This window comes from Flavihumibacter stibioxidans (genome assembly GCF_014332695.1).
GTDB classification, from domain to species: Bacteria; Bacteroidota; Bacteroidia; order Chitinophagales; family Chitinophagaceae; genus Flavihumibacter; species Flavihumibacter stibioxidans.
In genome coordinates this window covers 173,200-288,542 of sequence record NZ_MBUA01000012.1, presented here as the reverse complement: position 1 = coordinate 288,542, position 115,343 = coordinate 173,200, and the positions used below count along the sequence as shown (strand labels likewise).

At 48.8% G+C, this 115,343-nt stretch carries 96 protein-coding genes (2 of these 96 only partly in view); 55 read left to right on the top strand and 41 right to left on the bottom strand.

All coding sequences use genetic code 11. The features are described 5' to 3' along the window. Positions 1-966 carry the 3' portion of a type IX secretion system ring subunit PorN/GldN gene (porN, locus tag BC349_RS08350; protein WP_187256293.1) on the top strand. 66 nt of this gene lie to the left of the window's left edge, so 966 of the gene's 1,032 nt are visible here — the last part of the coding sequence; the start codon falls outside the window, past its left edge; it ends in the stop codon at positions 964-966. A gap of 59 nt (positions 967-1,025) precedes the next feature. On the opposite strand, the gene BC349_RS08345 is transcribed toward porN, so the two are convergent. From BC349_RS08345 to gpmI, 9 genes are all read right to left on the bottom strand, one after another. Further along, entirely contained in the window at positions 1,026-1,388 is a 363-nt protein-coding gene (locus tag BC349_RS08345; protein ID WP_187256292.1) for a DUF4870 domain-containing protein, read from the bottom strand. Positions 1,389-1,706: 318 nt separating this feature from the next. Then, positions 1,707-3,665 carry an excinuclease ABC subunit UvrC gene (locus tag BC349_RS19945; protein ID WP_246456862.1) on the bottom strand — a complete coding sequence of 653 codons (1,959 nt, stop codon included), beginning with the start codon at positions 3,663-3,665 and terminating at the stop codon, positions 1,707-1,709. A gap of 2 nt (positions 3,666-3,667) precedes the next feature. Beyond that, positions 3,668-4,267 carry a hypothetical protein gene (locus BC349_RS08335; RefSeq protein WP_187256291.1) on the bottom strand — a complete coding sequence of 200 codons (600 nt, stop codon included), beginning with the start codon at positions 4,265-4,267 and terminating at the stop codon, positions 3,668-3,670. 44 nt (positions 4,268-4,311) lie between these two features. Further along, positions 4,312-5,751, bottom strand: a complete 1,440-nt coding sequence (locus BC349_RS08330) for a porin family protein (RefSeq protein WP_187256290.1) — start codon at positions 5,749-5,751, stop codon at positions 4,312-4,314. 52 nt (positions 5,752-5,803) lie between these two features. Next, a complete protein-coding gene (locus BC349_RS08325) occupies positions 5,804-6,382 on the bottom strand; it encodes an RNA polymerase sigma factor (protein ID WP_187256289.1) in 579 nt (192 codons plus the stop codon). Between the two features lie 86 nt (positions 6,383-6,468). Further along, positions 6,469-8,760, bottom strand: coding sequence for a TonB-dependent receptor plug domain-containing protein (locus BC349_RS08320; protein WP_187256288.1), 2,292 nt, complete (start codon positions 8,758-8,760; stop codon positions 6,469-6,471). 44 nt (positions 8,761-8,804) lie between these two features. Then, the gene (locus BC349_RS08315) at positions 8,805-9,305 is read right to left on the bottom strand and encodes a hypothetical protein (protein ID WP_187256287.1); all 501 of its coding nucleotides are present in this window, start codon (positions 9,303-9,305) and stop codon (positions 8,805-8,807) included. Continuing rightward, positions 9,302-9,790 carry a heme-binding domain-containing protein gene (locus BC349_RS08310; RefSeq protein WP_187256286.1) on the bottom strand — a complete coding sequence of 163 codons (489 nt, stop codon included), beginning with the start codon at positions 9,788-9,790 and terminating at the stop codon, positions 9,302-9,304. The genes BC349_RS08315 and BC349_RS08310 overlap by 4 nt, the downstream gene beginning before the upstream one ends. 40 nt (positions 9,791-9,830) lie before the next feature. Beyond that, positions 9,831-11,348: a 2,3-bisphosphoglycerate-independent phosphoglycerate mutase gene (gene gpmI, locus BC349_RS08305; protein ID WP_187256285.1), complete on the bottom strand. Its 1,518-nt coding sequence runs from the start codon at positions 11,346-11,348 to the stop codon at positions 9,831-9,833. Positions 11,349-11,514: 166 nt separating this feature from the next. Between gpmI and BC349_RS08300 the strand changes: the two genes are divergently transcribed. The 4 genes from BC349_RS08300 to BC349_RS08285 all read left to right on the top strand — a co-directional run bounded on the left by BC349_RS08300 (position 11,515) and on the right by BC349_RS08285 (position 13,550). Next, on the top strand, positions 11,515-11,904 hold the full coding sequence (locus tag BC349_RS08300; protein WP_187256284.1) for a DUF4783 domain-containing protein: 390 nt from the start codon (positions 11,515-11,517) through the stop codon (positions 11,902-11,904). A 134-nt stretch (positions 11,905-12,038) separates the two neighbouring features. Beyond that, entirely contained in the window at positions 12,039-12,896 is an 858-nt protein-coding gene (nadC, locus tag BC349_RS08295; protein WP_187256283.1) for a carboxylating nicotinate-nucleotide diphosphorylase, read from the top strand. 40 nt (positions 12,897-12,936) lie between these two features. Next, on the top strand, positions 12,937-13,281 hold the full coding sequence (locus BC349_RS08290) for a translation initiation factor (protein WP_187256282.1): 345 nt from the start codon (positions 12,937-12,939) through the stop codon (positions 13,279-13,281). Positions 13,282-13,325: 44 nt separating this feature from the next. Further along, positions 13,326-13,550 carry a hypothetical protein gene (locus BC349_RS08285; protein WP_187256281.1) on the top strand — a complete coding sequence of 75 codons (225 nt, stop codon included), beginning with the start codon at positions 13,326-13,328 and terminating at the stop codon, positions 13,548-13,550. Positions 13,551-13,636: 86 nt separating this feature from the next. On the opposite strand, the gene BC349_RS08280 is transcribed toward BC349_RS08285, so the two are convergent. Further along, positions 13,637-15,088, bottom strand: coding sequence for an NADP-dependent isocitrate dehydrogenase (locus BC349_RS08280; protein ID WP_187256280.1), 1,452 nt, complete (start codon positions 15,086-15,088; stop codon positions 13,637-13,639). 130 nt (positions 15,089-15,218) lie between these two features. Between BC349_RS08280 and apaG the strand changes: the two genes are divergently transcribed. Beyond that, positions 15,219-15,605: a Co2+/Mg2+ efflux protein ApaG gene (gene apaG / locus BC349_RS08275; protein WP_187256279.1), complete on the top strand. Its 387-nt coding sequence runs from the start codon at positions 15,219-15,221 to the stop codon at positions 15,603-15,605. 26 nt (positions 15,606-15,631) lie between these two features. Here apaG and BC349_RS08270 read toward each other — a convergent pair whose 3' ends face one another. Both BC349_RS08270 and BC349_RS08265 read right to left on the bottom strand, forming a co-directional pair. Further along, positions 15,632-17,260 (bottom strand): peptide MFS transporter, encoded by a 1,629-nt coding sequence (locus tag BC349_RS08270; protein WP_187256278.1) that lies wholly within the window; start codon positions 17,258-17,260, stop codon positions 15,632-15,634. 23 nt (positions 17,261-17,283) lie between these two features. After that, on the bottom strand, positions 17,284-18,918 hold the full coding sequence (locus BC349_RS08265; protein ID WP_187256277.1) for a peptide MFS transporter: 1,635 nt from the start codon (positions 18,916-18,918) through the stop codon (positions 17,284-17,286). Between the two features lie 154 nt (positions 18,919-19,072). Here BC349_RS08265 and purD point away from each other — a divergent pair, with 154 nt between their 5' ends. The 3 genes from purD to BC349_RS08250 all read left to right on the top strand — a co-directional run bounded on the left by purD (position 19,073) and on the right by BC349_RS08250 (position 22,965). Beyond that, a complete protein-coding gene (gene purD / locus BC349_RS08260) occupies positions 19,073-20,386 on the top strand; it encodes a phosphoribosylamine--glycine ligase (RefSeq protein ID WP_187256276.1) in 1,314 nt (437 codons plus the stop codon). A gap of 37 nt (positions 20,387-20,423) precedes the next feature. Next, on the top strand, positions 20,424-21,446 hold the full coding sequence (locus BC349_RS08255; protein WP_187256275.1) for a tryptophan 2,3-dioxygenase: 1,023 nt from the start codon (positions 20,424-20,426) through the stop codon (positions 21,444-21,446). A gap of 205 nt (positions 21,447-21,651) precedes the next feature. Continuing rightward, a complete protein-coding gene (locus BC349_RS08250) occupies positions 21,652-22,965 on the top strand; it encodes an alpha-L-fucosidase (RefSeq protein ID WP_187256274.1) in 1,314 nt (437 codons plus the stop codon). A gap of 19 nt (positions 22,966-22,984) precedes the next feature. Here BC349_RS08250 and BC349_RS08245 read toward each other — a convergent pair whose 3' ends face one another. Continuing rightward, on the bottom strand, positions 22,985-24,187 hold the full coding sequence (locus tag BC349_RS08245) for an MFS transporter (RefSeq protein WP_187256273.1): 1,203 nt from the start codon (positions 24,185-24,187) through the stop codon (positions 22,985-22,987). A 187-nt stretch (positions 24,188-24,374) separates the two neighbouring features. Here BC349_RS08245 and BC349_RS08240 point away from each other — a divergent pair, with 187 nt between their 5' ends. The 6 genes from BC349_RS08240 (at position 24,375) to BC349_RS08215 (ending at position 31,099) form a co-directional block, all read left to right on the top strand. Continuing rightward, the gene (locus tag BC349_RS08240) at positions 24,375-25,400 is read left to right on the top strand and encodes a rod shape-determining protein (protein ID WP_187256272.1); all 1,026 of its coding nucleotides are present in this window, start codon (positions 24,375-24,377) and stop codon (positions 25,398-25,400) included. Between the two features lie 36 nt (positions 25,401-25,436). Continuing rightward, the gene (gene mreC, locus BC349_RS08235; RefSeq protein ID WP_187256271.1) at positions 25,437-26,291 is read left to right on the top strand and encodes a rod shape-determining protein MreC; all 855 of its coding nucleotides are present in this window, start codon (positions 25,437-25,439) and stop codon (positions 26,289-26,291) included. Then, positions 26,284-26,817: a rod shape-determining protein MreD gene (locus BC349_RS08230; protein WP_187256270.1), complete on the top strand. Its 534-nt coding sequence runs from the start codon at positions 26,284-26,286 to the stop codon at positions 26,815-26,817. Before mreC ends, BC349_RS08230 begins: the two co-directional genes overlap by 8 nt. A 67-nt stretch (positions 26,818-26,884) precedes the next feature. Next, the gene (gene mrdA, locus BC349_RS08225; protein ID WP_187256269.1) at positions 26,885-28,975 is read left to right on the top strand and encodes a penicillin-binding protein 2; all 2,091 of its coding nucleotides are present in this window, start codon (positions 26,885-26,887) and stop codon (positions 28,973-28,975) included. A 10-nt stretch (positions 28,976-28,985) separates the two neighbouring features. Beyond that, on the top strand, positions 28,986-30,332 hold the full coding sequence (gene rodA, locus BC349_RS08220) for a rod shape-determining protein RodA (RefSeq protein WP_187256268.1): 1,347 nt from the start codon (positions 28,986-28,988) through the stop codon (positions 30,330-30,332). A gap of 32 nt (positions 30,333-30,364) precedes the next feature. Then, entirely contained in the window at positions 30,365-31,099 is a 735-nt protein-coding gene (locus tag BC349_RS08215; protein WP_187256267.1) for an MBL fold metallo-hydrolase, read from the top strand. Positions 31,100-31,125: 26 nt separating this feature from the next. Here the strand turns inward: BC349_RS08215 and BC349_RS08210 are convergent, their stop codons facing one another. The 8 genes from BC349_RS08210 to BC349_RS08175 form a co-directional block, all read right to left on the bottom strand. Beyond that, positions 31,126-31,533, bottom strand: coding sequence for a hypothetical protein (locus BC349_RS08210; protein ID WP_187256266.1), 408 nt, complete (start codon positions 31,531-31,533; stop codon positions 31,126-31,128). A 9-nt stretch (positions 31,534-31,542) separates the two neighbouring features. After that, positions 31,543-32,331: a hypothetical protein gene (locus BC349_RS08205; RefSeq protein ID WP_187256265.1), complete on the bottom strand. Its 789-nt coding sequence runs from the start codon at positions 32,329-32,331 to the stop codon at positions 31,543-31,545. A gap of 31 nt (positions 32,332-32,362) precedes the next feature. After that, positions 32,363-32,908 carry an RNA polymerase sigma factor gene (locus tag BC349_RS08200; RefSeq protein WP_222840122.1) on the bottom strand — a complete coding sequence of 182 codons (546 nt, stop codon included), beginning with the start codon at positions 32,906-32,908 and terminating at the stop codon, positions 32,363-32,365. Between the two features lie 69 nt (positions 32,909-32,977). Beyond that, entirely contained in the window at positions 32,978-33,937 is a 960-nt protein-coding gene (locus tag BC349_RS08195) for a transketolase family protein (RefSeq protein ID WP_246456861.1), read from the bottom strand. A gap of 43 nt (positions 33,938-33,980) precedes the next feature. Further along, positions 33,981-35,036, bottom strand: coding sequence for a UDP-glucose 4-epimerase GalE (gene galE, locus BC349_RS08190; RefSeq protein WP_187256263.1), 1,056 nt, complete (start codon positions 35,034-35,036; stop codon positions 33,981-33,983). Positions 35,037-35,093: 57 nt separating this feature from the next. Beyond that, positions 35,094-35,957: a glucose-1-phosphate thymidylyltransferase RfbA gene (rfbA, locus tag BC349_RS08185; RefSeq protein ID WP_187256262.1), complete on the bottom strand. Its 864-nt coding sequence runs from the start codon at positions 35,955-35,957 to the stop codon at positions 35,094-35,096. 121 nt (positions 35,958-36,078) lie between these two features. Then, positions 36,079-37,140 (bottom strand): inorganic phosphate transporter, encoded by a 1,062-nt coding sequence (locus BC349_RS08180; protein ID WP_187256261.1) that lies wholly within the window; start codon positions 37,138-37,140, stop codon positions 36,079-36,081. 8 nt (positions 37,141-37,148) lie between these two features. Further along, entirely contained in the window at positions 37,149-37,796 is a 648-nt protein-coding gene (locus tag BC349_RS08175; RefSeq protein ID WP_187256260.1) for a DUF47 domain-containing protein, read from the bottom strand. Positions 37,797-38,027: 231 nt separating this feature from the next. Here BC349_RS08175 and BC349_RS08170 point away from each other — a divergent pair, with 231 nt between their 5' ends. The 4 genes from BC349_RS08170 (at position 38,028) to BC349_RS08155 (ending at position 45,607) form a co-directional block, all read left to right on the top strand. Continuing rightward, a complete protein-coding gene (locus tag BC349_RS08170; RefSeq protein WP_222840121.1) occupies positions 38,028-39,323 on the top strand; it encodes a porin in 1,296 nt (431 codons plus the stop codon). A gap of 317 nt (positions 39,324-39,640) precedes the next feature. Continuing rightward, the gene (locus BC349_RS08165; protein ID WP_187256259.1) at positions 39,641-42,424 is read left to right on the top strand and encodes an outer membrane beta-barrel protein; all 2,784 of its coding nucleotides are present in this window, start codon (positions 39,641-39,643) and stop codon (positions 42,422-42,424) included. Between the two features lie 49 nt (positions 42,425-42,473). Next, positions 42,474-43,832 carry a T9SS C-terminal target domain-containing protein gene (locus BC349_RS08160; RefSeq protein WP_187256258.1) on the top strand — a complete coding sequence of 453 codons (1,359 nt, stop codon included), beginning with the start codon at positions 42,474-42,476 and terminating at the stop codon, positions 43,830-43,832. Between the two features lie 497 nt (positions 43,833-44,329). After that, a complete protein-coding gene (locus tag BC349_RS08155) occupies positions 44,330-45,607 on the top strand; it encodes a DUF5690 family protein (protein WP_187256257.1) in 1,278 nt (425 codons plus the stop codon). Here the strand turns inward: BC349_RS08155 and BC349_RS08150 are convergent, their stop codons facing one another. Together BC349_RS08150 and BC349_RS08145 are read right to left on the bottom strand one after the other, a co-directional pair. Continuing rightward, the gene (locus BC349_RS08150; RefSeq protein ID WP_187256256.1) at positions 45,608-46,663 is read right to left on the bottom strand and encodes a sensor histidine kinase; all 1,056 of its coding nucleotides are present in this window, start codon (positions 46,661-46,663) and stop codon (positions 45,608-45,610) included. 35 nt (positions 46,664-46,698) lie between these two features. Continuing rightward, on the bottom strand, positions 46,699-47,385 hold the full coding sequence (locus BC349_RS08145; RefSeq protein WP_187256255.1) for a response regulator: 687 nt from the start codon (positions 47,383-47,385) through the stop codon (positions 46,699-46,701). A 146-nt stretch (positions 47,386-47,531) separates the two neighbouring features. Between BC349_RS08145 and BC349_RS08140 the strand changes: the two genes are divergently transcribed. The 16 genes from BC349_RS08140 (at position 47,532) to BC349_RS08065 (ending at position 64,169) form a co-directional block, all read left to right on the top strand. Further along, positions 47,532-49,760, top strand: coding sequence for a hypothetical protein (locus BC349_RS08140; RefSeq protein WP_187256254.1), 2,229 nt, complete (start codon positions 47,532-47,534; stop codon positions 49,758-49,760). A 17-nt stretch (positions 49,761-49,777) separates the two neighbouring features. Next, entirely contained in the window at positions 49,778-51,556 is a 1,779-nt protein-coding gene (locus BC349_RS08135; protein ID WP_187256253.1) for an ABC transporter ATP-binding protein, read from the top strand. A 74-nt stretch (positions 51,557-51,630) separates the two neighbouring features. Beyond that, positions 51,631-52,743 (top strand): F0F1 ATP synthase subunit A, encoded by a 1,113-nt coding sequence (atpB, locus tag BC349_RS08130; protein ID WP_187256252.1) that lies wholly within the window; start codon positions 51,631-51,633, stop codon positions 52,741-52,743. A 42-nt stretch (positions 52,744-52,785) separates the two neighbouring features. Next, positions 52,786-53,034 carry an ATP synthase F0 subunit C gene (atpE, locus tag BC349_RS08125; RefSeq protein ID WP_039127029.1) on the top strand — a complete coding sequence of 83 codons (249 nt, stop codon included), beginning with the start codon at positions 52,786-52,788 and terminating at the stop codon, positions 53,032-53,034. Between the two features lie 104 nt (positions 53,035-53,138). Beyond that, positions 53,139-53,642 carry a F0F1 ATP synthase subunit B gene (atpF, locus tag BC349_RS08120; protein ID WP_187256251.1) on the top strand — a complete coding sequence of 168 codons (504 nt, stop codon included), beginning with the start codon at positions 53,139-53,141 and terminating at the stop codon, positions 53,640-53,642. A gap of 25 nt (positions 53,643-53,667) precedes the next feature. Next, positions 53,668-54,231 (top strand): ATP synthase F1 subunit delta, encoded by a 564-nt coding sequence (gene atpH, locus BC349_RS08115; RefSeq protein WP_187256250.1) that lies wholly within the window; start codon positions 53,668-53,670, stop codon positions 54,229-54,231. A gap of 30 nt (positions 54,232-54,261) precedes the next feature. After that, positions 54,262-55,839 carry a F0F1 ATP synthase subunit alpha gene (gene atpA / locus BC349_RS08110; protein ID WP_187256249.1) on the top strand — a complete coding sequence of 526 codons (1,578 nt, stop codon included), beginning with the start codon at positions 54,262-54,264 and terminating at the stop codon, positions 55,837-55,839. A 331-nt stretch (positions 55,840-56,170) separates the two neighbouring features. After that, complete coding sequence (locus tag BC349_RS08105) at positions 56,171-57,283, top strand: hypothetical protein (RefSeq protein WP_187256248.1); 1,113 nt, start codon at positions 56,171-56,173, stop codon at positions 57,281-57,283. 163 nt (positions 57,284-57,446) lie between these two features. After that, positions 57,447-57,590, top strand: coding sequence for a hypothetical protein (locus BC349_RS08100; RefSeq protein ID WP_187256247.1), 144 nt, complete (start codon positions 57,447-57,449; stop codon positions 57,588-57,590). A 138-nt stretch (positions 57,591-57,728) separates the two neighbouring features. After that, a complete protein-coding gene (locus tag BC349_RS08095; protein WP_343063674.1) occupies positions 57,729-59,960 on the top strand; it encodes a TonB-dependent receptor in 2,232 nt (743 codons plus the stop codon). A gap of 40 nt (positions 59,961-60,000) precedes the next feature. Next, positions 60,001-60,642, top strand: a complete 642-nt coding sequence (locus tag BC349_RS08090; protein ID WP_187256246.1) for a hypothetical protein — start codon at positions 60,001-60,003, stop codon at positions 60,640-60,642. Between the two features lie 112 nt (positions 60,643-60,754). Further along, a complete protein-coding gene (locus BC349_RS08085; RefSeq protein WP_187256245.1) occupies positions 60,755-61,363 on the top strand; it encodes a hypothetical protein in 609 nt (202 codons plus the stop codon). Positions 61,364-61,366: 3 nt separating this feature from the next. Further along, entirely contained in the window at positions 61,367-61,657 is a 291-nt protein-coding gene (locus tag BC349_RS08080) for a winged helix-turn-helix domain-containing protein (RefSeq protein WP_187256244.1), read from the top strand. Beyond that, on the top strand, positions 61,654-62,661 hold the full coding sequence (locus BC349_RS08075) for an ABC transporter ATP-binding protein (RefSeq protein ID WP_246456859.1): 1,008 nt from the start codon (positions 61,654-61,656) through the stop codon (positions 62,659-62,661). Before BC349_RS08080 ends, BC349_RS08075 begins: the two co-directional genes overlap by 4 nt. After that, positions 62,639-63,478 (top strand): ABC transporter permease, encoded by an 840-nt coding sequence (locus tag BC349_RS08070; protein WP_187256243.1) that lies wholly within the window; start codon positions 62,639-62,641, stop codon positions 63,476-63,478. Before BC349_RS08075 ends, BC349_RS08070 begins: the two co-directional genes overlap by 23 nt. 1 nt (position 63,479) lies before the next feature. Then, positions 63,480-64,169: a LolA family protein gene (locus BC349_RS08065; RefSeq protein ID WP_187256242.1), complete on the top strand. Its 690-nt coding sequence runs from the start codon at positions 63,480-63,482 to the stop codon at positions 64,167-64,169. Positions 64,170-64,232: 63 nt separating this feature from the next. Here BC349_RS08065 and pdxA read toward each other — a convergent pair whose 3' ends face one another. After that, positions 64,233-65,333, bottom strand: coding sequence for a 4-hydroxythreonine-4-phosphate dehydrogenase PdxA (gene pdxA / locus BC349_RS08060; RefSeq protein WP_187256241.1), 1,101 nt, complete (start codon positions 65,331-65,333; stop codon positions 64,233-64,235). Between the two features lie 71 nt (positions 65,334-65,404). Between pdxA and rsmA the strand changes: the two genes are divergently transcribed. The 7 genes from rsmA (at position 65,405) to BC349_RS08025 (ending at position 73,832) form a co-directional block, all read left to right on the top strand. Beyond that, positions 65,405-66,160 (top strand): 16S rRNA (adenine(1518)-N(6)/adenine(1519)-N(6))-dimethyltransferase RsmA, encoded by a 756-nt coding sequence (gene rsmA, locus BC349_RS08055; RefSeq protein WP_187256240.1) that lies wholly within the window; start codon positions 65,405-65,407, stop codon positions 66,158-66,160. Next, positions 66,160-67,092, top strand: a complete 933-nt coding sequence (locus BC349_RS08050; RefSeq protein WP_222840120.1) for an NAD(P)-dependent oxidoreductase — start codon at positions 66,160-66,162, stop codon at positions 67,090-67,092. Before rsmA ends, BC349_RS08050 begins: the two co-directional genes overlap by 1 nt. Positions 67,093-67,216: 124 nt before the next feature. Further along, positions 67,217-70,402 carry a SusC/RagA family TonB-linked outer membrane protein gene (locus BC349_RS08045; RefSeq protein ID WP_187256239.1) on the top strand — a complete coding sequence of 1,062 codons (3,186 nt, stop codon included), beginning with the start codon at positions 67,217-67,219 and terminating at the stop codon, positions 70,400-70,402. A gap of 18 nt (positions 70,403-70,420) precedes the next feature. Next, positions 70,421-71,863, top strand: coding sequence for a SusD/RagB family nutrient-binding outer membrane lipoprotein (locus BC349_RS08040; protein WP_187256238.1), 1,443 nt, complete (start codon positions 70,421-70,423; stop codon positions 71,861-71,863). A gap of 200 nt (positions 71,864-72,063) precedes the next feature. Then, positions 72,064-72,537 (top strand): transcription elongation factor GreA, encoded by a 474-nt coding sequence (gene greA / locus BC349_RS08035; RefSeq protein WP_187256237.1) that lies wholly within the window; start codon positions 72,064-72,066, stop codon positions 72,535-72,537. Between the two features lie 201 nt (positions 72,538-72,738). Then, complete coding sequence (locus BC349_RS08030) at positions 72,739-73,446, top strand: hypothetical protein (protein ID WP_187256236.1); 708 nt, start codon at positions 72,739-72,741, stop codon at positions 73,444-73,446. Then, complete coding sequence (locus BC349_RS08025; protein ID WP_187256235.1) at positions 73,443-73,832, top strand: HIT family protein; 390 nt, start codon at positions 73,443-73,445, stop codon at positions 73,830-73,832. Before BC349_RS08030 ends, BC349_RS08025 begins: the two co-directional genes overlap by 4 nt. A 104-nt stretch (positions 73,833-73,936) precedes the next feature. Here BC349_RS08025 and BC349_RS08020 read toward each other — a convergent pair whose 3' ends face one another. Together BC349_RS08020 and ruvC are read right to left on the bottom strand one after the other, a co-directional pair. Further along, positions 73,937-75,466: a M20/M25/M40 family metallo-hydrolase gene (locus BC349_RS08020; RefSeq protein WP_187256234.1), complete on the bottom strand. Its 1,530-nt coding sequence runs from the start codon at positions 75,464-75,466 to the stop codon at positions 73,937-73,939. Between the two features lie 17 nt (positions 75,467-75,483). Beyond that, positions 75,484-76,056, bottom strand: a complete 573-nt coding sequence (ruvC, locus tag BC349_RS08015) for a crossover junction endodeoxyribonuclease RuvC (protein WP_187256233.1) — start codon at positions 76,054-76,056, stop codon at positions 75,484-75,486. 19 nt (positions 76,057-76,075) lie between these two features. On the opposite strand from ruvC, the gene BC349_RS08010 reads away from it, so the two are divergent. Further along, positions 76,076-77,089, top strand: a complete 1,014-nt coding sequence (locus tag BC349_RS08010) for a lysylphosphatidylglycerol synthase transmembrane domain-containing protein (protein WP_187256232.1) — start codon at positions 76,076-76,078, stop codon at positions 77,087-77,089. A 4-nt stretch (positions 77,090-77,093) separates the two neighbouring features. Beyond that, the gene (locus tag BC349_RS08005; RefSeq protein ID WP_187256231.1) at positions 77,094-77,888 is read left to right on the top strand and encodes a DUF3108 domain-containing protein; all 795 of its coding nucleotides are present in this window, start codon (positions 77,094-77,096) and stop codon (positions 77,886-77,888) included. A 28-nt stretch (positions 77,889-77,916) separates the two neighbouring features. Here BC349_RS08005 and BC349_RS08000 read toward each other — a convergent pair whose 3' ends face one another. The 5 genes from BC349_RS08000 to BC349_RS07980 are packed head-to-tail and all read right to left on the bottom strand — an operon-like array spanning position 77,917 to position 82,191. Further along, entirely contained in the window at positions 77,917-78,807 is an 891-nt protein-coding gene (locus BC349_RS08000; protein WP_187256230.1) for an MBL fold metallo-hydrolase, read from the bottom strand. Then, positions 78,788-80,122, bottom strand: a complete 1,335-nt coding sequence (locus tag BC349_RS07995; protein ID WP_187256229.1) for an MFS transporter — start codon at positions 80,120-80,122, stop codon at positions 78,788-78,790. Before BC349_RS07995 ends, BC349_RS08000 begins: the two co-directional genes overlap by 20 nt. Before the next feature lie 44 nt (positions 80,123-80,166). Continuing rightward, positions 80,167-80,994 carry an undecaprenyl-diphosphate phosphatase gene (locus BC349_RS07990; protein WP_187256228.1) on the bottom strand — a complete coding sequence of 276 codons (828 nt, stop codon included), beginning with the start codon at positions 80,992-80,994 and terminating at the stop codon, positions 80,167-80,169. Between the two features lie 10 nt (positions 80,995-81,004). Beyond that, entirely contained in the window at positions 81,005-81,262 is a 258-nt protein-coding gene (locus BC349_RS07985; protein ID WP_187256227.1) for a DUF3098 domain-containing protein, read from the bottom strand. A 56-nt stretch (positions 81,263-81,318) separates the two neighbouring features. Continuing rightward, positions 81,319-82,191 carry a cell division protein FtsX gene (locus tag BC349_RS07980; RefSeq protein WP_187256226.1) on the bottom strand — a complete coding sequence of 291 codons (873 nt, stop codon included), beginning with the start codon at positions 82,189-82,191 and terminating at the stop codon, positions 81,319-81,321. Positions 82,192-82,449: 258 nt separating this feature from the next. Between BC349_RS07980 and leuS the strand changes: the two genes are divergently transcribed. Then, positions 82,450-85,227 (top strand): leucine--tRNA ligase, encoded by a 2,778-nt coding sequence (gene leuS, locus BC349_RS07975; protein WP_187256225.1) that lies wholly within the window; start codon positions 82,450-82,452, stop codon positions 85,225-85,227. Positions 85,228-85,297: 70 nt separating this feature from the next. On the opposite strand, the gene BC349_RS07970 is transcribed toward leuS, so the two are convergent. From BC349_RS07970 to BC349_RS07960, 3 genes are all read right to left on the bottom strand, one after another. Next, positions 85,298-86,347, bottom strand: a complete 1,050-nt coding sequence (locus BC349_RS07970) for a hypothetical protein (RefSeq protein ID WP_187256224.1) — start codon at positions 86,345-86,347, stop codon at positions 85,298-85,300. Between the two features lie 59 nt (positions 86,348-86,406). Beyond that, entirely contained in the window at positions 86,407-89,694 is a 3,288-nt protein-coding gene (locus tag BC349_RS07965) for a S41 family peptidase (protein WP_187256223.1), read from the bottom strand. A 106-nt stretch (positions 89,695-89,800) separates the two neighbouring features. Continuing rightward, positions 89,801-90,802: a substrate-binding domain-containing protein gene (locus BC349_RS07960; protein WP_187256222.1), complete on the bottom strand. Its 1,002-nt coding sequence runs from the start codon at positions 90,800-90,802 to the stop codon at positions 89,801-89,803. A gap of 307 nt (positions 90,803-91,109) precedes the next feature. Between BC349_RS07960 and BC349_RS07955 the strand changes: the two genes are divergently transcribed. The 4 genes from BC349_RS07955 to BC349_RS07940 all read left to right on the top strand — a co-directional run bounded on the left by BC349_RS07955 (position 91,110) and on the right by BC349_RS07940 (position 102,350). Then, positions 91,110-94,082, top strand: a complete 2,973-nt coding sequence (locus tag BC349_RS07955) for a SusC/RagA family TonB-linked outer membrane protein (protein ID WP_187256221.1) — start codon at positions 91,110-91,112, stop codon at positions 94,080-94,082. Between the two features lie 16 nt (positions 94,083-94,098). Next, complete coding sequence (locus BC349_RS07950; RefSeq protein WP_187256220.1) at positions 94,099-95,616, top strand: RagB/SusD family nutrient uptake outer membrane protein; 1,518 nt, start codon at positions 94,099-94,101, stop codon at positions 95,614-95,616. A gap of 74 nt (positions 95,617-95,690) precedes the next feature. Further along, positions 95,691-99,005: a VCBS repeat-containing protein gene (locus BC349_RS07945; protein ID WP_246456857.1), complete on the top strand. Its 3,315-nt coding sequence runs from the start codon at positions 95,691-95,693 to the stop codon at positions 99,003-99,005. A 12-nt stretch (positions 99,006-99,017) separates the two neighbouring features. Beyond that, positions 99,018-102,350: a VCBS repeat-containing protein gene (locus BC349_RS07940; RefSeq protein WP_187256219.1), complete on the top strand. Its 3,333-nt coding sequence runs from the start codon at positions 99,018-99,020 to the stop codon at positions 102,348-102,350. Between the two features lie 9 nt (positions 102,351-102,359). Here the strand turns inward: BC349_RS07940 and BC349_RS07935 are convergent, their stop codons facing one another. Next, complete coding sequence (locus BC349_RS07935) at positions 102,360-103,319, bottom strand: GyrI-like domain-containing protein (protein WP_187256218.1); 960 nt, start codon at positions 103,317-103,319, stop codon at positions 102,360-102,362. A 61-nt stretch (positions 103,320-103,380) separates the two neighbouring features. On the opposite strand from BC349_RS07935, the gene BC349_RS07930 reads away from it, so the two are divergent. Genes BC349_RS07930 through treA form a run of 3 tightly spaced genes read left to right on the top strand, consistent with a single transcriptional unit; the run spans position 103,381 to position 105,841 of the window. After that, positions 103,381-103,572 (top strand): hypothetical protein, encoded by a 192-nt coding sequence (locus tag BC349_RS07930; RefSeq protein WP_187256217.1) that lies wholly within the window; start codon positions 103,381-103,383, stop codon positions 103,570-103,572. Positions 103,573-103,576: 4 nt separating this feature from the next. Beyond that, positions 103,577-104,236 carry an HAD family hydrolase gene (locus BC349_RS07925; protein WP_187256216.1) on the top strand — a complete coding sequence of 220 codons (660 nt, stop codon included), beginning with the start codon at positions 103,577-103,579 and terminating at the stop codon, positions 104,234-104,236. A gap of 24 nt (positions 104,237-104,260) precedes the next feature. Continuing rightward, a complete protein-coding gene (gene treA / locus BC349_RS07920; RefSeq protein WP_246456856.1) occupies positions 104,261-105,841 on the top strand; it encodes an alpha,alpha-trehalase TreA in 1,581 nt (526 codons plus the stop codon). 3 nt (positions 105,842-105,844) lie between these two features. On the opposite strand, the gene BC349_RS07915 is transcribed toward treA, so the two are convergent. The 4 genes from BC349_RS07915 to BC349_RS07900 are packed head-to-tail and all read right to left on the bottom strand — an operon-like array spanning position 105,845 to position 111,340. Further along, entirely contained in the window at positions 105,845-107,926 is a 2,082-nt protein-coding gene (locus BC349_RS07915; RefSeq protein ID WP_187256215.1) for a glycoside hydrolase family 97 protein, read from the bottom strand. A 15-nt stretch (positions 107,927-107,941) separates the two neighbouring features. Next, positions 107,942-108,820 carry a carbohydrate kinase family protein gene (locus tag BC349_RS07910; RefSeq protein WP_187256214.1) on the bottom strand — a complete coding sequence of 293 codons (879 nt, stop codon included), beginning with the start codon at positions 108,818-108,820 and terminating at the stop codon, positions 107,942-107,944. A 3-nt stretch (positions 108,821-108,823) separates the two neighbouring features. After that, positions 108,824-110,002, bottom strand: a complete 1,179-nt coding sequence (locus tag BC349_RS07905; protein ID WP_187256213.1) for a glycoside hydrolase 100 family protein — start codon at positions 110,000-110,002, stop codon at positions 108,824-108,826. A 9-nt stretch (positions 110,003-110,011) separates the two neighbouring features. Continuing rightward, positions 110,012-111,340, bottom strand: a complete 1,329-nt coding sequence (locus BC349_RS07900) for an MFS transporter (protein WP_187256212.1) — start codon at positions 111,338-111,340, stop codon at positions 110,012-110,014. 115 nt (positions 111,341-111,455) lie between these two features. On the opposite strand from BC349_RS07900, the gene BC349_RS07895 reads away from it, so the two are divergent. Together BC349_RS07895 and BC349_RS07890 are read left to right on the top strand one after the other, a co-directional pair. Continuing rightward, positions 111,456-112,154, top strand: coding sequence for a peptidoglycan DD-metalloendopeptidase family protein (locus tag BC349_RS07895; protein ID WP_187256211.1), 699 nt, complete (start codon positions 111,456-111,458; stop codon positions 112,152-112,154). 146 nt (positions 112,155-112,300) lie between these two features. After that, positions 112,301-113,515, top strand: coding sequence for an OmpA family protein (locus tag BC349_RS07890; protein WP_187256210.1), 1,215 nt, complete (start codon positions 112,301-112,303; stop codon positions 113,513-113,515). Between the two features lie 81 nt (positions 113,516-113,596). On the opposite strand, the gene BC349_RS07885 is transcribed toward BC349_RS07890, so the two are convergent. Continuing rightward, positions 113,597-114,025 (bottom strand): MarR family winged helix-turn-helix transcriptional regulator, encoded by a 429-nt coding sequence (locus BC349_RS07885; protein WP_187256209.1) that lies wholly within the window; start codon positions 114,023-114,025, stop codon positions 113,597-113,599. Between the two features lie 66 nt (positions 114,026-114,091). On the opposite strand from BC349_RS07885, the gene ruvB reads away from it, so the two are divergent. Beyond that, positions 114,092-115,126 (top strand): Holliday junction branch migration DNA helicase RuvB, encoded by a 1,035-nt coding sequence (gene ruvB, locus BC349_RS07880; protein ID WP_187256208.1) that lies wholly within the window; start codon positions 114,092-114,094, stop codon positions 115,124-115,126. A gap of 54 nt (positions 115,127-115,180) precedes the next feature. Here ruvB and BC349_RS07875 read toward each other — a convergent pair whose 3' ends face one another. After that, positions 115,181-115,343, bottom strand: partial view of a response regulator transcription factor gene (locus tag BC349_RS07875; RefSeq protein WP_187256207.1) — the final stretch only. The gene runs 542 nt beyond the window's last position; the window shows 163 of its 705 coding nt (coding positions 543-705); the start codon falls outside the window, past its right edge; its stop codon occupies positions 115,181-115,183.

Below are 115,343 nucleotides of genomic sequence, written 5' to 3'. Positions count from 1 at the left end.
GATGCGCAGGCAAGGAACCGCTCTTCCCGCAAGCGTACAACTGCCAAGAAAACAAGTACCAATAAAAATAACACCGGTAATGCTGAGGCACTTACCCAGGCACCAGCCAAGGACACTGTTCCTGCTGCGCCTGTTGAAGCGACCCTCGATCTTGGTCCGGTTCGTAAATCTTTGCGCAACGACAATGCCATTGAAAGGAACCTGGTAAAAGAGCGTATCCCGCTTAACTATGAGCATATCCGTGAGGATGATGCGGTGTACCGTCAGCGCCTGTGGAGGGAGATTGACATCCATGAAAAGATGAACCTTCCCTTCATGTACAATGCAGACGACGACAACGGTAACCAGAAGTTCATCAATATCCTGCTGTCTTCCCTGAAGAGCGGTGAGATCACAGCTTTCAGCCCGATCGATGACCGTTTCACCACGCCGATCACCCTGAAGGAAATCACCGAGCAACTGGTGGGAAAACCCAAAGTGGAATCAATTCCAGACTGGGCAAATGACCCCGATGGTTCAAAAGGACTGATGAAGGATACTGTTACCATTAACATGTTCAACCCTTCAGAAATCGAAAAGTACTGGGTGAAGGAAGAAGTGGTATTTGACAAGGAGTCTTCCCGTCTGCACGTGCGCATCCTGGGTATTGCCCCGCTGAAGACCATCAAAAACGTGGATGGATCTTTCAGGGCTGTAACCCCGCTGTTCTGGGTATATTATCCTGATATGCGTCCCCTGCTGGCCCGTTATGAAGCCTATAACGGCAAAAACTTCGGTGCCCGCATGAGCTGGGAGGAACTGTTCGAAAGCCGCATGTTCGCCAGCCGGATCATCAAATCAACCCTTGATAACCCGGGCGACCAGTATATTGAGTCTTATATCAAGGATCCGATCCTGCGATTGCTGGAAGGAGAAAATGCCAAAGACAAGATCTTTAATTATGAGCAGGACCTCTGGTCATACTAAGAAAAAAAAGCCCCGCTGTCAGCGGGGCTTTTTTTTGGTGAATGGTGAATGGTGAATGGTTAAAGGCGTGTGAGGGTTCGGATCAACTGGTAGAGAATATTCAGGACATTGGCGAGATAGAATCCTGTTAGAATGGACCTGCCGGAGTTGGCGAGCCAGTCTGGCTGAAGGTGGTAGGATTTGGTGACGGTTAAAATACCCATGAACAGCAAGAGTCCCACCAGCCAGATTAATTGTAATCGCATGGTTTTCCTTCCTGCCTGGTCAATACCAGGAATCCTGTCGCGGTACATATACCAGATGATGGCAGGTGCCAGGCCTCCCATAAACGGCTTCCAAAGAAATAATAAAGGCGAAACATGCAGTGCAATTTTGATCAGGCGTTCTGCTCCTTTTCCACTTGTTACTTCATTTTTATTCATGTTCTTCCGGTATAATCTTTTGGCAAATATAGCCCGGGTCAGTCAAGGCGTTCCGACCTTGTATAAACCAGGCATTTCCATGAAAGGTTGTGACCCTGATTAAAAGCTAAACCACAGTTTTTATAGTAAAAACCCGCAAAATTGCAAACGTTTAGCACTATGCGAAAAATACCCTCTTTGGGGTATTGCGGCTATGCAGAATTAAGTTACCTTTGTAATGGTTTTTCATAGGATATTGGATTTTAAAAACGGGGCTGGATTTCTATCCTGGCCCCTTGTTTTTTTCAGGCGAGGAGCGGAGTATATGGGTGAGAACCATTAAAGATCTCCAGTTGCGCTATCCTTGCTGCCCTCAAAATGTTCCCGGATTAATTTTGCTTTTGCGACGCCAACCTGTTCTGAAAGGCTTTCAAGTGATTGCTGCCGTACATTGTTTACACTGCGAAAAGTTTTAAGCAGTTGTGCTGCGGTTGCTTTCCCGATTCCCTTTATTTCTTCCAGTTCATTTTTAAAAGTTCCTTTGCTGCGCTGGTTCCGATGGAAAGTGATTCCAAAGCGATGCACTTCATCCCTGATGCGGCGGATCAGTTTCAGGGATTCGCTGTTATAAGGAAGCTTGACCGACTCGCTGTCGCCCGGGAAAAATATCTCTTCCTCATTCTTAGCCAATCCCGCCAGGCTCATGCTTCCCGTTAGTCCCAGTTCCCTGATGGCCTCCATTGCCGCTCCCAGCTGTCCTTTCCCACCATCAATTATTACCAGCTGTGGAAGGGGTGCTTTTTCATCCCGCAGTCTTTTGTAGCGCCGGAATACCACTTCTTTCATGGTGGCAAAATCATTAATGCCTTCCACGGTTTTTACATTGAAATGCCGGTAGTCTTTTTTGCTGGCAACACCATCGCGAAAGCAGACCATCGCTGACACCGGGTAGGCCCCCTGGAAATTGGAGTTATCGAAGCATTCGATGTGCACCGGCAGTTCCGGCAACTGCAGGTCTTCCATCAACTGGTATAACACCTGCTTTTTTTCCATGTCCGATTTGCCTTCCAGGTGCAAGGTTTTTTTCCGCCGGATCTCTTCCTGGAAATAATTGACGTTTTTGAGCGACAGGTCAAGAAGCTTTTTTTTATCACCGGCTTTTGGGACGGTGATCGTCAGGACAGGCTGGCGGCCTGCCAGGTATGCTTCAGGCTGCGGGCCGTCTTCGGCTGCAATTGTCAGGGCGGGTGGTGCGGGCTCCTGAAAGGGGATGCCATCCTCTTTGCCGGTATTCCCGCCGCCTTCGGCGGATGCTCCCAGTTCAGCCAGGGGGAAGGGCACAATGACTTCCGAAGCCAGGCTGTTGAATGTATCACGCAACTGGCCGATGGCGAAGGTCAATACCTCCTCTTCGGTTTCATCGAGGTGTGTTTCGAGCTGGATCGTATGGGTCTGGACAATGGTGCCATGCTGCACCATCAGGTAATTTACATAGGCGATATCGCCCTCCTTCAGGATGGAATAGACATCCAGGTTGCCCAGGTGCCTGCTCACAATAACGGAGCGGCTCTGGTATTGCTCCAGGTGTTCCAGCTTCCTGCGCATCAGTTCCGCCTTCTCAAACTGAAGGTCCCGGGCAAACTGCTGCATCTCCATGCGGAATTGCTGCATTACCGGCGCCAGGTTGCCCTTCATCAGGTTCTTTAACTGCAGCAATCCATCCCTGTACTCCTGTTCTGTTTGCAATCCTTCACAGGGCCCCTTGCAATTGCCCAGGTGGTATTCCAGGCAAACCCTGAATTTTCCTTTTCGAATATTGCTTTCCGTTAGATTCAGTTTACAGGTGCGGATGGGAATATTCTGCCGGATAAAATCCAGCAATTCCCTCACTTTACCCACGGAGGTAAAGGGTCCCAGGTATTCGGACCCGTCGTTGATTTTCCTGCGGGTGAAGAAGACCCTTGGGAAGGGTTCTTTTTTAACGACCAGGAAGGGATAGGTCTTGTCGTCCTTCAGGTCAATATTGAAGCGGGGACGGAATTGCTTGATCAGCGCGTTTTCCAGCAGGAAAGCATCCTGCTCGGAGTCAACAATGGTGAATTCGATCCGGCCAATCCGCTGTACCAGTTCGTGGGTCTTGTAGCTGGTAAAGGTTTTAGTAAAATAGGAACTCACCCTTTTGCGCAGGTTTTTGGCCTTGCCTACATACAAAAGGGTATCCCCGGCATCAAAGTATTTGTAAATGCCCGGTGAGTGCGGAATGGTGTGTGCTATTTGCTGAAAAGCTGCGGAGGTCATCTTTATTCGGTCGGATCCCAAACGACTTTAAGCTGTGATATTACCGGTTTGCCACTGGCCACCTGCTTACTGCGGATCACCTGGTAGTAATGATCGGCTTTCCAGAACATTTTTTCTTCCACCAGGGTATCCTGCTGCTGGTAAAGTTTTTCCATATAGACAGATTTTACTTTGTCTGTCTGAACGGGGTCGGGCGATAACACCACATCCACCCTTTTCAAAGCCAGGCTGCTGTCAGCTGTATGGTAGGTGAAAGTGATACTGGGTATGGACTGGTCGGCAAAACTATTCTCTTTGAATTTCTCACGAAGCGGGCTGGCGGTGATATCATACTCAAGAAAGGGGGCGGCCAATAATCTGCAATCGGCCAGGGAAAGGGCAGCCGTATCTTTTTTATCCCCGGTGGATTCATATTTAGTAACCGGCAGTTGTAGCGAATCGATGGCGGTAAGCTGTGAATGTATAAAACCGGTAACCGGGAAATACGCATTTTCGGTGGCAGTGGTATCAGTGCTGCTTTGGTCAGCCTGGCCCTGGTTGTTTCCGCAGGCAGTCAGAATGGATGCCGTTACGAGAAGAGCAGGAACAAATATTTTTAACATGCCCCAAAATTAAGGAAGGGGGATGAGATTAAGGAGGGCTGCTGTTAGCGGATGGTTTTACTTACGCCGATCCTGACACCGTATTCCATCAGGTTTTCACGGATGGGGTATTGTTTTTTATAAGTGGAAAGCAGGTTGTAGCGGAACTGGGGTCCGAAATGCCAGCGGGTATCACCCTTCCGGTAAGAGACAGAAGCCTCCAGTCCGGTTGCAAGATTCCAGCGGCGGAGCAGGGAAGGCTCCTTGACATAGTTGGAAAAATCGCTGCTCAGCAGGTATTGGTCGGTGTTCAGGAGGTAGCTGGGTTGAAGGCTGCCCGCCAGGTTCACCTGTAGTTTATTGTCGCCCAGGATCATCAGCTCAGCACCAACGGGGATGCCAATCTGGAGGTACTGGTTATGCAACCTTTCCGGGTTATTGCCTGCCAGGTTGCGAACGTTGGAGGTAGCAACCAGGGTATCCCTGCGCATGCCGAACTGGGTATTAAGCGCAAGGGTTGCTCTTTCAGGATAGTGTGAAAATGCGGCTATGCTGTACCTGGTGAAGTTGAGCTGCAGGCCTGTCCGGATGGAAAGAATCCTGCTCACCTGGTAGCGCAATCCGCCTCCCAGTTCAAAACCGACGGCCGGTTTGTGGTCAACAAACTGGTTTACGTTGAGGTGCCGAACCATCAGGGGTGAGTTACCATAAGCCACATATGATTTGCCCTCAAACAGGTTGCGGTAGCCGATGGATGGCGAAAAGTTCAGGGTGTAGGCAAACCTGTTTTTAAGTGCAGCGCGGGTAGCAGGTTTTATGCCGGCTGCAATAAAATTATTCCTGGCAATCTGTGCATCGGGTTGCTGCTCATACCCTGCGGGGGCAGCCAGGGTGTTTATGGCAAGGGATCCCTGGGTGGTTTTTGCAGTGGCAAAAGGCAGGTATTCATTTTGTTGAGCTGCCGGGGCTGTTAACGGGGTTGTTCCACTGTTCCGGTCAGACAGCGGTATGGTTGCCATTTCCCTTAGTGCCGGCAGGTTGATGGGATTACTGGCCAATCCTGGTGCATCCAGGAAGTTTTCAGGAACGGTAAACTGGTCCTGCATATCCTTTCGGTCCAGCTGGAGTGGTTCGAGGGAACGTGGTGCCACAATGGTAACCGGTGGCATCAATGATTTGGCCCGCAGTTTGGCGATAATATCATTTACCGTAACGGTGCTTTCTGTTTGGCCGCCTGGAACGCTGCCGGCGGAGAATGCAGCGGTTTTGGTGGAATAGCCGGCGATTTTACGGGAGTCCGGGGCAAAAGAATTCTGGTTGACAAGCAGAATGCTGCCAGTCAGGATCAGTAAAAGTAACACACCCAGGGCGACTCTCCTCCTTCCGGAGTGGAAATGGCGATAGATATTCGTCCACACTCCATGAGAAGGGTACATTCTATGCTGGTCTGCGTTTTCTCTTAAAAACTGCTCAAATTCGTCCTCAAAAAATTGTTGCTCCATCATCGTCCGGTTAGGGATACGTGTTGTTTAATCTGCCACTCTTTATAGAGCATTATTACCTTCCAAACGCTGCTAGCAGCGACACTTTATTCTGGGGTTTCTGGATAATTTTCTGTTTTACAAGGATATCTTCGAGCATTTGCCGGGCACGGGTGTACTGCGACCGGCTGGTACTTTCTTCTATGTCAAGAACGGTTGCGATTTCTTTGTGGGAATAGCCTTCAAGGGCGTACAGGTTCAGGACGGTTCTGTAACCGATAGGAAGGAGCCTGATGCATTCTATGACCTGTTTGGCCTGTACGATAGAGGGAACGGAATCTTCCCTTACCTGCAGACCATTGGCATGAATAAGGTCAACGCTTTCGTTGAATTTCTTATTCCTTTTCAGGTGGTTGATGCAGGTATGTACCATGATACGCCTGATCCAGCCTTCCAGCGCCCCCTGTGAGCGGAAAGTGTGGATCTGGGAAAAGACCTTGATAAAGCCTTCCTGGAGCATATCTTCCGCGTCTTCCCTGTTGTGCGCGAAACGATAACAGACGGACATCATTTTAGAATTGTATTTCTGGTACAACTCTTTCTGAGCCATCGGTTCGTTATTGATACATCCCTGCAGCAGAACTTCTTCCGTCATATTGAGGATTATACTATCGTAATTTAGGGAAATTTTCTGGCAACCCAATAAAATGTAAAGGGTGGGGGAAAGGGGTTCCCCCACCTTCACCAGGAAGCCCGGAGGCTTATAATCCAGTTGGATCCCGCCGCTACCAGCCCGCTGGAATAGGGGCGATAGCGCTGGTTGGTCATGTTTTCCCAGCCCAGGCCTGCCTGGAGGTTTTTGCTGAACCGGTAAGCCGTTTTCAGGTTCACGGTGTACCAGTCGGGAGCGTATGGTTTACCGTCGGAACCGAGTGCATAGATATCAGTCTTCGACTGTTCCGATGGTGCCAGGTTCTCATTGCTGATGGCGCTGTTGTAGAAACTGTTCAGTTCCAGTTGCCATTTGCCTTTGGTGAATACCATGGCAGCATTCCCGTAAAAGGGCGGGGCATGGCGAAGTGGTAGTTTTTCAGCGTTTTCAGCGGCATCGGTATTGTCATCGGTTTCGCGGCCGGTAATATAGTTGGCATTGATCCTTGCGGAAAAATATCTGCCTACCGGTACCTGGGCCGCAGCCTGAAGTCCCCATACCGTTGCTTTGGCCGCGTTTTTCAGGGCCTCCACCCGGCTTAAGATCCCATCGAACAGAATACTGTCCATTCCATTCAGGCTCGCCGGCCGCCTCACTATCGCATTGTCCAGAATGGTATGGAATACATTCAGTTCAAGCCGCAGGCCGTTTTCCGGCGAGTATTCACCCGGGTTGGTGAATACCGCACCCAGTTCAAAATTCCAGGCATATTCGGGCTCCAGATCCGGATTGGGAACCGTTATGTTTCCGGGTGCACTCTCGAACAGTTTGCCGATATCGTCAATGTTGGGCATGCGGTAACCGGTGGAGATATTACCGTTCAACTGCCAGTTATCTGTGGGGCGGTGCACCATCCCGGCATTGAAGGTAACCGCGCCATCCCGCAGGTTTGCCGATTCATAGGGAAAGGGTATGTATGTTTTGTCAAAATCAGCATCCAGGCCGTTATAACTGTAACGGATACCCGAACTAAAGGTCCAGTCGGGACGGAAATTGATTTTATAACTACCATATATACCCGAAGAAAACCAGCTGCTGTTGTCGGGATACCTGCTTACAGCCGGGGCCGCAGTGCCGTTTTGAATATCGGTCTGCCAGCCCTTTGAGCCTATTTTATTGTGTACGTATTCCGCACCCCAGAACAGTTGCGCCTTTCCCAGCGTCTTACTGGCGTCCCAGTTAAAGCTCAGGGCATTTACCGATTCAGCCTGTTTATTGCGGATGGTTTTACCCCTGGTACGGTCGATCCTGCTTTCTGCGTAATTCTGGTAAGAGGCGGTAAACCTTGCATTGTCGTACAGTGCTGTTTTCCGGTTATGCGCCAGGTGCAGTGTATGCATTCTCCACAGCATGGGTCCGTAGTTCCATTCCGCAAACCGTAAACTCCCCGAACGGTACTGGATCAGGCGGTCATACCTGGGTGCAGTTCCTGTTCCGGCATAGGTAAAACTGTATTGCAGCTGGAGCTGATCTGTGATGCGGAACCTGAGTTTCTGGAGTATGTTCAGTTGATCATATCCTGTAAACCGCTGGATCCGCGGATCAGCATTTTTGATGATGCTGTCCCTGCCATTGATCCTTTCTACGTATTCAGTGCGGAGGTAACGGTCCTGCCCGCCATGCCTGCCCATTTTGAGGTCGTCAAAGGAGCTGAAGCTGACGGAAGAAAGCCAGGACATCTTCCTGCCCGCCAGGTTGAAATCTGCATGGATGGTCTTTTCCTGGTTGGCAGTGGCGTGTCTCACCATCGCGCTGCCTTTTACCAGGAGTTTTTCATCCCGGGCAAAACGGGCTTCGAGACTGTGGAAATCCATCACACCGCCTATAGCGTCACTGCCATAGATCAGTGAACCGGGACCAAAAACGACTTCTGAAGATTCCAGTGCCAATGGATCAATGCTGATCACATTCTGGAGGTTGCCGCTGCGGTAGATGGCGTTGTTCATCCTTACGCCATCCATGACCAGTAATACCCTGTTGGTGGCAAAGCCTCTTATCATGGGGCTGCCGCCACCCAGCTGGCTTTTCTGTATGAATACGCTGCCGCCCTGTGCAAGCATGTCTGCAGCGGTCTGCGGCTGCCGGAACAATACCTGGGCACGGTTTATTTTGGTAATCTTATTGGGAACTTCATTGAGTTGCTGTTCCCATTTGTTGAAGGAAAAAATGACTTCGTGTAATTCTTCTACTTTTTTTGTTGTGTCTGTGGGTGGCTGCTGCGCCATTGCCTGTACCAGGTTCAGCAGGCATACTGCAATACCGGCAGGTATGCGCAGGTACACGGTGATGCCGGAGGCAACCGCCCTTATTTCTTTGTGCATGATGGGATGATTGGCAATGAATAACTAAAATGAGTTCATTTCGGTTATGCATGCCTGGGAGGTGAGAATACAGCGGTCAGGTTTCCCTGAGGCAGTAATGATTTGCGGGCTGCCGCGAAAGTTTTTTCTGCTGCTGCGGCGGGAGGATCAGGGTCGTGGAGTTGCGGCCAGGTAAAGAGTTGCTGCAGCCAGTGGGCATAACCGGCAAGTGATTTGTTGTGGTTGCGATTTTCCTTATCCAGCAGGCGGATTGCTTTCATGTGCAGTTTGGTTTCTGCATCATCAAACAATCCGCTTACCGTCAGGTCATCACCTTTTTGGGTGATGGAAAACACATCAAAGAGCCGTCCCCGGAGGATGATCTCTTTTCCTTTTTTGTACCAGGCAAGATCCGCCTGTTTAAGTTTCAGGACAGTCAGTTCCTGTCCCATCAGTTTTTCCTCCATCCTTTTCCTGATGATGGATTGCTGCACCTGGAAGTAGCACGCAAATAGAAAAGGCGTCAGGACCAGTGCGGCCAGGGGGATGGAAAAAAACCGGTTCATTTTTTCCTGATCAGGCTGTCAATCGGGTATTTAGCCTTCATGTCGTTCATTACCTGGTCTGCCCATCCGGTCATCATTTTTTTCTGTTCCTCGCTTAGTTTGGCATTGGTGTGCACAATTGTGTAGGAAGGCAGGGGCATTTCGCCGGCTTCCACCAGTTCTGCAATTTCTTCCAGTTTATGGTATTGGCGGCGAAGGTTATAGTTGCCGTAATCGTCGAAGTTCAGCTCTTTTTTTCCTTCTTCCACATGGTCGTCGAGCCACCAGCCTACGGGTTGGATATTGGCATACCATGGGTAAACGGTATTGTTGCTGTGGCAATCATAGCAACTGGTTTTCAGCATCTGGTCAATATCTGCCGGCACAGTTGCGAAGTTGTTGATATTGGCGGGTGCCGGGGTGGTTGAGATATTGTCTTTTTTGGGTCTGAAAACCTGCAGGACAATCAGTACAACCAGCAGAAACAGAAGGATCTTTTTTATCATTTGATCGGTTTTAGGATTATTAAACCAGTTTAGGATGGATTTATACCAGTACGTTGCCGCTCATCTCTTTCGGAATGGGCAGTCCCATAAAATGAAGGATGGTTGGGGCGATATCGCCCAGCTTCCCGGGGTTCACGGTGCCGCGCCAGTTTTTATCGATAATGAACAAGGGCACCAGGTTCAGCGTGTGAGCGGTATTGGGGCTTCCGTCTTCATTGATCATAAAATCGGCGTTGCCATGGTCTGCCGTCAGGAAAATCGTGTAACCATGATCGATAGCCGCGGTCACCACCCTTTCCACGCATTTGTCCACTGTTTCTACGGCTTTGATGGCAGCAGGGAAGATTCCGGTATGCCCAACCATGTCGGCATTGGCGTAGTTGAGGCAAATGAAATCCGCTGATTCCTTTTCGATTTCAGGCACCAGGGCATCCGTCAGGTCATAGGCGCTCATTTCCGGCTGCAGGTCATAGGTTGCCACTTTGGGTGATGGCTTCAGGATGCGGGTTTCACCTTCGAAGGGCAATTCGCGACCGCCACTGAAGAAGAAGGTTACATGCGGATATTTTTCTGTTTCGGCGATCCGGATCTGTTTTTTTCCGTTGGCCGCGAGCACTTCACCAAGCGTATTGTTCAGGTTATCGTTCTCGAATACGACGTTTACATTTTTAAAGGTTTTGTCATATTCCGTCATGGTGGTATAGTGAAGGTTCAGGTGTTTCATTCCATGTTCCGGCATATCGGTCTGGCTCAGGACCTCAGTGATTTCGCGGCAGCGGTCGGTGCGGAAATTAAAGACCATTACGGAATCACCGTTTTTGATGGTGGCCAGTGGGTGGCCGGCATCGTTGGTGATGACAGTAGGCATCAGGAACTCGTCTGTGATGTTTTTGTCATAGGATTCCCGGATGGCAGCCAGGGCATTGGTGGCTTTTTCTCCCGTGGCTTTTACCATGGCGTCATAGGCCAGTTTTACCCTTTCCCAGCGTTTGTCGCGGTCCATGGCATAATAGCGGCCACTGACTGTTGCGATGCATCCGGTGGTCTGGTCGAGGTGAGCCTGGAGGCTGGTCATATATCCCAGGCCGCTTTTGGGGTCTGTATCCCGTCCGTCTGTAAAGGCATGAATAAATACTTTTGAAAAGTCTTCCTGTTTGCAGAGGCTGACGATGGCTTTCAGGTGGCTGGTATGGGAATGGACACCGCCGTCGCTCACCAATCCGAGCAGGTGAAGTGCCTTGTCATTGGCTTTGGCGGTCCGGATGGCGTTCAGTAATACCGGGTTCTGCTGGAATTCGCCGTCGCGGATAGCCACATTGATGCGCTGCAGTTCCTGGTAAACGATCCGGCCCGCACCCAGGTTCAGGTGGCCCACTTCACTATTGCCCATCTGGCCTTCCGGAAGTCCGACTGCTTCTCCACAGGTAATGAGGGTGGTATGGGGGAATTTGCTGTAAAGACTGGTAACGAAGGGTACATTGGCGTGCTGGATGGCATCACTGGACGCTACTTTCCCGAGCCCCCATCCATCCATAATAATCAGGATTGCTTTTTTCATTTTTTATTGGTTCTGCTTGAAACTTACCGTAAATCTAGGCAAAAATTCAGCCATTGACGGCGGATTTGGGTGGTTTTTGACAAGTTGGCACACTTTTGGAAGATTGATTGCTACCTGCCGTAGTCCGTTATCCTTCCGAAAGCTCATTACCGTTAAACAGTAACGTATGAAAGCATTTTTTACAATTATCCTATTAAGCGCGACTATTTTAGTATCCGGATTTGTTAACCGTGCCGAAACTGATTCAGTGGTGGTGGCACTCAAATCGGGTAATGCCAATTTGTTGTCACGTTATTTTGATTCAAGGGTTGACATCAGCCTGCCGGAGAAGAGCGATAACTACAGCCGTATCCAGGCAGAAATGATCCTGAAGAATTTTTTCAGCACCAATGGGGGCGTGAAATCCTTTGAACTGAAACACCGTGGTGAGAACAACGGATCCAATTATATTATCGGGGTGCTGATGACACAAAATGGTCGTTATCGCACCACCCTGTTCCTGAAACAGAAAGGCGAAAAGCAATTCCTGCAGGAAATGAGGTTCCAGGAGGAGTAATTAAATGTGTACAATATCCCTTTGATGATCACAATATTCTCGTGAAGTGCCGGCCCCGCAGTAATGCGGGGCTTTTTGCTTGGTTGCGGGCAGACTTTGGAAGGGTGAAGGGAACTGCCCCTTATCTTTGTTTTATGATAATTCCTGATACTTTATTTACCAGGCTGATTACGGAAGCACTGGCAGAAGATATCGGCGATGGAGACCACTCCACGCTTTGTTGTATTCCGGCTGGGGAAAAGGGTACTGCCGTTCTCAGGATCAAGGAGGATGGCGTGCTGGCAGGTATGGAAGTGGCAGAGCGGATTTTCAGGCAGATGCAGCCCGATATCAGTTTTCGCGCTTTTAAGAAGGATGGCGATGATATGCAATACGGGGAGATTGCCTTTGAGGTAGACGCCGATATCCATACCATTCTGCAGTGTGAGCGCCTGGTATTGAATTGTATGCAGCGGATGAGCGGAATAGCCGGATTGACCCGCCAGTATACCGAAAAGATTAAAGGATATCATACCAAAGTGCTGGATACCCGGAAGACCACGCCTAATTTCAGGCTCCTGGAAAAATGGGCGGTTGCCATCGGTGGCGGGGTGAATCATCGGTTTGCCCTGTACGATATGATCATGCTGAAGGACAACCATATTGACTATTGCGGCGGTATTACCAGGGCGATTGATAAAGCCTGGCGATATGTTCAGACGGTAAAACCCGGATTGAAAATAGAGGTGGAGACCAGGACACTGGAGGATGTGCGGGAAGCGGTGGCTGCCGGCAGGGGGAAGGTATTCCGCATTATGCTCGATAATTTTAGTCCGGCCCAGATTGAACAGGCACTGCCGCTGATCGGCCCGGATTTTGAAACAGAGGCCAGTGGGGGAATCAACCTGAACAACCTGGAGGATTATGCGAAGACCGGGGTTGATTTTGTGAGCGTAGGGGCGCTGATTCACCAGGCAAGGAGTGTGGATCTGAGCCTGAAAGCGAAACGGTGAAATGGTGAATGGTGAATGGTGAATGTTTAAAATAGAGAGGATGTCTAAAAAGAATAAGTCAGATAGGAACGGGTTTGTTTTTTCAACGAATCCTGATTTTCGGTTTGAGGAGGAAAATGAACCGGAGATGACTACATTGGCGCCTGATAAGCAGGTGCTGAGGGTGAGGCTGGACACCAAACAGCGTGGAGGCAAGGCCGTTACACTGGTTACCGGATTTGCAGGCACCGCAGAGGATCTCGAAAAACTCGGCAAACAGTTGAAGAATTTTTGCGGCACCGGCGGTTCGGTCAAGGATGGTGAGGCGATCATCCAGGGCGACCAGCGCGAAAAAGTGCTGCAGTGGCTGCTTAAGAACGGGTTTGCTAAATCAAAAAAAGTGTAAACGGTTCTGCGAGGCCGGATTCCCTGATAAAATAGTATGACCGAATGAACTTACTGAATGCAACCGATGCTTCCTGGGGGCTTTACCAGCTTATTTTCGTTTGTGCGGCACTGTTGGCCATGTACAGCTCCTATGCTTGGTATGAAGGTAGGCGTGAAGCAAATGCCGAATCTGTAAGGCGCGCCAGGTTATTGTTGCTGCTGGCCGTGATCGCGATGGTGGCCACTGCGATGGTATCTTTCGCCATCACAGGAAAGCTGCCTTATTAGTGAGGTGTCAACAAAAAAACAACCGCCCGAAGGCGGCTGTTCTGTTTATTTCCTGGTCAGTGATCACCGGCTCAATGGTCATATGCTTACTGTCCCTGTGCCAGGCTGTAAGCCTTTTTATCGCCCCAGACATTGAGCAGTTCAGATGAGCAGATTTTAAAATCATTCATCAGCCTTTTGTATAACTCAAGGATATCTGTTTGGGTTACTTCGGCTTCACCAACACTTTCGAAGCGGGCGCCATAGAGGTTTACCATATTGGTAAATACGGATCCCTTGGGCCACACCTGGGTTCCCCGGTTGCTGATGGTAACCAGTTTGAACAGATCGCCGGTATGCCGGAGGCATTTTTCTGCAACAGCCAGCGGTTGCTCACTGCTTTCAATGAACATGTCAACTCCAATAATCATTTCATGCTCCAGTTCCTTGGACATGATCATCGGGTTCTCTTCCAGCTTGAATACGGTAGGCGTGATGGGTTTGTTTGGCAGCAATGGCCTGGCCCCATGAGCGGGGGTCTTGCCCAGATTGGCAATAATGGCATTGGCAAATTCTGTGGTGTTTACCGGAGGAATGCTTTTGTCGCCGAAATCACCGGTGTGTACGCCGCTTTCCAGCGTGTACAGGAGGGCGTTTTCGATGATGGCCGCGTTCTCCATTAGTCCGAGGTGGCGCAGCATGGCAATGCCACTCAGCAGGAGGGCGGTTGGGTTGGCGATATTTTTTCCGGCTATATCCGGCGCTGTTCCGTGTACGGCTTCGAAAATACAGATATGGTCACCGATATTGGAAGAAGGAGCAAATCCAAGACCGCCAACAAGTCCGGCACAAAGATCGCTTACGATATCACCCTGCAGGTTGGTTAGTACTACCACGTCAAATTCGTGGGGGCGGCTGACCAGTTTCATACAAAGATCGTCCACAATTACATCGTCTGCCTTCAGGTGGGGATAGTCCTTAGCCACTTCGTAGAATACTTCCAGGAAAGTGCCATCCGTGATTTTCATGATATTGGCCTTGTGTCCGCAGGTGATGCGTTTCGCGCCATTTTTACTGGCCATTTCGAAGGCATATTTAATCACCTGCAGGCTTCCCGGGCGGGTAATGAAGCGTCGACTGAGGGCCACGTCATGGGTCAGCATGTGTTCAATACCACCATAAGTGTCCTCGATATTTTCCCTCACGATGGTGAGGTCAATGGGAATGCCTGCCTTACTGAAAACAGTATCCACTCCGTGCAGGGTCTGGAATTCGCGTTTGTTGGCGTAGGTATTCCAGGTCTTGCGGGCAGTTACGTTGACACTTTTAACCCCTTTTCCCTTGGGCGTTTCCATGGGGCCCTTGAAGAGGATGGAGAGGTTCTCGATGGTCTCCTGGGCCTCCGGTGTCATACCGTTGGAATACCCTTTGTCGAATACCCATTTGCCCATGTCTACGAATTCGTACTCAAGCGGAACCTGGTTGGCCTGGAAAATACCGAGAACGGCATCCATGATTTCCGGTCCGATACCATCTCCTTTGGCTACAGCGATTTTCATACTAATTTATTTGGAAGGTGAGTTGTTAGGTGCCGCAAAGGTAAGACGGGGCAGAGATTGAAAAGCTAAAAAATGAACAAAAACTGGCTCCGGCGGTTGTTTTTATATACCTTTAAACAAATTACAGGGAATGAACAGTACTACCACACAGGGTGTTGAGGTGAGTGTGGAAACTTATTACCAGCCCGATTATTCGAATCCCATTTCGGGCGAGTTCATGTTTGCTTACCGGATCACCATTGAAAATCATAACAGTTTTCCTGTAAAACTGCACCGGCGCCACTGGCATATTTTTGATTCCAACGGCGAGTTCCGGGAGGTTGAAGGAGAAGGTGTGGTGGGTGTGCAGCCCGTCCTACAGCCCGGAGACCGTTATCAATATGTAAGCGGCTGTAACCTGCGTACCGAAATGGGCCGTATGTCCGGCACCTACCAGATGGAGAATATGGACACCAAAGGTTTTTTTGACGCAGATATCCCGGCGTTTGAGATGGTGGTTCCTTTCAAAAATAATTAAGCCGGCAGATTTCCGATCTGCCTTTATCAAAGTCCCTTTTCTTTCATTATGCGGTTCAGCCATTTCAGCATGGCGAAACACATTGCCGCCGCAGCCATCAGGAGGGCAAAGTTCAGCCAGAAATAGTTGGCCTTATCAGAATAGTTGTCCCACATGGTAGCCAATACCCCGGATAATTTATTGCCGATGGAAGTGGACACAAACCAGCCGCCCATCATGAGGGAAGTGATATGGGGCGGACTCAGTTTGGATACAATGGATAACCCCATCGGGCTCAGGAACAGCTCCCCAAGTGTGATCACGCCATAACTGGCAACCAGCCACCACATGCCTGCTTTTTCAGCACCGTTACTGCTCGCATATACCGCCCCCACCATCACCAGTGCCGACAGTCCGGAGATGAATAATCCCCATGCAATCTTAGTGGCCGTACTGGGTTCGGCGTTTCGTTTGCGCATCCACGTGAATAATGCAACGATCAGCGGGGTAAGTATGATTACCCAGCCCGGATTGATGGACTGGCTCAGGTTGGTTGCCCAAACTTTTATGGAACTGCCTTCTGCTGGTGTTTTCTCTGCGGGCAGGTTCCTGAAATAGGGATGGTAATTGAATTCTGTCAGCACTATGCCATTTTCTTTCTGTAAGCGGAATTGCTGATCATAAAGGGCTACACTGTCTTTTTTGAAAGGGATGGTCTGTGCCAGGCTGAGTTGATCAAAAACTGTGGCAGTGGTGCCATCCAGCGACCTGTCGGTATAACGGTCGGCCCAGGTGGTAAGGGCGGATCCGTTCTGCTTGAATACGGCCCAGAACATGATCACTACTGCGAAAATGGCCAGCAGTGCCGCTATGGGGCGTTTTTCTTCGGGGGCTGCTTTCCTGTATAGTGATCCGTAAAAATAGAGTACCGGCAGGCAGGCGAAAATGAAAGCATCTGTGGAGTCGGAACCGAAGATCGATCCTGGCAGCATCCAGCCGACGATGCCTGCAAGAACCGATGGCAGCAGTATTAATAAAGTGATCCTGGTGATGGACATATCGCCCTCCTTCACACCTTTTTTTATATCATAGGCGGCATAGTGACTGGTTCCCACCAGGAATACGATTACGCCAATGAACATGCCAACACCGGCCGCGATGAAGGCATAACCCCATCCCAGCATGATATAGAGTGCCGCGCCAAAGAAATTGCAAATAAAAGCACCCACATTGATGCCCATGTAGAAGATATTGTACCCTTCATCTTTCTGTTGAACGTGCTGTGGTGTGGAATATACATTTCCCAGCAGGGTGGAAATATTGGGTTTGAAAAAACCATTGCCGACGATCACCAGGCTCATGGAAGTGTAGAGCATAGCTGTATTGTGGATGGCCATCAGGCAATAACCAAGTCCCATCATCAGTCCCCCGGCAATAATAGATTTGCGGTAACCGAAATAACGGTCTGCCAGCAGGCCGCCCAGGAAAGGGGTCAGGAATACGAGGGCGATAAAGGTTCCGTACAGGTCAGCAGCTTCTGCTTCCGTCATGCCGTAACCCGTTTTGACATCTTTCAGGTAAAGCGTAAAGATGCCGATCATCAGGTAATAACCAAACCGTTCCCACATTTCAGAGAAGAACAGGAAAGGCAGGGCGCGGGGATGTGAAGACCACATGGAAAGAAGTTAAATGATAGATTTTAATCCTGGCCTTCGTGCATCATTTTCTGCAGCTTTTTGGTAAGCAGGAACAGGATCAGTGATGCGGTTCCGGCCATGAAAACGAAGAGCATGAAGAATTCATTCAGGTTGTTGATCTCAAACCCCAGGACAGATTTGTATTCAAAGGGGATCTTTAATTCCTTCAGCTTCGCAATTTCTTCGGTGGTGGGCGTTACGGTTTTAGCCAGGATGCCCTCCAGGTTAATATTCTGTTCTGCGGCTTTCTTGATTTCGGACATGCCCGGAGGGTAGAGGGTGCTTAAAACCCCGGCCAGTTTATTGGCGGCGGCGTTGGCAAGGAACCATACAGCCATCAGGAGTGATGCGAATTTAAGTGGGGCCAGTTTGTTTACGAGTGAAAGCCCGATGGGTGAAAGGCAGAGCTCGCCCCAGGTATGCAGGGCATACATGCCAATCAGCCACATCATACTTACTTTCACATTGGCCGATACATCTTTCACCCCGGTTGCGATCCAGAAATACCCGATGGCCAGCAGCAATAATCCCCATGCCATTTTGGTGGGGGAAGCGGGTTCACGCTTACCCAGTTTGATCCAGAGCCAGGCAAACAGGGGGGCAAAGCTGACCACGAAGAGTGAGTTAAGTGACTGGAAGAAACTGGCTGGAACCAGGAAGGATCCCAGCTGGCGCTGTGTCTGCTCTTCAGCAAAAAAGGTGAGGGAGGCGCCGGCCTGTTCAAAGGCACTCCAGAAGAAAATCACAAAGAAGGAAACGATGAAAATAACCCCGACTCTTTCCTTTTCAATTTTTGAAAGCGTTTTATCTGACAGCACAAAAAATACGATGTACAGGGCGGAAGCAATCAGTAAATATGTGAGGAAGCTGAAAACCTTTGCATCAATATAGAGCATGCCGATCATCATTGTTGCCAGCAGGGCCAGGCCTATTCCAATGAATAGCGGGTTGGAAAAACTTTTGGGAGAATCTTTCGGCACCAGTCCCAGTGGCGAACCATCGGGCGCCACCACGTATTTCTTTTGGAACAGGAGCTGGGTAACCACGCTGAGCAGCATGCCGATGCCGCCTGCCAGGAAGGCCCATTTGAAATCATCGGGGTTGCCGGTATCGCCTACCAGTCCGCACACAAAGGGACCGAGAGCACCGCCCACATTGATACCCATATAGAAAATTGTGTAGGCCGGATCAATCCTGCGGTCTCCTTTTGGATAGAGTTGTCCGACCAGGGAGGAGATATTGGGTTTGAAGAAACCATTGCCGGCGATCATGAAACCGAGTCCGGAAAAGAACAACATGGAAGACAGGGATTCATTTGTCTGGTAAAGCGAACCACAGAAGAACAGGATAAATTCCCCGATTGCCATCAGCAACCCTCCGGCGATGATCGATCTTTTATTGCCCCAGTACCTGTCTGCGATAAAACCGCCGATCAATGGCGTGAGGTAAACCAGCCCGGTATAACCACCGTACAAATTGGAAGCAAAAACCTTGTCGAATAAAAGGGCCTTGGTCATGAAGAGTACCAATACGGCCCGCATGCCATAATAATTGAATCGTTCCCACATTTCTGTGGCAAACAAAACATAGAGTCCCTTGGGGTGTCCGTTTTGTACAGCAATCGGGGTTTGACTCATGGGTGGTTCAATATTTATGTGTTAGCTTTTAGTTTAAAGGGGGAAAATAAGGATTAAATTGATATAGCAGCATCCGCGGCGGGCTTTGCGGGCATTTCTCTATTTTCGCAACCTGATTATTTGATTCCCGTCATTCATATTTGAAACAATCGTCATGAATATTCTTTTACTCGGATCAGGTGGACGAGAGCATGCGCTGGCATGGAAAATGTCGCAAAGCCCCTTGTGTGACCAGTTGTTTATTGCACCCGGAAATGCCGGAACTGGTTCCTGCGGAACCAATGTAAATATGTCCATAACCGATTTTCCGGCAATCCGCCAGTTTTGCCTCGACCAGCAGATTGGTCTGATACTGGTAGGTCCGGAGGAGCCCCTGGTAAAAGGCGTGGTGGATTATTTCAGGGCAAACCCTGTGAAACTGGGAGCTGAACTGGCTGCCAGATCGGGTTTGACAGAGATGCCCGTGATCGGCCCGTCCCAATATGGAGCACAACTGGAAGGTTCAAAGGCTTTTGCGAAAGCATTTATGGACCGCCATGGCATCCCCACTGCGGCTTACAGGGAATTTGATGCGGACAATTATGAAGAAGGAGTGGCTTATATACAGCAACATGCATTACCGATAGTGTTGAAGGCAGACGGACTGGCAGCGGGCAAAGGGGTTCTGATCCTGAACGACCGGGAAGAAGCCCTGGCTGAGTTTGAGCAGATGATCAAAGCGGCCAAGTTTGGTGAGGCTTCGAAGAAAGTGGTGATCGAAGCGTTTTTATCGGGCATCGAAATGAGCTCTTTCGTATTGACCGACGGCAAGAATTACCTCCTGTTGCCGGATGCAAAAGACTATAAACGTATTGGTGAAGGTGACAGCGGTCTGAATACCGGGGGCATGGGGGCAGTTAGCCCGGTTCCGTTTGCCAGCCCGGAATTTATGGAGAAAGTGATTGAAAGGGTTGTGAGACCAACGGTGGCCGGATTGCAGGAAGAGCGTATCGACTATAAAGGTTTTGTGTTCATTGGCCTGATCAAGGTGGATGATGAACCCTATGTGATTGAATACAATTGCCGGATGGGCGATCCTGAAACGGAAGTGGTGATGCCCCGGCTGCAGAACGACCTGGTTGAGATACTGCTGGCAACCGCGCGCCAGGAACTGGATAAGATCACCGTGGTGCATGATCCACGGGTAGCCTGCACCGTTATGGCAGTGAGCGGCGGATACCCCGGTGATTATGAAAAAGGAAAGCCCATCTCTGGATTGGATCTTGCCATCCCGGGTGAGTCGCTCTTGTTTCATGCCGGAACAGCTGTGAAAGATGGCAGGGTTGTTACCAGCGGCGGACGCGTACTTTGTGTAACATCCTATGGAAGCAGTGTGCAGGATGCGGTGGCGAAGTCGAAAAAAGTGCTGGCCGGAATTTCCTTTGAAGGCATGTACTTCAGGAAGGATATCGGGTATGAGTTCCAGTAAGAGATTTTTTTTACAATATCGGTAAACACTACATTATATGAAGGCTGTCCACTATTCCGATTACCTGCAGCTGGAAAAGATCCTGAATGCCCAGCAGCCTGAGAGTGAACTCAACAACCTGCCTGCGCACGATGAGATGCTGTTCATCATCATTCACCAGGCCTATGAACTGTGGTTCAAGCAGATCATGTATGAGGTGGAATCGGTGAACGGGATCATGCAGCAACCGGCATTGAATGATAATTCGCCCGAATTGCAGACAGTAGTGCATCGGTTACAGCGCAGCGTTACCATACTGAAGGTGCTGGTACAGCAGATCGATATTATGGAAACCATGACGCCCATGGATTTTCTTGACTTCAGGGATATGCTGAGACCGGCATCGGGCTTTCAGAGCTGGCAGTTCAAGGCGCTGGAAGCCAGGCTGGGACTGCAATACGAACAAAGGTACGGACAGGAATACTATATCTCCCAGTTGAGGCAGGAGCAGATCGACCTGATCAAAAGCGTTGAAGCAAAACAGCCCCTGATCAGTTTGGTGAACCAGTGGCTGGAGCGGATGCCCTTTCTTGACCAGGCAGCCGGATGGTTTGAAGAATATACTTCTGTCTACCGGGCAAGCCTGAACGAAAATGAAAGGAATAATCTCCAGGGATTTGAAAAAGTATTCGGGGCTGCTGCTGGTTCGGCCGGGGAGGATTCTGCACAAGGAACCAGCAGGCAACTTTCTCCCAAAGCATGCAGGGCCGCGTTGTTTATCATGCTGTACAGGGGGTATCCCATCCTTCAGCTACCTTTCCAGTTGTTGAATGTGCTGCTTGAAATCGATGAGCAACTCAGCACCTGGCGTTACCGGCACATGAACATGGTTCACCGTATGATCGGTGCCAGGGTTGGTACCGGCGGCAGTACCGGTAAGGACTACCTGAAGGGCGCAGTGGATAAGCATTATATCTTTAAGGAAATTGCACAGCTGACAAGCTACCTGGTTGAGCGGCGCAGGCTGCCGGTGCTGGACCGACAAATGGAAATGAAGCTGGGCTTTAGTGCCGGTTATTGAATCCGCCGGACTTAGGTTAAAATTCAGTAGGAAAATTAGCTTTCTCAGTATTGCCCCGATAAGAAGGATATTTAATTTGCTGGTTCCGGATTCCCTTTTACCGGCGAAATCAAATACAGTCCCAATGCCTGCTAATTTTATAAAGTGTTTTTTCGTCCATTTACGGCGGAACAGTCATCAAGTATTCTTTGGTTTATCAATAATAATGGCGAACCATTCCATTGCACAGACCGGCATAACGGGCATGGAAGAACGCCGGCAACAACCGGGTGCAGATACTGCAAAAATGCAGTGGTTTGCCGATGCCAAACTGGGCATTTTTATCCACTATGGCATTTACGCGGTAAACGGGGTGGATGAAAGCTGGAGCTTCCACAACAGGAAGATCAGTTACGCCGACTATATGAAGCAGTTAAAGGGGTTTACTGCCGCCAAATACGACCCTGAACATTGGGCGGCACTGATCAGTGAAAGTGGTGCCCGCTATGCGGTGATCACCACCAAACACCACGATGGAGTGGCACTCTGGCCCACCAGTCAGGATCATTACCAGGTAGTGAAACATACTCCGGCCAAAAGGGATATCCTGACACCTTTTTTCCGGGCGCTGGATAAATATAGCATCAGGCGGGGGGCTTACTTTTCCCTGATCGACTGGTCGCACAAGGATTACCCGGGCTTCCTGAAAGACAGCAGCAGGTATAAAATTGAAAACGACCCGGCACGCTGGCAGCGCTTTGTTAATTTCAACAATGCACAGATCAGCGAGATCAGCCGGCAGTTCAGGCCCGACCTGTGGTGGTTTGACGGTGACTGGGAACATTCGGCAAAAGAATGGGATGCGCCAGGCATCAGGTCCATGATCCTTCAACAAAAGCCTGAAGCCATTATCAATGCACGCCTCCAGGGCTATGGCGATTATGATACTCCCGAACAGAATACACCCATCACCCGCCCCAAAGGAAAATGGTGGGAACTGTGCATGACCATCAATAACAACTGGGGTTTCCAGCATGCCGATACCAACTGGAAAACACCCGCTGAAATCATTTCCATTTTTGCGGATGCTGTAGGAAGTGGAGGAAACCTGTTGCTGGATATCGGGCCCATGGAAGATGGAACCATACCCCGGGAACAGGTAACTGTCCTGAAAGAACTCGGTAAATGGAATAAAAAACACGGGGAAGCAATATTCGGAACCGTCGGCGGATTGCCGCAGGGGCATTATTACGGTCCCTCCACCCTCTCAAAAGACTCCACAACGCTCTATCTTTTCCTCAGCGGAAAACCATCAGGCCCGGTTGTGGTAAAGGGTTTGAAGAATGCCATTAAAAAGATCAGGGTGGTTGGAACCGGGGAAACACTGACGCATAAAATTGTTGGCAAGATTTCCTGGAGCCAGGTGCCCGGACTGGTTTTCATTGACATCCCATCCAGTGTGCAGGACCCATATATGTCGGTGTTGGCCATTGAACTGGATAAGCCCATCAGTTTGTATGCGGGGCACGGAGGATTGTAAGCAGGCAGTTGAAATCAATCTACCCTTCCGGCATCGGTCTTTTACCGATTTTACCGGTGACCAGCCAGCCCAGTGAAATCAGCGTCAGTGCCGCGGCAGACAAAAACATGAAAGTATGTCCCCCGGCCGTCCAGATCAGCCCCGCTGCCGAACTGGAAACCAGTGTGCAGATGCTCTGCCAGGAGGTATAGAAACCGATGGCCGTACCTCTTTTTTCAGCAGGAGCCAGGTTGGCGATCCATGCTTTTGAAATGCCTTCCGTGGCGGCTGCATAAATTCCATAGAGAAAGAAAAGGATAAAAACCCCGGCAATGCTTGTATTGAAAGCGAAACCGGTGTAAACGGCCACGAATATCAGCAAGCCGGAAACAAGGGTCTTTTTCATGCCCCAGCGATCGGCCAGGATGCCCATTGGATAGGCGCTCAGCGCGTACACGATATTGTAAAAAATATAGGCACCGATGGTGATGGAATCACTGCCGGTGATGGCTTTGGCCTGCAGCAGGAGGAAGGCATCTGAGCTGTTGCCCAGGGCAAACAGCAGGAGCCCCCTGAGCAGGTGGCGGTATTCCGGTGAGGATTGTTTCCAGTAGGACAGGTAGGAAAAGGGTGAGAATGGAACCCTGTGGGCTGCGGGCTGCGTGGCGGCTGGTTTTTCGCGGAGCAGGAAGAGCAGGGCAATGGAAACGACACCCGGAACAAGGGCCCAGAAAAACAGGCTCCTGTATTGACCAGGGAACCATTGCAGGAAAGCAAGGGCAAATAAGGGGCCCAGTACGGCGCCCACCGTATCCCAGCCGCGGTGGAAACTGAAGATGCGGCCGCGGTTCCCATGGGTTGATTCGGCCGCCAGCAGGGCATCCCGCGCAGCGGTACGAAGTCCCTTACCCATGCGGTCGGTGCTGCGCGCCAGGAAGATCCAGGCCGGCCAGGTGAAGATCGCCATCATCGGTTTTGACATCGCGCTGAGCGCATATCCCCAGCGGATAAAAGGAAGCCTGCGCCCGGTATCATCAGACAGCTTGCCGAAAAACCCTTTTGACAGTCCCACCACAAATTCCGCGAAGCCTTCCAGTATTCCGATCAGTGCTATGGAGAATCCGATTTCCTTCAGGTAAACGGGTACCACCGGGTAAAGCATTTCACTTGCAAAATCGGCGAAGAGGCTTACCAGGGAAAGGATCCAGACTGTGCGGCTGATCAGCGGGCGCTGTTTTTGCATACGGGGTTTTGATGATGGTTTGGTGAGGATGACCTTCCGGTGATAAATTTCGGCAAGTTCGCTTTAACAAAAGTTGGCGATTTGTGGAAAAAATAGTGATAATCAACAGGTGACGCTTTGATTTATCGGATTATTTGCATCAAATTTGCTGTCATTATATCCTGATCAAAAATCTGACCTCAAAAAAATGGGATTATTCAATTTTCTTACCCAGGAAATAGCCATGGATCTGGGTACAGCCAATACCCTTATCATACATAACGATGAAATTGTGGTGAACGAACCTTCGATAGTTGCGCTTGACCGTAACAATCCGAAGAATGTGCTGGCTGTTGGCAAGCGTGCATTGATGATGCACGAAAAAACACATGAGAGCATCCGGACCGTTCGTCCGCTGAAAGACGGTGTGATCGCCGATTTCAACGCGGCTGAACTGATGATAAGGGAGATGATCAAGATGATCTATCCCAAGAAGCCTTTGTTCCCGCCGAGCTGGCGCATGATGATCTGCATCCCTTCATCTATTACGGAGGTGGAAAAGCGTGCGGTTCGGGACAGTGCAGAGCAGGCCGGTGCCAAGGAAGTTTATCTCATTCATGAGCCCATGGCTGCGGCTTTGGGAATCGGCATAGATGTGGAAGAGCCGGTGGGCAACATGATCATTGATATTGGTGGAGGAACTACAGGTATCACCGTGATTGCGCTGGCGGGCATTGTTTGCGACCAGAGTATCCGGATTGCCGGTGATGAATTCACGGCAGATATCATGGAAGCCCTGCGTCGTTACCACAGTTTGCTGATCGGGGAAAGAACCGCCGAGCAGATCAAGATCCAGATTGGTGCGGCCATGAAGGACCTCGACAATCCGCCGGATGATATCCCGGTAAACGGACGTGACCTTGTGACCGGTATCCCCAAGCAGATCATGGTGAGTTACCAGGAGATCGCGGAAGCATTGGATAAAAGTATTTTCAAGATAGAAGAAGCCATCCTGAAAGCCCTGGAAACGACCCCGCCCGAACTGGCAGCGGACATTTATCGCCGCGGCCTGTACATTACGGGTGGTGGCGCCTTGTTACGCGGCCTCGATAAACGCCTAAGCCAGAAGATCAAACTGCCGGTGCATGTGGCAGATGATCCGCTGAAAAGCGTGGTGAGGGGAACAGGTATCGCGTTGAAAAATTACGACCGGTATCCTTTTGTAATGAGGTGATAAACAGAACTGGGGTGATAAACGGCAAGGGGTTGTATGCGTAATATTTTTCTTTTCATCCGGCGGTATTTCAATTTTTTATTCTTCCTGGCATTACAGGCGCTGGCATTGTCGTTTTTATTCCGCTACAATAAATTCCATGAAGCCGCCTTCCTGGGTGTGGCCAGTGAAATAACCGGCAGGGTGAATGATCGCTACAATACGGTGGAATATTATTTCAAACTCAAGAAGGCCAATGAAAACCTGGTAAAGGAAAATGTTGCCCTCAGGGAAATGTTGCGGTCCAATTACCAGTCTGCCGATACTTCCCGCCAGATCGTGGTTGATTCCATCAGGGTTGATTCCCTCAGGCCTTTCCAGAAATATGTGTACCTCGATGCCCGGGTGGTGGGCAGTTTTGTAAGCACCCAAACCAATTATTTAACCCTGCACCGGGGGGCTGACCAGGGGGTAAAGGAAGATATGGCGGTTATTGGTCCGATGGGCATTGTGGGCCGCGTGGTAAATAAAAGCAGCAATTATGCCACTGTAATGACCATGATCAGCCGGCAATTCAAGGTGGATGGTAAACTGAAAAACTCGGGTGAACGCGGATCCATTAGCTGGGATGGAGTGAACCCCCGTTTTGTACAGATGCGGAATATTCCGAAAAGTGTGAAAGTGGTAAAGGGTGATTCAGTGCTGACCAGCGAGTTGTCTTCCATTTTTCCGCCAAATATCCTGATTGGCACGGTTGACACGGTTCTGAGTGATCCGAGCACAAACTTTTTTCACCTGAGATTAAAAACGGCGACCAATTTTTCAACGGTTCAATACGTTTACGTAGTTCAGAACAAGCAACTGGAAGAGCAGCAGACGCTCGAAAAAGCCACGAAAAACACCAATGAGTAACCTGGTAAGAAATACGATCCGGTTTATATTATTCATCCTGGTACAGGTTTATATCCTGCACAAGATCCCGCCATTGCACCGGTTTATCGTTCCTTACCTCTATTTCCTGTACATCCTCTGGCTGCCCTTCAGCATGAGCCGTGGCTGGCTGATGGTGGTTTCGTTTTTTTTCGGCCTGTCACTTGATTATTTTCTCGTTACACCCGGACTGCATGCGGCAGCCTGTGTGCTGATAGCTTATGTACGGCCATTCCTGGTGAACCTGCTGATCAGGCAGGAAGGCGCGGAACAGAGTTATGGCGCACCTTCCATCAACAGTATGGGTTGGGCGCCCTATTTCATTTTTGTACTGGTGCTGACCCTCTTGCATCACGGTTACCTGGTATTCCTGGAATGGATGCAATTTGGTAATTTCTGGTATTTCCTGGGAAAGGTAGCGGCCAGTTCCGCCATAAGTCTTTTCCTGGTGCTGATAACGGAATTGTTATTCAACAGGAAAGAGAAGTACCGGACGAACGCGGCCTGAATGTATCTGCACTTATGTATTTTCGCATAATTAAAATACCGGCTGAATACCGCCTTCTGCATTCCACATGTCTGTCTTTAATCAATCGCGTTCCACTGTAATACGCCTAATCATAGCAGGGTTGTTCCTGGTCATCATTGTGCAACTGATGAACCTGCAACTGTTTTCCAGCAAATACCGTGAGCTGGCATTTAACAATGCCGTATACCCGAAAGTGAAATATCCCGACCGTGGGATCATTTATGACCGTAAAGGCAAGGCAATCCTGAACAATACCATCATGTTCGATCTCGAAGTAACCCCTTCGCAGATCAGGAGTGTGGATACCGGCTATCTGTGCCGACTCCTTGGAATTGATACCGCTGAATTCAGGAAACGGGTCATCACGGCAATCGTCAAGAACGGCCGCTACCGCCCCAGTATTTTTGAAGACCTGCTGCCACCGCTTGTTCATGCAAGGCTGGAAGAGAATATTTTTAAATTCCCTGGATTTGCGCTGGTTGAAAGACCCGTGAGAACCTATCCTTTCAATGCGGCGGCGCATATCATGGGTTATATCGGTGAAGCCGATTCGAATAATATTAAAAGTTCAAGCGGGTTTTACCGGCTGGGCGACTATGTAGGTAAAACAGGGCTGGAATCCTTTTATGAAAAAGTGCTGATGGGTAAGCGCGGGGTGGAATACATGATCAAGGATAACAAGAACCGCCTGGTCGGCAATTACGAAAATGGCAAGTTCGACACCGCTGCCGTGGCGGGACGAAATCTCCGCACCTACATTGATATTGAATTACAGCAACTGGCAGAAAAGCTTATGGCTGGAAAGGTCGGCGCTGCCGTGGCCATTGAGCCCAAAACCGGGGGCATTTTGGCAATGGTATCAGGTCCGAATTTTGACCCCAATATGCTGACTGGTCCGGAGAAGCAGGAAAACTTCAACAACCTGTTCCGGGATGTCAGCAGTCCCCTTCTGAACCGTGCGATCAAAGGACAATATCCCCCCGGTTCCACCTTCAAACCACTGGGTGCACTGGTAGCTTTGGATGAGGGGATCATCACACCCTCATTTGGTATCGGGTGCGGAGGTGCATACCACGGATGCGCAAGGCCGGTAAAATGTACCCACAGCAATCCGGGCCATGCCGCCAATCTGCGGCTCGCCATTGCCAATTCCTGCAACTCCTATTTTACGCATATCTACCGTTTATCAGTAGACGCAGATAAATTCGGCGGAGTAAAAAATGGATACCAGCAGTGGAAAAAATACATGAATGCTTTCGACCTGGGGGTGCGGGTAGGTGTGGACCTGCCGAGTGAAGACAGGGGCAATATTCCCGACAGTTCCGTTTACAACAGGGTGTACAGGAATACCTGGAGCTCCTGTACCAATCTTACGCTGGGCATTGGCCAGGATATGATGACCGCCACTCCGCTGCAGCTCGCCAACTCGATGTGCATCATTGCCAACAAAGGATACTATTTCACGCCGCATTTTGTGGAAAAGATCGACAATGAAACAGCGGAGGATACCATCATGAACCGGTACCGCGTAAAGCATGCGCCACTGACCGGTATTTCCGATGAGGCCTATGAGGCGGTAATCTCCGGCATGCAGGATGTGGTGGAAATCGGAACGGCAAGGATGGCACAGATTCCGGGCGTCAATGTTTGTGCAAAAACCGGTACTGCAGAAAACTACAAGATCATTGATGGTAAAAGGACCAAGCTGAAAGACAACTCCATGTTCGTATGTTTTGCTCCCAGGGAAAATCCAAAAATCGCCATTGCCGTGGTGGTGGAGAATGCGGGTTATGGCGGAACCTGGGCCGGACCGATTGCTGCGCTGATGATGGAAAAATACCTGAATGACACCCTGCGGCCGGAAAGGGTTAAGGAAGTGGAAAGGGTTGCCGGAACGGACCTGATGCCCGGCTGGATTATCCGTGAACAATTCAAGGCAGATTCCACCAGGGCTGTGAACTGGTTCAGGATGACCAAGGATTCGAGTGTTCTCAAACGCTTCATGCATCGCGATCAACGGGTGGATACGACCCGTAAGAAGCCCGCCCCGCTGCCAAAACCGGAAACGAGGACGACCCTGTTCAGGCCTGAAGCCATCCTGCCCGATAAACCATCCATCCAATCCAAAACTGTATAGCCTGCTTCCTATGTCACAACGCAAACCTGAAATATCAAAAGGCATCGACTGGCTGGTGGTATGGTTGTATATCATCCTGGTGTTTATTGGCATCATGAGCATTTTTGCCGCCACCTATACGGAAGGTGATCCGGTACTGCAGTCGTTCATCTCACTGAAAACCGACTACAGCCGACAGCTGCTTTACTTTGGTATTGCCGCTGTGCTGGCAGTTTTTATACTGCTGACCGACAGTAAATTCTTTACGGCAACAGCCAATCTCTGGTATGCCTTCGGCATTTTGCTGCTGCTCCTTGTTTTTCCTTTCCATACGGAAGTGAAGGGTACGAAATCGATCATCCGTTTCGCCGGTTTCCAACTGCAACCGGCTGAATTGTGTAAGGTGTTTGTGAACCTTGCATTGGCCAAATACCTGAGCCGCGTGGAAACGGATTTCTCCAAAACCCGCTCCCAGCTTATCGCAACGGCCATTGCCATTTCACCGGCACTGATCACGATCCTGCAACAGGAAACCGGCCTGGCGCTGGTTTATTTTTCATTTTTCCTGGTGATGTTCCGGGAGGGGCTTCCTGCAGCCGTGCTGATCATCGGATTTTCCCTGGCCGCACTGGTGGTGGCGACATTGCTGGTTGAACCCAATACCCTTGCCATTATCCTCACCGCAATCGCTGCAGGAGCCGTTTATATCATGCGGCGGCAGATCAAAAGAAAAAGACGCCTGCTTGCCGTGATCATGGGAATCTGGTTTGTAAGTGTAGGGGTGCAGCGCTTTGTGGTTCCCTATGTGTTCGAAACGGTACTGCAGCCTTACCAGGTGAAAAGGATTTATGATACTATCGGTAAGGACTATGTGCCTAAAGATGAAGCAGAGGCGCTGGCAATGGAGCAAACAGCCCCCGCGAAGAAAAAAGATGATGGGGGAGATTACAACGTTAAACAAAGTAAGATCGCGATAGGCAGTGGCGGCTTTTCTGGCAAGGGTTTGCTGAAAGGAACCCAGACCCGCTACGATTTTGTCCCCGAGCAACGCACCGATTTTATTTTCTGTACCATCGGCGAAGGCTTTGGGTTTTTGGGAAGTTTTACCCTGATGCTTATTTATTTCCTGTTGCTGATGCGCATCATAACCATCGCCGAGCGGCAACGAAGTGTATTCAGTCGCTGTTATGCATACGGCGTGGCTTCGGTGCTCTTTTTCCATATTGCCATTAATATTTGCATGACGATCGGGCTGGCCCCGGTGATCGGTATCCCGCTTCCCTTTATCAGTTACGGGGGAACCGCTTTACTGACCTTTACGGTGCTGCTGTTTATATTGATCAGGTTGGATGCGGACAGGCAGATGGTACTGAGATAGGCGGCAGGAAATCTGCAACGAAAAAATTGAACATGAAGATTATTCCGTTATCAGAGGGAAGTTTTACCATTGATAAAACAAAATTGTTTGTGCCTTTTGATCATGATCAGCATGACCTGCAGGAAAGACCGACAGGAAGTCTGCTGGTGGAGATCCAGCCTTTTCTGGTGATCACCAGCGAAGATGTATTACTGCTGGATACGGGCCTGGGATTTGAGAAGGATGGCGTAATGCAAATCCATCGCAACCTCATGGATGCGGGCATCAATCCGGGTGAAGTGACAAAGGTGCTGATGAGCCACCTGCACAAGGATCATGCGGGCGGTGTGAGCAGGTTAAACCATGGCACCGGAAAACTCGAAAGAGCCTTCCCCCAGGCCACTTATTACATTCAGAAGAAGGAGCTGGAATTCGCCTTTGAGAAAGGCTTTCCTTCCTATATCCCGGAAGAACTGGAATGCCTGAAAGATTGCCCCAATGTGGTGTTACTGGATGGCGATGGCGTTATCAACGGGTATATCCAGTACCAGTTGGTAGGGGGGCACTGCCCTTACCACCAGGTGTTCAGAATTGTGGATGGGGGTGAGACCGTTTTCTTTGGCGGCGACGATGCGCCTTCCTTACTGCAGATGAAAACAAAGTTTGTGGCCAAGTATGATCATGATGGAAAACTGGCTATGGAACTCAGGCAGCAATGGTGGCAGCAGGGGCGTGAAGCAGATTGGAGATTCCTTTTTTACCACGATACCAAAACACCGGTGGTATAAAATGGTTGGGTGGATGGCAGTTGTGGTTAGTTGTCGTTGCGTCTCTGGCGCAGGTCCTGGCGTAACTGACGTCTTTCCATGAGTTCTTTCTGTACCATCTGGTAAAATTCTTTTTCCGCCTTAAAGAACTGGTTGGACCGGTCGGGTGAGAGTGTTTTACTGAATTCGGCCTGGTATTTTTTCCGGATGGCCAGTAGTTTTTCTTCTCTTTCAATTTCATCGCCGCCCCGGCCTTCCTGGCGTGTCTTTTTAAGCTCGGCCATGTATTGATTGTAGGAGGGCCAGAATTTCTGTGCCTCGTCTGCAGTGAGGTTCAGCTTTTTGGTGAGATAGGCAATTTTCAAAGCTTCCAGCCGCTCTCCTTCTTTATGTGGCTGGGCAAAGCCACCAAGTGAAAACAGGAAAAATATAATGAGTATAGAAATCTTTTTCATACGCGTGGGTTAATTGTTCAATGCTCCTGTTTTTCCCGCCTGTTCCAACAGGTATTGCTGCAAAGCCTCATCACTCACATCGCCGAGCATGAATTGCAGATCTTCGCTGTTCAGCTCGGTTGAACCATTGGCCGCTGTACCGTAATAAACGGAGGCGGTGGGACTGGTATATTCAAGAATGGCTTCATCGCTGATCTGGCCGATCTCTTTCTGTAATTGTGCTGCGAGCCCGTTGGTACTGCCCTTATCGGTTGCCGGTTGGTAATACAGCCAGGTGCTGATAGCGATCACGCCTGTAACAATTGCTGCCGCGGCATATTTCACCCAGGATGAGCCTATGCTGCGAACAACGGCGCCACCTGATGGTTGGGAAAGTTTTTTCTGCAGACTAACCGGGAATTGTTCAAAATAGCCTGCCGGAATGGAATAAGGATTCAGATGACGGGCCGATTCAAGCAGGGGTGGGAGGGCTTCATCGAGAATCTCATTTACCTGCTGAATGCCGGAAAGGCCAGCATTGATATCTTCCGGAACGCGGTCAAAATATCCGCCGGGAACACTGAAGGGTGATTTCCTGGATAATCCCGCCAGCAGGGGCGAGAGGCTGGCCAGTTCATCGGCGGGATCCTGGAGCGGACCGGTACTTATTTGTGTGCCTGGCTGCAACAGGTTCAGCATCTGTTGCGGGAATTGTTCGAAATAGTCAACCGGTACTGCATAGGGAAGCTGGCGCGGCAGTTTTGCCAGCACCGGGCTGATGCCCTGCAACTCCTGTAATATGCTGTTATCGGTTGTCATCGCTTATTAGACCCTTGATTTGTTAAAAAGTTTAATGATTGATCAGATAGTCCTCAATTTTTTTCACCGCGTGGTGGTAGGAGGCTTTCAGCGCACCTTCAGAGGTTTCCAGTACCCGGCTCATTTCTTCGTAAGGCATTTCGTCATAATACCTCAGGTTAAACACCAGACGTTGTTTTTCAGGGAGCCGTTGGATGGCGAGCTGCAGTTTCCACTCGATTTTTCCGGCGTCAAAATCCTTGTCGGCCCTTACCTGGTTGCTCAGGCCTTCCTCCACATCGCCCAGGGGAACGGAAGCTTTTCGCTTTTGCTGTTCCAGGAATGTCAGGCATTCATTGGTGGCGACTCTGTATAACCAGGTATAGAGTTTTGAATCCTCCCGGAAGTTTTCCAGGCTGTTCCATACCCTGATGAATACATTTTGCAGCACATCATTGGCGTCATCGTGACCCACCACCATTCGCCTGATATGCCAGTAAAGCCTTTCCTGGTACTTTTTGACAATGGCAGTGTATGCCTTTTCCCGGGAGGCAGGCTCCCTGAAAAGGACCAGTAGCTCACTGTCTTCCATCGCCATAGGTGTTTGTTCGATTTGTTTCTGGAAATTGGACCATAGAGCAGGGGGGAAGTTTAATTCCCTGCCCCGCTATTTTTGTTTTCTTTTCATCACCCTTTCTGCCGCTGCCACAATATTTTGCGTGCCGAGACCATATTTTTCGAGCAGTTGCATGGGGGTGCCGCTTTCGCCGAAAGTGTCGTTGGTTCCGATTGTTTCGATGGGGGTTGGCTGGTTGGCAGCTGCTACGCGGGCAACGCTTTCTCCCAAACCGCCAAGGATATTATGTTCTTCCACGGTCACGGCGCAACGGGTTTTGGCAAGGGATTTCAGTATGGCTGCTTCATCCAGCGGTTTGATGGTGTGGATATTGATCACTTCCACGCTGAGTCCCTTTTCTTCCAGAATTCGTCCGGCTTCGATGGCATTCCATACCATATGGCCACAGGCGAAAATGGATACATCGGTTCCTTCGCTGAAAACCTGGGCTTTACCGATTTCAAAGGGCATTCCTTCTGTGAAAATGGGCCAAACCGGGCGACCAAAGCGCAGGTAAACGGGGCCTTTGAAATCGGCGATAGCCAGTGTGGCTTTCCGGGTTTGTTCGTAATCACAGGGAACGATAACCGTCATGCCGGGCAGCATTTTCATCATGCCTATATCCTCGAGTATCTGGTGGGTGGCGCCATCTTCGCCCAGGGTAAGTCCGGCATGTGAAGCGCATATTTTTACATTCTTTTCAGAATAGGCTACGGATTGACGGATCTGGTCATACACGCGGCCTGTTGAGAAATTGGCGAAAGTGGTGGTAAATGGTATTTTTCCTCCAATGGTGAGTCCCGCTGCGACGCCAATCATGTTGGCCTCGGCGATGCCGCACTGGATAAACCTGTCCGGGTTCTCCTTGATAAAAGTGTTGAGTTTGAGTGAGCCTGCGAGATCTGCTGTAAGTGCTACAACATTCGGGTTGGTACGGCCCAGTTCTGTCATCCCGTCGCCAAATCCGCTGCGGGTATCTTTTTTTCCGGTAACCTGGATATCTTTTAACATCATAGCTTGTTTTAAAACGGGAAAATGAGATTCAAATATAAGGCTAATTCAAATTGGCATTTTGCATCTGGTAGAGGGTTTCATCTTCTTTAAGCCTTTGTTCCCATTTCCAGGCGGTATCCATCATGTCTTCCAGTGAGTATCGGATTTTCCAGCCCAGTTCATTTACTGCGTGTTCATTGTTGGCGTAAATAGCGATTACATCACCCGGGCGCCTGTTACCGATTACATAGTTGAGGTGCTGTCCGCTTACTTTCTCGAATGATTTGATGGCTTCCAGGACAGTGACGCCATTTCCGGTGCCGAGGTTGAACACTTCGCAATGTTTCCTGCTCCGGCCATTGATCAGGTATTCAAGCGCCAGCGTATGTGCATGGGCGATATCTGAAACATGGATGAAATCACGCAGGCAACTTCCGTCTCTCGTGTCATAATCTGCACCGTAAACCGTCATTTGCGGTAATTTTCCGATTGCGGTCTGGGTGATGGCGGGCACCAGGTTTGCAGGGCGGCCAATAGGCAGTTCGCCGATCTGGATGCTAGGGTGTGCACCAACGGGGTTGAAGTAACGCAACAGGATGCATTGGGCCGGGTTCACTTTCGCAAATTCATTGATGATCTGCTCACCCATCTGCTTGGTATAACCATAGGGTGATTCTGCCGGTTTGGGCGGAGTGCTTTCTGTTACCGGGATTACATCAGGGTTGCCATAAACCGTGCAGGAGGACGAGAATACAAAATAGGGGATCTTGAATTCCTGTACGCATTTGAGCAGGTTCAGCAGGCTCACCAGGTTGTTCTCGAAATACATCAGGGGCTGTGCAACCGATTCGCCTACTGCTTTATATGCAGCGAAATGGATGATACCCACAATATCTTCGTTTTCCTGGAAGATGGCGAAAGTGTCGTCGAAATTGCAGAGGTCGACTTTGTAGTTCTTGATCTTTTTTCCAGTGATCTTTTCTACCCCCTCGAGTATCCTTGGTGAGGAGCGTGAGTTATTATCCACTGAAATTACTTCAAATCCATTTTCTACCAGATCTACCAGGGTATGTGAACCAATATAACCACAACCTCCGGTCACAAGAATTTTGCTCATGATTTTTGTTTTGCGTCTGACGTGCGTCTGACGTACGTCAGACGCACGTCAGACGGGTTAGTCTTTTAATATTCCCATCAGGTACTGGCCGTAGCCGCTTTTCAGCAGGGGCTGGGCGATTTTTTCAAGTTGTTCGCCGGTAATAAAACCTTTTCTCCAGGCAATTTCCTCGATGCAGGCAATTTTAATTCCCTGGCGCTGCTCTATCACCTGCACAAATTGCGATGCCTGCATCAGCGAATCAAAAGTACCGGTATCCAGCCAGGCCGTACCACGGTCCATGATGGATACTTTCAGTTTTCCGCGTTTCAGGTATTCCTTGTTGATGTCGGTGATTTCGTATTCGCCTCTCGGACTTGGTTTAAGGTTTTTGGCGATCTCTATTACATCGTTGTCGTAGAAATATAGTCCGGGTACTGCGTAATTGCTTTTGGGCTGTGCAGGTTTTTCTTCGATCGACAAAACATTATTGGCACCATCGAATTCCACTACCCCATACCGTTCAGGATCGCTGACATGGTAAGCATATACAATACCGCCATCGGGGTCGGTATTATTGGCCAGTTGTTCCCCGAGTCCGGAACCGTAGAAGATATTATCTCCCAGCACCAGTGCGACCTTGTCTTTACCGATGAATGATTCCCCTATCACAAATGCCTGTGCCAGGCCATTGGGAGTGGCCTGTTCAGCATATTGGATAGAAATGCCAAGTTGGGAACCATCCCCCAAAAGCTTTTGGAAAAGTGGCAGGTCATGGGGTGTTGAAATGATGAGGATCTCACTGATGCCCGCCAGCATCAGGGTAGACAGCGGGTAATAGATCATTGGTTTGTCGTACACCGGCATAATCTGTTTGCTGATGGCAAAGGTAATTGGATGTAAACGGGTGCCGGAACCACCGGCAAGAATAATTCCTTTCATAGTTGATCTAAATGGGTGGCAAGATAAGCAGATTTAAGGACCATATATCAATAAAATGCATCTGTATCGTTTGCATAAAAAAAGACCCCAAAGGGGTCTTTGCGATAAAATAATATAAAGATCAGAGTACAAGTTTCAGGGCATAATACACAATTGCCGCGATCAGTGCGCTGACCGGTATGGTCAGTATCCAGGCCCATAACAGGTTGATGGTTACTCCCCATCGAACCGCTGATAAACGCTTGGTTGCACCTACGCCGATAATGGCACCGGTAATTGTGTGCGTGGTACTAACGGGGATGCCTGCTGCCTCTGCCAGGTAGAGGGTGGCAGCACCTGCTGTTTCGGCACTGACACCTTCCAGCGGAGTCACTTTGGTAATGCGTGTACCCATGGTCTTCACGATCTTCCATCCACCACTCAGGGTTCCCAGTGCAATGGCTGAAAAGCTTGCCACAGGTACCCACCAGTAATCGTTTACAAAATGCGAGAAGCGATCGCCTGAGTCCAGCAGGGTGTATCCCGTATTCCCTGCCTGTACTTCCACATAAATGACCGCCGCACCGATAATACCCATTACTTTTTGAGCATCGTTGCCTCCGTGACCAAGACTGAAAAGGGCGGAGGATACCAGCTGCAAACGGCGGAACCATTTTTCAGCTTTATAGGGGATTACTTTACGGCAGACATTAAGGATGATTACTGTAATGATGTAGGCTATAATCATTCCTATTACCGGAGCCAGGAAAATAAACAGGAAGGTTGGAATTACTTTCGCATAGTTGATCACATCCTCTCCGTTTTTAGCTATGCCGCCCGCATGGGCAACTGCAGCCCCGATAAAGCCACCCAGCAAAGTGTGGGAGGAACTGGATGGAATACCGAACCACCAGGTCAGCAGGTTCCAGATAATGGCTGCAATCAAACCAGCGAAGATCACTTCCAGGTTAATGAAGTTTTCATTCACTGATTTGGCAATGGTGTTTCCGATATGGAATGCGCCGATCAGGTATTTGGAGATAAAAAAAGCGGCAAAGTTAAAAACCGCAGCCCATAATACCGCCTGGAAAGGTGTCAGGACCTTGGTGGAAACGATTGTTGCTATTGAGTTGGCTGCATCATGGAAGCCGTTGATATAGTCGAATATCAGGGCCAGGATGATGATGATAACGAGAAATGTCATGGGTGGGGTTATGCGTACTTAATAATAATGCTTTCGATCACATTTGCTGCGTCTTCGCATTTGTCGGTAACGATCTCCATCACCTGGTAGATCTCGCGTTTCTTGATTACTTCCTTGGCATCGGGTTCTGTTTCAAACAGTCGATCGATGCTGAGGTCGAAAATATCATCTGCCTGGTTTTCGATGCTGTTCACTTTTACCAGGGCATCGGTGATCTGGCGCATGTTCTTCATGTTGCGAAGTTCAATCACTGCGCTTTTAATATGCTCGGCACCCTGTTCAATCAGGTCTGCCATTTTCTGGATGCCCGGATCATTCGGGTTCACCTTGTAAAAGTTGATTTTTTTTGCGGACGCGAAGATATAATCACAGATATCATCCAGGGCAGTTGCAAGGTAGTGGATGTCCTCGCGGTCAAATGGAGTGATGAAGTTGCGCCCCAGTTCAGTAAATATCTTGTGGGTGAGATCGTCGTTCACGTGTTCGAGGTCCTCCATTTTGGCGATCAGGGTGGCGCGCTTGTCGAAGTCGTTTTCGCTCACCACATCTTTCATCAGTTTCCCCATTTTGGCTACAGTGTTGGCTACTTCTTCAAAGAGGGAGTAAAAAACTTTATCCTTCGGGGTAAACAGTTTGAGAATGGAGGACAGTGACATAACTAAATTTTGCGCAAAAATAGGTTGTTTCACCTAGTGCATGGTTTTCTGAACTTTGGTAATAATTTCTTAACATGGAGGGGCTTGCCTGTTTTAGTGCACAACAAAATGGAATATTCGCAAGGGGGAATGGTTGGCGGAATTGTTTTTTACCCCCCTAAACCAGGAATCCCTTCCTGAAATAGCGCTTACCTTTGCAGGCTATATTAAGTTATTGTTAAGCGGCCGTTCATGAAAAGACTGATTATACTTATATTTTTTTCTGCTTCCTTTTTAATTGCTACCCCGGTTAAGGCCCAGTTACTGATGGATATGGTGGATACCACCAAGGAAATGGGGAAGGACATGCTTGGCCTTTACCAGAAGTTTAATTACCTGAGAATCAGTGGTTATATGCAACCACAGTTTCAGGTGATAAGTGAAAAAGGGGCGCCAACCTATGCCGGACCGTCTTTTCCTGAGAAAGTCGACAACCGGTTTACCCTTCGCAGGGGGCGTATCCGGTTTGATTATGCCAGGTTTAATCAGCATGATGAAGTGTCCTTTCAATTTGCTTTCCAGTTTGACGGTACTGAAAGGGGGGTGAATATCCGCGATTTCTGGGGCAGGGTCTTTGAGAATAAGTGGCATATATTTTCTTTCACCAGTGGAATGTTTGCCCGCCCCTTCGGATATGAGGTGAACCTGTCTTCTTCCGACCGGGAATCGCCTGAAAGGGGCCGTATGTCGCAGATTCTGATGAAAACGGAGCGCGACCTTGGGGTAATGATGACGATTGAACCGAGGAACCGGAATAATAGATTGAAATGGCTGAAGATTGACGCAGGTGTGTTCAATGGCCAGGGACTTTCAGGACCCTCCGAATATGATTCCTACAAGGATTTCATTGCAAGGGCCGGGTTTAAACCGCTGAAAATAGCAACCGGAATAAGGATGTCTGCTGCCGTATCCTACCTGAATGGCGGGTTGCAGCAGAATTCCAGGTACCTATATAATATGGTAGAGAAAAACGGGCTTTCTTATTTTGAGGCGGATTCAAATGCAGCCAATATTGGAAACAAAGCGCCCAGGAAATATTACGGTGCCGATATGCAATGGACGTTTACGCATCCAAAAAGCAAAACCATTTTACGGGCTGAGTACTGGCGGGGCACACAAACAGCCCAGGCTAATACCACAGAAACGCCCGGGACTTTAACCGCTGATCCTTTATATATCAGGAAGTTTGACGGAGCTTATTTTTATTTACTGCATGCGATCGGCAAACACCAGCTGGCCGTAAAATATGACTGGTATGATCCGAATACCAGGGTTAGCGGAAAGGAAATACAAAAACTAACCGGCAATTTTCATGTGGCGGATGTCAGGCACGATACCTGGGGATTTGGTTATCTGCATTACCTGAATGATAACCTGAAATTTGTTTTGTGGTATGACCTGGTAAGAAATGAAACCACGGCCCTGGATGGGTATACTTCAGACAAAAAAGACAATGTGTTAACCGCCAGGTTGCAATACCGGTTTTAACCAGCCGATTTCGAAAAAATTGGATAAAATCGGGCTGTACCGGAGGGCGACAATATTCTGACAGCAGCCGGACAAATACCGGACATGGGCAGGAAGCCATTTCAAATTTGGTAACATTGTGTTTGATGCGATTATTTAAGAAAATGTCGGTCTTACTTGGTAAATAGCTGAAAAACAACAGAATAAGATGCAGGCAATTTCAATTGAAAACATCTGGTAACAATTCGTTAATACTGGGGACACAATTCGTTAACTCTGTGCTAACAGCACGGTAACATTGCCATTCTACTTTTGCGCTCAAATAAACCCCGTTTGTTGTGAGCAAAAAGATACTCTTACTGTTGATGGTCGTGCTGGTTACAAGCCTGCATGTTGCCGCACAGTCAACAGCCAAACTCAGTGGTAAGGTAATTAATACCCGTAACGAAGCCGTACCCGGTGCCACTGTGATCATTGAAGGAACCGAGCGCAGGGCAGCGGCCGATGTGGAAGGTCGTTTCTCATTTGTCCTTGAAGTAGGAAAGAAATATACCATCAGGATTTCCAGTGCCGGTTATAATACCAAGTCTCTGGAAGAAGTGGAAGTGAAAGCAGGCATTGACAATACTGTTTCCATTGTACTGGAAACCAAATCAGAGCTGGGTGAAGTGGTTGTAAGGACATCTGTTCGCAAGGAAACAACCAGTGCGCTGATCAACCTGCAAAGGAATAACACTGCTGTTTCCAGCGGTATCGCAGCCGATCTGATCCGTCGTACCCCAGACCGTACCACCGGTGAAGTATTGAAGCGTGTGAGTGGTGCTTCCATCCAGGATAACAAGTTTGTAATTGTACGTGGTCTGAGCGATCGTTACAATGCCGCCTTCATCAATAACACGCAGCTTCCTTCGTCTGAGCCTGACCGTAAGGCATTCTCGTTTGATGTGATTCCTGCCAACATGATTGATAACATCATCATCAACAAGACTGCGACTCCCGAGCTGACCGGTGAATTTGCGGGTGGCCTGATCCAGGTGCAAACCAAAGACGTGCCGTCCAGGGATTTTCTTTCCCTTGGTATTCAGTTTGGTTTCAATACTGTTTCTACGTTCAAGGATTTTACCAGCAATGAGCGCTCCTCTACCGACTGGCTGGGATTCGATGACGGCAAACGCAAGTTCCCGAATGGTTTCCCCGCATCTGCACAGGAATACCGTACATCCACAACAGAGAAGCGACTGGAATATTCCCGTTTGTTCAGCAATGATGTGTATGCCCAGAAAAACACAACTGCCCTTCCCATCCAGACCTATAACCTGGCATACGGTTCTTCCCGCGTACTTAAAAATGATGCGAAACTTGGATTCATCGCTTCTGCGATGTATCGTAAGGCGATGTTAAAATACGATGTGGAAAGGGCCTTCTCACAGACAGACGGGCAGCCCATCTTTAGTTTCCTGGACAAGCAGAACCGCTACCAGAGTAACCTTGGTGCTTTGATCAACATCACCTATTCACAGCGCAGGAACAAGATTTCCTTCAAGAATATCTTCAACCAGTTTTACGACGATAACTACTTTACCAGGGAAGGTTTCAATACCAACCGTAACCAGGACATCAAATTCTATTCTTCATTCATGAACCAGCGCAGCTTTTACAGCGGCCAGCTGGAGGGTGAACACCAGCTGAACCTGGCTGATATGAAATTCAGGTGGAATACGGGATATTCACTGGTTACACGTTCACAGCCAGACCTGCGCACCCAGCAGTATGCACGTGCGGAAGGTGGCAGCTACCAGATCGATACCGATGATACGCGTCGCTTCTGGTCTGACCTGAAGGATCATACCGTTAGTGCTTCCGCTGCGCTCACTATTCCCTTTAAAATGTTCAGTGAGAAGCAGAACTTTAAATTGGGTGGTTCTACCATTGTACGATTCAGGGATTTCAAATCACGCCTCTTCCGTTATGTAGAAACCTCTTTTGCCAATTTTGATGAAGAACTGGTATATGAGGGATATGACAAGATTTTCCGTACCGAAAACATTTCACAGAATGGTTTCGTAATGGATGAGATGACCAACAACCAGGACAAGTACTTTGGTGTATCGGCCATCAGCTCCGGCTTTGCTATGTTTGACAATAAACTGAGTGATGCGATCCGCCTGGTTTGGGGTGCTAGGGTTGAATTGTTTGAGCAATTCCTGACCACCAAAGACCTGACTGCCAAGCGGGTGAATATCCATACGGAGACCTGGGACTTCCTTCCTTCCCTGAACCTTACATATTCTATTAATAACAAGAACAATATCAGGTTCGCAGCATTCCAGACGGTAGCCCGCCCTGAATTCCGTGAAATTGCTCCTTTCGGATTCTATGACTATGAAGCCAATTACGGAATTTCAGGAAAGCCGGACCTCAAGCGCACCAAGATACTGAACCTGGATCTCCGCTACGAATTGTATCCGGCAGCAGGTGAAACCTTTACAGTAGGTGCGTTCTACAAGCAATTCAAGAACCCCATCGAATTCCGTCTTGACCCGGGATCCAACTCTGACCGCCGTTTGTATTTCTACCAGAACGCCGGCACTGCAGAAACCTATGGAGCGGAACTGGAGATTCGTAAAAATCTCGATTTCCTGAACAAGAACAGCAAGTTCCTCAACAATGTTACTGCTTTCGGAAACTTCACCTACCTGTTTTCAGACGTGAGCTTCCCCGATGAAGTATCTGGCCAGCCGGTAAACTCCAACCGCCCGATCCAGGGCCAGTCGCCCTACCTGATCAATGCGGGTATCCAGTACACTTCCGACAAGCTGTTCAATATGACATTGTTGTACAATAAGATTGGTCCTCGTCTCGCGTTGGTAGGTAACTCTGAGTTCCCGGATATTTACGAACGTCCGCGTAACCTGCTCGACTTCCAGTTATCAAAGAAGGTAATGCAGAAGAAGGGGGAGTTGAAGCTTACCTTCTCAGACATCCTGAACAACAAAATCTACCTGTATGAGAATGTAGGTGGCAGCAAGGAATATACTTCCGGTGACAGGATGTTCAGTTCTTACAGTCCGGGTACCACCATTTCCATTGGCTTCACCTATGATTTTGATTTGAGAAAATAACCATAACTGCCAACAATAATTAAACATCAAAAATTTTAAACTTAATAAAATGAAATTGGTAAAACAATTTGCTGTAGTGGCTATCAGTGCTTTCACCATCACTTCCTGTATCAAGGTGGAAGTGGGTGATGAGATCGTCGGCGGTGGTGGAACAGATACCACTGCTACAAACCGGGTCCTGAACGGAACCATCGACCAGAGTCGCACCCTCTCTAAGGGTACCTGGACATTGAAAGGATATGTGTATGTAAATAATGGTGCGGTGCTGACCATTGAACCCGGAACCATCATCAAAAGTGATGTGGCTGACAAGGGTGCGCTGATCATCGAACGCGGTTCCAAGCTGATCGCTGACGGCAGGGCTGATGCCCCGATCGTCTTCACATCCGGTAAGGCAGTGGGCGAACGCGCTCCTGGTGACTGGGGTGGAATCATCCTGCTGGGTAATGCTCCTACCAACCGTCCCACTTCACCTGCACCAATCATCGAAGGTGGTGTGAACCGCCCTTACGGTGGCACTATTGCCAATGATAACAGTGGTATCCTGCGTTATGTAAGGATCGAGTTTTCCGGTATCGCAGCTGAACCAGGATCTGAGATCAATGGTCTGACCCTGGGTGGCATCGGTTCCGGAACAGTTATAGAAAACGTACAGGTTTCTTATGGTGGTGATGATGCCTACGAGTTCTTCGGCGGTACCGTTAACTGTAAGAACCTGGTTGCTTTCGCTACCATGGACGATGATTTCGATTTCGACTTCGGATATACCGGTAAGATCCAGAATGCAGTATCCCTGCGCGATAAGCCAGCCGATACAGATCAGGCCAATGGTATTGAGTGTGATAACAACGGTGCCGGCGATGCTTCTGAGCCGTTCACCCGTCCTGAGTTGTCAAACTTTACCCTGATCGGACCATATGATACAACCGGTTCCAACTCTAACCACGGTTTCAGTAACCGTTGGAGGAAGGCAACCCGTTTTGTTTTCCGCAACTCCCTGCTGATTGGACACAGGAAAGCTGGTTTCTCTATGGAAACTGCCCTGACCGCCCAGGCTTACAAGGATGGTCAGTCTGAGTTCAAAAACAATATCGTAGCGGTGTATGCAAAACCTTATAACGTTGCCGGTGGTGCCGAAACAGTATTTGCCACTGCTGATCTCGTAAAAACTAAAGCTGAAGCTGAGGGTACACGCACCCTGGCAAGCCGTGATGATGTGCAGTTGACCGATCCGTTCAACCTGACTTCTCCCAACTTCCTGCCCAAGGCCGGATCACCTGCCCTGACAGGAGCCAGCTTCACCGGAATGGACGCTTTCTTTACCCCCACAACCTATATTGGCGCCTTCGGTACTACCAACTGGGTGCAGGGTTGGGCAAGCTTCAATCCCAAGAACAACGCGTATTGATTTTACAGTTGTCTGACGTTTAGGATCGCAGTTGTCTGACGTTTAGTATTAGTGAATTCACGGGTCGCAAACGTCAGACAACTTTCATTCCCGTAAGTGCAAACGTCAGACAATTTTTCCGCAGTTGTCTGACGTTTAGTATTAGTGAATTCACGGGTCGCAAACGTCAGACAACTTTCATTCCCGTAACCGCAAACGTCAGACAACATTTTCGTGCGGTTTTACACCCCACAGTGAATTTATATTTCTTTAACGCCGGGGTCATAGTGGCTTAACACAGCCCATATACCTTCGTGTCTCAGTTGTTGAGTTTTCAATAGAGCAAGATTTTTCTCATGCAGTTAAAGCCGGTGTATGTCCATACGCCGGCTTGTTTTATTCCCGGCAGCCAGGTTGAAAATGACTTAATGCTTTCCTTATACCAGAATGTCATACAGATGAACAAAGGATGATGCTGCGGCGGAAGGCCGGCACACCATCTTCCCCTATCTTTAAGCATGCAACAGTTAAACCGGTTTACCCGTAAGGAATGGTCCCAGGCATTGTATGCCGCCCTGGTGGTGTTCTGTCTCTACACCAGCCTGTTCTCTTTCCGAAAAGCTTTCAATGTGGCAGCTTTCAACGGTTATACCCTTTGGGGACTCGATTATAAAATAGTACTGGTCATTACCCAGGTGATGGGCTATATGGCCAGCAAGTTTTATGGCATCCGGTTCATCGCTGAAATGGAAAGACTGGGACGGGGGAGACTGATCCTTGTACTGACAGGTATCGCCTGGTTGTCATGGCTTGCTTTCGCCATCCTTCCGGCTCCCTATAATTTCTGGTGTCTTTTCTTCAACGGATTCCCCCTGGGCATGCTCTGGGGCATCGTGTTTTCCTATGTCGAAGGCAGGAGGATGACCGACCTGATCAGTGCAGCCCTGGCAGTCAGTTTCATCTTCGGATCCGGAGTCGCCAAATCAGTCGCCGCTTTCACCATGAATAACTGGCAGGTGTCAGAATACTGGATGCCCTTTGTGACCGGCGCCATTTTCTCTGTTCCCTTACTGCTGTTCATCTACCTGGTGGAAAAAATTCCCCCGCCATCGGAGGCTGATATTGCCCAGCGTACGGTGCGCTTACCCATGCCTGTTACCGAAAGAAAGACCCTGCTGAAAAATTATGGCACCGGCCTGGTGTTGCTGATACTGGTATATATGCTGGTGACCATCCTGCGTGAAGTACGCGACAGCTTTATGGCCGATATGTGGCGCGAAACAGGGGAGCAGGTGGACAATTCAGTTTTCGCACAGACCGAGACCATCATCTCCCTGTTCATGCTGGTCCTCATCGCCTCCATGGTCATGATCCGCAATAACTGGCGGGCGTTTAACCTTACTCATTACATCATGGCTTCCGGTTTCCTGTTGTGCCTCCTGGTAACCATCGCTTTTAATAAGGGCGCGATCTCAACCTGGTGGTGGATGCTTTCCGTAGGAATGGGACTTTACCTGGTTTATATCCCTTTCAACAGCATCCTTTTCGAAAGATTTATTGCCACTTTCCAGATCGCCGGAAATGTCGGTTTCCTGATCTATCTGGCCGATGCATTCGGGTACCTCGGCAGTGTGGCCGTACTCATGAGCAAGACCGTCTTTAAACTCGACATCTCCTGGCTGAATTTCTATACCGGACTGGTGATGATTACAGGTTTCGTGGGATTGGCAGCCACAATGGGTTCTGCAATTTATTTTGCGGGAAAGCGTGCAGCAAGCATAAAATCCTTGAATTGATCAGCCTTCACCGCGGGTGGAAGACAGGGTAAACCCGATAGTGGTGCCCACATCCGGTTTGCTGCGTACATGCATGGATTCGCCATGGGCTTCCACGATGTGTTTACAGATGGCCAGCCCCAGGCCGGTACCCCCTTTATCGCGGCTCCGGGCCTTGTCCGTACGGTAGAACCGTTCAAAAATCCGGGGCAGGTGCTCCTCGTCAATACCAATGCCGTCATCGCTGATCTCTATAAGCACCTTGAACTCATCCGTATTGTAAACGCTTGCCACGATACTGCCACCGGGCTTGCCATATTTGGTGGCGTTGGAAATCAGATTGATCAGTACCTGCCGGATCTTTTCCTTGTCAGCAAACACATACACCGGGGCTTCACAACCCTTTTTGATATTAGCCGTGATCTCTTTCTGGGAGATCTTGATAGACAGGGATTCGATTACTTCCCTGATCAGGTCCTGGATCACAAAATATTGCCGGTACAAAACCTGCTCACCGGTTTCCAGGCGTGAGATCTCATCCAGGTCATTCATCAGGTTAACCAGGCGGTCTACATTCCGACTGGTGTTCTCCAGGAATTTTTTCCGGATTTCCGGATTCTCCATGGCTCCGCCCAATAAGGTATCAACATAACCCTGTATCGCAAAGATGGGGGTCTTGAATTCGTGCGCCAGGTTTTGCAAAAACTCCTTCCGGAAGGCTTCATTCTTGCGGAGTACTTCAATTTCCCCCTGTCTTTGCGCAGCCCATTTTTCTACATCCTCTTTTACCTCATCGATGCTTTTCTGCGGTATGATGTACTTGTTATAGAACTCCTCCCGCTTGGACGCCTTGGTCTGGTATATAAACTTGTAAATGAGTTTGATCCTTCGGTAAATGAATTGCTGCAGGAAATAAAAGATCAGCAGGTAAGAAACCAGGAACAGTACCGCGAAAGAAGCCAGCGCAATGATCCAGTCATGCACGAGGGCAAAGTTCGCCAGTCCAACCAGTGAAGAGATGGCAAAAGCAAGGATGGCAGACACCTGCCTTGGGGCAAGATTTTTTAAATTGAACATGTTCCGGAATGGATTGGTTTATTGCTTCGCCAGGATCAAAGATCGAATTTATATCCGACCCCTTTTACGGTGGTTATACAATCCAGTCCCAGTTTTTGCCTGATTTTCCGGATATGCACATCAATGGTCCGGTCACCAACGATCACATCGTTGCCCCAGACCTGGTTCAGGATCTCGTTACGAAGGAATACACGGCCGGGCCTGGAAGCCAGCAGGTATAATAATTCAAACTCTTTTTTCGCGAGGGTCACTTCCTGTCCGTCTACCAGGACCAGAAATTTAACCGGGTCAATGACCAGGTTGTCAAGGGTCAGCACGCCATTTCCAAGATCTTCTTTTTTGGTTACCCGGCGTAAAAGCGCATTTACGCGGCTGAGTAATAATTTGGGACTGATCGGCTTGTTCACATAGTCGTCTGCTCCGGTGTCGAAACCTTTCATCTGGGAAGATTCATCACTCAGGGCGGTCAGGAAAATGATCAGGGTGTCCTTGAAAGCAGGCTGGGTGCGAAGGATTTCGCATACTTCCACCCCGTTTTTTTTGGGCATCATAATGTCGAGGATGATCAGGTCGGGTTTGATCTGCTTTGCGCGGACAAGGGCCTCATCCCCGTCTTTGGCAGTATAAACATCATAGCCTTCTGCGCGGAGGTTATACTGGATGATCTCCAGGATATCCGGTTCATCATCGGCTATCAGTATCTTTTTTTCCCTGTTCTCCATTAACAATTTCTTTACGCAAAGTTAACGCTAGCAGGTAAGCCGCCAATTTTCAGGCAATTATGAAATTGTTAAGGGCAATTTTAGCGTTAACTCAACGTTATGCCTCTGTTGCATTGTGTATCTTTGAACATAAGGCTGATATATCTATGATGAAACTGTTACCCTTTGTCCTTCTTGCGTTCACCGCGCAGGGAGTAAAATCCCAAACAGCGGCCTCTGCCTATGCTGCAGTGCCGGTGCCTTCCTACCAGGTTGAACGCAGCCGGGTCATTTTCCATGAAAATATCGACCGGGAACAGAAGAAGCTTTACCAGCAGCCGGGTTCCCATATCCGGGGGTATATACCGCTTACCAAAGACGAGACCTTCAATAACCAGGTGAAATTTGCGCTGATCGATCATCTCGACGCCATACAGGAATCGGTTGAACTCGACAGCCTGCTGAAGGATAATGAAAAGATCAAATACCTGAAAGGATTGGAGATCATGGCCCGCCAGTTCGGCGCCGGAGCCCGCTCGCGCACCTTCTCGCCGGCGCTTGCACCGGAAATGGTTAAAGCATACGAGGCTGGCCTGGCACTGGACCGGGCGAATAAAGGGATTGATCCCCTGGTGGCCGGCAGCCATTACTGGGTCGGAAAAATCCTGGTGGAATGTTTTTCTTACCCCGAAAACCGGGGAATTCCGGCCAGCAAGGACATCCTCCAGCTGAAATACCTGCAGTTGTACCCCGAGCGGACCATGCCTTTCCTCAAAACGAATTTTTCCTACCCCAAAAGGGATAGTCTCATAGCGGCGGAAGCACGCCGCGACCCGCGCAAGGTCTATGATTACGCGGCTTCCAATGATGCCCTTGCCCGCTATATCCGCATCCATCCCGATTCCGTGGTTAAAGTGATCGCCGAAATGGCGTCCAGCCGCAGCGGCCAGTTGTATTTCCCTTTCATCGACGAAATCTACCGGGGCAGGTTGAAGTTTGAGGATGTGGATAAAGTTAAGGATAACGACCTTGAATATTACCGGCTGATGGTCAAAACCCGCCTCTCACACACCGAAAGGATGCTGCAGAAGGATACCCCCATGGAGCGAAAGGCACTTGTGGAGCGGATGGACAACAAGGCACGCCAGTATTTCATCAGCCAGATCAACGGCCTGCACAATTCCCCTGATCCGGTACGATTCAGGGTACTCGATCCCCTGTCGCCACAGGAACTTTATTATCTCTGTGTGCTGGGTGAGGATGAGATCTATACCTCCAGCTACCGCGGTGTGTTCAAAAGGATCATCCAGCGCCTGAAGGGAACCCCCACTGACAGCCTGTTCATGACCATGAACTTCGATTATTTCAGGAAGTTCATTAAAATGGCTGCCGCTTATAATGAGCTGGATACCCTGCTGAAACTAATGCCTGATTCCAACGCCACCGTACTGATGAAGTCCTTTATGTTCGGCCTGGAAAAAACCACCGACCTGAACAATGTGGAAGACGCCGTGGATGTGGCCGACGCCTACAGCAGTATTTATGAAAAGAACAAGGCACTGGCCGCCAATATGCTGGCCGAAGCCCGCTGGAACTATGAAAGAACCCAGCGTAACGGCGACCTGAATGGCCAGAAGGTTTACCAGATTGAGAAGACCTTGTTTGAGTCGGCAGACTCCACGGGCGGGGTTGACCTCTCAAAAGCCCTGGGTATACCACCAGTTTATAACGTACCATTTGAAAGGCTGGCCGATTCCTCCGGCAGGGTGATCCAGCAGGTTTTCTTTTATGGGGATGAAGACAAGGATGGACAGATGTCCTATGCGAATTTCATGACCATGTTCAAAGGCAAGCCAGACTGGAGCATTACAGAGAACCCTGATTTTGTAACCATCAAATCCACAAAAGGGAAACCCGTTTGGATTTTTGCCAATAAACCACTGTATGGGGAAGACGATCCCGATGCAAAAGCCCAGGCCAAATTGCAGGAATACCTGGATAAAAACAACCTGCAACCGACGATTTATATCCACCGCGGACACAGTTACCATGTGAAATCATCCCTGAACCAGATCACGCCATCAGCCCGGATTGTGATCCTCGGCTCCTGTGGCGGTTACAATAACCTGAATGATGTGCTGACCATCAGTTCCGACGCCCATATCATTTCTTCCAAGCAGATAGGCACCCGCACGGTGAATGAACCCATCCTCAATGCCATCAACAGCAGCTTGCGGAACGGTGCCAGCATCGACTGGATGCCGATGTGGACGGAGCTGGGCAAGTTGTTTACAGGTGAAAGCAAGGAAAGATTTGACGATTATATACCACCATACAAAAACCTTGGCGCCATTTTTATCAAGGCCTACCGCGGTGTAGAGGAAGAAGAGGAGTGACACACTATATTTGCGCAATGGCTCCTGCTTCACCGAACAAAAAGATTTTTGATTTTGCCTTACTGAAAAGGGTTTTCCGGCTGGCGGCGCCCTACAAGCGGAAAGTATTTCTCTCGCTGGCACTGGCAATACTGCTGGCGGTAGTGTCACCGCTGCGGCCATATCTCATCCAGATTACTGTCAATAATTATATCAGGAACGGGTTGCTCGACTGGGTGGTCCGTATCACCCTCATCCAGTTTGTTTTCCTGATCATTGAAACGGTCTTCCGGTTTTTCTTCTCCTTTATTACTGCCTGGCTCGGGCAAACCGTGGTGAAGAACCTGCGCGTGACCGTTTTCAATAAAGTGATCGGGTTGAACCTGTCACAGTTTGACAAAACGCCCATCGGTACACTCACCACGCGCACCATTAACGATATCGAATCGGTAAACGACGTCTTTGCTGACGGCCTGATCCCGATCATTGCCGACCTGCTGTCCATCATCTCCATTCTGTTTGTGATGTTCTGGGTCGATTGGAAACTGGCATTGATCTGCCTGGCCCCGTTTCCCTTCCTGATCCTGGCAACCTATGTATTTAAGGAAAGTGTGAACCGCTCTTTTATCAGGGTGCGTAATGCTGTGGCGGCACTCAATGCATTTGTGCAGGAACATATTACCGGAATCCAGGTGGTTCAGGCCTTTTCGGCGGAGGAAAGGGAGTTCAACAAGTTCAGGAAGATCAACCGTGAGCACCGTAATGCCAACGTCAATGCCATCTTCGCTTACAGCGTGTTTTTCCCCGTGGTGGAAATAGTACTGGCTGTTTCAACCGGATTGCTGGTCTGGTGGGCTGCCAGCAAGGCTATGCAATTGCCGGAGGAAGAAGCCGCAGGCATGGCGGGAAAGATCATTGCCTTCAACCTGTATCTGAACCTGCTATTCCGTCCGCTGCGTGTGATCGCCGATAAGTTCAACGTACTTCAGATGGGCATGGTGGCCAGTGAAAGGGTATTCAAGGTGATTGATAACGAGGATTATATCAGCGAGGAAGGCAGTTTTGCCCCGGAAAAAGTAGCCGGAAAAATTGAATTCGACCATGTATGGTTTGGCTATAACGAAGACCAGTATGTGCTGAGGGACGTGAATTTTACGGTGGAACCGGGTGAAACGGTTGCATTGGTGGGGCATACCGGCAGCGGCAAGACATCCATTATCAGCCTGATTAACCGCCTTTACCATATCAAGAAGGGAGAGATCCGCATAGACGGGGTTCCCATCGGAGACTATAAACTGGATGCGCTGCGCCGCCAGACGGGTGTGGTACTGCAGGATGTGTTCCTGTTTTCCGGGTCTGTTCTGGATAATATCACCCTCCGCAACCCGGCCATCAGCCGTGAACAGGTCGTAAGGGCCGCCGAACTGATAGGTGTGCACGAATTCATCATGTCCCTGCCCGGTGGTTACGACTATAAAGTTATGGAAAGGGGCAGTACCCTTTCGCTGGGGCAGCGGCAACTGCTATCCTTTATCCGGGCCCTGCTGTATGATCCCTCCATTCTGATCCTGGATGAAGCCACTTCCAGCGTGGACACCGAAAGTGAGCACCTGATCCAGCATGCGATTGATACCCTGATATCGGGCCGGACTTCCATTGTCATAGCCCATCGTCTAAGTACGATTCGTAAAGCGCACAAAATCATTGTTTTAGATAAAGGCGAAATCCGGGAAATCGGCACACACGAGGAGCTGATAGCAAAGGAAGGGTATTATTATTCCCTGTACCAAAGCCAATTTGAAGAAGTTAAAAACTGACGCGGTTTTTTCTCTTTCGACATTTGAATAATTCCCCCTTTCCTCCCTATCTTTGCGCAAAATTTAGGACCTGCATGGCACGGATAAGCGTCAAATCTTTACTGGTAGCGGCTTTCAGCGCTGTTTTATTGGTTTTCGGAACGGCTGTTCAGGCCAATGAAGGAGGCGAAGGCGGCCAGGGTGAAGCCCAGGCAGCAGAATTCAATGCCGGGGAAGCCATCCTGCACCACATTGCCGATGCGCATGAGTGGCATTTTTTCACTTTCGGCCATACCCATGTAACCCTGCCTTTGCCGGTGATTCTTTATTCACCTGAGCGCGGACTAAGTATTTTCTCATCTGGTCATTTCCATCATGGAGAGCAGGCTTATAACGGCTATAAACTCGACCATGGTCATATCGTGGCGGTAAAAGAAGATGGTACGGCAGATGAGAGCGTGCAAGTATATGATTTCTCCATGACCAAGAACGTAGTGCAGATGCTGCTGGCGGTGATCACCCTGATCCTGATCATGACCGGCATTGCCAGAAAATATACCGCCAACGGAGCCAAAAAGGCGCCAAGCGGATTGCAGAATGCCATTGAGCCGGTGATCACTTTCGTTCGCGATGAAGTAGCAAGGCCCAACCTGGGACATAAATACCAGAAATACCTGCCTTACCTGCTGACTGTTTTCTTCTTCATCCTGATCAACAACATATTCGGACTGATTCCGGGTGCGGCCAACGTAACAGGAAATATCGCCTTTACTGCGCTGCTGGCCCTGGTATCGCTGGTGGTAATCCTGTTCAGTACCAATGGCCATTTCTGGGGTCATATTTTCTGGCCTCCGGGGGTTCCGTTCCTGGTAAAGCTGATCCTGATTCCGGTTGAATTGCTGGGTGTGTTCATCAAGCCCGCTGCCCTCATGATACGTCTTTTCGCGAACATGACAGCCGGCCACATTGTGATCCTGAGCTTTGTTTCACTGATCTTCATATTCGGTCAGATGAGTACAGTGGCAGGATGGGGATTTTCACCCGTTTCCATTGCTTTTTCCGTTTTCATTTATGTAATTGAAGTACTGGTTGCTTTCATCCAGGCATTCATCTTTACCAACCTGACGGCGGTATTCATCGGCCAGGCTTTTGAAGGCGAACACCACCATGATGAGGCTCACGGTCATGAAACAGCGAAAGCACATTAATACTAACAGAAAGACTTTTTATAAACACAAAACACAAATTGTATGTCAATCATGAACATCCTGTTGGAAGTAGGCCAGGCACAGTTGGGTGGTGCAATCGGAGCCGGACTTGCTGCTATCGGTGCCGGTATCGGTATCGGTCAGATCGGTAAAGGTGCGGTTGAATCTATCGCCCGTCAGCCTGAAGCTGCTAACGACATTCGTGGTAACATGATCCTGACTGCAGCGTTCATCGAGGGTGTTGCCCTTTTCGCTGTAATCGCGGGTCTGCTGGCTGTACTGACCAAGTAAGCCACGATCAACTTAGTGCTGCATCCGGAGCAAAGGGCCGAGGGTGCAGCTACTTTAAGCTTTGTGTTTATCAACAAAAAACATTGACTATTTAATTTAATAAGATGGAATTATTAATGCCTGCGTTGGGCTATTTCGTTTGGACCCTGGTTGCATTCCTGATTGTGTTTTTCATCCTGAAAAAATTTGCCTGGAAGCCCATCCTGTCCACCCTTTCCGAGCGTGAGAAGAACATTGCCGATTCCATTGCGGCTGCAGAAAAAGTGAAGGTGGAAATGGCCCAGATGAAGAGCGAGAATGAAGCCCTGATGGTGAAAGCCCGTGAAGAGCGTTCCCAGATGCTGAAAGAAGCAAAAGAGCTGAAGGATAAGATCGTTAACGAGGCGAAAGAACAGGCAAAGGTTGAAGCCGGAAAGATCATGTCTGATGCACAGGCTTCAATAGAGCAGCAAAAGAATGCCGCGCTTACTGATGTGAAGAACAGCATAGGCAACATGGTGATCGAAGTAACGGAGAAGGTTATCCGCCGCGAGCTGGCCAGCAAGTCAGAGCAGGAGAACTATATCCGCACACTGGCCAACGACCTGGGAACTATCGGAAAGAATTAATTGATTTAACAAGAAGCATCAACCTATGCGCAATACACGTGTTGCCAAAAGATACTCAAAAGCCCTGATGGACATGGCTGTGGAAACCAATCAGGTGGAAGCAGTCAAGAATGATGTGGATACCATCAGGAAGGCTGTTACAGGTGAACTGAACCAGATTCTGATGAGTCCGGTTATCAAGCACGACAAGAAGGTTTCCATCTTCAAAGCCATTTTCAGCGGGAAAGTAACTTCCCTCACGGAATCCTTCTTCAACCTCCTGTTCGCCAAAGGAAGGGAGGTGGCAATGGTTGATATCCTGGATGCATTTGATGCATCCTACAGGGAACTGAAGGGTATCGAGATCATTGAACTGACTACTGCCGTTCCTGTTTCTGAAGAGGTGAAGAATATTGTGAAGAATAATTTCCAGCAGCTGGATCGTTACAAAGGAAAAACAATGGAGGTGCGTGAATCTGTGGATGAAAATATCCTGGGTGGATTTGTAGTACAACTGGGTGACCAGTTATATGATGCCAGTATCCGTCACGATCTGCATTTGATTAAAAAGCAGTTCGTAGAGAACATGTACATTCAGAAAATCAGATAAGAAAAAATAAACCGTCTAAATAAACATTGTATGGTAGACATTAAACCAGATGAAATATCAGCGATACTGCGCCAGCAGCTGAGCAACTTCAACACTTCCGCCGACCTGGAAGAAGTGGGTACCGTTTTGCAGGTGGGTGATGGTATTGCCCGTGTATACGGCCTGAGCAATGTGCGCGCAGGTGAGCTGGTTGAATTTGCCAATGGCGTAAAAGCGATTGCACTGAACCTCGAAGAAGACAACGTGGGTGTGGTATTGATGGGTGAATCTTCTGAGATCAAGGAAGGAGATAAAGTAAAAAGAACCGGTAAGATTGCCTCTATTAAAGTAGGGGATGGCCTGGCTGGCCGTGTGATCAATACCCTCGGCGAACCCATCGATGGAAAGGGTCCGATCCAGGGTGACCTCTATGAAATGCCACTGGAGCGTAAAGCCCCCGGTGTTATCTTCCGTGAGCCGGTAAAAGAGCCGCTGCAGACCGGTATCAAAGCGATTGACGCAATGATTCCCATCGGTCGCGGACAGCGTGAATTGATCATTGGTGACCGCCAGACCGGTAAAACGGCCATTGCGGTAGATACCATCATCAACCAGAAAGAATTCTTCAAGGCAGGCAAGCCTGTATATTGTATTTATGTGGCTATTGGCCAGAAAGCATCCACCATTGCCGGTGTGATGAAGACCCTGGAAGACAACGGTGCCATGGAGTACACTACCATCGTTGCGGCATCAGCATCTGATCCTGCTCCGCTGCAGTTCTATGCTCCATTTGCAGGTGCTGCACTGGGTGAATTCTTCCGCGATACCGGTCGTCCTGCCCTGATCATTTATGATGATCTGTCCAAGCAGGCCGTAGCCTATCGTGAGGTTTCCCTGTTGCTGCGTCGTCCGCCCGGTCGTGAAGCTTACCCCGGTGACGTGTTCTACCTGCACAGTCGTCTGCTCGAGCGTGCCGCCAAGATCATTGGCAAGGATGAAGTAGCCCGCAACATGAACGACCTCCCTGAGAGCATCAAACATCTCGTGAAAGGTGGTGGTTCACTGACTGCCCTGCCGATCATTGAAACACAGGCTGGTGACGTATCTGCCTATATTCCCACCAACGTGATCTCCATTACCGACGGACAGATCTTCCTGGAAGGCAACCTGTTCAACGCCGGTATCCGTCCTGCGATCAACGTGGGTATTTCGGTTAGCCGTGTAGGTGGTAACGCCCAGATCAAATCCATGAAAAAGGTGGCTGGTACCCTGAAACTTGACCAGGCCCTGTACCGTGAAATGGAAGCCTTCTCCAAATTTGGTGGTGACCTCGATGCCGCTACCAAGCTGGTATTGGATAAAGGTGCCCGTAACGTGGAAATCCTGAAGCAGGCACAATATTCTCCCTACCCTGTTGAAAAGCAGGTAGCGATGATTTACCTGGGTACACAGGGTCTGTTGCGCGACGTTCCTGTTAAAAAGGTAAAGGAGTTTGAAGAGCAGTTCCTCATCGAAATGGAAAGCAAACTGCCCAATGTGCTGGCTGAATTCAAAAAGGGCAACCTGCCTGAGGACGGCATCAACAAAATGATTGAGCTGGCAAAGGGAGTGATGGCGCAATATCGATAGTCAATGGTGAATAGTCAATGGTGAATAGTGAATGGTGAATGGGTCAATGAGTGAATGGGGTAACCCGGCGCTTGTTGACCTGTTTTCTTTTATTCCTTATTTACTAAATTCCTACGCTCAACTTTCTTCCATAAAGTTCCATTCGGCGAAAAAATCCGCCAAACACTTGCAAGTTTGAAAAATGCTTTTAATCTTTGTTTTGTTCGACACAATCCAAAGCTCCTCTCGAATTACGCTTTCTGATGATCCTATTACCTCCTTCCAATTTCCTTTGAATCATTAATTCGTATTCCAATACCTATGGGCATTGTTAGATTTCATACCCATAGTTATGTCCAAAGCGTACCCCCAAACCCGTTTAAGCGCCGTCTTCGGTGTAAAAACATTGTTTCTCCTGTTAGGCCTGTCTGCTGTACAGCTGCTGGCCGCCCAATCCCAATTATCATTTAAAAAAGCCACCCTGGTTTCCGGCGAAGACGGAAAAGTAGGTGCCGAATACCTTTTTCCAGCTGTTGTAACCAACAGGGAAGGTGTTTCACTTACTGATTGTATCGTCAGGATTGATGCCATTTCCCAGGGTGTGGTGCTGAAAAATATTGATGCTTCCACTCCGGGTAACGAAAAAGCTTTTCAACCTGTGGTGGAACATAATAATACCATCGGGGCTTCCTCAGTATCGTTCAGTTTTTCCTTTGTTCCCGCTGGTACAGGTGCTGCAGGGAAACAGCTTATTCGTTTTCAGCAACTGGCAGCTTCACTGGGTGGACTAAAAGGTTTCGGTGACGCACAGGAATTTGCTGAGTGTAATATTGGCAAAAGCAGCCAGGTTGTCTTTGAATCACAAAATGAAAACCTGGTGGTGGCAAAAAGCGGCCAGGCATTCAGGGTAGAGAATAAATGGGGAGTGGAGACCAAAGAAAGCCTGCTCCGGCAGTTTGAAAATATAACTTTCGTTAGCCGGGAAGTTGAATCGATACAGCTGAAGTTTGGGGTGAACAGTAAGATGAATATCTGGGCCGGAACCAGTATGTTCAATATCGTATTCAGCCAGCACTTACCTGATATGACAACGGCTTTTAGTCCTGTTACTGATAACAGTGTCCTCGACGGATTGCATCTGGTCAATTCAAATGCTGGAGAAGGATCGAAAATGGATAAAAACAGTAAGGCCGCTGAAGGGCTTCGCCAGGTTGCCATTGAGGTGGAATCGGTTTATGTGCAGGACAGCCTGAAGATCACTATTCCTGCATCATGGGTTGCCCAGGAAGTGACCATTGATTTTTACAGATCCAATGGTGAGATCATCCGTAAAATCACAGAGCATGAGGCCGCCCGCAGGCTGAGTGCAGAAATGTTTGATCTGCCGGCGGGAGGGTACCTGGTCAGGATGAGTTGCAGGAATGAATATGCCGTTCAACACGCAATTCGTACCGAATCACTGTAAGGGGTAAAGCTGTCAGAAATGGATTTAGTTGTTGAATAATATGGCAGGGATGGTAGCAGGAACTGCCAGGATTGAAATTGAAAACCGGCGTACTACCGTAGAAGTATAACCGAAGAATAACGGGGAGATTATTTTTTTGAAACCTTACCTAAACCTTAATACCGTGCATACAACTGATCAACATGAAAGGCATTATTCGGGCGATGAGTGCCGCTTACAGGCATCACCGAAGTCATTTTATAATAAATGGATCATCATTTCCATACTGGCAGCCATCTGGCTTATTGTAACCATCAGTCTGCTGTAACCGGGATATCATATTCAAGATTGTATAGTTTTAAAGGGTACGATCAACAAGGCCTGGCTATTCTTAGCCGGGCCTCATATTTAAATAAAATTAGGTTTATAACATAAACTAGTTTATGTTTGCTTCAAATTTACAGTTGTGAGAAGCCTTATCCTTTTATTTCTGCTTTCAGCTTTAGCGGGTAGCCTTATGAGCCAGGTGTCTGTTTCCGGCAAACTCCTCGACAACAGGGGGAAGCCGGTACCTGGGGCCAGCATCAGCATAAAAGATAGTTATGATGGGGCCACCAGTGATTCGGCCGGATTATTCAGGTTTAGCACAGGTGAAACCGGCCAGAAGCTTTTGGTGATTACCTGCATCGGGTATCATCCCCTTGAAAAGCTGATTGAATTGAATGGGCAGCCTGTGGCGCTTAACCTGGTATTGCGGGAAGAGCCCAATGAACTGAAGGCCGTGGTGGTAACAGCAGGCAGTTTTGAGGCCAGCGATTCCAAACGTACAACTGTACTGAACTCCATTGATATAGTTACTACTGCCAGTGCCAATGCAGATGTTACCGCCGCCATCCGGACCCTTCCCGGTACCCAGCAGGTGGGAGAAAAGGAGGGTTTGTTTGTGAGGGGTGGCAGCGGTGAAGAGGCCAGGGTTTTTATTGATGGTACGCTGGTGAATAATTTCTTTTTTACTTCAGTCCCGGATATCGCATCGAGGGGTCGGTTCTCTCCCTTTCTTTTCAAAGGCACCGTATTTAGTTCCGGAGGCTACTCTGCTTTATACGGGCAGGCATTGTCTGGCGCCCTCATCCTGGAAACCATCGATTTGCCGGAAAGAAGTTCAGCAAGTCTCGGCCTGTCAACTGTGGGGATCAGCGGTGGGTACCAGCAGTTGAACAAGCAGAAAAATGCCAGTTGGGGAGCCAATTACGGGTACACCAACCTGCTTCCATATTTTGAACTGGTTAAGCAGCGGCCGGATTATTTCAAAGTGCCGGCCTTTCATTACGGGGACCTGAACTTCAGGATCAAAACATCCAAAACCGGAATCCTGAAATTCTACGGAACCTTCCAGCAGAGCCAGCTGGGGCTGCGTACTGCTGATATTGATTCTGCTTCCCTTAAAAATGCATTCAGGCTTTCCAATTATAACGTGTACGGCAATCTCTCCTGGAAAGAAAAACTGGGAAAACAATGGAAACTATACCTGGGAGCATCCTATAGTAACAACCTCGATGACATTGGCAACCGTTTACAGGACCAATCAAACCAGGCCGTTGACATCAACCGGATTCCTTTCAGGAATAAAAATTTTGACGGACGCATCCGGTCAGGTTTGGCGCAGGTGAAAACGGTCATAGACAGGCGGCTTGGCGGACTGAGTGTGATCCGTTTCGGCGGGGAATACCTTTATTTCAGGGATGTCGTCAAGTTTAGTGATACGGCTTCCGTTCACACCATCGTCAACGATCATTTTAAAGCTTTGTTTGCGGAAGCGGATATTTACATTTCCAATAATATCGCTGCCAAACTGGGCACGCGGAGGGAACATTCCAGTTTATTGTCAGGAGCCAATATGGCGCCACGTGTATCCCTTGCCTATAAATTGGGAAAAAAAGGGCAGCTGTCCCTTGCCTACGGAATTTTTTACCAGAAGCCCGAACGCAACCAGCTGATGATGAACCCGGATCTCGATTATACGCGGGCTGTGCATTATATAGCCAATTACCAGAAGATTAGTGCCGGTTATACTTTCCGCGCCGAGGCTTTTTATAAAAAGTATGCTGATCTTGTTAAAACCTTTCCCGGAATAAATAATAACGGAAACGGATATGCGAAAGGTGCGGAGGTTTTCTGGCGCGACCGAAAAAGCATCAAGGGGGTTGATTACTGGGTTTCCTATTCATTCCTTGATACCAGGCGCGACTACCTGAATTACCCTTATTCGCTGCAGCCTAATTTTGCCGCAAACCACACGGCCAGCCTGGTAGTAAAGAAATTTATTTCCAAATGGAAGACCCAGGTCAACGGTTCCTATTCATTCGCAACCGGTCGTCCATATTATAATATCAGGTACAACGGGAACGATGGCAAATATTTTATTGCCGACCAGGGGAAGACGCTTGCCTACAATAATCTCAGCTTCAGCCTGAACTACCTGCCTTCAGTAGGAAAAACCAATGCCAGGGCATTCACGGTATGGGTTTTCTCCGTGACCAATGTACTTAACCAGAAACAGGTATATAATTACAATTACTCTTATAACGGATTGAACAGGCAACCCGTTCGTCCGCCTGCCAACCAGTTTTTCTTCCTGGGATGTTTCATCAGCTTTGGTGTTGACAGGACGGATGATGTGATCAATAGTAATTTGTGAGTGTGGTGAACTAAGTCAGATAACAATTAAACCATAAAACATGAAACAGTTTTTTTTAGTCCTTTCATTTTTACTGCCGGCAATGGGTCTGCTGGCTCAGTCGGAAAAGTTTAATACTGCCATGCAGCAGCAGATTGCCAAAATGGATGGCGCCATGCAAAATGGGAGTTTTGGGGAACTCGCCAATAGTTTTGAGCGGATCGGGGATGCTGAAAAAAACCAGTGGCTGCCCTATTATTACGCCGCCTATTGCCAGGTGATGTATTCTTTTACCGAAAAAGATAAATCAAAAGTGGATGCGCTTGCAGACAGGGCAGAGGCGCTTATCACCAAATCGGAAACCATTGCCGGAACAGATAACAGCGAGATCAATGTGATCAAAAGCATGATCGCATCTGCACGCCTGATGGTGGACCCACAGACAAGGTGGATGCAGTTTGGCCAGGTATCCGCTTCCCATCTGGAAAAAGCCAAACAGATGGATCCAACAAATCCACGGCCTGTTTACCTGGAAGGGCAATCAAAGTTTTATACTCCGGCTGAATTCGGAGGCGGAAAGACCGTAGCGGCTCCCTTATTTGAAAAAGCGCTGGTAATGTTCGATAGTTTTAAACCGGCAACCCAATTGCACCCTGCCTGGGGCAAGGCTGCTACCCAATACTTTTTGTCGCAGTGTAAATAAGAAGTAATAATATTGACCCTGACGGAGCCGGCGGTCATGGATATACCGATGGTTGCGCCTGACATGAACTTTGCCTGAATATTATTTGAATGCAGGTATAAAAAATAAGTGTATGGCAGAAAAGAAAATGTCTGAATCCGAAAGCCTGGAGCTGATACAAAATATGATTCAGACTGCAAGGGATGAACACAACGACAATGGCCTTGGCTGGAGAGTATGGGGCTGGGTATTGTTTGTCGCATCATTTGGCACCTACCTGTCAATGGAATTCCGGTGGAAAGGGAGTTACTGGCTGTGGAACCTGGCACTCCCCGTTGGTATAGTGCTGATGGTGTTAAGTGCCCTGCGAAAAAGGACGCATAAGAAAAACCTGACTTATGCCCAGGACCTGCTGGACAGGATCGGGATTGGTTTTTTTGCCAGTCTCCTGTCCATGATTGCCGGTATCAATATTTATTTTGCCTATACAACTGACCCGGGTGATATTGATTTCTGGGGCTTCTTTTATATACTTTATGCGTTCTGGATGTATATCCACGGTTCGGCACTCAAGTTCAGGCCCCTGATCATTGGCGCAGTCCTGAACTGGCTGGCCGGCATACTGATGTTCAGGGTATCCGACATGAAATATGAAATGCTGATCGGCGCCATTGCCATCCTGCTGGGTTACCTGGTGCCCGGATACCTGCTTTTCCTGCAATCAAAAAAGAGGAGATCCTGATGAATGTTTAAAGAACTCGATCCCATATTGCATACTCCCCTGCGACTGGCAGTAGTGTCACTTCTTATCAGTGTAAGGGAGGCGGAGTTTACCTTTATCAGGGAAAAAACCAACGCAACAGCCGGTAACCTCAGTGTGCAACTCAATAAACTGAAGGATGCCGGCTATATTGACATTATAAAACAATTCCGGGATAATTATCCCCAGACCATCTGTAAGATCACACCAACTGGAATAAAGGCCTTCGAGGAATATGTGGCCAATCTGCAAACCTACCTGAAGGCAGGTCAATGAGTGAAAGGATTGCACCCGCTGAACTTTCTGACCCGGCTGCTGTTATTAATCCAACCAATTTCACCGGCATGACGCCCCTCATAGAAGTTAAGAACCTGGTAAAACGATTTGATGACCTGGTGGCAGTGGATGATCTCTCCTTTACTGTTTACCCTGCTGATGTGTATGGTTTCCTTGGGCAGAACGGAGCCGGCAAATCCACTTCTATACGGATGCTGCTTTCCCTGATCAAACCAACATCCGGTGAGATCAGTCTTTTCGGAATGGACCTGCAAAAGCATCGCTTCGAAATCCTGCGAAGGGTGGGGGCGGTGATTGAGCGGCCGGATCTCTATAAATACCTGAGTGCCATTGATAACCTGTCGATCTTCGCCCGGATGAGCGGAATCAGGCCTGGCAGGAAACAATTGATGGAGCAACTCGAAATGGTTGGACTGGCTGAAAGAGCTGATGGCAAGGTCCGTACATATTCGCAGGGTATGAAACAGCGCTTAGGCATTGCCGTTGCACTGGTGCATGATCCCGACCTTGTTATACTGGATGAACCCACCAACGGACTCGATCCCCAGGGTATTGCGGATATGCGCAATCTTATCCTGCGTCTGAGCCGCGAAATGGGTAAAACAGTATTGGTGTCCTCTCACCTGCTCTCTGAAATTGAACAGGTGGCCACGCGTATGATCATTATTGACAAAGGCCGCAAGATGGTGGAAGGGGGCGTGGCAGAATTGTTCAAGCCTTCCAACAGCCGCATACACATAAAAGTTGAACAACCCGGAAGGGCCTGGCAATTGCTGCAGCAGTCAGAATGGAAGCCTTTCATGGAGCAGGGACCGGACGGGGAACTCATAGTGATCATGTCACCCGACAAAGTGCCTGCACTTGCAAGTGAACTGGTGCAACAGGGGGTGGGGCTGTTATCCATCCGTTCTGCCAATTCGCTGGAAGAATATTTTTTATCCCTAACCTCAGGAAAGCAACATGTGGCCTCTTTTAAGCATTGAGTTATACAAGATTTTCAGCCGTCCGCGAACCTATATCAGCTTTGCTGCCATCGGCGCAATAGTGGTGCTGATCCTGCTGGCGTTCTATGTGGATGGGAACAATTACATGGATTTCGGGCTGCAATCGATCAGCCAGACTTTTGATATCCGGGGAAAAGTGCTGAATGGTTACCTCGTTTGTTATATTATTCTTCAGACCCTGCTGATTCATGTGCCACTTCTGATCGCACTGGTTGCCGGCGACCAGGTGGCGGGTGAAGCCAATATGGGAACCCTGCGTCTGCTGATCACAAAACCGGTAAGCCGCACCAGGCTCCTGCTGGCGAAGTTCGCAGCCTCTGTCGTGTATACCCTTGGTCTGCTGGTCTGGATGGCTTTCCTGTCTTTACTGGTATCTGTTATAATCTTCGGTACCGGCGACCTGATGATACTGAAAAGTGAAGAGGTTGTATTGCTGGACAAGGCTGACGTCCTGTGGCGCTACTTTGCAGCTTTCGGATTCGCCGCCATTGCTATGACTACCGTGGCGGCCCTTGCATTTCTCCTTTCCATCTATGCCGAGAATTCCATCGGACCGATCGTTTCCACCATGAGTGTGATCATAGTATTTACTATATTATCAACCTTGGATATTCCCATTTTTAATGCCATCAAACCTTATCTGTTTACCACGCATATGATCGGGTGGAAAGGTTTTTTTGATTCCCCGGTTTCCTGGGAGCCCGTAGTCGAATCCGCCCTGATCCTGGTGTTGCATATTGTGGCACTGCTGGGTGTTTCAATATTTGTATTTAACAGAAAAGATATTTTGTCCTGATATGAAAACAAGAGTCCTGATATTGCTGATGGTGTGTTGCGCTGTGCTGGATGTTTCCGCCCAGGATGCCAATGCATTATTGATAAAAGTGAAAGAGAAGCTGCAGAAAGTAAAAGATTACAAAGGGGACGCCCGGCTGATCACGAATGTTAGTTTCATGAATATACCTGATTCCAAAGTGAAGGTTTATTTCCGGTTTCCCGACCAGTTCAAGATTGTAAAGGAAAATGGGGTGTCCATACTCCCCAAAGGAGGAACCAGTGTAAGCCTGAATTCACTTATTTCAGGAAAGGATTTTGTTGCTGTGCCGGGTGGTTATGTTACTGTTGAGAAGAGAAAACTGGCTGTTTTAAAATTATTGCCTGTTACTGAAAGCAGTGATATGGTGCTGACAACGCTCTTGGTGGAGGAGTCTAGTGGGCTGGTATATCGTTCCACCACCACCACCAGGGAGAATGGTACTTACGAGACTAACCTGGAATATGGCAGGTATGCTGCATGGGGATTGCCGGATAAAGTGTTGTTTGTCTTCAATACCAATACGTACAAACTGCCAAAGGGGGTGACGATGGAATATGAAGGCAGCAAAAAGGCCGCCGCTCAAAAACCAGCCGGCGATGGCAAAGGCAGGATTTCAATCATATATTCCCGCTATGAAATAAACAAGGGAATTCCCGCCTCCTTTTTTTAATGCGTCTGACGCGCGTCTGACGTACGTCAGACGTATGTCAGACGCGCGTCAGACGCATTAAATTTATTCGAGGTCAATTCTTTCGTCAACCGCATTGGCCAGCAGGCGGTTGGTTACCTTTTTCAGGGGGTTCTTCCTGTTCTCGGTGAATTCCATTCTCTGGCGAATAATGTCTACGCAGGTGAAAATGGCGCTGTACATGGAACTCTCGTCTGCTTTGTTTTTTCCGGCGATATCAAATGCAGTGCCATGGTCGGGGGAGGTCCGCACCACGGGAAGTCCGGCTGTGAAATTCACGCCTTCGCCGTGCGCCAGCGACTTGAATGGGATAAGTCCCTGGTCGTGGTACATGGCCAGGACGGCATCAAACCGCTCGTGGTAGCCCCTGGCAAAAAAAGCATCGGCAGAAAAAGGTCCCTGCACTATGCTGCGGCCCTGTTGCTTGAATTCCCTGATGGCCGGCCTGATGATATTTTCTTCTTCATTGCCGATCAATCCTTCATCACCGGCATGGGGATTCAGACCAAGTACCGCTATTTTAGGCTTATCGATACCAAAATCGCGGACCATGCTTTCTTCTACCATCTTAAGCTTGGACACAATATTCTGTTTGGTGATATGGGGGGCGATTTCATTGACAGGCACATGTTCGGTGAGCAGGGCCACTTTCATATTGGATGCCACCATCAGCATGACTACTTCCTTTGCCCCAAAAGTATCTTTCAGGTAAGGTGTATGGCCGGTATAGGGAAAGGCCTCCGTATGGGTATTCTTTTTATGGATCGGTGCGGTAACCAGACCCTGGATTTGTCCGTCCTTTAATGCCTGGACAGCCGTGGTCAGTGAAAGGATCGCATACTGCCCACCGGTATCAGTCAGTTGGCCGGGAGTGATCGCAACCTCTTCTTCCCAACAGTTGAAGATATTCACCTGTTTAGGGTTGATCCGGGTGAAATCCTTGATGTTCTGGACATTGAAATTACTTTCCGGCATGGATTTGCGGTAAAAATTGACCGCCTTATTGGAAGCAAATATGATGGGGGTGCATATTTCAAGCAGGCGGCTGTTGCTGACGGTTTTGATAATCAGTTCGAGGCCGATCCCATTCAGGTCGCCGCAGCTGATGCCAATAACCGGGCGGGTATATTCCGGGGAAGTTTGCATGTTATCTGTAGTTATAAAGGGTAAAAATACAATATTCAGGGGGCGCCGGCAATACTGTATTTTTGCTGCCGATGTACACATTGAAAAAATCACTCGGACAACATTTTCTGCGCGATGAAAATATCTGCAGGAAGATTGTATCGGCATTGCAGGAATATCCCTTTGATCGCCTGCTGGAAGTGGGTCCGGGTGGCGGCGCACTGACCAAATACCTGCTTGAACTGGAAGGAATTGATTTTAAGGCGGTGGAACTGGATATGGAAAAGGTGGAATACCTGGAAAGAACCTACCCTTCCATTAAAGGAAAACTCATCCATCGAAGTTTCCTGGAAATAGATCCTCCGTTTGACCAGCCATTCACCGTGGTGGGAAACTTCCCCTACAATATATCCACTCAGATATTATTCAAGGTGCTTGACTGGGGTGAACAGGTGGAAGCGGTGATCGGCATGTTCCAGAAAGAAGTGGCGCAGAGGGTCGCTGCTGCATCAGGCAACAAGGTATATGGTGTGATGAGCGTATTGGTACAGGCTTTTTACAGGGTGGAATACCTGTTTGATGTACCTCCCGGATGTTTTAATCCCCCACCTAAGGTAATGAGCGGGGTGATCAGGCTGCTGCCCCGAAAGGATATACCAGTCATGCGCAGCCGAAAAGCTTTCACCCTTCTGGTGAAAACTGCGTTTAACCAGCGCCGCAAAACACTAAGGAATGCGGTAAGGGGGTTGTTTCCGCCGGAAATACTGGCGGATGAGTTTTTTAACCAGAGAGCCGAGCAACTCACAGTGGAGCAGTTCGCTGAATTAACCTTTAAAATGAACGGATAATGTCTAAAGTGCTGATAACAGCAAAAGTGCATCCATGGATGAAGGAACACCTGGAAGAGAAAGGTTTTACCGTTTCCTACCTGCCTGCCATCACTTATGATGAGTTGAAGGATGAAATAAAAGATGCAGTAGGGTTGGTTGTAACCACCAGGCTGAAAATTGACCGGGTGATCATAGATGCGGCAGCGGACCTGAAATGGATTGGCCGTCTGGGAAGCGGTATGGAACTGATAGATGTGGATTATGCCGAATCCAAAGGTATTACATGTGTCAGCAGTCCGGAGGGCAACCGGATTGCTGTTGCAGAACATGAACTGGGCATGTTGCTGGTTTTGCTGAACAAGCTCCATACCAGTGCCGCTGAAGTCAAAGAAGGTAAATGGATCCGCGATGCCAACAGGGGCACAGAACTGAGCGGTAAGACTGTAGGAATCATCGGGTTTGGAAATACAGGCTCAGCTTTTGCACGACTCCTGGAGCCTTTTGGGGTGACCGTTCTGGCATATGATAAATTTCGTTTTGGTTTCGGGAGGGATTATATAAAGGAAGCCAACCTCGAACAAATCGGGCGCTATTCCAATGTGGTCAGCTTTCATGTACCCCTGACACAGGAAACCAGGCATATGGCGGGGGATGATTTTTTCAACAGCCTGGCCCTGCAACCCGTATTCCTGAATACCTGCCGGGGTAAAGTGCATGATACAGGCGCGGTGATCAGGGCGCTTGACGGAGGTAAAATTTCGGCAGCCGGACTGGATGTGCTGGAAAATGAGAAGCTGGACACTTATTCGGAAGCCGAAAAGGCAGAGCTGGAATGGCTTTGCCGGCAACCTAATGTACTGGTAACACCCCATATTGCCGGATATACCCATGAGGCATTTTTGAAAATGGCCCAGGTGGTCATTGAAAAACTAAGTCCAAAACATGTGTAAAATTTATAATATCAATATTAAATTATTTTTAATATAATCATTGGTAGATTAACAATATCTATTTTAACAAATATTTATGTTAAAATAAAAAACCTATCTTGTCGCTGTAACTAAAACAACAGCAATGAGAAAATTTCTAACACTGCTAGCCGGAGGCATATTGTTTTGTGCCCTGGCATTCGGGCAGGCAAAAACGGTAAGCGGCCGGGTAACAGACAGCAAAGGAAATCCTGTCCCTTACGCTACCATCAAGGTTAAGGGGACCACGCAAGGGGTGTCTGCCGACCAGAACGGTAATTACAGTATTTCTGTTAAACCCGGGGATATTCTGGTGATTTCTTCCACCGACATTACAACAAAAGAAGTTACTGTAGGAGATGCAGCCACTTTAAACGTTTCCGTTGAGCAGGCCGATGCTGAGCTTAGTGAAGTAGTGGTAACAGCACTTGGTATCAAGCGCGAAAAAAAAGCCCTTGGATATGCAGCCCAGGAAGTAAGCGGAGCGAACCTGAACTTTACCAATAACGTAGACGTTTCCACTGCACTGGCAGGGAAAGTAGCCGGTGTGCGTTTGTTAGGCTCCCCTTCCTCCACTTTTGATAACGCAGGTGTAATGATTCGTGGTGTACAGGGTTTGTCCCTTACACCGGCACTCTTCATCCTGGATGGTACTCCGGTTGACCAGAATGCGGTGAGCATGGAGAGTGTTGAATCTGTTACGGTACTGAAAGGTGCTGCCGCAACCGCTCTGTATGGTCAGCGCGGTGCCAATGGGGTAGTAGTGATGACATCCAAAAAAGGCAAACGGGGCGCCGGTTCTTCTGTAGATTTCAAAACCAGCGCCAGTTTTGAAAATGTGGCTTTATTGCCTAAATACCAGAACGAGTATGCGGGTGGTTATAGTTCTGCAAGGCTGGCTCCCAGCAGCAGTTTCACCCAGGATGGCTGGTACAAATTCAAGTACAATGCCTCCCGCCACCCGGCCGATTGGGCCGCTTTCGACGGACAGTATATCCTCGAATATGGTGCGGATGAAAGCTGGGGACCAAAGATCGACGGAACTTCACAGTACCGTCCCTGGTACAGCTGGTATCCCGGTGAAAATTTCGGTAAGCTGGCTACCATGGTGGCCCAGCCTGATAACGTAAAAGACTATTTTGAAACCGGTCGTAACCTGACCAACTCCATCTCTTTTACCAATTCCGGTTCCAATTACAATTTCCGCATGGGTTATATGAACCAGGACAGAACCCTGGTATTACCCAATACAAAAAGACAATTACACCAGCTGAGCCTGAATGGTATTTATGATATCAGCAGCCGGTTGAGTTTGTCAACCGATGTGAGTTATACCTATGATGATCGTTTTGGTCAGCCATATGAGACCTATCGCAATGATGGACTGAACGTTACCCAGAACTTTAACCAGTGGTTCCAGCGCCAGTTGGATATGAAAGGCATGAGGCGTTACCGCGAGCCGGATGGTCGCGTAAATTCCTGGAATATTGGTGATCCGAATGGTACAGGTGATTTTGATGTATTACTGGCGCCCCAATACTGGGACAACCCTTATTACATCGCGTATGAAGCCTATGGAACCGGAAGGACCAACCGCCTGGTTGGAAACGTTGGACTGACGGCTGAACTGGCCAAGGGATTGAAATGGTATTCCTATGTAAGGAAGAGTTCTTACAACGCAGTGAGCGATTTCAGGAGGGGAACCGGTGGCCTGGAACTGGATGCCTACCAGAACGCCACAGATGCCTTCAATGAAATGAACTATGAGACCAACCTGGGTTATGTGAAAAAATTTGGTGACATTTCCTTTGATGGTTATGTGGGTGGTAATATCCGCAAAAGCCTGAGAGAATTGAACTACATGGGAACCAATGGCGGATTATCTGTGCCAAACTGGTTTAACATCAGGGCAAGTAAAGCCACTCCGACCTATACAAACGATATGTCTCGTTTTCTCGTAAGGAGCTTATATGGTAAGGCTTCATTTGGATATAAGAACTTCCTCTTCCTGGATGGTACTTTGAGGAATGACTGGTCTTCTTCCCTGCCTTCCACTGATAACTCCTACCTCTACTATTCCGTTACCGGTAGCTTTGTGTTTTCCGACCTGATGAAGGGTGGAATCAAAGACTGGCTGACATTTGGCAAGGTTCGGGTGGCCTACGCTTCCGTAGGTTCAGATATCGGATTTGCTGAAGTAAATACGGCACTTACCGGCCGCCAGCCTTTCTCTGGAACGCCGGCAGTTACTGTAGGAGATATTTATCGTTCAGGCAGAATCAGGCCAGCTTTGTCCAAATCATTCGAAGTGGGTACTGAACTGAAGTTCTTCAACAGACTGGGAGTTGACTTCGCTTACTATAAGAATAATAACATTGATCAGATCATTAACGTGGACGTATCCAATGCGAGCGGATTCAACCAGGTACAGATCAACGCCGGAAAAATTCAATCCACCGGTTGGGATCTTACCCTTACCGGAGATATCCTGTCTGACCGCAATAAAAACTGGCAGATGATCTTTAACCTCGGTAGCAACACCACCAAAGTAGTGGAACTGGCTGATGGTTTGGATGTTTACCTCTATGATGGTTCCGGTGATGAAAGGCTGGAGCACAGGGTTGGTCGTGAGTGGGGAACCCTGATCGGAAGGAAATATAAGGTGGATCCTAAAAATGGTAAAACCGTTCTCTTCGCCAGTGGATTGCCTGATTATGTAACCAACCAGGAAATTGGTAGCGTGCTGCCCGATTTTACCGGAGGTTTGATCAACAATTTCCGCTACAAAAATTTCGAACTGTCTTTCTCCATCGATTTCCAAAAGGGAGGTATGTTCCGCTCCGTAACCCGTCGTTATCTCGAGGGAGCCGGACTGGCTGCTGAAACTGTTGGTGTAAACGACAAAGGAAATGACATTCGGATGTATCCCAGCTTAGGCGGTGGTGTGAGAATGGATGGTAGTGATGGCAATGGCGCCGACCGCACCGTTTACATCCCTGCACGTAACTACTACTATACTGCCGCTCAGCGCGACACCCGCAACTTCGTATACGATGCCTCTTATGTGAAATTGCGTGAAGTACGTCTGGGTTATAATTTCCCGGCATCAGTGGCCAATAAGCTGTATGCCAAGAATGCTAACTTCAGCGTATTCGTAAGCAATGCCTGGCTGATTTACGCAGAAAGTAAAGACCTGGGAATTGATCCGTCAGAATTGGAAGCATCCTGGACAGAAGGTGGTCAGTTGAGTTCCACCAGGCAAATTGGTGCTGCCCTGAAACTTACCTTCTAATCGAAAAAACAATTAACAATGAGAAACATTTTATATAAGACCTTGATCTGTGCTACACTGGCAACCAGTGCTGCCTCCTGCTCAAAGTTTGATGATGATTTTAACGTCAACCCGAATCAGCCCAGTCCGAATGCACTGGAAACAAAATTTTTGCTGACCAGTGCACTCATGTACGTGGATGATGCGGCTTTTTCCATCAACGCAGGCAATTTTTATGTTCAGTATCTGGCTGAGGGACCCTATCCCGGGGCTTCCCTTTACAATGGCCGGAACTTCGACTGGAATACTTTCTTCCTGAACCCGCTGTATGACCTGCAGCGTATTGAGGATATGGTAAATACCAGTGCACCGGGTTCCGGTGACGGTAATGGCAGCAAGGCCAATCAACTGGCAGTAGCCTCCATCCTGAAATCGTATTATTTCATTCATATGACCGACCGTTGGGGCGCAATTCCTTATACGGAGGCGCTGAAGGGGTCTGATGGACTTTCACCCGCCTATGATTCCCAGCAATCTATTTACAATGATGTATTCACCAAACTCGCAGCAGCCGTTTCTTCCATAGATGCTGGAAATGGTGTTGCCGGTGATATCCTGCTGGGCGGTGATATGGGTGCCTGGAAAAAATTTGCCAATACCCTCCGCATGACCATGGCGCTTCGCCTTTCCAAAGTGGATGCGACCAAGGGTAAGGCAGAATTCCTCGCGGCAATGAATGCCAGCGGTGGTGTACTTGCTTCAAATGGTGATAATATCAATTTTAAATTCCTGAACGATCCCAACTATTTCAACCCCTGGTATTCCAACTATACCATCAGTAACCGTAATGATTATGCGATCAGTACCAAACTGGCGGATTATATGCTGGATAATGGCGATAAGCGCATTGCCGTTTATGCTGAAAAACTGTCGGGTTCTACGCCTTATGTAGGACTGGAATATGGTTCTGCTTCTGCCAAGAACATTCCGGCAGCCTACAGCCGCATTGGTGATGCATTCCGCGGACCAACCAGTCCGGCGCGAATTTTCAACTACCCCCAGGTACTGTTCATGATGGCCGAGGCTGCGAAGCTTGGTTGGATTGACGGTGGTGATGCGGTTGCGGCTGATCATTACGCTAATGCCATCAAGGCTTCCTGGGAAATGAATGGTGTGTATGATGCGGCTGATTACGCTGTATATATGGCCAATGTTCCCTATGTGGCCGGAAATGGTATTGAGCGCATTATGACCGAGAAGTGGGTACACAACTACCTGAATGGTTATGAGGCCTGGAGTGATTGGAGAAGAACAGGTTTCCCCGTACTGGAGCCGGCCGAAGATGCGGTTGACAGTCGCGGTATTCCGGTTCGTCAGGGCTATCCTACCAAGGAAGGCTCCCTCAACAAAGCCAGTTATGATGCGGCTGTAGCAGCCCAGGGTGAAGACCACAATTATACCCCTGTTTGGTGGGATAAATAATCCAAAATGTATTCTAAATAGCTAAAGATCAATATTTTAGATAAAAAGGGCTGCCTGCTTTAGGCAGTCCTTTTTATTTACTGGCAATCTTGGACAATAGCATTAAGTTCCCTATATTTGTAGCTAATTAAGTGCAACGCTTTCGCATCTGCTGAAGGCGTTGTTCTTTTTTTTTACTTTTTAACCAAAGGAGGTTAATTATGTCTGATGTAATTTATGTATCTAAAGAAACCCTTGAACAAATGAAGGCGGAACTACAGCATATGAAGGCTGTGGAGCGTCCTGCCGCTTCAAGAGCGATTGCGGAAGCAAGAGAAAAAGGTGATTTGCGTGAGAATGCCGAATATGATGCAGCTAAAGAGGCACAGGGGATCCTGGAGGCCAAGATCAAAAAAATGGAAGGAGATCTTGCCAATGCCCGGATCCTGGAAGCTGATGCGATCGATACCAGCAAGGTTTCCATCCTCACAAAAGTTACTGTGTCCAATATGACAACCAGGAAGACCGTTACTTACCAGATCGTTTCCGAAAAGGAGGCTGATCTGAAGTCGGGCAAGATCTCGGTAACCTCGCCCATCGGGCAGGGACTGCTGGGTAAAACTGTTGGGGAGGTGGCTGAAGTTAAAGCCCCGGCGGGAATTCTTAAGTTTAAAGTAGAAGAAATCACTGCATAAACGGGTTTTGTTGCATACCCGAAGGATTCAATGTGTTTTAAAGCAGTCGCAATTGCGGCTGCTTTTTTTATAGCATTTACTTTCCACCCGGTCAAAAACCGGTTACTCACATCGGGTCCCCTACCTCCCCTTAACAATTTGGTAACCTTCCCGTAACATTGGCTTTACGTTGTGGTAACATTGGCCTGATAATTTTGCGCCATGTTCAGAAATCTCCTTATAGCGATTTTATTGATGCCACTCGGCCTGGTAGCGCAACGCACCATCAAGTGGCAGGGCATGAAACTGAATGAGCTTGATAAACAGGGACGCAAGCAGGGAGAATGGCTGTTTTTTGACAAAAAAGGCAACGCGCTGATGCATTGCCAGTTCAGAAACGATAAAGTGATCAGTCCCCGGGTGTTTTTCAATAATGGAGATACCGTTCTGGTCCGGCTGGAACCGAATGACAGCCTGGAGCATTTTATTTATTATTATAAGGGCCAGCAGGTTAGTGGCGCTTTTGTAAATTCCGGTGACCAGTTCCGGATTGAACTTGACCATATTCCGCAAGGGTTTACCCGTGAGGATATTGCCGAACTCAAGCGCTGGTACGCAGTAAAAATTGAACCCGTTTACATGTTCGGAATGCAGCCGCTGGTGGATTATTTCAGTGCTGCCTATTATAAAGCCAATACCATTCCCAACTGGAATCATAACTTTGTGGTGACCATCGATGCATCGGGCAGGGTGACGAATGTGGAATGGGAGAAAAAAGATGAGCTGTGGACAGATAACGTGGAGCGTGAAGTGTTCGGGATGTTCTACAATATGGGACGCTGGCAGCCATTCTTTGATACCTGGCAGACAAAAGAAATTAAACTGACGATGTCATTGGGGGCTGATTTGCATACAATCACCGCAAGATGACCATATTCACGAAAATTATCAACGGCGAAATCCCTTCCTACAAGATCGCCGAAAACAACAAATTCTACGCTTTTCTGGATGTTTACCCCATGGTTCATGGCCATGTGCTGGTCGTGCCCAAAATTGAGGTGGATAAATTTTACGAGATCCCCGACGATTACCTTTCAGAAATCCTGGTATTTGCCAGGCCCATTGCAGCAGCCATTGAAAAAGCATTTCCCTGCAAGCGTGTAGGCTCTGCCGTTATAGGCCTGGAAGTGCCACATGCCCACCTGCACCTGGTGCCCCTGCAGGAAACCGATGACCTGAATTTTACCCGGGGCAAAATGAAGGTGGATGCGGAAGAGCTGAAAGCCGCACAGGACAAGATCCTGGCATTCCTTTAATAAGGCATTACGGGAATTATCCGCGCCTGGTTCACCCGTCTGGTTCACCCGTCGGGTGCCACCCGACGGGTGAAATTTCGTCGGAAGCCACCCGACGGGTGGAACTACATCAGCATAAGCGCAGCCATCGTTTCTATTCCTTCCCACAGGAAACTGATCTGCACATTTTCATTTTCAGCATGCTGGTTGTTGTCGTAGTTCACTACAGGAACGGTGACCACTTTTGCACCGAGTATCGTTTCAAACATGTACAAGGGCAGACTGCCGCCGGCCGATGGTAGCAGCACTACCTTATCAGTGGTAGTGGATTGCACTGCCTTCACTACCTGCCTGGCAATGGGGAGATTCATCGGTGTGCGTTGTGCGTTATAACCTGTCCCATCACTTACCCTGATCAGTTTAGGATAGGTTGCTCTTTCTGCATCTGTTGGCTCGTGATCCAGTATATGATATCCTTTTGAACGGATGTGATCCGTCAGCTTTTTTACCTGCCGTTCGGCATCATTGCCCAGTACCAGTCTCAGGTCCAGTACGGCCTCCGCTTTGGCGGGAATAATATTGCTGGCCATGGCGCCAACATTGGCACTGGCAATTCCATTTATGTTGAGGGTGGGTTGGTTCAGTAATTCGAGAAAGGGTAGTCCGCCGCCTTCAGGTTCCACTATTCCCAGTTCTTTTTTCAGGGTTTGCTCAATGTCGGGAATATTGGCAAGGGCTTCTTTTTCCAGCACGGTCAGCGGAATGACATCATCATAAAAGCCATTGATTAAAACCCGGCCACTGGCGTCTTTCATGCCTGCCAGTAACTCCACCAGCATCCTTGCCGGGTTGGGCGCCCAGTTGCCATAATTTCCGCTGTGGAGGGGGCGTTTGGGGCCATAAACAGTAAGGCTGACATTCACATCGCCCCTAACCCCAAATACGACGGATTTTTTTCCCGATACATGTCGGGGTCCATCAGATATGATCCAGCAATCGGCTTTGAGTTCCTGTGTATGTTCTTCGAAAATTTCATCCAGGTGGGTGGAACCCTCTTCTTCCTCGCCCTCAAAAAGGAAGATTAGGTTGTGTTTCAGTTTGGTCTTGTTTTTTACCAGTGCCTCATAAGCATTGAGGATGGTCATCACGCCGGCTTTATCATCGGCACTTCCCCGGCCACTTAGTCGCCAGTTTGGCTGGATAGGTTGCCCCGGCCGGTAATCTGAAATGATTTTGCCTCCATTCTCTATGGCAGCCGTCAGGAATACCGGTTTAAATGGCTCCAGTCCGGGTGCCCATTGTTTTGGATTCACCGGCTGGCCGTCATAGTGGGCATAGAATCCGATTGTCTGGGTAGCTCCGGGAACCGTCACTTTCCCCATCACTGCCTTGTTCACTCCGGGTGTGCGGCCACCCAGCAGCTTCACTTCAATGCCCCTCGATTCCATCATACCTTTGATAAAATCAATATTCCGGCGGATATTGACGGTATCGCTGGTAACATTTGGTATTGCAAGGAATTCAAGATATTCGGCCATGATCTTTTGTTCATTGGCCTGGCGGTAATTACGCACCTGCCCAATGGTTTGCTGGGCCTGGATCTGAATGGTAAGACAGGTCGCGGTGACCAGCAGCAATGGGGAACGTAGTTTCATTTGATGTTGTTTAAAAATCATTGATTTTTGATGCGATGGCTGTTCTGGCGAAGAAAATCTTCCCAGCCTTTGGCCTTGCCTGCAGCGTTTGTTGGTACCAGTGAGTTGGTCTGGTAATAGTGGCAGATGGCAACAGCCAGGGCGTCTGATGCATCAAGATAGTCGGGGGTGCCTTTAATGGACAGTATCCTTTGTAACATACTCCAGACCTGGTCTTTGTCGGCATTTCCATTTCCGGTTATGGATTGCTTCACTTTTTTGGGGGAATACTCGCATACCTCCAGTCCGGCCTGAATGGCTGCAGCAATAGCAACACCCTGGGCTCTTCCCAGTTTCAGCATACTCTGCACATTCTTCCCAAAAAAGGGCGCTTCGATGGCAAAGGTGGTTGGCCGGAATTCAATGATCAATTCGGTTACCTTCCGATGGATCAGTTCAAGCCGCGTGTGCTGGTCTTTTTTAGGGTTGAGCTTAAGTACATTCATCTCCAGTAATGACAGTTGCTGGCCGGTTACTGAAACGAGTCCATAGCCCATTACGATGGTGCCGGGGTCAATGCCGAGAATTATTTTGGAGCTTTTTTGCGACAAGAAGTTATTTTTAACGGGGATGTCAGACAGCAAAAATATCAAAATCTTCCTCAACTACTGGTTGGGCCCCTTAATATTCATCTGGCTCTCCTGGTCCATATACCAACAAATCAAACAACAGCCTGATCTGCCTGATGCCTGGCTGCACATCAGGCAGTCTCTGCAGGGCAATAATGCCTGGAAATTCACTGTGGCTGTCCTGCTTATGGTGGTAAACTGGGGACTGGAAGCACTTAAATGGCGCGAACTGTTGCTGCCATTACATCGTATATCCGGATGGCAGGCTCTTAAGGCAATCCTTGCCGGAGTGGCATTTGCAGTCAATACGCCCAACCGGATCGGCGAATACGGCGGGCGTGTACTCTACCTGCCGGAAGGCAAAAGGTTGCAGGCGGTTTCCCTGACCCTGGTAGGCAGCTTCAGCCAGCTGCTGGTTACTTTATGGCTGGGTACTATCGGCCTTTGGTTGTTTTATCTCGGATATATGGGACTAAACCTTCCGGAATACTGGCAGTCCAACCTGTTATGGATAAGATTGTTATGTCTCTTGCTTACAATCATCTGCTTATTGTTGATGTTAATTTACCTTCGTATAAGCTGGTGGGTAAGACTGTTGGAAAAATTACCCGGAGTGGAGAAATGGGGTAAAGCCTTATTGGTGATCGACCACCTGCCGGTTAGAATTTTGTTAAGAGTGTTTGGATGGTCATTGATGAGGTATGGAGTATTTGTGATTCAGTATATCTTACTGCTGCAATGTTTTGAGGTGACGGGATCGCTGTGGGTGGCTGGTTGGATGGTTGCAATACAGTTCCTGGTGCTGGCAATTATTCCCACTATCGCATTGGCTGAATTAGGAATCAGGGGTAAGCTGGCATTGGAGTTGTTTGGATGGATAAGCGCTAACCAGTTGGGGGTCATCACAGCAACGGTTTCCATCTGGCTGGTCAACCTGATCGTACCGGCAATTGCGGGAAGTTTGCTGATTATAAGGGTAAGGGTATTCGGGTCGCGAAGGCCGAAAGAAAATTGAAGAAATGAGAAAATTTTTAATAGCCACCGTACTTTCTTTACTGGTCTCATACCGGCTTGATGCGGGTAATGAGTTCTGCGGCATTCGGAATGTTGCTTTCCAGAATGGAGAGTCCGTTACATTCAAAGTGTTTTATACCCTGGCCGGAATGTATATCGGGGCCGGGGAGGCAAACTTCCTGGTTAACCTTACCAAACTGAATGGCAATACCGTTTACCATGTGGTAGGGGATGGTAAGACCTATAGTTTTTATGACAGTTTTTTTAAGGTGCGCGACCGGTATGAATCATATATCGACACCGGGTCATTGCAGCCTTACCGCTTTATCAGGAATGTGTACGAAGGCGGTTATACCAAGTTCCAGACAGTGAATTTTGACCATGCCGCGAACAAAGCCATATCAAATGACGGGGTGTTCAATGTACCCAATTGCGTTCAGGATGTGATCAGTTCCATCTACTATGCCCGCAATATTGATTTCAATAAATACAAGGTGGGTGATAAGATCCCTTTCTCCATGTTTCTCGATAACGAAACCTATAACCTCTATATCCGCTACCTGGGTAAGGAAACGATCAAGACAAAATACGGCAAGTTCCGCGCCATCAAGTTCAAACCCCTGCTCGTAAAGGGAACCATCTTTGAAGGCGGCGAGAAAATGGTGGTTTGGGTAAGTGATGACGGTAATAAAATTCCGCTGCGCGTGGAAAGCCCAATCAGTGTGGGCAGCATAAAAGTGGATATGATGAGTTACCGGAATTTACGTTACCCGTTGTCGAGCCTGATAGGGGTGAGGTAAACGGTGAATGGTGAATGGTGAATGGGGGTTAGAGTTCGTTTAGTTGGAGGATTTTACTACTGCGGATACCCTTTTCCGTTAGCTCAAGTTCACAGCATTCGTTTCTGGGGTCATGTTCAAAGAAAAGTATATAATTGTTTTGCTGTGCTTCACTGAGAAATGATTTCTTTTCGTGAAGTGTTGTCAGCGGGAACATGTCATAGGCCATTACATAAGGCAGGGGAATATGTGCGGTGGAGGGCAGCAGGTCGGCCATGAAAACAATTGTCCGGCCTTTGTATTCTACCTGGGGCAGCATCATGGAATGGGTGTGGCCATTGACAAACCTCAGGCTGATACCATCGCTGAAAACCGCGGTTGGCAGGTGGGGATGAAATGCATCCTGGTCCGATCCCGGCAGTTTAACCGGCAGCGGTGTGGGAATAAACTGCAACTGTCCGCTTTCCTTTATGGGAAGGATGTTTTCTTTCAGGAAGGAAGCTTTTTCCCTGTCATTCGGATGGACGGCCCAGTTCCAGTGGCCCTCATTACTCCAGTAAACAGCGTTTTTAAATGCCGGCACCAGTTTGTCTCCCTGCCGGATAATGCTGCCGCCGCAATGGTCAAAATGCAGGTGGGTCAGGAGCACATCGGTGATGTCATCGCGGTGAAACCCATGCGCAGCCAGTGATTTATCCAGTGTATCGTCTCCATGCAGGTAATAGTGTCCCATGAATTTGGCATCCTGCTTATCGCCCATGCCATTGTCAATAAGTATCAGGCGCTTGCCGTCTTCAATCAGCAGGCATCGCATGGACCAGCTGCAAAGATTGTTCTCGTCAGCAGGGTTCAGTTTATTCCAGATGGATTTGGGAACCACGCCGAACATGGCGCCGCCATCCAGCTTGAAATTTCCGGTATTAATGGTGTAGAGTTTCATGGTGCCTGTCGTAAACTTTTTTCGTGTAGATCAATGCCAGCAATCCCAGTACAAAAAATGTTCCGAGCGCCACGATGGAATTGCGCATGCTGCCTGTTAATTCTTCCAGGTATCCGAAGGTAAAGATTCCGATTACAATGGCCACTTTTTCAGTTACATCATAGAAGCTGAAAAAAGAGGTCGTGTCCTGGGTTTCAGGTAAGAGTTTTGAATAGGTGCTGCGGCTCATGCTCTGGATACCGCCCATTACCAGCCCGACAAAGCAGGCCAGGATATAGAACTCTGTCTGGGTTTGCACATAATAACCTGCTATACAGATCCCGATCCAGATACATACACAAAGGATCAGTACCCAGAGGTTTCCGATCCGCTTTGATAATCGGCTTAAACCGAGGGCACCCAATACAGCTACCAGCTGGATCAGGATGATGGTGACCAGCAGTTTGGGTTCATCATCAGGATGGGGGAAAATCTCCTTTTTGCCAAAACCGGCAGCCACCAGCATCACGGTTTGAACACCCATGCTGTACAGGAAAAATGAGAGCAGGAATTTTCGGAGAACTTTCATCTCTTTCAACTGGTTCCATACGAGTTGAAGCTCGTGAAACCCGTTCACGAGTACATGTTTTTTGGATTTTCTTTCCTGCCGGCTGCTGAGGGGCATCACGCGCAGGGTGAACTGTGCAAAGCCGAACCACCAGATGCCTACCAGGAGGAAGGATATTCTTGCACCAATGGTTTTATCAGTTTCATCCAGTCCGAACAGTCCGGGTTTAAGTATGATGATAAAACAGATGATCTGCAGCAATACACTTCCGATATATCCCAGTGCAAAACCTTTCGCGCTGACCCTGTCCTGGTCTTCGGGAGCTGCAATATCCGGCAGGTAGGAATTGTAGAAAACCAGGCTGGCCCAGTAGCCCAGCGCTGCAATGGAAAAAAGTATGATGCCCAGTTCAATACGCTGCGGTGTAAAAAAGAATAAGCCGACACAGGCGGCGGAGCCCATCAGGCTGAACCATCGCAGGTAAACTTTTTTATTGCGGCGGTAGTCGGCGATGGAGGATAATATCGGTGAACTGAATGCCACAATGATAAAGACAATGGAAAGGGCATAGTCCATCAATGCGGTATTCACGAATTCACGACCGAAAAATTTTACTGTATGGTCATCGGTGCCGCTGTCATTGGCGACGGTGGTGATGCCAACATAGTACGCGGGAAAAATGGTGGAAGTGATGACCAGGTTATAGGCACTGTTCGCCCAGTCGTACATGGCCCAGCCGTTGATGACTTTTTTGGGTGCAGTCTGCATGCAGGTTGATGGTTTGTAGGTCGTGGTTTGTGGATTAACCCCACTCAATTATGAATTACCCCTGTCCACAGCAATATAAGCAGAATTATTCCTGCAACAATCCTGTAGTAGCCGAACCAGCGGAATCCATGTTTTTGCAGGAAACCTATAAAGAACCTGATGGCCAGCAGGGCCACCACAAATGCAACGATATTACCTACCACAAATGCGGTGATATTTTCGGATGAACTGAGCAGGAGCTCATATCCTTTTTGTAGCCCACCGGTGCCGTTCTCCCAGTCTTTTAGTACCAGCGAATATCCGGTGGCAGCTGCCATGGTCGGAACTGCCAGGAAGAAGGAAAATTCTGCCGCTACATTCCTGGAAAGTTTTTGCTGCATGCCGCCAATAATGGATGCTGCACTGCGGCTTACACCCGGAATCATGGCCAGGCACTGCCAGGCCCCAATGATAATGGCCCGGCTGAAGCTGATCTCTTTTTCTTCGTGTATAGCAGGGTGTTGAAAGGCGCGATCAATATAGAGCAGGATGAAACCACCCAGCAACAATGTGATGGCAACGGTCAGCGGACTTTCCAGTAATGCATCGATCTGGTCCGAAAACAGGAATCCCAGCAGCAGGGCGGGAATAACCGCAAGGCCCAGTTTGATGTAAAAGGCCATGCTTTTGAAATCGATGAATTTTTTCCAGTAAAGTACCACCACGGCCATGATGGCCCCCAACTGGATGGCAACTTCGAAGAGTTTGGTAAACTCTTCCTTATGGATACCCAGTAATGAACTTGCCACAATCATGTGCCCGGTAGAGGAAACAGGCAGAAATTCAGTCAGGCCCTCCACGATGGCAATAATGACGGCTTCGAATATGCTCATATGGTTGGGGTCAGGCTTTCGGCTTCTTGAAAATGGCTACCACTTCCAGTGCCAGGCCGGCCAGGATTAAGAGGGGAGCGATGGTGATCCTGGTAGTGCTGTATATCTCCTTCTGGTCAAATACACCGGCATCGCTGCTCTTGCCTCCAGACATCAGTAACATCCCAATCGCAATAACTGCCACCCCGGCAACCATCCAGATATAATTTTCTTTTCCGAAAAGGCTCTCGGAAGTATGCGAAACAGTTTTGGCTTCTTTCTTGGACATGAAAAAAATTTAAAAATCAAATGTATACAATTTCAACTCTCACCCTTCAGCCCAGCCTAATAAAGGTCATCCAGCTTCATCTTCAGGTATTTAACAACGCTTCTGTGCGTACTCAGCAGGGAAATCAAAATGCCCAGTAAAATGATGCCTGCGCCCAGGAGTACGAGCCAGGTGATGTCCCGCATGGCTTTCAGTTCGGGTAATTGCTGTTCAGAGAATATGATCAGTGCAAATATGCCGGCCAGCGCAATCACCCCGCTGATGGCCCCGTTAATGATGGCCCTGACGTCCATGGGTTTGGCAATAAAGCCCCTGGTAGCCCCTACCATCTGCATGGTTTTGATCAGGAAACGGTTGGAGAACATGGCCAGGCGTATGGTATTGTCGATCAGAATGATCACCACAATACACAGTACGATCGCAACAATCAGCAGGATCATGCTTATTTTCTGAACATTCTTATTAAGGTTGTCGATGAGCGCCCTGGGATATTGTACATCATTCACACCGATATTCTGTTCCAGGTCGGCTGCAATGGCTGTTAATGAATCGATGTGCACATATTGGTTGCGGAGCTTGAAATCAATACTGGCAGGAAGCGGATTGGCATCCATGATGTTCTTCCAGTCATCATTGCCATCAGCGATGAATTTCTTGCGGGCATCTTCCTTGGTGACATAGGTATATTCCTTCACATAGGGTTTATTGGCAATATACTGAACCAGGGCCACGCTGTCTTTGGGGGTGATGTTTTCACGCAGGTAAACCCTGACTTCCACATTTTCCTTGAAATACTGACCCAGTTTATTGGCGTTGATCACAATCCAGCCAAGGAGTCCCAGGATGAAAAGCACCAGTGAAACGCCCAGGATGGACATGAAATAGGAGGGCTGGGAACGTTTGGCGGATGATTTTCCGATTTGCGTCATGTTTACAGATTTCAGTGGGTTAGTACTGTGACAATAGTGACAAAAATAGCGGTTTTACCGGTTCTGTTTGTATTTTTGTGACCCACTAAACGATCGCAACCGGTAGTATTATTGCAGGTTTGGGAACGGGTACACCATTTTTAAGTTCACTTTCACATTTTCCGCAGGGAAGTCCCGATCCAGTCAGGCCAGAACATTTTTTGCCGTGAAGCTTTCAATAGTCGGGTTTCATTCAATTTATTTAATCAGCAGAGAATAATGGAGTACAGTTTCAGGCAGATAGAACAGAAATGGCAGCAGCAGTGGAAAACAACCAATGCTTACAAGGTTTTCAACGATTCCACCAGGCCCAAATGTTATGTACTTGATATGTTTCCCTACCCCAGTGGTGCGGGACTGCATGTGGGCCATCCCCTGGGTTATATCGCCAGTGATATTTACAGCCGTTATAAAAGACTGAAAGGATATAATGTACTTCACCCCATGGGCTACGATGCTTTCGGCCTGCCGGCGGAGCAATACGCCATCGAACATGGTGTCCATCCTGCCATCAGCACCGATCAGAATATCAATAATTTTCGCAAGCAGCTCGATAATATCGGTTTCTGTTTTGACTGGGACCGCGAAGTACGGACCTGTGAGCCGGGTTACTATAAATGGACCCAGTGGATATTTCTTCAGTTATTCAATTCCTTCTTCAACCGGCATAACGGCAAGGCTGAACCGATTTCTGCGCTGGTGGCAGCCTTTGAAACGGAGGGGAATATAAATCATGATTGTCCGGGTAATGCAAGGCTCAGGTTCTCCGCCGCCGACTGGGCGGGCTTTACTGAGAAACATCGCCAGGAAATCCTGATGGATTATCGGCTGGCCTATTGCGGATACGGTGAGGTGAACTGGTGCGAAGCACTTGGAACCGTACTTGCCAATGATGAGGTGGTAAATGGTGTAAGCGAACGGGGTGGTCACCTGGTGATAAAGAAAAGGCTTCGCCAATGGTACCTGCGCATTACCGAATATGCCGATCGCCTGCTGGAAGGTTTGGAGCGCATAGAGTTCAGCGATGCGATGAAGGAAATGCAGACCAACTGGATTGGCAAGAGTTTCGGCGCTGAAATTGATTTTGCTGTAAAAAGTGAACAGGGGGCTCTTAATAAGTTAAGGGTATATACCACCCGGCCGGATACGATCTTTGGGGTGGATTTTATGGTGGTGGCACCTGAACTGGATATCGTCGAATGCCTGAAATCTTCGGGGCAGGCGGCTGCAGTGGATGAATACCTGGACTATGTAAAAAGCCGTAGTGAGCGCGAGCGCATGGCTGAAAAAAAGATTAGCGGCGTGTTTACGGGGGCCTATGCACTTAACCCTTTTGATGGCCGCGAAATTCCCATCTGGATCTCTGAATATGTACTGGCAGGTTATGGAACAGGCGCCATTATGGCTGTTCCCTGCGGCGATGAGCGCGACCATAAGTTTGCCGAACATTTCAATATTCCCATCACCAATATCATTGGTTCCCTGTATAATGGGGTGGAAGCCAATCCAACCAAGGACGCATTGCTGGAAAACAGCGGCTTTCTGAATGGCGTGCCCATGAGGGATGCCATCGAGATCGTGATCGGTAAAATTGAAGCCATGGGAATCGGTCACCGGAAGGTGAATTTCAGGATGCGGGACGCGGCGTTTAGCCGTCAGCGTTATTGGGGCGAACCTTTCCCCATTCAGTGGAAAGATGGTGTGGCCGTACCCCTGGAGGAATCAGCCCTGCCGCTGGAACTGCCGCATGTGGACAGTTACAGGCCCGGGCCAGAAGGTGAGGGCCCGCTTGCCAATATTCCCGAGTGGGTTGCCCGTGAGCTGGAAACCAATACCATGCCGGGTTATGCAGGGTCATCCTGGTACTTCCTCCGGTATATGGACCCGCACAATGATAAGTCCTTCTGTGACCGTAAAGTGAGTGATTACTGGGGACAGGTGGACCTGTACATTGGCGGAACGGAGCATGCCGTGGGTCACCTGCTCTACAGCCGCATGTGGACCAAAGCATTATATGACCTGGGCCATATCGGTTTTGATGAGCCCTATAAAAAGCTGGTGAACCAGGGAATGATCCAGGGCAGCAGCCGCTTTGTGTACAGGTTGCATGGAACACATACCTATATTTCAAAAGGATTGCTAGACCGGGAGGACAGCTACCAGGGCAAACAGGTCGATAAGCTCCATGTGGACGTAAATATTGTTGACGGATACGAACTGGATACCAACGAATTCAAAACCTGGAAACCTGATTTCGCCGACGCAGAGTTCATCCTGGAAGACGGTAAATATATCTGCGGCAGTGAGGTGGAGAAAATGTCCAAATCAAAGTTCAACACCGTGAATCCTGACCTTATTGTGGAGAAATTCGGTGCCGATACCTTCAGGATGTATGAAATGTTCCTCGGACCGGTGGAGATCAGCAAACCCTGGGATACCAAGGGAATTGAAGGGGTTCACCGCTTCCTGAAAAAACTGTGGAGGCTCTTCGCAGATGAGGAAAAAGGGTTGTTGGTTACCAATGAAACTCCCACTGCAGCCGAACTGAAAGTGCTGCACAAGACCATTCGTAAAATTGAAGAAGACACCGAACGGTTTTCATTCAATACGGCGGTGAGTTCCTTTATGATCTGTGTAAATGAATTGCACGACCTGAAATGCCGCAAGAAATCAGTGCTGGAACAGTTGCTTGTGTTGCTGACGCCCTATGCCCCCCATCTCTGCGAGGAGTTGTGGCAACAGATTGGTAACGAAGGCAGCGTGCTGGATGCAGGTTTTCCAAAATTTGAAGAACAATATGTACGGGAATCATCCAAAGCCTACCCGGTAGCTATCAATGGTAAGACCCGCACAGAAATAACCATCACACTGGATGCCGACCAGCAACAGGTGGAAGCAATCATTATGGCCGATCCCGCGGTGGTAAAATGGCTGGAAGGTAAATCGCCCAAAAAAGTGATCTACGTTAAAAACAAGATGATCAATGTGGTCATCTGATCGCGTTTTCCCTGCTGAACCGGTCTGTAAATAATTTACCCGTCGGGTGGCACCCGTCGGGTAAATTATTTTACTCAACTTTTTTGGGATCCACAATTCGGATCATGGCGCTGCTTTGCTCATTGGCAAAGAGGCGGGCTTCATACCGTTTGTTTCCAACAATGGCCACCATGTAGGAAGTATTGGGTGGTATGCTTCCGAGGTTTTCCGCCACCATTACCAGTTCGTTGTCTGCTGCCAGGTCGGCTGCATTCAGGGTAACCGTATAAGGTTGGTCGGTGAGGCGAATATTTTTAAACAGGAGCTGACCGTTCAGGAACAGAGCGATGGAATCACCATCCACCTGAGCATTGTCGTAAAACCGCAGTTCGATGGTTTTTGCAGTGATAGGGATCACTGTCTGCAAAACGTTTTTGCGGCTGGTGAATTTCCTGGCAATGATATCAGGTGCCGGAGCTGCTGGCCGGGATGCTGCGGGTGGCGGGAGCGTGGCAGTTACCACAGGGGGTGAAACAGTTTCTGAAGGTCCGCCAACGGAAGCGGATTCCAGTGGCTTTTCAACCGGGATCTTTGCCGTGATGCCGAACTGGCTGATGCTGTCGATCAGCTGCGGATCATTGGCACCTACGAAATAATTGTCAATGATAAAGTCCCATTCATCGCGGAACACCGGGTTTGCCATTTTCTCCAGGTGTACGGTACCGTTGCTGCGGGCTTTGTTATCGCGTTCGGTACTGGTGCCGTCGAGGTACATTTCGTCGGCGCCCGGACAGTTAAAGTCAGCTACCATCATTTGTGCCGAAGGGTCAGAGCCGATCTGCAATGGCCCGCGTTTGCCTTGCTCTTCCAGCAGCATTTCATCCCACCAGATCACCGAATTTGTTTCCGGGTCAAAATGTCCTTTGATGCTGTATCTTTTGTACCTGGTTTTGTTCTGGTAATAATAGGCTACTCCCACCAGTTCATCACCCGACTTCACGATCTTTACTTCAGCCTGGCTGCCTTTGATCTTGCCGCGCCAGACACCGGTAATGGTTTGGGCACCCGCAAAAAGCGTGGAAAATAAAAAAGAGAGCAATAGAAAAGGCCGGAACAACTGAGAGCCACTGCGTTTATTCATTTGTATTGGTTTCAACGCTAAGCTAACGTGTACCGGCCGTAAGTAGTATAAAAGGAAAGCTAAAATCCTTTTTTCTCGCCGATCGTCTTCAGCATTTCCTTCACAGCGGTTTCGATCTGTGGGTCCTTGCCATTCAGGAAATCCTCATAGGAAAGGGGAACACGGATGTCAGGCTCCAGCTGCAGGTTCTCCGTGGGGCGGTTTTCCTTGCCGATGGTGGCAATCATCGGAATGCCAAACACGATGGTGGGATCGATCTGCTGTTCCCACCACACCGCCGTACCTGTACCCGGAACCGGCATGCCAATCAGTTTGCCTACTCCGTTCTGCTTGTAGATATAGGGAAAAATAAATGCGTCGCTGTAATTGCTTTCACTCATTACCACGCAGCTTGGCTTGGTCCAGCGGCCTACCGGTTCAGCGTCTTTGAGGCGGTTGCCCTGGGGCGCGAAATCGAGATAGCGCTTTCCGCTCAGAAACTGGTAGAGGTCATCGTGCAACCATCCCCCACCGTTGAATCGGGTATCTACAATCAATGCTTCCTTGTCGTAGTTTTTGCCCATTACGGCATCGTAAGTGCTGCGGAAACTGCCGTCGTTCATACCCTGTACATGCACATAGCCAACTTTGCCACCACTCAGTTTGTTCACCATTTCGTCCATCTTCTTCACCCAGCGTTTGTACATCAGGCCGCTTTCTTCCTGGAATGAAATGGGTTTAACTGTTTCCTCCCAACGCTTGCCTGTTACGGGATCGAGCAGGCTCAGCAAAGTGTTTTTACCTTCCTTACGGTTCAGGAAAACAGACCAGTCATTTTTTTCCGTGATGGCTTCGCCATCGATCTTTTCAATGATCACCCCGGTTTTTATTTTGCTGGATGACTTGTCGAGCGGGCCACCTGCAATTACTTCGGTAATCTTCAGTCCGTTTCCGGTGATGGCTTCATCATACAGCAAACCGAGTGCGGCAGTTGCATCGGGATTCTGCATCTGCGGACTATAACGTCCACCAGTATGCGAAGCATTCAGTTCTCCCAGCAATTCGCTCAGCAGTTCCTGGTAATCGTAGTTGTTGCTGATGTGTGGAAGGAAGCGGGCATAATCAGCTTTCAGTCCCTTCCAGTCGATACCATGAATATTAGGGTCATAGAATTTTTTCTGCACCTGGCGCCAGGCATGGTCGTAAATGTATTCGCGTTCCTTTTCAGCATTCAGGACCATCTCGCCATTGATGGCGATGGGACTCACTTTACCCGCTTCGTCCACCTTCACCAGCGATCCGCGGTTGGTTACGAAAATACTTTTGCCATCCTTGCTGAGGCGGATGCCACTGGGAGTGCCACCAAGTTTGGCGAGTATCTTTGTTTCACGTGTCCGGGGTTCGGTTACCCACAGGTCATATCCTTTTTCAAATGATGCCAGGTAATAGATTTTGCTGCCATCATTGTTCACTGCAAAGTCGGCTATGGAGGAAGAATTGATGGTCAGGCGGGCCACCCTGTTTTCCAGGTCCTCCGTCAGGGGCTTCCATTCCGGTGTTGCAGAAGCTGTTGCTGAAGGCGTGTTTGTCTTTTTGCCATTTTTGCCGGCATCGTTAACCGAAATCTTTGTTTCTTTCTCTTTTTCTGCCTTTTCCTTGTCTTCCTTTTCTTTCAGCAGTGAATATTCCTCCTTACTGAGTTTGAATTTGTCAAAGAGTTCCTGGTCGAGAAAGCCGGCGTAGATATCAACTTCGCGGCTGCCCTGCAATGCTAGTGATTTACGTCCCTCCCTGGCGCTGGTCCAGGTAATCACCTTTCCATCCATGGCCCATTTCAGGTTTCCCTGACCGAAGCCGCTTTTCAGTGGGTGCATGATTCCATTGCTGCCATCGGCTTTGATCATGGCCATGTTGCCGCTGAACATATTGCCATCCGCATCGTCTGAAATGATCCATTTCCCATCGGGACTCCAGTTGAAATCCCAGTCGCCATCGGCATAGGAATAATTCCGTCCGGCAGGCAACACAGTGCGGGTCTGTTTGGAACTGGTATTGTAAACCTTCAGCACATTCCTTTCGGCCACATAGGCGATCTCCTTGCCGTCGGGTGAAAACTTAGGCTGGTATTCTTCCTCTTTGGTTGCGATCAGCGGCTCTTCGGTGATCACCGTCGAAGCGTAGAAATAGGGCTCTTCCTTTCGGGAGATGGTCGCCCGGTAAATATCCCAGTTGTCGTTGCGTTCAGCAGCATACAGGAGGCTGCGGCCATCAGGGCTCCACTGCACCATCCGTTCCTGCTGCGGGGTGTTGGTAATACGTTTTGTTTGCGTGCCTTCCACACTGGTCACGAAGATTTCACCGCGTGTTACAAAAGCGATCTCCTTTCCATTGGGCGATAACTCGAACTGGGTCACATTGCCGTTGATAGAAACGTTTTTGGTAACCCCGGCACGGCCGTCGTTGAAGATCTGTACGTTCAACTTCTGTGGCTGGCCACCTTCCTTTAGCGTATATACTTCGCCGTCATAAGTGAAACAGAGTGTATTGTCCCTGCTGATACTGAGGTGGCGAACAGGGTGGCGGGCAAGTGTGGTCAGTTGCTGTTCAGCCATCCTGTTGCGTACCGGAGCCTTGAAAATATTCTGGGCACCGTTTTTTTCACTCAGGTAGTAAACGAATTCGTCATCGTGGCTGAACACCGGTTCGCGATCCTCGCCTTCATAACCACTGATCTTGCGGAAGCTGTTCGAAGCGGTTTCCATTACCCAGATATCGCGGGTTACGGAAGAGTTATGGTGCTTTCGCCAGGCGTCTTCATAGCCCTTGCGATCCTGGAAGACGATCTGGGTACCCTTGCTGTTATAATGGGCATTCTCCATACCGGCCGAGCTGATCAGTATATTACGGCCACCCTCAACCGAAACGGAATACAGGTTCATAAAGAGGCGGGGGCTGTAAAACCTGATATTTTTTTCAGGTATGTTCCGGGCGCTGCCGAAGATTACCTGCTGGTTATCCGGTGAGAAGTCATAAGGGAAATCCGGTGCGCTGTGATGGGTCAGCCTGGTGGGGGTGCCTCCGGTGGCGGGCATGCTGAAAACATCAAAGTTGCCATGCCGGTCGGATGCGAAGGCAATGGTTTTTCCGTCGCGGCTCCAAACGGGCATCATATCATGTGCTTCGTGGATGGTGAGCGGTACAGCTATGCCTCCGCCGGCGTCTACCCGGTAGATATCTCCCTTGTAACCAAATGCGATGGTTTTTCCATCGGGACTGATGGCCGGATACCGCATCCAAAGCGGGTTATCCTGGGCCAGTGCCTGGCTGATGGAACCGGCCAGCAGCAGGGTGGTAAAGAGCAATTTCATATATCAACTGTTTAGGTACTTTAAAGTTAAGGGTGGACTTGTGAAAGGACCTGTGAAATGTGATGAAAAATATGGGCAAAGGATGGCTGGTTCAAGCTTTCGGCACTTAACGCCCATTGCTAACCAACTCTACTTCCAGGAAATGTGTATCGGGTACAATCGGCATCTTCATAATAAGCTGGAACAAAAGTCCGGCGGCCGCGAGTCCCAATTCATAGCCGGAGGTCCTGACAAAAGCGATGGGAAAAGGCACATAGAGAGGGAGTTGCCCGTCACTGATCGCCACCAGGTGAAGGTCCTCCGGAATACGGATGCCGAGTTCATAAACCGCCTGGATGATGCCGGAAAGGATTTCATCACTCATGGCAAAAATGGCATCGGGGCGGTTTTCACTGTTCCAGCATTCGATCAGTTTCTGCTTTGCTGATTCCGGTGTATCGGTATATACAATATCGGAATCATCTATGTGGCGTCCATGGGATTCCATCGTCTTCCGGAAACCCTGCAGCCTGTCCTCGGTAATGGACATCCTGGAATCGGCAAAAAATCCGGTTACCTTTTTGCTGCCGGGATGATCAGACAATAATTTTTCAATAGCCAGGGAGGCAGCCTGAAATCCCGGCATCACCACCTTATGGGCATGGGTGCCCGGAATTATTTTATCAAAAAATACAATAGGAATGCCTGCTGCCATCAGTTCCTGGAAATGTTCAATATCGTGGCTTTGGCGGGAAAGGGATACCAGGATGCCATCCACCCCCATATTGGCGCAGATCTCAGCATTTTCTATTTCCCTGTCAATGCTGTCGTTTGAATGCAAAATCAGCAGGTTATAACCTTTTTCATGGGTGGCTTCCTCCACAGCCCGGATTACCGATGGAAAAAAGAAAGGTGCGATTTCGGGAATGATCAAGCCGATCGTATGGCTGCTGCCCCGGCGGAGGTTGATTGCCATATGATTGGGTTTATACCCCATTTTATCGGCCAGCTGGCGGATCGTTTCCTTTAACTGTACGCTTACATCAGGGTGGTCACGCAGGGCACGGGACACTGTGGAAGGGTTGATGTTTAATCTTTTAGCTATATCCTTTATCGTAGTTCTTGCCACAAAAAATTTCTTAATTGGTAAAAAAATGTAAATTGAGTCTAATATGTATTTTTTACACAACAAACGGTTGCGCAACCGTTTGCCGGACAAAAGGTAAAAAACAAAAGCTAAAAAGCTGGAATTTGACTTTCGTTTCAGGCAGGTTGGCATTTGTACCAGCCTGTTGAGAGCAGCGTTTAAGGACCAGCAACTGCCTTTCAAAAGGCAGTTGCAATTTTTTGATGTATTGTAAGGGGTGGATAGAATATGAAATATTAACTCGTTTTTATAAACCGTCACGAAAACCAAAAACCAAAACTTAAAAACTATGACTGTTGCTTTGCCACGTTGGGTAAGGGGATTGTACGTCCTGTTACTCACTCTATTTCTCGGCTCAGCCATCCAGGCTCAGGACCGGGTGATCTCCGGAAAAATTACCGACTCAAAAGATGGAACACCAATGGTGGGTGCCACTGTTACTGTGAAAGGTTCCACCAGGGGCGTTTCTACAGGTGCGGATGGAACATTCCGTTTACCTGGGGTTCCGGCAAGTGCCACCAGGATTGTGGTCACATCTGTCGGCTATGCCACCCAGGAAATTGATATTTCCAACAAGAGTGAAGTTGAAGTAGCCCTCGCTGCAACCAATGCCGCCCTGAACGAAGTGGTGGTAGTGGGTTATGGTACTGTAAGGAAAAAAGATGTTACCGGATCTGTTGCCACAGTGAAGGAAAAGGATTTCAACAAAGGTGTGATGACTGCACCGGATCAACTGATCCAGGGTAAGGTGGCCGGCGTTCAGATGCTGAACAACAGCGGCCAGCCCGGTGGTGCCACTACCGTTCGTATCCGCGGAAATGCTTCGGTACGTGCCGGAAACCAGCCACTGTATGTGGTAGATGGTGTTCCTCTTGATAACAACAATGCCCGTGCCGGTGCCAGTGGTATCGGATTGGGAACTTCTCCCGGCGCCAACCCGCTGAACTTCATCAACCCCAATGACATTGCCTCTATGGATGTGCTGAAAGACGCGTCAGCTACCGCCATTTATGGTTCCCGCGGTTCCAATGGTGTGGTTATTATTACCACCAAACGTGGCCAGAGTGGGGATCCCCAGATTACCTTCAATAATTCAGTAGGGGTTAGTAATATCCTCAAAAAACTGGAAGTATTGAATGCGCAGGAATACAAATCTGCCCTTACCCAGTATGGCCTTCCCGGTGGTGATTTCGGCGATGACGTTGATGCCATGGATGCCATCACCCAAACCGGTTTTATCCAGAATTACAATATGTCAATTTCCGGAGGTAACGACCGTGGTCGTTACCGGGTATCAGCTGGTTTACTCGACCAGGATGGTATCATTCAGAAAACTAATTTCAAAAAGTATTCAGGTAATATCAGTGCAGGTTACAAGTTTCTGGAGAATAAGAGACTGGGACTGGATTTCAACCTCCTGACCTCCCACAACGTGGAGCAATTGGCACCCGTTACCAATGACGCTGGTTTCCAGGGCAACCTGGTTGGACAGGCCCTGCTGTGGAATCCTACCCGTGCCATGAGAAATGCAGATGGAACCCCATTTGTGGAAGCAGGTTCCACCACGGTTAACCCGTTAGCGATGCTGGATGCCTATAATGACTTTTCAAATCTTACCAACGTACTGGGAAGTATCTCTCCTTCTTACAAGTTTACCAATGACCTCGAGTTCCGCATGTTGTACAGCGTGCGTTATGCCAGCGGTAACCGCAGGCAGGAAATCAAGGACTGGATCAATATCAACGATATCACTGGAAGAGGTGTGGCCGCTGTTGGAAACAACCAGTTGCTGACCACCCAGTGGACAAATACCCTGAGCTATAACAAGCGCATCAATGATAATTTAAACATCAGCGCCCTCGCTGGTTACGAGTTCATGAAATTCCAGAACAGGGGTACCTTCCTGTCTGCACAGGATTTTGATGAATTTGGCCTGAACTACTATGATTACCTGCAGTATTCTACCAACAGCAGCCGGAATATATTTTCCTTCAGCGATCCGGTAACTGAACTGCAGTCTTATTTTGGCCGTGCCACAGTTAATATGTACGACAAGTACCTGCTGACTGCCACCTTCCGTGCAGACGGTTCCAGTAAATTCGGTGAAAACAATAAATATGGTTATTTCCCTTCTTTTGCTGCAGCCTGGAATATCAGTAATGAAAACTTCCTGAAAGGCAGTAGCCTGATCAGTAACCTGAAACTTCGTGCAGGCTGGGGTATTACCGGTAACCAGGAATTCCCCGCTGGTGCTTCCCTTACCCGTTATCGCTTTACCGGCACCGGTTCAACTGCCCGTACCAATTTTGCGCGCAGCGACCTGAAGTGGGAAAAGTCAACCACTGCCAACGTAGGTCTTGATTTCGGCTTATTTGATGATCGTGTGTATGGTTCTGTAGATTATTTCCACAAGGACACAGAAGATTTCCTGTTCGAACAATCCATTGCCCAGCCTGGTCCAACCGGAAAATACTGGATCAACCTGCCGGGTAATATCATCAATAAGGGTGTGGAAATTGCCCTGAATGGTGCCATCCTTCGTAAAAAGGACCTGAACTGGAACCTTGGCGTGGTGGCTACTTTCCAGCAGAATGAACTCACTAATTTTGGTGCCCAGATCATTGAAACAGGTTCCATCAGCGGACAGGGTGTATCTGGTACAACCAGCCAGCGCCTGGCCAACAACAGGCCTCTGAACGAATTCTATCTGAAAGAGTTTCTCGGATTGGATAAGACCACTGGTCAGAGCATCATCGGAAATGATGAAACACCAATTTATGCTGGTAGTCCCAACCCCAATATCGTTCTGGGTATCAGTACAGACCTGAATTACAAAAAATGGTCTTTCTTCATCAATTTCAACGGTGCATTCGGTCACATGATTTATAACAACACTGCCACCAGCGTACTTCCGATCGGTAACCTCGGTACCAGGAATATTGCGAAGAACCTCATAGGCGGTGATATCCAGGAAAGCCGTTCCAATCCGGTGGCTGCCTCAACCCGTTACCTCGAGAAAGGCGATTATATGAAGCTGGCCAATCTTACCCTGAACTATAACCTGGGTAAAATTGGAAACACTTTCAGGAATGTGAATATTTCCTTCACTGGACAGAACCTGCTGATTTTCACCAATTATTCTGGTTTTGATCCTGAAGTGAACACGGATAAGTCTATTGATGGTGTGCCTTCTTTTGGAATTGAGTACACTCCTTATCCATCAGCCAGAACCTTCATGCTCGGATTGAACTTTACTTTATAATGGAAAAAGCTGCAATATGAAACTTAAAAATATTTTGCTATTAACAACGATTTCTTCCACCATGCTCTTCTCCTGCTCCAAGCTGGAGGAAGAATTCGATGACAGCCTTAGCGCTGTAGAAGAAGAATCCATTGACCCTCAGTCAATTCTCCAGGGTGCATACAACGCCCTCAATACCCCCTTCCAGGACCAGAGTCGTTTCTGGGCTGCCCAGGAACACACTTCTGATGCGGCCCTCGGTCCAACCCGCGGTGGAGACTGGGATGATAACGGGGTGTGGCGCGTGCTGCACAACCACAAGTGGAATGCAGACCATGCCTTCCTTCGGGATACCTATCGCGAACTGCTGCAGGCGCAGTATTTTGCCACCAACGTACTTCAGTTGAATTCCTCTTCTGCCCAGCAGAAAGCGGAAGCCCGTTTTCTCCGCGCGCTCGCCATGTATTGTACGCTCGACGGCTGGGACCAGGTACCATTCAGGGAAGGTGACAATTTCAATGATGTAACCCTCCTGCCTGAAACCAAAAAAGGAGCTGAATGTGCAGACTTCCTGGTAAGTGAGCTGGATAAGGCCATACCTGACCTGCCTTCTTCTCCTATCGTCAAAGGAAACAAGGACGCGGCCAGGGCGCTTAAGATGAAGATCCTGATCAATAAGGGCGCATATGCCAACCGCCAGACACCGACATTCGACAATGCAGATATGGCGAAGGTGATTTCCCTGGCAGATGAGATCATCAACTCAGGTAAATACCAGTTGCAGGAAAATTATTTCGAAAACTTCGCACCCAATAACAGCACAATTTCCAAAGAGATCATTTATGCTCTGGAAAATACACCGGGTGTAAGGGGTGGTAACGTGCGTTCCCGCTGGTTTGCGCAACTGCACTACAACCAGAATCCCAGTGGATGGAATGGTTTTGCCACACTTTCCGACTTCTATGATAAGTTTGATGCCGCTGATAAGCGTCGTGAACAATCCTATCCCGGTATCACATCCGTTGGTGGGGTAAAAGTTGGCTTCCTTGTCGGACAGCAGTATGACCAGAATGGCAATGCACTGAAAGACCGTACCGGCGCACCACTTTCTTTTACCCGTGAAGTAAAACTTACGGAAACAGGTACCAACCTGGAAGTTACCGGTATCAGGGTTATCAAGTATCCGATTGACTATGTAAGCGGAGACCAGTCAAACAACGAATACGTGATCTTCCGTTATGCAGATGTATTGCTGATGAAAGCTGAAGCATTGCTTCGCTCCGGAAATGAACCTGCAGCGCGCGCAATCGTAAATGATATCAGGGCCAAGCGTGGTGTTGCTGCATTCGGTACCCTGAACGTGGATAACCTGCTGGATGAAAGGGGACGTGAACTGTACTGGGAAGGATGGCGTCGTAATGACCTGATCCGTTTTGGAAAATTCCTTCAGCCCTGGCAGGAAAAGCCAACAGATGATCCGAAATATCTCCTGTTTGCGATTCCGAACGAGCAGTTGGCTGTAAACCCCAACCTCACTCAGAATCCGGGCTATTAATATTTTTTGTTCCATAAAAATAAACGAGGTCATTTGAAAGAATGACCTCGTTTTGTTTGTAGATTGAATGCCGTATGCGTTGTGTTTGTACCTTTTTTATTATTGCGGTTTTGTTCGGGTCCTGCCAGCAGAAACCCGATGTGCCCCGGATGTTCGAACCCGTTACCAACTCCGGTATCAGCTTTGTCAATAAAGTCAGCAATACGACCGATTTCAACATATTCAGCTACAGGAATTTTTATAACGGCGGGGGTGTTGCCATTGGGGATATCAATAACGACGGACTTGCTGATGTTTTTTTTACCGCCAATATGGGCGCCAATAAACTGTACCTCAACAAAGGGAACTGGAAGTTTGAAGACATTTCCGAACAGGCAGGTATAACCGAAAAAGACAAATGGAGCACCGGGGTCGTGATGGTGGATATCAATAACGACGGCTGGCTTGATATATATGTGTGCAATGCCGGCTACCAGAAAGGGATGCGGCAGGAAAATGCACTGTTCATCAACCAGAAAAACGGTCGCTTCAGGGATGCTGCAAAGGAGTACGGACTGGCAAACGATGGTTACACCACCCAGGCTGCTTTTTTTGACTATGACCTCGACGGCGACCTTGACTGTTATATCCTCAATAACAGTTTTATCCCTGTAAATACCCTGAACTATTCCAACAAGCGCAACCTGCGTGCGAAAGACTGGCCTGTAGCAGATTTTCTGAAAGGTGGCGGATCCTACCTCCTGAGGAATGACAACGGGCGATTTACGGATGTCAGTGAAGAAGCCGGTATCTATGGCAGCCTTATCAGTTTTGGGCTGGGCATTACCGTTGGGGACGTGAATGGTGACCATTACCCGGATATTTATGTGTCCAATGATTTTTTTGAGCGTGACTACCTCTATATCAACAACCGTAAAGGAGGCTTTACTGAGGAACTCGAAAACTGGATGCAGCACATCAGCCATTCTTCCATGGGAGCCGATATGGCTGATATCAATAACGATGGTTACCCGGATATTTTCGTCACTGAAATGCTGCCTGATGATGAGGTGCGGCTTAAAACAACTACCTCGTTCGAACATATGGATGTACAGCGGTTGAAAGAACGGTCAGGATTCTACCACCAGTTCATGCAAAATACTTTACAGGTTAATAACCAGAACGGAAAGTTCATTGAGACCGCATTTTACAGCGGGGTGGCTGCTTCTGACTGGAGTTGGGGCGGACTGATTTTTGATGCAGATAATGATGGCCGGAGTGATCTGTATGTCAGCAATGGAATTTACAATGACGTGACCGACCAGGATTTCATTGATTTTTTTGCCAATGATATCATCCAGAATATGGTGCTTACCGGCCAGAAAGAGGATATCGAAGGAATCATCAATAAAATGCCGTCGCGCCCCATCCCAAATAAGATGTACCAAAATAAGGGTGATCTTCAATTCGGCGAGGTGGCAGAACAGTGGGGGCTTAGCCTGCCGAGCTTTTCAAACGGATCTGCTTATGGCGACCTCGACAATGACGGCGACCTTGACCTGGTTGTTAACAATATGAATGAAGAGGCTTTTGTGTTCAGGAATAATGCAGAAAGCCTGGCGAAGAATAATTATATCGCCATTCGCTTACAGGGTGACAGCCTCAATCCGTTTGCCATAGGAAGCACGGCCAGGGCTTATCAGGGCAATAAAATTATGACGAGGGAATTGTTCCCTTCCCGCGGCTTTCAATCCTCTGTTGATTACAAAATAACAATTGGGGTTGGCACCGCGCAGGTTGACTCCCTGGAAATCACCTGGCCCGACCGTACCAGGACCCTGGTGAAAAATCCCGCGATAAACCAGCTGCTTACCATTGAAAAAAATACCGCCGGTCAATTATTGCCCTTACCACATCCCCTTTCAAAAACATTGCTGACTGTAGCAAGGAACAAAGATTTCCATTCCCACCTGGAAGATGATTACGTTGATTTTTACAATGAAAGAAATATCCCATTCATGCTGTCAAGGGAAGGCCCGAAAGCAACGGTAGCTGATGTAAATGCAGATGGCAGGGAGGACGTTTATATTGGTGGCGCCAGTGGCCAGACCGGGAAACTCTATATCCAGGGGAAGAATGGATTCCGGGCGGTCACCATTTCCGGTTCAGAAAATTTCATAGAGACCGAAGAAACTGCTGTTCGTTTTTTTGATGCGGATGGTGACAGGGATATGGATCTTTACATCGGCGCAGGTGGCAACAACCGGGCGCCCAACAGTAAGGAACTGCAGCATCGGCTATACATCAATAACGGCAGCGGAGGTTTTACGCTGAAAGAAAATGCATTCCCCTCCAACAGTATGAATATATCAGTGGCCATTCCCCATGATGTGGATGGCGATGGTGATGAGGATCTTTTTGTTGGCAGCCGTTCCATCCCTTACCAGTATGGCATTACACCAAACAGTTATCTTTTTATCAATGACGGAAGGGGGACTTTTTCTGACCAGGCTTCCTCATGGAATCCTTCCCTTAAAACTGCCGGAATGATCACGGGCGCAGCCTGGGCGGATATCAACAAAGATGGTCGCAAGGACCTGGTGCTGGCGGGTGACTGGATGGCGCCCACTGTATATGCAGTTAAAAACGGCAGGATGGAATTGTTGAAAACCGGCATGGAAGAACTCAGCGGCTGGTGGCAATCCCTTTCTGTTTCGGATCTTGACAATGATGGTGATGATGATCTGGTGCTCGGAAATATTGGCCGTAATTTTTACCTGCGTCCGGATTCATCACACCCCGTCAGGCTATGGATCAGTGATTTTGATCTCAACGGTGTTAAGGATAAAGTGTTTACCAGGACCATTGATGGCAGGGATATGCCGGTATTCCTGAAACGGGAACTGACCGATCAGATACCTTCCCTGAAAAAACAGAACCTGCGCCATGAGCAGTATGCCACTAAATCAATCCAGGATCTGTTTGAAGCTGAGCTCATCCAGAAAGCCGAACTGAAAAATTTCAATTTCAGCCAGACCATTATTGCCATCAATGATGGGAAAGGCAGGTTTTCTGTTAAGCCCCTGCCTTACCAGGTGCAGCTCTCCTCTGTTAACGCCATCAGTACGCGGGATATTAACGGAGATGGATTTGCAGACCTGGTGATGGGAGGGAATAGCCATGCTTTACTTCCGCAGTTTTGCCGGCTTGATGGCAGTTATGGTGAGGTGTTGCTGAATGACGGCAAGGGCGGGTTTAAATGGATTTATCCGCATGCTTCCGGCCTTCAGGAAGATGGGGTGATAAAAGACATCGTTCCAATTCGCGTTGGGTCCACGCCATCCCTTTTGTTATTAAAGAATAATGCCAGTCCGGTCCTGGTAAAATATGGACCCGGTTTGGATAAATAGAATCTCCTGCTGATGAACCTTTCCCGCAAATATTGGGGCTTGCTTTTCCTGTTGCTTTCCGCCGGACTCTTTTCCTGCCGGCAACACAAGGCTGTTGCTCCCAGGTTTACCATGCTGGAATCTGGCAGAACAGGAATTGAATTTGCCAACCGCCTCAAGGCTACGCCTGATTTCAACATGTTCAATTACATGTATTTCTACAATGGGGCAGGAATAGGGGCCGGTGATTTTAACCAGGATGGACTGGTGGATCTTTTTTTCGCAGGCAACCAGGTCGGGAATAGCTTATATCTTAATAAAGGAAACCTGCAATTCCGTGATATCACCAGGGATTCAAGGATTCCGCAGGACGGCGGATGGTCTACCGGTATTTCAGTGGTTGACATAAACAACGATGGCCGGCTGGATCTGTATGTCTGCAGAGTGGGCTCCTTCGCAAATCTCAAAAGCCGGAATCAGTTGCTCATCAACACTGGTAATCATAACGGTGTGCCGCAGTTTTCAGACAGCGCTGCTGCATACGGTATTGATTTTTCCGGGTTCAGCACCCAGGCAGCTTTTATTGATCACGACCTCGACGGTGACCTCGATATGTACCTCATGAACCATTCCATTCATCACAATGGAACTTTCGGGGAGAGAAAGAAATTCCTGGGCACCAGTCACCCCCTGGCCGGTGACCGCTTTTTCCGCAATGACGGAAACAGGTTTGAAGATATTACCGCGCAGGCCGGCATCAACAGTTCCGCCATCGGGTATGGACTGGGCATTGCGGTGTCGGATATCAACTATGACGGTTACCCTGATATCTATATCGGGAACGATTTTCATGAAAACGATTATCTCTACATTAACCAGAGGGATGGCAGCTTCAGGGATGAACTAACGGAGAGGATCATGCATACTTCGCAGTTCTCGATGGGGGTGGATATCGCGGACATTAATAACGATGCGGCCCCGGAAATCATTAGTATGGATATGCTGCCCGATGACCCCTATATCCTGAAGCGGTCCCTGGGAGAGGATGAATACAATCTCTTCCAGATGAAAATCCGTTATGGTTACAATCACCAGTATGCGCGCAATAACCTTCAGCTAAATGATGGCAGGGGCAGGTTCAGGGAAACCGGATTATACAGTGGTGTGTCAGCCACAGACTGGTCCTGGGCGCCACTGTGGTTTGATTTCGATAATGATGGCAATAAGGACCTGTTTGTTTCCAACGGTATTCCCAAGAGGCTGAATGATATCGATTATGTAAATTATGTTTCTAACGAGGAGGTTCAAACGAAAATAAGGGAGGGCAGGATGGATGACAGGGAAATGAACCTGATTGAAAAATTTCCGCAGATCAAATTGCCCAACAGGTTTTTTCTCAACAGGGGAAGTGCATCTTTCGCAGACGGTGCAGATTCCGTCGAGAATAACCGGTCCACTTATTCCAACGGGGCTGTGTATGCAGACCTTGACAATGACGGGGATCTCGATATTGTGGTAAATAATATTGATGAGCCCGCCATGGTTTACCGCAACAATACCGCAGGTGACAGTACTGCCAACCGATACCTGCGGCTGGAATTGAAGGGCAGTGATAAAAACATCCGGGCTATTGGTGCAACAGCCATTGTTTACAGTGGAAATTCAGTCCATGTTTATGAGAAATACCCTGTAAGGGGATTCCAGTCGAGTATGGAAATACCCTTGCACATAGGGTTGAACAATGTAAGGGTTGACTCATTGCTGCTGGTCTGGCCCGACCGTACGTTTCAGCGTTTATCCATTGCTGATAGTTCCCGAAAAATAAGCCTGGATTACAGTCCGGGCCTGCCGGTTTTTAATAAGGAATCATTAAAGGTCTTCAGTGCAAGGGTTCAGCCGGCGGTGGATATCACCCGGGCAAGCGGGCTGGACTGGCTGCACCGGGAAAATCCTTTTGTTGAGTTCAACCGTGAACCCCTTATTCCCCGGATGATTTCAACTGAGGGGCCGGCACTGGCAGTAGCAGACATCAATCATGATGGATTGGAAGATGTCTTTATAGGTGCAGCGCGGAATGCCACCGGTGTTGTTTTTCTGCAGGAAGCTGATGGAAGATTCAGCCCAATACCACAGCCTGCACTGGCTTCCGACAGCGCGTATGAAGATGTGGATGCCTGCTGGATGGATGTCAATAAAGACAGTCATCCCGACCTGATAGTGGTAAGTGGCGGTAATGAATTTTATGGTACGGATTCCGTGCGGCAGCCAAGATTGTACCTGAATGACGGAAATGGGCGATTGCTGAAAAGGGCAGGAGCATTTCCGAAAATTTACCTGACGGGCTCGGTGGTTGCACCAAATGATGTGAACGGTGATGGATATCCGGATCTGTTTATCGGGGCAAGGTCCGTTCCCTTTGAATATGGAGCGACACCTGCTTCCTACCTGCTGATAAATGATGGAAAAGGAGGATTTGAAGATCATACCAGTAACCTTGCTCCCGGATTGTTACAGGCCGGATTGGTGAAACATGGGGAATGGGCTGACCTCAATGGTGACAAGGTACCGGAACTGTTGCTGGCAACTGAATGGAACCACCTGCAGGTATATGAAAAGAAGGCAGGGAAATATGTGCCGAGATCCCTGGGTAATGGCAAGGGCTGGTGGAATACCGTGCGGACTTTTGATGCGGATAATGATGGCGACCTGGACCTGCTTGCAGGAAACCTGGGACTTAACAGCCGCCTGAAGGCAAGTTCCGGAGAACCGGTTCGCTTATACTTTGGGGATTTTGATGGAAATGGGAAAAAAGAGCAGGTAATGACCTATTACCTGCATGGGAGAGAGTTGCCCTTTGCCAATAAAGCCGAACTGGAAAAACAGGTTCCCTTACTGAAGAAAAAATTCCTCTATGCGGAGGATTTTGCCAAAGCCACCCTGGAGGACTTGTTCGGCAAAACCGAGCTGGACAGAGCCATGCAATTTACTGCTGATAATTTTTCCAGCCAGGTGCTGATGAATGACGGTAAAGGAAATTTTACCGCGCGTACACTGCCATGGGAGGCGCAATTATCCACCCTTAATGCAGCCGCTTTTACTGATATAAACGGCGATGGGTTAACCGATATACTAACGGGGGGTAACTTTTTTGAAAACAATATCCAGATGGGCAGAAATGATGCTGATCCCGGTGCGGTACTGGTTAATCGAGGGAAGGGTGCGTTTGAATACCGTTTAATCGGTTTGCCGTTTCCTGTCGGTCAGGTCAGAAAAATTTCTCCGTTGAAATCAGTGGCGGCCGGGCAGGTATTTATCCTGGCGAGAAACAGCGACAGCCTGTTGGTTATTCAATTGGTAAAGAACTGAGGCGCAGGTTTAATATACCGGGTAACATACTTTTATTTCAACAATGTCATCGGGGGCAAATCCATACCCCGGTGTTTTAAAATCTTCAAAGGGGATAGCCATGCTGACCAGGGAATAATCGCGTTTGTATTGTTCAAGCGCCCTGAAGACTGCCGTTACGTTTTTATAAGCGCCTTTGTAATCAGCCACCAGGAGGTTTTTGCCCACAGGCATCATTTTTTTTGTAATGCCTTCTGCAGGATACAGGCTCACCGGGCTGTTGATGGCAATACTGGCGAAGATCTGTAATTCTTCCTCACCGGTCAGCTGGCTGTAAAAAATCCGCTTTCCATTCCAGGTGATGTGGTTGTTTCTCACAAAACTGATAAGCGAATCGAAAAGGATTTTTGTACCCTCCATTTTCTGGTCAGGCTTAACTGTACTGGTAGTGTACAGGTAAGAACTGTCTTTCACCATTTCCCTGCGGATGGTGTATCCATAAAAACGTTTGGTGTCGGTGGTAAATTCGCCCAGGTTTTTAATGCTGCGGATAGCGATCTCATCCAGGGGATCGGGGTCGATCATTCGTTGCCAGATGGTATTGGAAACAGGTAGTTTTACAATGCAACTGCGGCTGTTGGATGGGTCGGGCAGCACAGAAATTTTAAATCGTTTTGAATTGCCGTTTTCTGTCAGTTTTAGGATGGCATTGGCTGGTGTTGCGCTTTCAACGGTAAGTTCATGGTCGGTTGAGGAGATAGTGGGTTTGGGGTAAAATGATTTTTTTACCAGTTGGGTATCGTAACCGGCAAAAGGAAGAAACCACTTTCCCAGCTGAACCGGCAGCCTGAGCTGTTCCATGGTTTTATCCAGGGTATATGGAACCACCACCTTAGTGTTAAAGGTAATGGGAATGGTAACCGAGATCAGTAAAAGCGTACTCGCTATTCCCAATAATAAAATAATGACAAACTTCCTTCCCTTTAGCATATTTCCTGATTACATGATGGAGTGTTGGTAAATTTACTTACCAGACGACGAAAAATGAACTGTGCATGAAGAAACATTTTATTTCATTGCAACAGGCTTTTATTTTCTGGTCGTACCAGTGCCTTTCTTTGCGCAGCAGGCGGATCCCGGGGTGCCGGAAGCAGGTGGTATCGATTTGGCTTCCTGCTTTGGTGTGACGATTGCCAATGGGATGGGTGTAATGGTGTTAGGGTTGATACACAAAAATATATAGGTAAATGAGTAAAAAAGCATTCCTCTTTGATATGGATGGAACCATGATCGATAACATGTGGTACCACTTTAAAGCCTGGGAAAAAATGATGCTGGAACTGGGCGGCGGGTTGACCGGCGAAGCCCTGATCCCGCACTTGTATGGCAAGCCCCCGGAATTGCTGACACGTGTATATGGAAGCGGTAAGTTCACCCTCGATGAAATGAATGAAATCGGTGCACGTAAAGAAGGGTATTACCGTGAAATGTATGAGCCTTATGTCAAACTCCTGCCCGGCCTGGCAGATTTCCTTCGGGCCGCACGCGACAGGAATATCCGCCTGGGGGTTGGTACGGCTTCCAATATCCCGAATATTGACATGGTATTGCAAAAAACCGGTATCGCTGAATATTTTTCTTCGGTTGTCAGTGCAGATGATGTAGAAAGGAGTAAGCCGGATCCTGAAACCTGGCTGAAAGGTGCGCGGGAATTGGGTGTTCTCCCCGCAGATTGTATTGTGTTTGAAGATGTGCCAAAAGGTGTAGAGGCTGCCAGCCGGGCCGGTATGTCCTGCGTGGTGCTCACTACCAATCATACTTCGGAGGAATTCGAAGACTTCGACAATATTATCACAATAGTTCCGGATTTTACCGCACTTGACATAGACAAGCTTGCAGGGTTTTAGTAAATTAGAATCAACTGAATTACCATGATTCGTAAAATGTTAACCATCACCGCGCTGCTTGCAGCATTGACTGTAACAGCACAGGAAAGTTTCCCGCCGACTCCCGACATCATTTACGGTGAACTGTTCAGGGATGTACAGGAAGCCAGGATATTTCCTGATGGGAAAACATTTGTGGATTGTGTGCCAAAGCGGGAACCCGCGGAAATCGTCAAGGAATACCTGTCGATAAAGAACAATCCGGCTATTAAGTTTGCGCTGGAAATTTTTGTGGAACAGAATTTTCAACTGCCGGCAGCTTCCGGTGCGGGATATGTGACAAATACAGCGGAAGATATTTCAACACATATCCGGGGATTGTGGAAACAGCTTCGGAGGGAAGCAGACAAACCGGTAAAAGGTTCCTCCCTTCTGCCCTTGCCTCACCCCTACATCGTTCCGGGTGGAAGGTTCAGGGAGATATACTACTGGGATTCCTATTTCACTATGCTGGGTTTAAAGGAAAGCGGTGAGTTTGAAATGATCGGAAACATGGTCAGAAACTTTGCCTACCTCATAGATACCTACGGACATATTCCCAATGGTAACCGCAGTTATTACCTGAGCCGCTCACAACCACCATTTTTTTCCATGATGGTTGAATTGCTGGCAAGTGTGAAGGGAGATGATGTACTGAAACAATTCCTTCCTGCTATGGAAAAGGAATACCGGTACTGGATGAAGGGAGCGGAAACGCTAAAGCCGGGAACTGCAGCCGGCACAGTGGTAAAACTCAAAGACGGTGCCCTGCTGAACCGGTACTGGGATGAAAGCCAGCAGCCACGACAGGAAAGTTACAGGGAGGATGTTGAAACGGCTATGAAATCGAAGCGCAACAAAGTGCAGGTTTATCAGCACCTGAGAGCCGGCGCAGCAAGCGGGTGGGATTTCAGCAGCCGCTGGTTCGCCGATAATAAGACCATTCTTTCAATTGAGACAACTGATATCATTCCTGTTGACCTGAACAGCCTGCTTTACAATACAGAGATGATCCTTTCGAGGGCAAACATGGTGGCAGGGAATGATTCCGTTTCGCAGCAATATGCGAAACAGGCACAGTTGCGTCAGCAATCCATCGACCGTTATTGCTGGAATGCCGAACTGAAATTTTATACCGACTATAATTTCCGGAAGCAGAAGATGACGAATTCGGTTACACCTGCAGGTTTGTTTCCCTTTTGTTTCTTTCCACATCGCCAGGGTTACCTGAGCCTGATGGGAAGCCAGGCGGCCATTGTGGTGCAGGAAAAACTACTGAAGCCGGGAGGCCTGCAAAGCAGTGAATTCAACACAGGTGAACAATGGGACGCCCCTAATGGATGGGCCCCTTTGCAATGGATGGCCGTTATGGGCCTGGCACGCAGCGGGCAACTGGGACTTGCCAGGGAAATCGCACAACGCTGGTTATTATTGAATGAAAAGGTATACAGGGAAACAGGCAAGCTGATGGAGAAGTACAATGTTGCCGATCTCAGCAAACCAGCCGGTGGCGGGGAATACGCCGCACAGGATGGTTTTGGCTGGACCAACGGTGTTTACCTTGCACTGAAGTCCTGGTTGAAATAATGGTTATTTTTTTCTTACCACAATGGCACAGCCACCACCGGGCGCCATAGCAATTTTTATTTTTTTCCTGGCGGATATGTGCTGCTTTTTGATGGTATAGGCAGCCGGATTATTATTCCAGTCTGCATCAGCCGCATCTGCATAAATGGTGGCCTCGTACTGACTCTTCGGATCCAGGAAATTAAAATTCAGTTCCAGCCTGCGGCTGTTTTCATCAGTGACCAGGCCGATATACCAATCCTCCCTGGCTTTTGCTTTTCGGGCTATTGCCACATAGTCACCCGGTTCAGCAGCGAGGATCCTGGTATCATCCCAGTCAACGGGAACGTCTTTTATAAAATCGAAGGCATCGGGGTACAGGCTGTAATTCCCGGGCAGGTCACCTGCCATCATAAGCGGGGAATACATGGTTACGAATAAGGCCAGCTGTTTGGCAATGGTGGTCCTGATGCGGGTTTTTCGGGTGCTGTCGAACTGGTTCAGCCGGAAGCGGAAAAATCCGGGTGTGTAATCCATCGGACCTCCCATCATCCTGGTGAAAGGCAGAATGGTTTCATGTTCAGGCGTTAGTCCCAGCGCCGGGGCATTATTGAATTCATTTCCCCTGGCTGCTTCATTGGCCATCCAGTTCGGGTAAGTGCGGTGAAGTCCGGTGGGGCGAACCGATTCATGCGCATCCACCATGATCCGGTATTTTGCCGCTTTCTCTGCCACCCGCTGGTAATGGTTTACCATCCATTGCCCGTCGTGGTGTTCACCACGGGGAATTATCCTGCCTACATACCCGGTTTTTACCGTATTGATATCCAGTTGCCGCATCAGTCGGAATGCGGTGTCAAGATGTCTTTCATAATTGGTAACGGCACCTGATGTTTCATGGTGCATAATAAGCCGCACCCCTTTTTCCCGGGCATAGCTGGTCAGGTAGTTAATATCATAATCACTGTAAGGGGTAACAAAATCGAATACATCCTCTTTCCAGTTGCCGAACCAGTCCTCCCAGCCTTCATTCCAGCCTTCCACCAACACGCCGTCAAACCGATTTGCTGATGCAAAATCAATATAGTTTTTTACGTTGGCGGTATTGGCCCCATGTTTACCCCCTGCTTTCTGCCAGCTTGCTTTGCCCACATGCATTTCCCACCACATGCCAATAAATTTCTGCGGCCTGATCCAGGAAGGATCTTTGATAACCGAAGGTTCATTCAGGTTGAGTATCATTCTTGAGCTGAGTATCTCTCTTGCATCATCACTGATGATGATGGTCCTCCAGGGTGTTCTGAAAGGGGTTTGCAGGTAGGCTTTGTTGCCAACAGCATCCGGAACAAGGTGGCTGGTAAAAGAATAGTCATCTTCATTCAGTACCAGGTTCATGGCCGGATAATTCAACAAAGCCGCTTCATGAATATTTATATACAGCCCATTGTCGGTTTTCAACATCAGGGGCGTTTGTACGGCGCGGTTATGAAAGGGCGATTTTAATGCGATATCAGGTTCTTTGGCCGAGGCTTCAAATGCTGAGATTGCGTTCAACCTGGTAGTGTTATACAGGTATTCATTGCTGTCGTAATCGCCCGGAATCCAGAATGCCGTATGGTTTGCACCCAGGTGAAACCTGGTGTTTTCCTCGCCGATAATAAAATGTTCCAGGGCAGGCTGGACGGGAAATTCGTAACGAAACCCCACACCCTCATCGAATATCCGGAAGATGAGATTGATCCTGGTTCCTGAGCCGTTTTTATCCGTCAGTTTGTAAACCAGCTGTTTGTAGTTGTTGCGGATGGATTTTTCTTCCCCCCAGGCTGGTTCCCATGTTTCATTTACTGAAGCGGTATCAAATCCTGCACATTCAAATGCATTCAGTTCGATGGCAGGCTTTTTTAAGGAGAAGCCAATAGTGGATGGCGCCACTACTTCCCGGTCCTTATAGTGGACAGAATAACTCACCACCCCATTGGCGTTTATCATTAAATCCAGCCTGATAGCCGAATTTTGGGAATGGAGGACGATTCTTTCCTGCGACATTAATGCGCCGGAAAGAAGATTGCAACCCAGGAGGATCAGGAGTGTGTTCATTATTTGCATACTGCCAGTTGAAAATTATAAATGACCTTCCAGTCGCTTCGCGGCCGTTGCCAAAGCGTTGTCAATACAGGCATGCAAAGGCGCGTCCCGAAGCCAGGCATGGATGAATCCCGCCCAGAAGGAATCGCCTGCCCCGGTGCTGTCTTTTACCTGTACCGGTTTTGCTTTCGCATGCTGCCAGGCCTGTTGTTCTTTCCTGTACCAGACACCATCGGCACCACAGGTAAGGCAGGTGACGGAATTGTTGAACTGCTCCAGGAATTGCATGGCCCCGCCGGCGTCAAGTGGCTGCCCGGTAAATCTTTCCGCATCATCCAGACTGAATTTAAGAAGCGGATTCAGGCGGGTGATTTCATGGAAAACAGCTTTTGCATTGTTGCCGATTCCCCAGATCTTTTCCGCGTAATTCCAGTCTACACTAATCTGCCGGCCTTCATCTTTTGCTCTATGCATGGCCGTTAGAATGTTTGATTGCGCGGGTTCCCTGCTCAGCGCAAAGGCAGTGCTGTGAATGACGCTGCATTGGCTGATCAATTCTGTATCAACCGGTCTGATATGCTGGTCGGCACCACGATAGGGCAGGAAGTCCGGAGTGCCCTTGCTTTTTCCAACCAAAATGATGGTGGTGGCGTGATCGGGGACCTGCTGTACATGACTGGTGTCAATCCCTTTGGCATGCATGTCATCAAGGATGATTTTTGCCAGGCCGTCATTGCCCAATGCCGCTACCAGTTTTGCCGGTGTACCCAGTTGATTCAGGAACCGGCAGAAATTAGCCGGGCTGCCGCCGGGTTTCAGTTCGAGTTCCCTTGCCTGCGAAAGGTCATCTACAAAGGAAGTAGACACAGCGTCGATCAGGGCTTCTCCGATGGCCAGTACAAAAGGTGATTCCATAAACTATTCTAAGGTGAACAATCTTTTTCCTTCCAGGTAATTAATTGCCAGAATATGGCCTCCTGCACTCCAGGCGCAATGCGGCACGCCGATTGGCTGGCCCGTTTCCCCATGAAGGCATTCGTTGTATTCATGGTTGTTCAGACTGTTGGCTGTTTCTATTTTGGCAGTGATGTCGCGTGCCAGGGCGTTGCGGTTTTTTACACAAAGCGCAGCTGCCAGCCAGCCATTCCATACCGGCCATAAACCACCGTTGTGGAATTCCCCGGGCAGGTTACGGAAGGTAAAAGCGTAGTTGTGCTGCAGCTCCTGCATGTCGGGATCATCAAAGCCGATGTTCGGAAAAAAGGAGGGCAGCAGGTTCTGTTTTTTATGAAAGAATCCGGTCAGTAATTCGAGAAGGATATTGTCCTGCTCAGCATTACCGATGCCCAGCAACAGCGCGAGGATATTGGCCTGAAGGTCGAACTGTGAATATATGCGCGAGGGGTTGAATCCCATGAACCAGAAATCAAGGGGGGCATGTTCGAGCTGGTGTGCCAGGTTAGGTGCATAAAGCTTTTGAGCCTCCAGGCTGTTCCAGAAATTCGCTTGTACCACCGAAGTGATGACCGCTGCATTTTCCTTCCAGTCCTTCCTGTCAAAAACATCTCCCGCCAGCCGCAGCGCCCAGATCCTGAGCAACTGGTTGAACAGGATATAACCGTGCTGAATGTATTCATCTGCCCAGTCGCCGCTCTGGGGAACATAAATAAGATGTTTCCCGTTGAACTCCCAGGCATCCATAACCGAAAAACATTTTTCAACCTGGGTAAGGTATTTGAAGGCGAAATCGGATTCGTTTTGCATGAGGGCAAACTGGCAAAGCCCGATAACTGCCCAGCTGGGATTGTCGGCCCTGCCAACTGTACCTCCATAGCTGACACCACCGGAAGGGGTGACATTGGAAGGCATGAACCCGGTGCGGTGCTGGTGGGCAAAAATCGTCCTGATGGTAGCCCGGGCCGTGTCGATGAGTTCCGGTTCTCCGCTGAGCAGCGCCGCCAGACTGTTGATGGTGCCATCGCGGGTCCATATCCGCCTGTAATTGTCGTGCTCCTGCACACTGGCAACAAAGCCGAAACCGGTTGATGCCTTTTTCAGTAGATCTAACGAGGAAGTATATGCGCTAAAATTGATCATGGTATCTGTTTAATGTCCGCCTCCGGCAGGTACTACGGTTGATGAGGAACGTGTGCTTTTTACGCGAATGGTGGCAAGGGCCGCCAGCAGTAATAAGATGCCTGCGAAACTGATGGCGTTGGATGGATTGCTTCCGAGGAATGCTTTGTACACCCACCCAAAAGACAGTGTCTGCAGTATCATCGGGATCACGATCATCATGTTGATGATGCCCATATAAACGCCATAACGTTCCTTGGGAATGCTGCTTACCACCATGATATAGGGAACTCCCATCATGCTGGCCCAGGCAATGCCGAAACCGACCATGGGAGCGTACAGGAGGGAAGGGTTTGAAATATGCGGAAATACCAGCAGGGCTGCTGCGGCCATCAGCAGGCAAAGCACATGCACCATTTTGGCACTGAACCGGTTGGCCAGCCAAACCAGTCCGAACGCTGAAAGAAAGGTGACGATATTATAAAAGCCATTCACTTTTCCGGCCAGTACCACGGCTTCCTCATACAGGGGAGTGCTGGCATCGGTCTTGTAAATGGATTTGGCAATACTGAGTGATACAAACTGCCAGTAGCAGAACATGGCATACCACTGGAACAGGTAAACAAGGGACAGCTGCCACATCACCGAAGGCATTTCCCTGATGGCGTGGATGATCTCCTTCAGCGGTTCCATCACCCCGTTCTTTTTTGCCCGCAGGGCCTGCAATTCCTCAGGGCTGGGAGGAATTTCCGGTGTTTTGATCACTGACCATAGTACTGACAGTATGGAACAAACGCCGCCGACAAAAAAGGAACCATATACCCAGTAGGGAATTCCAGACGCTGCTTTTCCGTCGATCATTTCCTTGAAAAAACCAAGTGACAGGTTGGCAAGCGTAATGCCCAGTCCGGTGAAGAAACTCTGGGTCAGGAAGCCCATGGGTTGTTGCTGCTCATTCAGTTTATCGGCTATGAATGCCCGGTAAGGCTCCATGGCAGTATTGTTGGCCGCATCCAGTATCCACAGTAATCCTGCAGCCATCCATAATGCCCGGCTGAAGGGGAAAGCAAAAAGGCAAAGGCTGCAGAAGACGGCGCCGATCAGGAAGTAGGGCTTTCTTCTGCCCCAGCGGGGATGCCAGGTCCGGTCGCTCAGGGCCCCGATTACCGGCTGTATCAGCAGGCCGGTCATTGGTCCGGCCAGGTTCAGGATGGGTAGTTCTTCCGGCCGGGCATCGAGGAAGGTATACAGTGGATTGATAGCTGTCTGCTGCAAACCGAAACTGTACTGGATACCGAAAAAGCCAACATTCATATTGATGATCTGCCAGAAGGAAAGCCGGGGCTTGGGGAAATGCATAAGCGATCGTTGGTTTGGTGCTTAAAAATATGTATTCCGATGTGTATTCCTGCTGCTTTGAAAGGATTACACCGGGAAAATCTCCACAGCAAACCGTTGCGTTATATTTGCAGGTATGATTTCACCCCTGACAAGCCTGTTACAGCGTCATCAGCCGGGATTTTACCCGGTCATTTCATTCGACTCTTCGGCCGGGAAACTGGCCAGGCTCGACCTTTCCGAAGGTGGTGAACTTCCGGCAGGAATAGCGGCCGATGAAAACAGGTTTGTGGCATTCATGGATGAACTCAGGCAACAAAAACACGCTGATTTTCTCCTGGGCGGATATGATGAATTAAGGGGTATGTACCAGCGGAGTGAATTGTTCGACGGAGAAATGGAACCCCGTCGGCTTCACCTGGGAACCGATATCTGGGGGCCTGCAGGAACCCCGGTTTATGCGTTTATGGGTGGCATGGTTCACAGTACCGCATATAATGACCGCCTGGGTGATTATGGCGCCACAATGATAGTCCTGCACCAGTTGGAAGGCATCCCTTTTTATACCCTTTACGGCCATATTTCGCTTAATGATATCCGTCAGGTGGCTGCAGGCCAGTATATCAGCCGGGGCCAGGAAATAGCCCATTTCGGAATGCCCGCAGAAAATGGCCACTGGCCACCCCATCTGCATTTTCAGGTGATCTCTGATATGGGCCTCCGGGAAGGCGATTATCCGGGGGTATGCCGCCTCTCTGAGCGACATCAATGGCTGGAAAATTGCCCTGACCCTGACCTTATTCTTCAATTGAATAAATTCCTTCCTGCGGTTTGACCGCTGCATTAAAAAAATATGATTGTTATCAGGGTCACCCTTCCGGATAGCAATTTTCTTTAATTTGTGATAGCTCTGACAAAGGTCCTGATTGTAGCAACCTGCCCTGGGGAAACTACCTATTTATCACCTTTAAATCGGACTTTATGTCGTTCAACATTCTGGATGCGGTAAAAGGCTTTCTGACGCCTGACCTCATTGGTAAAGCAGCTAACTACCTCGGCGAATCAAATGAATCAGTTGGAAAAGCAATTGGTGGACTGGTTCCATCGGCATTGTTAGGTATTACTTCAAAAGCAGAGTCCGGCGGCGGCGATATGGTGCTTGATCTTGCCCGTAAGGCAATGGACAGCGGCATATTGGGAAACCTTTCCAATGCCTTCAGCACCGGTGGCGGCGGGATACCGGATTCTTCCCCGGGCCTGTTGCATGGCATATTCGGAGATAAAGTCGGCGGTATCGCCAATGCCATTGCACAGTTCGCCGGCATCAAAGGATCTTCTGCAGCCTCGTTGTTGGGATCCGTCCTGCCGCTTGCATTGGGCCTGCTGGGAAAACATGCCGGAGAAAACAACCTGTCTGGTTCCGGATTATTATCCATGCTCCGCGAACAGAAGCCCGGTCTGCTGAATGCTTTGCCCGGCGGTCTCAATATCGGCGGTTTGCTGGGTTTGGGTGCCGCCAAGCCCGGAGCTGCTCCCACTGCGCATGCTGTACATGAAGAGCCCAAAAGATCGGGTAGCTGGCTGATGCCCCTGTTGCTGGGTCTGGCGGCTGTGGCCCTGCTTTTGTACATCATGAAAGGATGCGGCGCTGACCATAAAGAAGAAGCGAAAGTGGAAGCACCGGTTGTTGCCGTTCCGGAACCCGCACCGGTAACCACTGCGCAGCCTGCACGTGAATCACTGAAAGTGAAACTGGCCGACGGTACAGAAATCAATGCCTACAAGGGTGGTATTGAAGACCAGCTGGTAGCCTGTCTGAACGATGCCGCCTGCGTGGCCGGACGGGATAAGTGGTTTGACTTCGACAATATTAATTTCGAAGTGGGCAGTGCGAGGCTTACTGCAGAAAGTATGGCCCAGGTGCAGAATATTGTGAGCATCCTGAAAGCATATCCCAAAGCAAGGATCAAGATCGGTGGTTATACTGACAAAACCGGTGATGCTGTAGCCAACAAAAAACTCAGCCAGGAAAGGGCAGATGCAGTGTTGGCGGCCATTACATCCGCCGGTGCCGCCGCAACCCAACTGGTGGGTGCAGAGGGGTATGGCGAGGAACTGGCCAAAGTTGCAGAAGAAGCATCGGACGAAGATCGGAGGGTTGACAGGAGGATTTCAGTTCAGCTGAGGGAAAAATAAGTGTCGGATAAATTTCCCGGATAAAAGGTGGCGCAAACCGCGCCACTTTTTTTGTACTTGTATGTACAATTAATGCCTGCGTCAGGAGGGAAGTTTGTCTGTAATGCGGTTTATGCTCTGGATGAGCCGGGCACTTTCTTCTTTGCCCAGGATGGCGGAATAGGTTTCATTGAATTCGGTCGCACAGGATTTCAGTTGCGGCCCCAGTTCCTTTCCTTTTGGGGTCGGATAAACATTGGTGATCTTCCCTTCAGAGGTCCGGACCACCAGTTTTTTTTCTTCCAGTTTTTCGATGAGCCTGGTAACGGTACTGGGACTGAGTTGCAGCTCTTCGGCCAGAACCCCGGGCTGCATGCCCGGTTCTTCCAGGACAATCATCAGCAGGTAGGCATGGCTGGGTGCCAATCCCAGTTTTTTCCAGCAGTCAATGGCCAGTTTTTCAATTTTTCTGGCCAGTGAACCGCTGGCAAAATACATGCATTTGTGGTACCTGCTCTCCGATGTTTTCATTCCTGCAAAATTGCACCGATTTATTTGTACATGCAATAAAATATATTTTATAATATTGATCCTGCCATGTTGAATCAGAATCTACATCCCGAAGAGAAGCCGCAGAATTCCGCGGAAAAGGAGTTTGAGAATGCGCTGCGACCCAAAGAGATCGACGATTTTGCCGGCCAGCCCCAGATCATCGAAAACCTGAAAATTTTTATCAAGGCAGCTAGAATCAGGGGAGAGGCGCTGGATCATGTACTGTTTCATGGTCCGCCCGGATTGGGAAAGACCACTCTTTCCAGAATCGTAGCCACCGAGATGGGTGTGCATATCAGGGAAACCTCGGGACCGGTTATTGAAAAGCCGGGAGATCTGGCGGGACTTCTCACCAACCTGGAGCCAAATGACGTACTGTTCATCGATGAGATCCATCGCCTGAGCACGGTGGTGGAGGAATACCTCTATGCTGCCATGGAAGATTACCGCATAGATATCATGATCGACAGCGGCCCGAATGCACGCAGCATACAGATCAACCTGAATCCTTTCACCCTGATTGGCGCTACCACCAGAAGTGGCCTGTTAACTGCCCCTTTGCTGTCGAGGTTTGCCATTAAATCGCGTCTTGAATATTATAATTCAACGGTCCTTGAAAAGATCATTATCCGTTCGGCCGGATTGCTGAATGCGCCCATTTCCAAAGAGGCGGCAGCCGAGATCTCGCGCCGCAGCAGGGGTACCCCGCGTATTGCCAACGGCCTTCTGCGCAGGGTTCGCGATTTTGCCATGGTACTGAACGATGGCCAGATAGATATCGGTATAACACGTCATGCGCTGACTGCCCTGAACGTGGATGAACATGGACTGGATGAGATGGACAACCGGATACTGTCTACCATCATAGAGAAATTCAAGGGAGGGCCGGTGGGCATCACCACCATTGCCACTGCTGTTGGGGAAGAGGCCGGAACCCTGGAAGAAGTATATGAACCATTCCTGATCCAGGAAGGATTTATCCAGCGCACACCCCGCGGCCGTGAAGTAACGGCGAAAGCCTATGAGCATTTGGGTAAAAGGCCTAGAAGGGAAGAAGGGCCGAATTTATTTGATGTCTGATTGTTTTGACTTAAATAAAAAAGCAACCGTTTCTGGCGGTTGCTTTTTTTTATTTTATGCCGTTGTCGGCACCACCAGCCTGAAACCGTTCCCATGTATGTTAACGATTTCGATGGTGTTATCTTCCTTGAGGTATTTACGGAGCTTGGCAATATAAACATCCATACTGCGGCCATTGAAATAAGTGTCACTGCCCCAGATTTTTTTCAGGGCCTGG

Coding starts and splice junctions, on each gene's coding strand:
- BC349_RS08345 (WP_187256292.1), bottom strand. CDS start 1,388: ATGAATAAAAATGAAGTAACAAGTGGAAAAGGAGCAGAACGCCTGATC.
- BC349_RS19945 (WP_246456862.1), bottom strand. CDS start 3,665: ATGACCTCCGCAGCTTTTCAGCAAATAGCACACACCATTCCGCACTCA.
- BC349_RS08335 (WP_187256291.1), bottom strand. CDS start 4,267: ATGTTAAAAATATTTGTTCCTGCTCTTCTCGTAACGGCATCCATTCTG.
- BC349_RS08330 (WP_187256290.1), bottom strand. CDS start 5,751: ATGATGGAGCAACAATTTTTTGAGGACGAATTTGAGCAGTTTTTAAGA.
- BC349_RS08325 (WP_187256289.1), bottom strand. CDS start 6,382: ATGACGGAAGAAGTTCTGCTGCAGGGATGTATCAATAACGAACCGATG.
- BC349_RS08320 (WP_187256288.1), bottom strand. CDS start 8,760: ATGCACAAAGAAATAAGGGCGGTTGCCTCCGGCATCACCGTGTACCTG.
- BC349_RS08315 (WP_187256287.1), bottom strand. CDS start 9,305: ATGAACCGGTTTTTTTCCATCCCCCTGGCCGCACTGGTCCTGACGCCT.
- BC349_RS08310 (WP_187256286.1), bottom strand. CDS start 9,790: ATGATAAAAAAGATCCTTCTGTTTCTGCTGGTTGTACTGATTGTCCTG.
- gpmI (WP_187256285.1), bottom strand. CDS start 11,348: ATGAAAAAAGCAATCCTGATTATTATGGATGGATGGGGGCTCGGGAAA.
- BC349_RS08300 (WP_187256284.1), top strand. CDS start 11,515: ATGAAAGCATTTTTTACAATTATCCTATTAAGCGCGACTATTTTAGTA.
- nadC (WP_187256283.1), top strand. CDS start 12,039: ATGATAATTCCTGATACTTTATTTACCAGGCTGATTACGGAAGCACTG.
- BC349_RS08290 (WP_187256282.1), top strand. CDS start 12,937: ATGTCTAAAAAGAATAAGTCAGATAGGAACGGGTTTGTTTTTTCAACG.
- BC349_RS08285 (WP_187256281.1), top strand. CDS start 13,326: ATGAACTTACTGAATGCAACCGATGCTTCCTGGGGGCTTTACCAGCTT.
- BC349_RS08280 (WP_187256280.1), bottom strand. CDS start 15,088: ATGAAAATCGCTGTAGCCAAAGGAGATGGTATCGGACCGGAAATCATG.
- apaG (WP_187256279.1), top strand. CDS start 15,219: ATGAACAGTACTACCACACAGGGTGTTGAGGTGAGTGTGGAAACTTAT.
- BC349_RS08270 (WP_187256278.1), bottom strand. CDS start 17,260: ATGTGGTCTTCACATCCCCGCGCCCTGCCTTTCCTGTTCTTCTCTGAA.
- BC349_RS08265 (WP_187256277.1), bottom strand. CDS start 18,918: ATGAGTCAAACCCCGATTGCTGTACAAAACGGACACCCCAAGGGACTC.
- purD (WP_187256276.1), top strand. CDS start 19,073: ATGAATATTCTTTTACTCGGATCAGGTGGACGAGAGCATGCGCTGGCA.
- BC349_RS08255 (WP_187256275.1), top strand. CDS start 20,424: ATGAAGGCTGTCCACTATTCCGATTACCTGCAGCTGGAAAAGATCCTG.
- BC349_RS08250 (WP_187256274.1), top strand. CDS start 21,652: ATGGCGAACCATTCCATTGCACAGACCGGCATAACGGGCATGGAAGAA.
- BC349_RS08245 (WP_187256273.1), bottom strand. CDS start 24,187: ATGCAAAAACAGCGCCCGCTGATCAGCCGCACAGTCTGGATCCTTTCC.
- BC349_RS08240 (WP_187256272.1), top strand. CDS start 24,375: ATGGGATTATTCAATTTTCTTACCCAGGAAATAGCCATGGATCTGGGT.
- mreC (WP_187256271.1), top strand. CDS start 25,437: ATGCGTAATATTTTTCTTTTCATCCGGCGGTATTTCAATTTTTTATTC.
- BC349_RS08230 (WP_187256270.1), top strand. CDS start 26,284: ATGAGTAACCTGGTAAGAAATACGATCCGGTTTATATTATTCATCCTG.
- mrdA (WP_187256269.1), top strand. CDS start 26,885: ATGTCTGTCTTTAATCAATCGCGTTCCACTGTAATACGCCTAATCATA.
- rodA (WP_187256268.1), top strand. CDS start 28,986: ATGTCACAACGCAAACCTGAAATATCAAAAGGCATCGACTGGCTGGTG.
- BC349_RS08215 (WP_187256267.1), top strand. CDS start 30,365: ATGAAGATTATTCCGTTATCAGAGGGAAGTTTTACCATTGATAAAACA.
- BC349_RS08210 (WP_187256266.1), bottom strand. CDS start 31,533: ATGAAAAAGATTTCTATACTCATTATATTTTTCCTGTTTTCACTTGGT.
- BC349_RS08205 (WP_187256265.1), bottom strand. CDS start 32,331: ATGACAACCGATAACAGCATATTACAGGAGTTGCAGGGCATCAGCCCG.
- BC349_RS08200 (WP_222840122.1), bottom strand. CDS start 32,908: ATGGCGATGGAAGACAGTGAGCTACTGGTCCTTTTCAGGGAGCCTGCC.
- BC349_RS08195 (WP_246456861.1), bottom strand. CDS start 33,937: ATGTTAAAAGATATCCAGGTTACCGGAAAAAAAGATACCCGCAGCGGA.
- galE (WP_187256263.1), bottom strand. CDS start 35,036: ATGAGCAAAATTCTTGTGACCGGAGGTTGTGGTTATATTGGTTCACAT.
- rfbA (WP_187256262.1), bottom strand. CDS start 35,957: ATGAAAGGAATTATTCTTGCCGGTGGTTCCGGCACCCGTTTACATCCA.
- BC349_RS08180 (WP_187256261.1), bottom strand. CDS start 37,140: ATGACATTTCTCGTTATCATCATCATCCTGGCCCTGATATTCGACTAT.
- BC349_RS08175 (WP_187256260.1), bottom strand. CDS start 37,796: ATGTCACTGTCCTCCATTCTCAAACTGTTTACCCCGAAGGATAAAGTT.
- BC349_RS08170 (WP_222840121.1), top strand. CDS start 38,028: ATGAAAAGACTGATTATACTTATATTTTTTTCTGCTTCCTTTTTAATT.
- BC349_RS08160 (WP_187256258.1), top strand. CDS start 42,474: ATGAAATTGGTAAAACAATTTGCTGTAGTGGCTATCAGTGCTTTCACC.
- BC349_RS08155 (WP_187256257.1), top strand. CDS start 44,330: ATGCAACAGTTAAACCGGTTTACCCGTAAGGAATGGTCCCAGGCATTG.
- BC349_RS08150 (WP_187256256.1), bottom strand. CDS start 46,663: ATGTTCAATTTAAAAAATCTTGCCCCAAGGCAGGTGTCTGCCATCCTT.
- BC349_RS08145 (WP_187256255.1), bottom strand. CDS start 47,385: ATGGAGAACAGGGAAAAAAAGATACTGATAGCCGATGATGAACCGGAT.
- BC349_RS08140 (WP_187256254.1), top strand. CDS start 47,532: ATGATGAAACTGTTACCCTTTGTCCTTCTTGCGTTCACCGCGCAGGGA.
- BC349_RS08135 (WP_187256253.1), top strand. CDS start 49,778: ATGGCTCCTGCTTCACCGAACAAAAAGATTTTTGATTTTGCCTTACTG.
- atpB (WP_187256252.1), top strand. CDS start 51,631: ATGGCACGGATAAGCGTCAAATCTTTACTGGTAGCGGCTTTCAGCGCT.
- atpE (WP_039127029.1), top strand. CDS start 52,786: ATGTCAATCATGAACATCCTGTTGGAAGTAGGCCAGGCACAGTTGGGT.
- atpF (WP_187256251.1), top strand. CDS start 53,139: ATGGAATTATTAATGCCTGCGTTGGGCTATTTCGTTTGGACCCTGGTT.
- atpH (WP_187256250.1), top strand. CDS start 53,668: ATGCGCAATACACGTGTTGCCAAAAGATACTCAAAAGCCCTGATGGAC.
- atpA (WP_187256249.1), top strand. CDS start 54,262: ATGGTAGACATTAAACCAGATGAAATATCAGCGATACTGCGCCAGCAG.
- BC349_RS08105 (WP_187256248.1), top strand. CDS start 56,171: ATGTCCAAAGCGTACCCCCAAACCCGTTTAAGCGCCGTCTTCGGTGTA.
- BC349_RS08090 (WP_187256246.1), top strand. CDS start 60,001: ATGAAACAGTTTTTTTTAGTCCTTTCATTTTTACTGCCGGCAATGGGT.
- BC349_RS08085 (WP_187256245.1), top strand. CDS start 60,755: ATGGCAGAAAAGAAAATGTCTGAATCCGAAAGCCTGGAGCTGATACAA.
- BC349_RS08080 (WP_187256244.1), top strand. CDS start 61,367: ATGTTTAAAGAACTCGATCCCATATTGCATACTCCCCTGCGACTGGCA.
- BC349_RS08075 (WP_246456859.1), top strand. CDS start 61,654: ATGAGTGAAAGGATTGCACCCGCTGAACTTTCTGACCCGGCTGCTGTT.
- BC349_RS08070 (WP_187256243.1), top strand. CDS start 62,639: ATGTGGCCTCTTTTAAGCATTGAGTTATACAAGATTTTCAGCCGTCCG.
- BC349_RS08065 (WP_187256242.1), top strand. CDS start 63,480: ATGAAAACAAGAGTCCTGATATTGCTGATGGTGTGTTGCGCTGTGCTG.
- pdxA (WP_187256241.1), bottom strand. CDS start 65,333: ATGCAAACTTCCCCGGAATATACCCGCCCGGTTATTGGCATCAGCTGC.
- rsmA (WP_187256240.1), top strand. CDS start 65,405: ATGTACACATTGAAAAAATCACTCGGACAACATTTTCTGCGCGATGAA.
- BC349_RS08050 (WP_222840120.1), top strand. CDS start 66,160: ATGTCTAAAGTGCTGATAACAGCAAAAGTGCATCCATGGATGAAGGAA.
- BC349_RS08045 (WP_187256239.1), top strand. CDS start 67,217: ATGAGAAAATTTCTAACACTGCTAGCCGGAGGCATATTGTTTTGTGCC.
- BC349_RS08040 (WP_187256238.1), top strand. CDS start 70,421: ATGAGAAACATTTTATATAAGACCTTGATCTGTGCTACACTGGCAACC.
- greA (WP_187256237.1), top strand. CDS start 72,064: ATGTCTGATGTAATTTATGTATCTAAAGAAACCCTTGAACAAATGAAG.
- BC349_RS08030 (WP_187256236.1), top strand. CDS start 72,739: ATGTTCAGAAATCTCCTTATAGCGATTTTATTGATGCCACTCGGCCTG.
- BC349_RS08025 (WP_187256235.1), top strand. CDS start 73,443: ATGACCATATTCACGAAAATTATCAACGGCGAAATCCCTTCCTACAAG.
- BC349_RS08020 (WP_187256234.1), bottom strand. CDS start 75,466: ATGAAACTACGTTCCCCATTGCTGCTGGTCACCGCGACCTGTCTTACC.
- BC349_RS08010 (WP_187256232.1), top strand. CDS start 76,076: ATGTCAGACAGCAAAAATATCAAAATCTTCCTCAACTACTGGTTGGGC.
- BC349_RS08005 (WP_187256231.1), top strand. CDS start 77,094: ATGAGAAAATTTTTAATAGCCACCGTACTTTCTTTACTGGTCTCATAC.
- BC349_RS08000 (WP_187256230.1), bottom strand. CDS start 78,807: ATGAAACTCTACACCATTAATACCGGAAATTTCAAGCTGGATGGCGGC.
- BC349_RS07995 (WP_187256229.1), bottom strand. CDS start 80,122: ATGCAGACTGCACCCAAAAAAGTCATCAACGGCTGGGCCATGTACGAC.
- BC349_RS07990 (WP_187256228.1), bottom strand. CDS start 80,994: ATGAGCATATTCGAAGCCGTCATTATTGCCATCGTGGAGGGCCTGACT.
- BC349_RS07985 (WP_187256227.1), bottom strand. CDS start 81,262: ATGTCCAAGAAAGAAGCCAAAACTGTTTCGCATACTTCCGAGAGCCTT.
- BC349_RS07980 (WP_187256226.1), bottom strand. CDS start 82,191: ATGACGCAAATCGGAAAATCATCCGCCAAACGTTCCCAGCCCTCCTAT.
- leuS (WP_187256225.1), top strand. CDS start 82,450: ATGGAGTACAGTTTCAGGCAGATAGAACAGAAATGGCAGCAGCAGTGG.
- BC349_RS07970 (WP_187256224.1), bottom strand. CDS start 86,347: ATGAATAAACGCAGTGGCTCTCAGTTGTTCCGGCCTTTTCTATTGCTC.
- BC349_RS07965 (WP_187256223.1), bottom strand. CDS start 89,694: ATGAAATTGCTCTTTACCACCCTGCTGCTGGCCGGTTCCATCAGCCAG.
- BC349_RS07955 (WP_187256221.1), top strand. CDS start 91,110: ATGACTGTTGCTTTGCCACGTTGGGTAAGGGGATTGTACGTCCTGTTA.
- BC349_RS07950 (WP_187256220.1), top strand. CDS start 94,099: ATGAAACTTAAAAATATTTTGCTATTAACAACGATTTCTTCCACCATG.
- BC349_RS07945 (WP_246456857.1), top strand. CDS start 95,691: ATGCGTTGTGTTTGTACCTTTTTTATTATTGCGGTTTTGTTCGGGTCC.
- BC349_RS07940 (WP_187256219.1), top strand. CDS start 99,018: ATGAACCTTTCCCGCAAATATTGGGGCTTGCTTTTCCTGTTGCTTTCC.
- BC349_RS07935 (WP_187256218.1), bottom strand. CDS start 103,319: ATGCTAAAGGGAAGGAAGTTTGTCATTATTTTATTATTGGGAATAGCG.
- BC349_RS07925 (WP_187256216.1), top strand. CDS start 103,577: ATGAGTAAAAAAGCATTCCTCTTTGATATGGATGGAACCATGATCGAT.
- treA (WP_246456856.1), top strand. CDS start 104,261: ATGATTCGTAAAATGTTAACCATCACCGCGCTGCTTGCAGCATTGACT.
- BC349_RS07915 (WP_187256215.1), bottom strand. CDS start 107,926: ATGCAAATAATGAACACACTCCTGATCCTCCTGGGTTGCAATCTTCTT.
- BC349_RS07910 (WP_187256214.1), bottom strand. CDS start 108,820: ATGGAATCACCTTTTGTACTGGCCATCGGAGAAGCCCTGATCGACGCT.
- BC349_RS07905 (WP_187256213.1), bottom strand. CDS start 110,002: ATGATCAATTTTAGCGCATATACTTCCTCGTTAGATCTACTGAAAAAG.
- BC349_RS07900 (WP_187256212.1), bottom strand. CDS start 111,340: ATGCATTTCCCCAAGCCCCGGCTTTCCTTCTGGCAGATCATCAATATG.
- BC349_RS07895 (WP_187256211.1), top strand. CDS start 111,456: ATGATTTCACCCCTGACAAGCCTGTTACAGCGTCATCAGCCGGGATTT.
- BC349_RS07890 (WP_187256210.1), top strand. CDS start 112,301: ATGTCGTTCAACATTCTGGATGCGGTAAAAGGCTTTCTGACGCCTGAC.
- BC349_RS07885 (WP_187256209.1), bottom strand. CDS start 114,025: ATGAAAACATCGGAGAGCAGGTACCACAAATGCATGTATTTTGCCAGC.
- ruvB (WP_187256208.1), top strand. CDS start 114,092: ATGTTGAATCAGAATCTACATCCCGAAGAGAAGCCGCAGAATTCCGCG.